This is a genomic window from Mucilaginibacter sp. JRF (assembly GCF_015223065.1).
Lineage (GTDB): Bacteria > Bacteroidota > Bacteroidia > Sphingobacteriales > Sphingobacteriaceae > Mucilaginibacter.
Genome location: NZ_JADFBY010000003.1, coordinates 344,699 through 460,041, shown reverse-complemented (window position 1 = coordinate 460,041; position 115,343 = coordinate 344,699). Strand labels below are relative to the sequence as shown.

General features: G+C 45.3%; 96 protein-coding genes and 1 tRNA gene (2 of these 97 running past the window's edge). 59 read left to right on the top strand and 38 right to left on the bottom strand.

Going from position 1 to position 115,343, the window contains the following annotated elements:
- The 3 genes in view from modA to IM792_RS10730 are tightly spaced (each overlapping or abutting the next) and all read left to right on the top strand, a layout consistent with a single transcriptional unit that may run on beyond the window.
- On the top strand, positions 1-752 hold the 3' portion of the coding sequence (gene modA / locus IM792_RS10740; protein ID WP_194101844.1) for a molybdate ABC transporter substrate-binding protein. Its footprint begins 1 nt before the window's first position; 752 of the gene's 753 nt are visible here — the last part of the coding sequence; its start codon straddles the left edge of the window (only 2 of its three bases are visible, at positions 1-2); the stop codon is at positions 750-752.
- A complete protein-coding gene (modB, locus tag IM792_RS10735; RefSeq protein WP_194101843.1) occupies positions 753-1,424 on the top strand; it encodes a molybdate ABC transporter permease subunit in 672 nt (223 codons plus the stop codon).
- Complete coding sequence (locus tag IM792_RS10730) at positions 1,421-2,041, top strand: ATP-binding cassette domain-containing protein (protein WP_194101842.1); 621 nt, start codon at positions 1,421-1,423, stop codon at positions 2,039-2,041. Before modB ends, IM792_RS10730 begins: the two co-directional genes overlap by 4 nt.
- 2 nt (positions 2,042-2,043) lie before the next feature.
- Here IM792_RS10730 and IM792_RS10725 read toward each other — a convergent pair whose 3' ends face one another.
- The 3 genes from IM792_RS10725 to IM792_RS10715 form a co-directional block, all read right to left on the bottom strand.
- Positions 2,044-2,553: a molybdopterin-binding protein gene (locus tag IM792_RS10725; protein ID WP_194101841.1), complete on the bottom strand. Its 510-nt coding sequence runs from the start codon at positions 2,551-2,553 to the stop codon at positions 2,044-2,046.
- A 389-nt stretch (positions 2,554-2,942) separates the two neighbouring features.
- Positions 2,943-3,923: a glycoside hydrolase family 43 protein gene (locus IM792_RS10720; RefSeq protein WP_194101840.1), complete on the bottom strand. Its 981-nt coding sequence runs from the start codon at positions 3,921-3,923 to the stop codon at positions 2,943-2,945.
- Positions 3,920-5,086 carry a DEAD/DEAH box helicase gene (locus tag IM792_RS10715; RefSeq protein ID WP_228085018.1) on the bottom strand — a complete coding sequence of 389 codons (1,167 nt, stop codon included), beginning with the start codon at positions 5,084-5,086 and terminating at the stop codon, positions 3,920-3,922. Before IM792_RS10715 ends, IM792_RS10720 begins: the two co-directional genes overlap by 4 nt.
- A gap of 270 nt (positions 5,087-5,356) precedes the next feature.
- Between IM792_RS10715 and IM792_RS10710 the strand changes: the two genes are divergently transcribed.
- From IM792_RS10710 to IM792_RS10700, 3 genes are read left to right on the top strand one after another with little or no spacing between them, the layout of a single operon-like run.
- Positions 5,357-6,064 (top strand): DUF1080 domain-containing protein, encoded by a 708-nt coding sequence (locus tag IM792_RS10710; protein ID WP_194101838.1) that lies wholly within the window; start codon positions 5,357-5,359, stop codon positions 6,062-6,064.
- Between the two features lie 38 nt (positions 6,065-6,102).
- Complete coding sequence (locus IM792_RS10705) at positions 6,103-7,836, top strand: GMC family oxidoreductase (RefSeq protein WP_194101837.1); 1,734 nt, start codon at positions 6,103-6,105, stop codon at positions 7,834-7,836.
- Positions 7,837-7,848: 12 nt separating this feature from the next.
- Positions 7,849-8,511, top strand: coding sequence for a gluconate 2-dehydrogenase subunit 3 family protein (locus IM792_RS10700; RefSeq protein WP_194101836.1), 663 nt, complete (start codon positions 7,849-7,851; stop codon positions 8,509-8,511).
- A gap of 3 nt (positions 8,512-8,514) precedes the next feature.
- Here the strand turns inward: IM792_RS10700 and IM792_RS10695 are convergent, their stop codons facing one another.
- From IM792_RS10695 to rsfS, 3 genes are all read right to left on the bottom strand, one after another.
- Positions 8,515-9,153 (bottom strand): LUD domain-containing protein, encoded by a 639-nt coding sequence (locus IM792_RS10695; protein ID WP_194101835.1) that lies wholly within the window; start codon positions 9,151-9,153, stop codon positions 8,515-8,517.
- 59 nt (positions 9,154-9,212) lie between these two features.
- A complete protein-coding gene (gene ftsH, locus IM792_RS10690; protein ID WP_194101834.1) occupies positions 9,213-11,336 on the bottom strand; it encodes an ATP-dependent zinc metalloprotease FtsH in 2,124 nt (707 codons plus the stop codon).
- A 71-nt stretch (positions 11,337-11,407) separates the two neighbouring features.
- Positions 11,408-11,782 carry a ribosome silencing factor gene (gene rsfS, locus IM792_RS10685; protein WP_194101833.1) on the bottom strand — a complete coding sequence of 125 codons (375 nt, stop codon included), beginning with the start codon at positions 11,780-11,782 and terminating at the stop codon, positions 11,408-11,410.
- 47 nt (positions 11,783-11,829) lie between these two features.
- Between rsfS and IM792_RS10680 the strand changes: the two genes are divergently transcribed.
- From IM792_RS10680 to pfkA, 4 genes are read left to right on the top strand one after another with little or no spacing between them, the layout of a single operon-like run.
- Positions 11,830-12,597 (top strand): biotin--[acetyl-CoA-carboxylase] ligase, encoded by a 768-nt coding sequence (locus IM792_RS10680; protein ID WP_194101832.1) that lies wholly within the window; start codon positions 11,830-11,832, stop codon positions 12,595-12,597.
- Between the two features lie 5 nt (positions 12,598-12,602).
- A complete protein-coding gene (locus IM792_RS10675; protein ID WP_194101831.1) occupies positions 12,603-13,052 on the top strand; it encodes a protein-disulfide reductase DsbD N-terminal domain-containing protein in 450 nt (149 codons plus the stop codon).
- Between the two features lie 14 nt (positions 13,053-13,066).
- Positions 13,067-14,776 carry a thioredoxin family protein gene (locus IM792_RS10670; RefSeq protein WP_194101830.1) on the top strand — a complete coding sequence of 570 codons (1,710 nt, stop codon included), beginning with the start codon at positions 13,067-13,069 and terminating at the stop codon, positions 14,774-14,776.
- On the top strand, positions 14,773-15,750 hold the full coding sequence (gene pfkA / locus IM792_RS10665) for a 6-phosphofructokinase (protein ID WP_194101829.1): 978 nt from the start codon (positions 14,773-14,775) through the stop codon (positions 15,748-15,750). Before IM792_RS10670 ends, pfkA begins: the two co-directional genes overlap by 4 nt.
- 65 nt (positions 15,751-15,815) lie before the next feature.
- Here the strand turns inward: pfkA and IM792_RS10660 are convergent, their stop codons facing one another.
- Positions 15,816-16,346, bottom strand: coding sequence for a 5'(3')-deoxyribonucleotidase (locus tag IM792_RS10660; protein ID WP_228085017.1), 531 nt, complete (start codon positions 16,344-16,346; stop codon positions 15,816-15,818).
- Between the two features lie 150 nt (positions 16,347-16,496).
- Between IM792_RS10660 and IM792_RS10655 the strand changes: the two genes are divergently transcribed.
- The 5 genes from IM792_RS10655 (at position 16,497) to trmD (ending at position 19,178) form a co-directional block, all read left to right on the top strand.
- Positions 16,497-17,033: a 30S ribosomal protein S16 gene (locus tag IM792_RS10655; protein ID WP_194101828.1), complete on the top strand. Its 537-nt coding sequence runs from the start codon at positions 16,497-16,499 to the stop codon at positions 17,031-17,033.
- A gap of 80 nt (positions 17,034-17,113) precedes the next feature.
- Positions 17,114-17,635 (top strand): ribosome maturation factor RimM, encoded by a 522-nt coding sequence (gene rimM / locus IM792_RS10650; RefSeq protein ID WP_194101827.1) that lies wholly within the window; start codon positions 17,114-17,116, stop codon positions 17,633-17,635.
- A gap of 77 nt (positions 17,636-17,712) precedes the next feature.
- On the top strand, positions 17,713-18,174 hold the full coding sequence (locus tag IM792_RS10645; protein WP_194101826.1) for a hypothetical protein: 462 nt from the start codon (positions 17,713-17,715) through the stop codon (positions 18,172-18,174).
- Complete coding sequence (locus tag IM792_RS10640) at positions 18,171-18,371, top strand: helix-turn-helix transcriptional regulator (RefSeq protein WP_194101825.1); 201 nt, start codon at positions 18,171-18,173, stop codon at positions 18,369-18,371. Before IM792_RS10645 ends, IM792_RS10640 begins: the two co-directional genes overlap by 4 nt.
- 129 nt (positions 18,372-18,500) lie before the next feature.
- On the top strand, positions 18,501-19,178 hold the full coding sequence (gene trmD, locus IM792_RS10635) for a tRNA (guanosine(37)-N1)-methyltransferase TrmD (RefSeq protein WP_194101824.1): 678 nt from the start codon (positions 18,501-18,503) through the stop codon (positions 19,176-19,178).
- A gap of 18 nt (positions 19,179-19,196) precedes the next feature.
- Here the strand turns inward: trmD and IM792_RS10630 are convergent, their stop codons facing one another.
- Genes IM792_RS10630 through IM792_RS10620 form a run of 3 tightly spaced genes read right to left on the bottom strand, consistent with a single transcriptional unit; the run spans position 19,197 to position 23,316 of the window.
- On the bottom strand, positions 19,197-20,858 hold the full coding sequence (locus IM792_RS10630; RefSeq protein ID WP_228085016.1) for a M1 family metallopeptidase: 1,662 nt from the start codon (positions 20,856-20,858) through the stop codon (positions 19,197-19,199).
- Positions 20,858-21,430 (bottom strand): hypothetical protein, encoded by a 573-nt coding sequence (locus tag IM792_RS10625; RefSeq protein WP_194101823.1) that lies wholly within the window; start codon positions 21,428-21,430, stop codon positions 20,858-20,860. The genes IM792_RS10630 and IM792_RS10625 overlap by 1 nt, the downstream gene beginning before the upstream one ends.
- Positions 21,431-21,441: 11 nt before the next feature.
- The gene (locus IM792_RS10620) at positions 21,442-23,316 is read right to left on the bottom strand and encodes a CocE/NonD family hydrolase (RefSeq protein WP_347343807.1); all 1,875 of its coding nucleotides are present in this window, start codon (positions 23,314-23,316) and stop codon (positions 21,442-21,444) included.
- Between the two features lie 222 nt (positions 23,317-23,538).
- Here IM792_RS10620 and lpdA point away from each other — a divergent pair, with 222 nt between their 5' ends.
- Positions 23,539-24,942 carry a dihydrolipoyl dehydrogenase gene (gene lpdA / locus IM792_RS10615; RefSeq protein ID WP_194101822.1) on the top strand — a complete coding sequence of 468 codons (1,404 nt, stop codon included), beginning with the start codon at positions 23,539-23,541 and terminating at the stop codon, positions 24,940-24,942.
- A gap of 129 nt (positions 24,943-25,071) precedes the next feature.
- Here the strand turns inward: lpdA and IM792_RS10610 are convergent, their stop codons facing one another.
- Genes IM792_RS10610 through IM792_RS10600 form a run of 3 tightly spaced genes read right to left on the bottom strand, consistent with a single transcriptional unit; the run spans position 25,072 to position 27,296 of the window.
- Positions 25,072-25,974, bottom strand: coding sequence for a hypothetical protein (locus IM792_RS10610; protein WP_194101821.1), 903 nt, complete (start codon positions 25,972-25,974; stop codon positions 25,072-25,074).
- 30 nt (positions 25,975-26,004) lie between these two features.
- Positions 26,005-26,661, bottom strand: coding sequence for a DNA-3-methyladenine glycosylase 2 family protein (locus IM792_RS10605; RefSeq protein WP_194101820.1), 657 nt, complete (start codon positions 26,659-26,661; stop codon positions 26,005-26,007).
- The gene (locus IM792_RS10600) at positions 26,658-27,296 is read right to left on the bottom strand and encodes a hypothetical protein (protein ID WP_194101819.1); all 639 of its coding nucleotides are present in this window, start codon (positions 27,294-27,296) and stop codon (positions 26,658-26,660) included. Before IM792_RS10600 ends, IM792_RS10605 begins: the two co-directional genes overlap by 4 nt.
- 151 nt (positions 27,297-27,447) lie before the next feature.
- Here IM792_RS10600 and IM792_RS10595 point away from each other — a divergent pair, with 151 nt between their 5' ends.
- From IM792_RS10595 to IM792_RS10580, 4 genes are all read left to right on the top strand, one after another.
- Positions 27,448-28,728, top strand: coding sequence for a replication-associated recombination protein A (locus IM792_RS10595; RefSeq protein ID WP_194101818.1), 1,281 nt, complete (start codon positions 27,448-27,450; stop codon positions 28,726-28,728).
- Positions 28,729-28,873: 145 nt separating this feature from the next.
- A complete protein-coding gene (locus IM792_RS10590; RefSeq protein ID WP_194101817.1) occupies positions 28,874-30,352 on the top strand; it encodes a DUF5687 family protein in 1,479 nt (492 codons plus the stop codon).
- A gap of 9 nt (positions 30,353-30,361) precedes the next feature.
- The gene (locus tag IM792_RS10585) at positions 30,362-31,069 is read left to right on the top strand and encodes an ABC transporter ATP-binding protein (RefSeq protein WP_194101816.1); all 708 of its coding nucleotides are present in this window, start codon (positions 30,362-30,364) and stop codon (positions 31,067-31,069) included.
- Between the two features lie 6 nt (positions 31,070-31,075).
- On the top strand, positions 31,076-31,570 hold the full coding sequence (locus tag IM792_RS10580; RefSeq protein WP_194101815.1) for a GNAT family N-acetyltransferase: 495 nt from the start codon (positions 31,076-31,078) through the stop codon (positions 31,568-31,570).
- A gap of 196 nt (positions 31,571-31,766) precedes the next feature.
- On the opposite strand, the gene uvrC is transcribed toward IM792_RS10580, so the two are convergent.
- From uvrC to IM792_RS10565, 3 genes are all read right to left on the bottom strand, one after another.
- Complete coding sequence (uvrC, locus tag IM792_RS10575; RefSeq protein WP_194101814.1) at positions 31,767-33,608, bottom strand: excinuclease ABC subunit UvrC; 1,842 nt, start codon at positions 33,606-33,608, stop codon at positions 31,767-31,769.
- Between the two features lie 127 nt (positions 33,609-33,735).
- The gene (locus IM792_RS10570) at positions 33,736-35,970 is read right to left on the bottom strand and encodes a transglycosylase domain-containing protein (protein WP_194101813.1); all 2,235 of its coding nucleotides are present in this window, start codon (positions 35,968-35,970) and stop codon (positions 33,736-33,738) included.
- Between the two features lie 8 nt (positions 35,971-35,978).
- On the bottom strand, positions 35,979-38,813 hold the full coding sequence (locus tag IM792_RS10565) for a tetratricopeptide repeat protein (protein ID WP_194101812.1): 2,835 nt from the start codon (positions 38,811-38,813) through the stop codon (positions 35,979-35,981).
- A 72-nt stretch (positions 38,814-38,885) separates the two neighbouring features.
- Between IM792_RS10565 and IM792_RS10560 the strand changes: the two genes are divergently transcribed.
- The 16 genes from IM792_RS10560 (at position 38,886) to IM792_RS10485 (ending at position 53,883) form a co-directional block, all read left to right on the top strand.
- Positions 38,886-39,116 (top strand): AtpZ/AtpI family protein, encoded by a 231-nt coding sequence (locus tag IM792_RS10560; RefSeq protein ID WP_194101811.1) that lies wholly within the window; start codon positions 38,886-38,888, stop codon positions 39,114-39,116.
- An 87-nt stretch (positions 39,117-39,203) separates the two neighbouring features.
- Positions 39,204-39,398, top strand: a complete 195-nt coding sequence (locus IM792_RS10555; RefSeq protein WP_194101810.1) for a hypothetical protein — start codon at positions 39,204-39,206, stop codon at positions 39,396-39,398.
- 114 nt (positions 39,399-39,512) lie between these two features.
- Positions 39,513-40,589 (top strand): F0F1 ATP synthase subunit A, encoded by a 1,077-nt coding sequence (gene atpB, locus IM792_RS10550; RefSeq protein WP_194101809.1) that lies wholly within the window; start codon positions 39,513-39,515, stop codon positions 40,587-40,589.
- 54 nt (positions 40,590-40,643) lie between these two features.
- Positions 40,644-40,850 carry an ATP synthase F0 subunit C gene (atpE, locus tag IM792_RS10545; RefSeq protein WP_194101808.1) on the top strand — a complete coding sequence of 69 codons (207 nt, stop codon included), beginning with the start codon at positions 40,644-40,646 and terminating at the stop codon, positions 40,848-40,850.
- A 93-nt stretch (positions 40,851-40,943) separates the two neighbouring features.
- Positions 40,944-41,453 carry a F0F1 ATP synthase subunit B gene (atpF, locus tag IM792_RS10540; protein ID WP_194101807.1) on the top strand — a complete coding sequence of 170 codons (510 nt, stop codon included), beginning with the start codon at positions 40,944-40,946 and terminating at the stop codon, positions 41,451-41,453.
- A gap of 104 nt (positions 41,454-41,557) precedes the next feature.
- A complete protein-coding gene (gene atpH, locus IM792_RS10535; protein ID WP_194101806.1) occupies positions 41,558-42,103 on the top strand; it encodes an ATP synthase F1 subunit delta in 546 nt (181 codons plus the stop codon).
- A 33-nt stretch (positions 42,104-42,136) separates the two neighbouring features.
- Complete coding sequence (gene atpA / locus IM792_RS10530; protein WP_194101805.1) at positions 42,137-43,711, top strand: F0F1 ATP synthase subunit alpha; 1,575 nt, start codon at positions 42,137-42,139, stop codon at positions 43,709-43,711.
- Between the two features lie 109 nt (positions 43,712-43,820).
- Positions 43,821-44,711 (top strand): ATP synthase F1 subunit gamma, encoded by an 891-nt coding sequence (gene atpG / locus IM792_RS10525; protein WP_194101804.1) that lies wholly within the window; start codon positions 43,821-43,823, stop codon positions 44,709-44,711.
- 175 nt (positions 44,712-44,886) lie between these two features.
- A complete protein-coding gene (locus IM792_RS10520) occupies positions 44,887-45,774 on the top strand; it encodes a DUF4349 domain-containing protein (RefSeq protein WP_194101803.1) in 888 nt (295 codons plus the stop codon).
- Between the two features lie 110 nt (positions 45,775-45,884).
- Positions 45,885-47,522, top strand: a complete 1,638-nt coding sequence (locus tag IM792_RS10515; RefSeq protein WP_194101802.1) for a glycosyltransferase family 39 protein — start codon at positions 45,885-45,887, stop codon at positions 47,520-47,522.
- Between the two features lie 69 nt (positions 47,523-47,591).
- Positions 47,592-47,789 (top strand): hypothetical protein, encoded by a 198-nt coding sequence (locus IM792_RS10510; RefSeq protein ID WP_194101801.1) that lies wholly within the window; start codon positions 47,592-47,594, stop codon positions 47,787-47,789.
- Positions 47,790-47,900: 111 nt separating this feature from the next.
- Positions 47,901-49,358, top strand: a complete 1,458-nt coding sequence (locus tag IM792_RS10505; protein WP_194101800.1) for an SDR family oxidoreductase — start codon at positions 47,901-47,903, stop codon at positions 49,356-49,358.
- Positions 49,359-49,366: 8 nt separating this feature from the next.
- Positions 49,367-50,275, top strand: a complete 909-nt coding sequence (locus tag IM792_RS10500; protein WP_194101799.1) for a TIGR01777 family oxidoreductase — start codon at positions 49,367-49,369, stop codon at positions 50,273-50,275.
- A complete protein-coding gene (locus IM792_RS10495; protein WP_194101798.1) occupies positions 50,265-51,578 on the top strand; it encodes a deoxyribodipyrimidine photo-lyase in 1,314 nt (437 codons plus the stop codon). Before IM792_RS10500 ends, IM792_RS10495 begins: the two co-directional genes overlap by 11 nt.
- A 458-nt stretch (positions 51,579-52,036) precedes the next feature.
- On the top strand, positions 52,037-53,074 hold the full coding sequence (murB, locus tag IM792_RS10490; RefSeq protein ID WP_194101797.1) for a UDP-N-acetylmuramate dehydrogenase: 1,038 nt from the start codon (positions 52,037-52,039) through the stop codon (positions 53,072-53,074).
- A gap of 269 nt (positions 53,075-53,343) precedes the next feature.
- Positions 53,344-53,883, top strand: coding sequence for a sigma-70 family RNA polymerase sigma factor (locus tag IM792_RS10485; protein ID WP_194101796.1), 540 nt, complete (start codon positions 53,344-53,346; stop codon positions 53,881-53,883).
- A 128-nt stretch (positions 53,884-54,011) separates the two neighbouring features.
- Here IM792_RS10485 and IM792_RS10480 read toward each other — a convergent pair whose 3' ends face one another.
- The 3 genes from IM792_RS10480 to IM792_RS10470 form a co-directional block, all read right to left on the bottom strand.
- Positions 54,012-54,677 carry a DNA alkylation repair protein gene (locus IM792_RS10480; protein ID WP_194101795.1) on the bottom strand — a complete coding sequence of 222 codons (666 nt, stop codon included), beginning with the start codon at positions 54,675-54,677 and terminating at the stop codon, positions 54,012-54,014.
- 806 nt (positions 54,678-55,483) lie between these two features.
- Positions 55,484-56,227: a C4-type zinc ribbon domain-containing protein gene (locus tag IM792_RS10475; protein ID WP_194101794.1), complete on the bottom strand. Its 744-nt coding sequence runs from the start codon at positions 56,225-56,227 to the stop codon at positions 55,484-55,486.
- Positions 56,227-57,324: a Nif3-like dinuclear metal center hexameric protein gene (locus IM792_RS10470; protein WP_194101793.1), complete on the bottom strand. Its 1,098-nt coding sequence runs from the start codon at positions 57,322-57,324 to the stop codon at positions 56,227-56,229. Before IM792_RS10470 ends, IM792_RS10475 begins: the two co-directional genes overlap by 1 nt.
- A gap of 141 nt (positions 57,325-57,465) precedes the next feature.
- Between IM792_RS10470 and IM792_RS10465 the strand changes: the two genes are divergently transcribed.
- The 3 genes from IM792_RS10465 to IM792_RS10455 are packed head-to-tail and all read left to right on the top strand — an operon-like array spanning position 57,466 to position 59,786.
- On the top strand, positions 57,466-57,900 hold the full coding sequence (locus IM792_RS10465; protein ID WP_194101792.1) for a MarR family transcriptional regulator: 435 nt from the start codon (positions 57,466-57,468) through the stop codon (positions 57,898-57,900).
- A gap of 31 nt (positions 57,901-57,931) precedes the next feature.
- Complete coding sequence (locus tag IM792_RS10460; protein ID WP_194101791.1) at positions 57,932-59,197, top strand: MFS transporter; 1,266 nt, start codon at positions 57,932-57,934, stop codon at positions 59,195-59,197.
- Positions 59,198-59,216: 19 nt separating this feature from the next.
- Complete coding sequence (locus IM792_RS10455) at positions 59,217-59,786, top strand: isochorismatase family protein (protein WP_194101790.1); 570 nt, start codon at positions 59,217-59,219, stop codon at positions 59,784-59,786.
- Here the strand turns inward: IM792_RS10455 and IM792_RS10450 are convergent.
- Both IM792_RS10450 and IM792_RS10445 read right to left on the bottom strand, forming a co-directional pair.
- Entirely contained in the window at positions 59,779-60,009 is a 231-nt protein-coding gene (locus IM792_RS10450; RefSeq protein ID WP_194101789.1) for a DUF2905 domain-containing protein, read from the bottom strand. The genes IM792_RS10455 and IM792_RS10450 overlap by 8 nt on opposite strands.
- 15 nt (positions 60,010-60,024) lie before the next feature.
- Entirely contained in the window at positions 60,025-60,387 is a 363-nt protein-coding gene (locus IM792_RS10445; RefSeq protein WP_194101788.1) for a TM2 domain-containing protein, read from the bottom strand.
- A gap of 204 nt (positions 60,388-60,591) precedes the next feature.
- Between IM792_RS10445 and IM792_RS10440 the strand changes: the two genes are divergently transcribed.
- The 4 genes from IM792_RS10440 (at position 60,592) to IM792_RS10425 (ending at position 67,460) form a co-directional block, all read left to right on the top strand.
- A complete protein-coding gene (locus tag IM792_RS10440; protein WP_194101787.1) occupies positions 60,592-62,637 on the top strand; it encodes an AAA family ATPase in 2,046 nt (681 codons plus the stop codon).
- A gap of 133 nt (positions 62,638-62,770) precedes the next feature.
- Positions 62,771-64,762, top strand: a complete 1,992-nt coding sequence (locus tag IM792_RS10435; RefSeq protein WP_194101786.1) for an ATP-binding protein — start codon at positions 62,771-62,773, stop codon at positions 64,760-64,762.
- Positions 64,763-64,851: 89 nt separating this feature from the next.
- Positions 64,852-65,733 carry a glycosyltransferase family 2 protein gene (locus IM792_RS10430; protein ID WP_194101785.1) on the top strand — a complete coding sequence of 294 codons (882 nt, stop codon included), beginning with the start codon at positions 64,852-64,854 and terminating at the stop codon, positions 65,731-65,733.
- A gap of 665 nt (positions 65,734-66,398) precedes the next feature.
- Positions 66,399-67,460, top strand: a complete 1,062-nt coding sequence (locus tag IM792_RS10425) for a hypothetical protein (protein WP_194101784.1) — start codon at positions 66,399-66,401, stop codon at positions 67,458-67,460.
- A 122-nt stretch (positions 67,461-67,582) separates the two neighbouring features.
- Here IM792_RS10425 and IM792_RS10420 read toward each other — a convergent pair whose 3' ends face one another.
- Positions 67,583-68,005: a hypothetical protein gene (locus IM792_RS10420; protein WP_194101783.1), complete on the bottom strand. Its 423-nt coding sequence runs from the start codon at positions 68,003-68,005 to the stop codon at positions 67,583-67,585.
- Positions 68,006-68,135: 130 nt separating this feature from the next.
- Here IM792_RS10420 and IM792_RS10415 point away from each other — a divergent pair, with 130 nt between their 5' ends.
- From IM792_RS10415 to IM792_RS10390, 6 genes are all read left to right on the top strand, one after another.
- On the top strand, positions 68,136-68,732 hold the full coding sequence (locus IM792_RS10415; RefSeq protein ID WP_194101782.1) for a hypothetical protein: 597 nt from the start codon (positions 68,136-68,138) through the stop codon (positions 68,730-68,732).
- 128 nt (positions 68,733-68,860) lie between these two features.
- Positions 68,861-69,847 carry a hypothetical protein gene (locus tag IM792_RS10410; RefSeq protein WP_194101781.1) on the top strand — a complete coding sequence of 329 codons (987 nt, stop codon included), beginning with the start codon at positions 68,861-68,863 and terminating at the stop codon, positions 69,845-69,847.
- A gap of 189 nt (positions 69,848-70,036) precedes the next feature.
- A tRNA-Pro gene (locus IM792_RS10405) sits at positions 70,037-70,110 on the top strand.
- 111 nt (positions 70,111-70,221) lie between these two features.
- Positions 70,222-70,848: a Pr6Pr family membrane protein gene (locus tag IM792_RS10400; protein WP_194101780.1), complete on the top strand. Its 627-nt coding sequence runs from the start codon at positions 70,222-70,224 to the stop codon at positions 70,846-70,848.
- Between the two features lie 268 nt (positions 70,849-71,116).
- Positions 71,117-72,925 (top strand): c-type cytochrome, encoded by a 1,809-nt coding sequence (locus IM792_RS10395; RefSeq protein WP_194101779.1) that lies wholly within the window; start codon positions 71,117-71,119, stop codon positions 72,923-72,925.
- A gap of 3 nt (positions 72,926-72,928) precedes the next feature.
- Positions 72,929-73,849: an SMP-30/gluconolactonase/LRE family protein gene (locus IM792_RS10390; RefSeq protein ID WP_194101778.1), complete on the top strand. Its 921-nt coding sequence runs from the start codon at positions 72,929-72,931 to the stop codon at positions 73,847-73,849.
- A gap of 19 nt (positions 73,850-73,868) precedes the next feature.
- On the opposite strand, the gene IM792_RS10385 is transcribed toward IM792_RS10390, so the two are convergent.
- From IM792_RS10385 to IM792_RS10365, 5 genes are all read right to left on the bottom strand, one after another.
- Positions 73,869-74,360, bottom strand: coding sequence for a hypothetical protein (locus IM792_RS10385; protein WP_194101777.1), 492 nt, complete (start codon positions 74,358-74,360; stop codon positions 73,869-73,871).
- A gap of 108 nt (positions 74,361-74,468) precedes the next feature.
- Entirely contained in the window at positions 74,469-75,920 is a 1,452-nt protein-coding gene (locus IM792_RS10380; protein ID WP_194101776.1) for a TolC family protein, read from the bottom strand.
- Positions 75,921-75,953: 33 nt separating this feature from the next.
- The gene (locus tag IM792_RS10375; RefSeq protein ID WP_194101775.1) at positions 75,954-77,324 is read right to left on the bottom strand and encodes an HlyD family efflux transporter periplasmic adaptor subunit; all 1,371 of its coding nucleotides are present in this window, start codon (positions 77,322-77,324) and stop codon (positions 75,954-75,956) included.
- Position 77,325: 1 nt separating this feature from the next.
- Entirely contained in the window at positions 77,326-78,318 is a 993-nt protein-coding gene (locus IM792_RS10370) for an ABC transporter ATP-binding protein (RefSeq protein WP_194101774.1), read from the bottom strand.
- Between the two features lie 175 nt (positions 78,319-78,493).
- Entirely contained in the window at positions 78,494-78,850 is a 357-nt protein-coding gene (locus IM792_RS10365; RefSeq protein ID WP_194101773.1) for a hypothetical protein, read from the bottom strand.
- A 235-nt stretch (positions 78,851-79,085) separates the two neighbouring features.
- On the opposite strand from IM792_RS10365, the gene IM792_RS10360 reads away from it, so the two are divergent.
- Both IM792_RS10360 and IM792_RS10355 read left to right on the top strand, forming a co-directional pair.
- A complete protein-coding gene (locus tag IM792_RS10360) occupies positions 79,086-80,441 on the top strand; it encodes a Gfo/Idh/MocA family oxidoreductase (RefSeq protein ID WP_194101772.1) in 1,356 nt (451 codons plus the stop codon).
- A gap of 12 nt (positions 80,442-80,453) precedes the next feature.
- Positions 80,454-81,491, top strand: coding sequence for a PmoA family protein (locus IM792_RS10355; RefSeq protein WP_194101771.1), 1,038 nt, complete (start codon positions 80,454-80,456; stop codon positions 81,489-81,491).
- Between the two features lie 26 nt (positions 81,492-81,517).
- Here IM792_RS10355 and IM792_RS10350 read toward each other — a convergent pair whose 3' ends face one another.
- Entirely contained in the window at positions 81,518-83,866 is a 2,349-nt protein-coding gene (locus tag IM792_RS10350) for an NACHT domain-containing protein (RefSeq protein WP_194101770.1), read from the bottom strand.
- 329 nt (positions 83,867-84,195) lie between these two features.
- On the opposite strand from IM792_RS10350, the gene IM792_RS10345 reads away from it, so the two are divergent.
- The 3 genes from IM792_RS10345 to IM792_RS10335 are packed head-to-tail and all read left to right on the top strand — an operon-like array spanning position 84,196 to position 95,082.
- Positions 84,196-92,091, top strand: a complete 7,896-nt coding sequence (locus IM792_RS10345; protein ID WP_194101769.1) for a gliding motility-associated C-terminal domain-containing protein — start codon at positions 84,196-84,198, stop codon at positions 92,089-92,091.
- A complete protein-coding gene (locus IM792_RS10340) occupies positions 92,088-93,086 on the top strand; it encodes a PorP/SprF family type IX secretion system membrane protein (protein ID WP_194101768.1) in 999 nt (332 codons plus the stop codon). The genes IM792_RS10345 and IM792_RS10340 overlap by 4 nt, the downstream gene beginning before the upstream one ends.
- A 10-nt stretch (positions 93,087-93,096) precedes the next feature.
- Complete coding sequence (locus IM792_RS10335; RefSeq protein WP_194101767.1) at positions 93,097-95,082, top strand: OmpA family protein; 1,986 nt, start codon at positions 93,097-93,099, stop codon at positions 95,080-95,082.
- An 85-nt stretch (positions 95,083-95,167) separates the two neighbouring features.
- On the opposite strand, the gene IM792_RS10330 is transcribed toward IM792_RS10335, so the two are convergent.
- The 4 genes from IM792_RS10330 to IM792_RS10315 all read right to left on the bottom strand — a co-directional run bounded on the left by IM792_RS10330 (position 95,168) and on the right by IM792_RS10315 (position 101,532).
- Positions 95,168-96,610 (bottom strand): efflux transporter outer membrane subunit, encoded by a 1,443-nt coding sequence (locus IM792_RS10330; protein WP_194101766.1) that lies wholly within the window; start codon positions 96,608-96,610, stop codon positions 95,168-95,170.
- The gene (locus tag IM792_RS10325; protein WP_194101765.1) at positions 96,603-99,845 is read right to left on the bottom strand and encodes an efflux RND transporter permease subunit; all 3,243 of its coding nucleotides are present in this window, start codon (positions 99,843-99,845) and stop codon (positions 96,603-96,605) included. Before IM792_RS10325 ends, IM792_RS10330 begins: the two co-directional genes overlap by 8 nt.
- Before the next feature lie 22 nt (positions 99,846-99,867).
- Positions 99,868-100,947, bottom strand: a complete 1,080-nt coding sequence (locus tag IM792_RS10320) for an efflux RND transporter periplasmic adaptor subunit (protein ID WP_194101764.1) — start codon at positions 100,945-100,947, stop codon at positions 99,868-99,870.
- A gap of 168 nt (positions 100,948-101,115) precedes the next feature.
- Complete coding sequence (locus tag IM792_RS10315; protein ID WP_194101763.1) at positions 101,116-101,532, bottom strand: hypothetical protein; 417 nt, start codon at positions 101,530-101,532, stop codon at positions 101,116-101,118.
- Positions 101,533-101,745: 213 nt separating this feature from the next.
- On the opposite strand from IM792_RS10315, the gene IM792_RS10310 reads away from it, so the two are divergent.
- Positions 101,746-102,366 carry a hypothetical protein gene (locus tag IM792_RS10310; RefSeq protein ID WP_194101762.1) on the top strand — a complete coding sequence of 207 codons (621 nt, stop codon included), beginning with the start codon at positions 101,746-101,748 and terminating at the stop codon, positions 102,364-102,366.
- Here IM792_RS10310 and IM792_RS10305 read toward each other — a convergent pair.
- Entirely contained in the window at positions 102,363-103,634 is a 1,272-nt protein-coding gene (locus IM792_RS10305) for a DUF1501 domain-containing protein (RefSeq protein WP_194101761.1), read from the bottom strand. The genes IM792_RS10310 and IM792_RS10305 overlap by 4 nt on opposite strands.
- A 19-nt stretch (positions 103,635-103,653) precedes the next feature.
- The gene (locus IM792_RS10300) at positions 103,654-105,552 is read right to left on the bottom strand and encodes a DUF1800 domain-containing protein (RefSeq protein ID WP_194101760.1); all 1,899 of its coding nucleotides are present in this window, start codon (positions 105,550-105,552) and stop codon (positions 103,654-103,656) included.
- A gap of 175 nt (positions 105,553-105,727) precedes the next feature.
- On the opposite strand from IM792_RS10300, the gene IM792_RS10295 reads away from it, so the two are divergent.
- From IM792_RS10295 to lnt, 4 genes are all read left to right on the top strand, one after another.
- Positions 105,728-108,109 carry a TonB-dependent receptor gene (locus IM792_RS10295; protein ID WP_194101759.1) on the top strand — a complete coding sequence of 794 codons (2,382 nt, stop codon included), beginning with the start codon at positions 105,728-105,730 and terminating at the stop codon, positions 108,107-108,109.
- Between the two features lie 126 nt (positions 108,110-108,235).
- Positions 108,236-108,961: a YebC/PmpR family DNA-binding transcriptional regulator gene (locus IM792_RS10290; protein ID WP_194101758.1), complete on the top strand. Its 726-nt coding sequence runs from the start codon at positions 108,236-108,238 to the stop codon at positions 108,959-108,961.
- A 14-nt stretch (positions 108,962-108,975) separates the two neighbouring features.
- On the top strand, positions 108,976-109,650 hold the full coding sequence (gene rsmI, locus IM792_RS10285) for a 16S rRNA (cytidine(1402)-2'-O)-methyltransferase (protein WP_194101757.1): 675 nt from the start codon (positions 108,976-108,978) through the stop codon (positions 109,648-109,650).
- Between the two features lie 368 nt (positions 109,651-110,018).
- Positions 110,019-111,662 (top strand): apolipoprotein N-acyltransferase, encoded by a 1,644-nt coding sequence (lnt, locus tag IM792_RS10280; protein ID WP_194101756.1) that lies wholly within the window; start codon positions 110,019-110,021, stop codon positions 111,660-111,662.
- On the opposite strand, the gene IM792_RS10275 is transcribed toward lnt, so the two are convergent.
- The 4 genes in view from IM792_RS10275 to IM792_RS10260 are tightly spaced (at most 41 nt apart) and all read right to left on the bottom strand, a layout consistent with a single transcriptional unit that may run on beyond the window.
- Positions 111,634-112,497, bottom strand: coding sequence for an N-acetylglucosamine kinase (locus tag IM792_RS10275; protein ID WP_194101755.1), 864 nt, complete (start codon positions 112,495-112,497; stop codon positions 111,634-111,636). The two genes, lnt and IM792_RS10275, sit on opposite strands and share 29 nt — an antisense overlap.
- Positions 112,494-112,874: a response regulator gene (locus tag IM792_RS10270; RefSeq protein ID WP_194101754.1), complete on the bottom strand. Its 381-nt coding sequence runs from the start codon at positions 112,872-112,874 to the stop codon at positions 112,494-112,496. Before IM792_RS10270 ends, IM792_RS10275 begins: the two co-directional genes overlap by 4 nt.
- Before the next feature lie 41 nt (positions 112,875-112,915).
- Positions 112,916-114,229 (bottom strand): TolC family protein, encoded by a 1,314-nt coding sequence (locus IM792_RS10265; RefSeq protein WP_194101753.1) that lies wholly within the window; start codon positions 114,227-114,229, stop codon positions 112,916-112,918.
- Positions 114,230-114,237: 8 nt separating this feature from the next.
- Positions 114,238-115,343 carry the final stretch of an efflux RND transporter permease subunit gene (locus IM792_RS10260; protein WP_194101752.1) on the bottom strand. The gene runs 2,023 nt beyond the window's last position, so only the last 1,106 of its 3,129 coding nucleotides appear in the window; its start codon lies beyond the right edge, outside the window; it ends in the stop codon at positions 114,238-114,240.

Below are 115,343 nucleotides of genomic sequence, written 5' to 3'. Positions count from 1 at the left end.
TGAGGGTTTATAAAATATGCTGGCTGCTACTATTATCGTTCGGGTTATCATTATCCGCCTTAGCGCAGGATGTTAAGGTAGCCGCCGCCGCCAATCTGCAAAGCGTGATAAAGCCGCTTGCCACCGAGTTTAAAAAACAAACCGGCATCAGCATAACGGCTATTACCGGCGCATCGGGCAAGTTAACGGCTCAGGCCATGAACGGCGCGCCTTATGACATCTTTCTTTCTGCCGATGTAGACTTTGCCGAAACACTATATGCTAAAGGCTTTGCCATTAACAAGCCCGTTGTGTACGCCTCGGGCAGTTTGATACTATGCAGCCAAAAGCCCATCGACGCGAAAAATTGGAAAGCGTTATTGAATGATGCGGCTACTCAAAAGATCGCGATAGCAAACCCGGCCACTGCCCCCTATGGTAAAGCCGCTACCGAAGTTTTGCAACATGAAAAACTACTCTCGTCCCTAAAACCCAAATTGGTTTATGGCGAGAGTATATCGCAGGTAAACACTTACATTACAACCGGTGTTGTACAGGCAGGCTTTACTACGGAGGCATTGGTTAAAGATCCGCAGCTTAAAACCAAGTTGTACTGGATAGCAATGGATGGCAAACTATACTCGCCCATTAAACAAGCTATGGTGTTGTTGAAGGACGGTAAAGAGCAAGCCGCTGCCAAAAAGTTTTACAATTTTATATTAAGCCCCGCCGCGCAACGCATTTTTAAACAATACGGCTACAAAACACAATAAATGGATCTGTCACCGGTATGGTTGTCCCTTAAGCTTGCCACAGTAACAACTATTTTGTTGCTGATGATGGGTTTGCCATTGGCCTGGTGGTTATCCAAAAAACGAACCGTGTTGCGCATGCTTGCAGAGGTATTGTTAACTATGCCGCTTGTGTTGCCGCCATCGGTATTGGGGTTTTACTTGTTGCTGGCTTTTAGTCCGCAACAGGGGTTGGGCAAATGGCTGCACAATGTTTTTGATGTGCAGTTGGTATTCTCGTTCCCCGGGCTGGTGCTGGCATCGGTAATATACAGTCTGCCATTTATGGCGGGGCCGGTAAGGTCGGCGTTGCAGCAGTTACCGCCGTCGTTGGCGCAGGCATCGTACACGCTGGGTAAATCCGAATGGCAAACCTTGAGGCATGTGTTGCTGCCTAATATAAAACCGGCCTTGCTCACGGCAACGGTACTAACCTTTGCCCATACACTTGGCGAGTTTGGCGTAGTGCTGATGATAGGCGGCAATATACCCGGTGTTACAAGGGTTGCCTCGGTAGCTGTTTATGATGCCGTTGAGCAAATGGATTACAGCCTTGCCGCCAACTACTCGTTAACGTTATTCGCTATCACCTTTGCGCTGTTAATGGGGGTATTCATCTACAACAAAAACCAGGTTAAAACCCCGCTGGAATGATAGAGATTGACATTGAAAAAAAACTGAATATTTATGGCGGCGGGCAAATGCTAAAATTCTCCGGACAGATGCCCATGCACAGTGTCACTAAAATAGCGGGGCCATCAGGCGCGGGCAAAAGTACCTTGCTCAAAATAATCGCCGGTCTTGCTACTCCCGAAAAAGGCCGTGTTGTAGTTGATGACAAAGTTTGGTTAGATGCAGAGAGCGGGATAAACCTGTCCCCACAAAAAAGACTTACAGGCTTTGTTTTTCAGGATTATGCCCTGTTCCCGAACATGACCGTGTTGCAACATCTGCAATATGCTACCCATGATTCGGCCTGGATAGATCGATTGTTAACCATTGCCGAGATGCAAGCATTCTCATCACAAAAACCGCAGCATCTGTCCGGCGGGCAACAACAGCGCCTGGCCGTCATCCGCGCGTTGGCTATAAAGCCTCAATTAATGCTGATGGACGAACCTTTTTCTGCACTGGATGCCAAAACCAAAGCGAGGTTCACGGCCGCGTTAAGTTCACTGTTTGATGAATTGAAGATGACCGCCTTGATAGTAAGCCATAATCCGCAGGAATTGGATGCTTTTACAGGCGATGAAATAACTATCGGCGAGTAATATCAGGGCGCTTTAGCTACGATGATCTTGCTGAGGTTATGCAGATACCGGCGACCGGTTTTAAAATCCTTAGCGGATAGCATTTGTATACTCTCGGGCATGGCATTTATGGCGATGCCGTTCTTTTCAACCAACAGATACACGGTTTCGCCCACGGTGGTATTGTAAAGCTCATTCCACGAGTAAACCACCTTGTAGCCATCGCTGGCCACGCAAACAAAATAGAGCTCGCTCAACAGCTTGGGGCTGCTTACATTGAACTTGGTATGGCTCAGCACATCGGTCAGTAAAACGCCTTTCAGCTTTTCATCCTTATGCTTGAACGAGCCGGTGTGACTGGTAACATTCAAACTATCGATATTGTAAACTTTATACTGTTTAAGCGAATCCAAATTAATGGTTTGCTCTTTGGCTACCACACCGCTGATCACAAAACTTTTGGTTTGCTGCGCGAAAACATTGGCCGTACTGATAATCGCCAGCAAGCAAAGCATCCACTTTTTAAATTCCATGCCAACTACCTTAAGATTTTCTAAATTATATTTTGATAAAAATTTTACCGCGCAATATTTGATTGCAAAGCCGTAAAACGTTTTTACAACTAATGGCGTTTATTTATTAACGAACCGCAACTTATAACAATAAATTAGAAAGTGTTATTATTACAATAATATTGCTCAATAAGAGTTATGTTTGCAGTGTAGGCAATCGATTATAATGTTTTTTAACATTAATAATCAGATAGCCGCAGCCCCGGTTCTGATATCAGAAACCAGGGCAGCACAATCCGCCGCGGAAACGCGGCATATTCATTTGGCTTTTTTTCAATAAAAAGTATAGTTTAATTTAATTGGTTACCCGCAAGGCGCGAGGCTTAGCGGGTTTTTTATTGCCTTAAACTTTACTTTATCTTGCGTGCGGTTACACCCTCGTTAGTGATCTTAACCGGCTGTATTTCGCCTTTTTCGTCAAAATATATCCTGTCAATACAAGTAGCACGGTGGTTGCCATCAGTTTCGGTAAGCGGGCGGCGGTGGTAAATAATGTACCATTCGTCAGTACCCGGAATGTTCACCATGGAGTGGTGGCCTGCACCCGTAGCAATTGTAGCGTCTTGTTTCAGTATGGTGTTTATGCGTTTGAAAGGGCCTACCGGCGAATCGCCAATGGCGTAAGCCACACGGTAATCAGGGCCCGTCCATCCACCTTCGCTCCACATAAAGTAGTATTTGCCTTTGCGTTTAAACATTACCGGCCCTTCAACATAACCTTCAGGAGTTATTGATTTGTAGGTTTCGCCATTTTCAAACGGAATAAAGCCTGTAAAATCCTTATTCAGCTGGGCAATGTTGCAATGGCCCCATCCGCCGTAAATAATGTAGTATTTGCCGTTATCATTAAACACGAACTGGTCAATAGGTTGTGCCTTGTTGATGATCTTATCGATCAGTGGCTTACCCAGATAGTCCTTAAACGGCCCGGCAGGTTTGTCGCTCACCGCAACACCAATACCGCCGTACTCATTGTTGTTCTGAATATCATTAGCGCCGAAGAAAAGGTAGTATTTACTGCCCTTTTTAGTAATAGCCGGAGCCCATAGCGCGCGCTTAACCCATTTTAAGGATGAGGTATCAACAATGCTTGGGTGCTTTGTCCAATGTACCAGATCGGTTGATGAAAAGGCATCAAACTTAACCTGCTGATCGTAAGGTGCAGAGTAAGTTGGGTACACCCAAAACGTTTTACCAAATATTACAGCTTCAGGGTCGGCATACCATCCCTCAAATATAGGGTTGCCTGATGTTTCCTTTTTTTCCTGGGCCGATGCAAAGTGTGTTGTTGCTGCAAGCACGCCCATTAAAAGTATAGTTCTTAATTTCATTGGTTATTGGTTGGTTTCTTTTTGTTATTGTTAAAGCGTTTCTTTTTGCGCTTAAAATTGCTTTTCTTTTCTTCGGTAAGCACCGGCGCTTCGCCCAATTCTTCGGGCAGTGGTTTTTGCTCGATGGTTTTTTCTATCAGCGCCTCAATGCTTTTAAAACGACGCAGGTCGCGCTGGTTTACCAAGGTGATAGCCGTACCTGTAGTAGCGGCACGTGCTGTACGGCCTATACGATGAATATAATCCTCCGGATCGGGTGGTACATCGTAGTTGATCACCAGGTCTATCCCCTCCACATCAATACCGCGCGAAAGGGCATCAGTACCGATGATGATCGGCAAACTCTTGTTCTTAAATTCAAGCAATATCTGTTCGCGCTCGGCTTGTTCCAGATCGGAGTGGAAGGCGCTTATCTTGAGGTTGCTGCGCTTAAGGTCTTTGTAAACCTCTTTAACCTTATCCTTGGTTGATGAAAAGATGATGATGCTGGTATAATTACCATCGCGCAGCAGCATTTTTACCAATCCGTTTTTTTGCTGATCGGCAACATAATATACCTGCTGATCAATACCCACCGCCGGTTGCGATACGGCGATGTTTATTTGCTGCGGATTATGCAACACCGTTTTGGCCAGCGAACGTATGCGCGGCGGCATGGTGGCCGAAAACAGCAGCGTTTGCCTTTTTTTAGGCAGATAGCTGATGATGCGTGTAATATCGTCCTGAAAACCCATATCCAGCATACGGTCGGCCTCGTCAAGTATCAGGTGGCGTATGTGGTTAAGCTTTAACACGCCCGATGTAAGGTGGGCTATCAGCCTGCCGGGTGTAGCTATAATAATGTTTACATTATTTTGTATGCCGCGGCGCTGCTGCTCGTAAACAATACCATCGCCACCGCCAAATACCGCCAGCGAGCTAAGGCCCGTAAAATAGGCCAAACCTTCAACCTGCTGATCTATTTGCTGGGCAAGTTCGCGGGTGGGGGTAAGTATAAGCGCAGTAGTATAGTGTTTGTGTTCCTCGGTAATAAAGTTCAACACAGGCAGCAGGAATGATGCTGTTTTGCCGGTGCCGGTTTGGGCGCAGGCTATCAGGTCGTTACCTTCCATAATAACCGGTATGGCCATTTCCTGTATGGGCGTTGGCTTGGTATACCCCATGCTTATAACGCCTTCTAATAAATCACTGTTAAAATTAAAATCCTGAAATGTCACTGTCTTTGCATGTAGGTGAGTGCTGCAAGATAACAAAAATTAATTTATACTATTAACGAGGTATTTACATACCTGTGGCGGCAACTTAACGTTCATAAAAAATGGTATCTACTTTTTTACACGCCTGCTTTCAAATTGTAAAGCATCTATATAAAAAAGCAATATATTTACCGCACCTACACTTACATGCACACAAAAAACTTATTGAAATAAACTATGAAAAGATCATTAGCGGGCATTGCTGCTGTATTATTATGTAACACCGCATTTGCCCAAACAGTACCAACAACCGGCGCAACCGCCCCTGTAAAAGACAAAAAAGGGTGGATAACTTTATTTGATGGCAAAACCACAACAGGCTGGCACACTTACAATAAAGGCGAGGTTGGCAGCGCATGGACGGTTGTTGATGGTGCTTTAACCCTTAACCCCGGTGCTGATGGCCGCGGCGACCTGGTTACTGATAATGAGTACGAAAACTACGAGCTTACCCTGCAATGGAAAATTGCCGAAGGCGGTAACAGCGGTGTTATTTTTGATGTGAACGAAGACCCTAAATACAGCTACTCGTTTTTAACCGGTATTGAAATGCAGGTGCTTGATGATGTTAAGGCCGAAGATAACAAGCAGGAAAATCACCTTGCTGGCTCATTGTATGATATTATCGCTCCATCAAAAAAGGCTAAACCGGCGGGTGAGTGGAACACTATCAAAATACGTAAAAAAGATGGCCAGCTTACTTTTTGGATGAATGGCAGCAAAACGGTTAACGTAAAACTTTGGGGGCCGGAGTGGAAAACTTTGGTTGAAGGCAGCAAGTTCAAATCGTTCCCGGCGTTTTCAACCTACAAAAAAGGCCATATAGCCTTACAGGATCATGGCAACACGGTTTACTACCGCGATATCAAGATCAAACAACTTTAATATTTTATAGCTTTTTATATTTTGCCGGGAGGACAGGCATGAGTGAATTTCAGATAAAAAAATCGACCGTTGTTTATGACGCAGTGATCGTAGGTTCGGGAGCAGGTGGCGGCATGGCCGGTTATGTATTGGCTCATGCCGGTTTAAAGGTATTGATGCTTGAGGCGGGGCCGTTTTACGATCCCGCTAAAAACTCCGACCAGCTGCGTTTTAGCTGGGAATCTCCGCGCCGTGGCGCGGGTACTACCCGTCCCTTTGGCGATTTTGATGCCGCCTTTGGTGGCTGGGAGCTGGAGGGCGAACCTTACACCACTAAAAACGGCACCGATTTTCAGTGGTTCCGCTCGCGTATGCTGGGTGGGCGTACAAACCACTGGGGGCGTATATCATTACGCATGGGCCCCAAGGATTTTAAACCTACCGACGGCCTCACCGAAGAATGGCCTTTTACCTATAACGAGATAAAGCCATACTACGATAAGGTTGACCGCCTGATAGGCGTTTTCGGTACGGTAGAGAATATTGAAAGTGAACCCGACGGTATATTCTTACCCCCACCGGCACCAAGGCTTAACGAGCTTTTTATAAAAAAGGCGGCTATTAAGGCCGGTGTTACCACTATACCAAGCCGTGGCTCGGTACTTACCGCGGCGCTGCTGGGTAATAAGGATCGTAATGCTTGCTTTTATTGCGGGCAATGCGGCCGAAGCTGTAAAATTTATGCCGATTTCTCCTCATCGTCATGCCTGGTTATACCGGCGCTGAAAACCGGCAATCTGCAAGTAATATCAAACGCTATGGTGCGCGAGGTGCTGACCGACAAAAACGGACAAGCCTCCGGCGTATCATACGTGAGCAAGGATGATAACCTGGAATACCAGGTTAAGGCCAAAATAGTAATACTGGGCGCCAGTGCCTGCGAGTCGGCAAGGTTGCTGCTCAACTCCAAATCAACAGCGCACCCTAACGGTTTGGCTAATGAGAGTAATGTGGTAGGTAAATACCTGCATGATTCTACGGGATCAAGCGCGTCGGGATTTTTACCGCAGCTGCTTGATCGCAAACGCTATAACGAGGATGGTGTAGGCAGTATACATATTTACTCGCCCTGGTGGCTTGATAACAAAAAGCTCGGCTTTCCGCGCGGATACCATATTGAATATGGCGGCGGCATGCGGATGCCATCATACGGGTTTGGCGCGGGCATGCATAACCGCAACGGCTTAGTGCCCGGGCCTGATGGTAAGATGAAAGAAGCCGGAGGCTATGGCGTAGCCCTAAAAAATGATTACCGCCGCTTTTTTGGTACCGAGGTTTATATGGCCGGCCGTGGTACCGCAATTGCACGTGAGGATAATTACTGCGAGATAGACCCTGATGTGGTTGATAAGTTCGGTATACCGGTATTGCGTTTTCACTACAAATGGGCACCTGATGAATACAAACAGGCCAAACACATGCAGGAAACCTTTAAGGAGATTATGCACAACATGGGCGCTTTAGGTGCCGAGTTTAAGGGCGCTGATACGGGCTATGGTTTGGAAGCCCCGGGCAAGATCATCCACGAGGTTGGCACTATCCGTATGGGTAATGACCCTAAAAAATCGGCCCTGAATAAATGGTGCCAGTCGCACGATTGTAAGAACCTTTTTGTGGTTGATGCCGCGCCGTTTGTGCAACAGGGCGATAAAAACGCTACCTGGACCATACTGGCCCTGAGTATGCGTACGGCCGAATACATTATATCGCAACGTAAAAAATTGAACGTTTAATTTAGTGGGAATATGAACAGGCGCGACTCGTTAAAGGCCCTTGGTTTGGGCACACTATCAACCACCTTATTGCTTGATGCATGTAAACCCAAACCCGAAAAAAAGGTTGTTGCCGAAACTCCGGCAGAGGCACAGCCACAAACACCACCACAGGCAACTGATACCAACCCCGGCAGGCAAGCCTGGGAGATAGAGCGTGATAAACAACTGCAAGCCCAGCGCTTTTTTACTTCGGCAGAGATGGCGGCGATAACCATCCTGTCAGACATTATTATCCCGAAGGATGATAAATCATGCAGCGCTTCGGAGGCTAAGGTGCCCGATTTTATTGAATTTATCGCTAAGGATATGCCCGAGCATCAGGTACCGCTACGTGGCGGCCTGCGCTGGCTGGATGTGCAATGCCTCAACCACTACAATGCCATATTTGCTGAATGTAAGCCCGCGCAGCGTATTGAATTGATTGACCAGATAGCCTATCCCAAAAAAGCTAAACCGGCCATGCGCCAAGGGGTAGCCTTTTTTAACCGCATGCGCGATCTGGTGGCTACCGGTTTCTTCACTTCGCAAATAGGGATGACCGATGTGGGTTATGCAGGCAACGCCCCTAACCCGCAATGGGCAGGCGTACCGGCTGATGTACTGAAACAGTACGGCTTTACCAGTAAAGTTTAATTATTAGCCATCAAGCAAAAAAACAAACAGCTCTTTGGGGCCATGTGCCCCTAACACTAATGTTTTCTCGATATCGGCAGTTCGGCTTGGACCGGTAACATTGGTTATCATACTGGGCAGGTTATTGCCGTATTTATTCTTTAACAGCTTGAACCCATCTTTCAGGTCGAGCACCATTTGCGATGTATAGGCCAGCACAATATGCACCGGCGGGTAAATACTTAGCCTGCGCCCGGCCATGCCCGCGTTTGATAGCATAATGCTGCCATTACGGGCTATCAATGCCTCGCACAAGGTAAAGCCTACCTGCGCCTGATCAAAATCCTTATCGGTTTCAAAATACGGGTATTCGTATTGTTGCAACACCTGTTGCAGGGCGGGTTCCCAGCAATATATCTTGTGCCACTTGCGCTCCTCGGCAAGGGTTAGCAGGTTCTCAATAAATTGCACCTCATCCTCACAAAAAACAAACTGGCCCGATACCGCCGCGAATTGCTCGGCAAACATTACCTCCAGCATATCATCGGCAGGCGGATAAAGCGGCTGATCCTCAAAATTGGGGTACGGATTTTCACGCTTCTCCAACAAGGCCTTGCGGATCTTTTTAAGCAGTTTTTCTTTTGAGGTAGTAATGTCTTTCATCAGTATAAACAACAAAGCCATCCGTTTTTAACGCGGATGGCCTTATGGGTTATTAATATTTAATTACCGGGTTCAGTACCGTTGGCATCCTTTTCTTCAGGGTTACGGTTAAAGGTACCTGAGTGGTCGTTAACGCCCTCGTGCACCAAATTTTGCGCAACCGGGTCCTGGTTTGATTCTTGCGCGGCGCCGTTCACAAACTCATCATAAGTAGTACGATGATCAAACGGACGCTTGCCTAAGATCTCCTCCAGATCTGATTGGAAGAGGATCTCTTTTTCCAGCAGTTTGTTAGCCAGTTTCTCTAAACCTTCGCGTTTATCGTTAAGCAGTTGCTTGGTCATTTCATATACACGACCGATCAGGTTACGTACTTCCTCGTCAATTAACTCTGAGGTTTTCTCTGAGTATGGCTTGTTGAACTGGTACTCGCCCTGCGTGTCGTTAAATGATACATTACCCACTTTAGGGTTCATACCGTAAATGGTTACCATGGCATAAGCCAGTTTGGTAATGCGCTCCAAATCGTTTTGCGCACCGGTTGATATTTTGTTGAATACAATATCCTCGGCAACACGGCCACCCATGGTCATGCACATACCGTCAAGCAATTGCTCGGTAGTGTACAAAAACTGTTCTTTAGGCAAATATTGAGCGTAACCCAAAGCAGCCACACCACGCGGAACGATCGATACCTTAACCAGCGGATCAGCATGCTCCAGGAACCAGCCTGCGATGGCGTGCCCGGCCTCGTGGTAAGCAACAATGCGTTTTTCTTCCGGAGAGATGATCTTGTTCTTTTTCTCTAAACCACCTATCACACGGTCAATAGCATCCTGAAAATCCTGCATATCAACAGCCTCTTTGTTTTTACGGGCGGCAATAAGCGCGGCCTCGTTACAAACGTTGGCTATCTCGGCACCGGCAAAACCAGGGGTTTGTGCTGATAGTTTCTTGGCATCAACACCGGCAGCCAGTTTAACAGGCTTTAAGTGTACTTTGAATATTTGCTCGCGACCAACCAGATCGGGTTTGTCTATAGATACCTGCCTGTCAAAACGGCCCGGACGAAGCAATGCTGAATCCAGTACATCCGGACGGTTGGTTGCAGCCAGGATGATGATACCTGAATCGGTACCGAAACCATCCATTTCAACCAGTAACTGGTTAAGCGTATTTTCACGCTCATCGTTACCGCCTACAATATTGTTTTTACCACGGGCACGGCCAATCGCGTCAATCTCGTCAATAAAGATGATACATGGCGCTTTATCCTTTGCCTGGCGGAAAAGGTCACGAACACGTGATGCACCCACACCTACAAACATCTCCACAAAATCAGAACCTGAAAGGGAGAAGAAAGGAACCTGCGCCTCACCGGCAACGGCTTTGGCCAATAATGTTTTACCCGTACCCGGCGAACCTACAAGCAATGCGCCTTTAGGAATTTTACCACCCAGGTTGGTGTATTTTTTAGGGTTTTTCAGGAAATCAACAATTTCCATCACCTCTTGCTTAGCTTCCTCTAAACCTGCAACATCATTAAAGGTAACGGTTACCTGCGCTTCCTTATCAAACAAGGTAGCTTTTGATTTGCCGATGTTGAATATCTGGCCGCCGGGACCGCCACCCGCGCCACCACTCATGCGGCGCATAATAAACATCCAGATGGCAACCAGTAACACACCCATTATAATAAACTGGAATAATGAATTTGACAGCCAGTTTTCGTGCTGAACAAATACGATAGGTGTTTTTTGCTCGTCAGGTATATCTTTCTCAGCAGCGGTTATTGATTGCTTTAAGCTTTCGTATGATGCATCGGTAAAAGTATACTGCGGGCCGTTTGAGCCAATGCTTATTGAGCGCTTGTCCTTTTTAACATCGGCATACTCCGGTTTGTTAAGGCTGGCTTGCTTAATAAAAACATCGGCATATACCAGTTCGCCGCTTTTATAAACTTCAACTTTATCAACATCGTGCTGTTTAAGCATCTGCGTTTCAAAACGCTTGTAGGCAATACGCTTGCCTTGTGAGTTATCGAGTATGGTTGGTACCACCAACAATGCAATAATAACAACCGCGTAAAGCCACATCAGGTTAAACTTAGGTGGCTTAGGTGTTATTTTTTTGTTCGATAGTCTTCTTATAGGTTTTGGCTTATCCAATTTATTATCTTTCATGTGTTTTATACCTGCTCAAACTTACAATCAATATTTAAATAAAAGGCAATGGTTTAATATGGTTGTATAATTTAAGCGCTCTTGTAACTCTTTATTTCGGCGTCGCCCCAAAGGTCTTCAACGCCGTAGTATTCACGTTTATCGGTTCTGAACACGTGAACCACTACATCTATATAGTCAAGCAAAATCCATTCGCTGTATTCCAGGCCCTCTTTACGCCAGGGTTCCTGCTGTGTGGCCTTGTATATTTCATCTTCAACGCTCGCGGCTATGGCACGTACCTGTGTTGACGAATCGGCATGGCATATTACAAAGTAATCAGAAACTGAACTGAATATGTTCCGAAGGTCTAACCTCACTATATCATTCCCTTTTTTTTCCTGGATGCCGTGTATGGCTAATTCAGAAATGTAAGCGGATTCATTTATCGCTTTATTTTTTACCATTAAAAAGAATTAGTTTTGAACGATTTTAATATACAGAATATTATACATTGCAAAGTAACATATTTTCAGGATTATTTGTTGGCCAAAATTTAGTAACACTTAAACAAGTTGACTCAACAAACACATTCCTAAAGAATTTACTGTCAAATTCCACGCCAGTGCCCGAAGGCACCGTCATTATGGCAGAAGAACAGTTTGCCGGTCGTGGCCAAAGGCAAAATAGCTGGCATGCACAACCCGGTAAAAATATTACTGCCAGCATACTATTAAACCCCGTTTTTTTAAACATAAATAAACAATTTGATCTTAACCGCGCCGTTAGCGTAGGCATACAGCGCGCGCTTAAACCAATATTGGGCGATAAATTAAAAATTAAATGGCCCAATGATATATACTATGACGATTATAAGGTGGGTGGGATTTTAATTGAAAACATTTTATTTTCAAATACTATTAAACACGCCATAGTTGGTATAGGGTTAAACGTTAATCAGGACGATTTTCCGCAGGATGTAACCAATGCATCATCGCTTAAGCAGATATTACACAGGGATTATGATTTGAAAGCTTTACTTTCAGACCTTTGCGGTGGTATTGAGGCCGCTTACCTTGAACTTAAAGCAGGCAAAGTTGATGAACTGCGTAATGAATATGCCCAATGCCTGTACGGTTTAAACGAAACGAGGCAATACAAGTCAAATAATTATATTTTTGCCGCAAAAATTACCGGGGTTACTAACAATGGTTTACTTGTGTTGCAAAATGAAACTGAAGAATTAACGTTTGACCTCAAAGAAATAGAATTTTTAAAATAGACTACATGAAAAAATTACTGGTATTATTTGCCGCCATTATGCTATCAGCAAGCGCTTTCGCGCAGATAGAAACCCCTGTTAAATGGAGCTATGCAGCTAAAAAGGTAAGCAAAACCGAAGCTGTTGTATTTTTTAAAGCTACTATGGAAGATGGCTGGCACATATACTCGCAAAACGTAAAAGAGGGTGGCCCAAACAAAACATCGTTCACCTTTGCCGCCTCGAAGGATTTTACACCTGTAGGCAAAACTACCGAGCCAAAAGGTATCACCAAGTATGAAAAGGTATTTAGCATGGATGTTACCTACTTTGAAAAATCGGTTATATTTCAGCAAAAAATAAAACTAAAATCGGCTAACGCCACCACTGTAAAAGGCAAACTGGAGTACATGACCTGTAACGACATGAAGTGCCTGCCACCTGAAGAAGTAGCATTCAGCATTCCGGTTAAATAATGGTGCCTTTAACGATGAACACCTTAACAACATCGCTCAAGCGCATATTATTTGTACTGATAGTAGCCTCATTGGCGTTCGCCGGTAATGTAAAGGCTCAGGATACAACATCAACCGATGGCCTCGAATTTACTGACATACCTACCGCTGCCGATAGCCTGGCCGCTGCCAAAGCCGAGCAGAAAAAGGATACAGTAAAAAAGGCTGCGGCAACAACCAATACCGCAGTAGCCACTCCGCAGGATGCTCAAAAAACATTATGGCAAATATTTATCGCCGGTTTTTTAGGTGGTTTGATAGCCGTAACCATGCCGTGTATTTACCCGATGTTGCCGCTTACGGTTAGTTTCTTTACTAAAAAAGCGGGCTCAAAGGCCAAAGGTGTAAGCCAATCCATGATCTATGGTTTGTCCATCATCGTGATATATGTGTTGTTGGGTATGGTGGTAACGCTCGGGTTTGGTTCCGACGCGCTTAACTCGCTATCAACAAACGGTATATTTAACATTTTCTTCTTTTTGATGCTGGTGGTATTCGGCATCTCATTTTTGGGAGCCTTTGAGATCACCCTGCCAAGTTCATTAGCCAATAAGCTTGATGAAAATTCAAATAAGGGTGGCCTCGCCGGCATTTTCTTTATGGCGGCTACATTAGTGGTTGTGTCATTTTCATGTACCGGCCCAATCATCGGTACACTACTGGTTGATACTGCATCAAAAGGCGCACGCCTGGGCCCGGCAATTGGCATGTTCGGGTTTTCGTTAGCGCTGGCTTTGCCGTTCACGTTATTCGCATTGTTTCCATCAACTTTAAAAAGTCTGCCCAAATCGGGCGGATGGCTTAACAGCATCAAAGTAATATTGGGGTTTTTGGAACTGGCTTTCGCACTAAAATTCCTGTCGAACGTTGACCTGGCCTACCACTGGAACTGGTTTGACCGTGAGATATTCCTGTCACTATGGATAGCTATATTCTTCCTGATGGGCTTGTACCTTATCGGCAAGCTTAAATTCTCGCATGATGCAGATCTGCCTTACCTGTCGGCTCCACGTACCATAATCGCTATTATAGTTTTCGCTTTTGTGGCTTATATGGTGCCTGGTTTATGGGGTGCGCCGCTTAAGTCTATCAGCGCGTTTTTACCGCCACCGGCCACACAGGATTTTTACCTGTCTGAAAGCTCAGGTGCGGCTGCTCCGGCAGCTGCCCCCAAGGTATCCATCGGCGAAAAAAAATATGCCGACCTGTTTACCCGTGTACGCATCAGAGGTATTGATAGCTGGTACGATTATGAGCAGGCCTTGCTGGTTTCAAAAGAATTAAAGAAACCCATTATGATAGATTTTACAGGCTGGAATTGTGTTAACTGTCGTAAAATGGAGAATGACGTATGGGAAGATCCGCAGGTTTTTAAGCGCCTGCGCGACGATTATATATTGCTACAACTTTACGTTGATGATAAAACCGACCTGAAGCCTAATGAAGTATACAAATCCGACTTCAGTGGCAAAAAAATTACTACCTTAGGCGCAAAATGGCTTGATTTGGAGGGTAGCCGTTTTGGCGCCAACGCCCAGCCATATTATGTTTTGCTTGATAGCGATGGTAACCTGATGAACGATGCTAACGGACAACAGATACAGCCATCAGGAGCTAACTTTAACATTGACAGTTACATAAAATTTTTGGACAGCGGAATAGCTGCCTACAAGAATAAAAAATGAGCGAGATAAAAAATATTGGAGTATTTACGTCGGGCGGCGACGCGCCCGGCATGAACGCTGCCATCAGGGCGGTAGTACGTACAGCGTTATATCATGATCTGCAAGTTACCGGCATTCGCCGTGGTTACGAGGGTATGATAAACGGTGAGTATGAGCCAATGAACCGTAAATCAGTTTCAAACATTATACAGCGTGGCGGTACCATCCTAAAATCAGCCCGTAGCGATGATTTCAGAACTCCCGAAGGCCGTAAACTGGCTTACTACGCGCTCAAAAAAAATAAGATAGATGCCTTAGTAGCCATCGGCGGCGACGGTACCTTTACCGGTGCCAGGTTATTAGGCGAAGAATACGGTATACCGGTTTTAGGCTTACCCGGCACTATTGATAACGACCTGGTAGGTACCGATTATACCATTGGTTACGATACCGCCATCAATACCGTTATTAACGCGGTTGACAAGATACGTGACACAGCCGAATCGCACGATCGTTTGTTTATTGTTGAGGTTATGGGTCGTGATTCGGGCCTTATTGCCTTGCGTACCGGTGTTGCATCGGGTGCCGAGGTGGTGCTGATACCCGAAAGTACTGAGGACTTACCTGCATTACTGCACAGGCTTGAGCATGGCCGCAAGGACAAATCATCGCGCATAGTAATAGTTGCCGAAGGTGATCACGAGGGTGGCGCTTTTGAGATAGGCAATCTGGTTAAGGAGCGTTTTCCGCAGATTGATACCCGTGTATCAATACTGGGCCACATACAACGCGGCGGCAAGCCAACCTGTATGGATAGGGTGCTGGCAAGCCAGGTAGGCTTTGCAGCTGTTGAAGCCCTGAAAGAAGGCCGCAGCGGCGAAATGGTAGGCATCATCAATGGCGAGATCACCTTTACCCCGTTTGAGCAAGCCTGTAAAAAACACTCAAAGCTTAACACCAATATGGTTAAGCTGGTAGAGATATTATCGCTATAAAGTATATAGCGAGCTTAATAAAAGTAAAAAGGCTTTTGCAGATGTTGCAAAAGCCTTTTTATTATTTACAGCAGCAGATCAGCCACCTCTTTCCAACTGTTTACGCGCTCATAATCATGTATGGCCAGATTATGCGGCGAGGTGAACAGTAGCTTGCGGCCTTCAAAGTTTACAAAGTTTTTTATGCGGTCGTCAATCAATATATCCACATCAACTATCTTGTGTCCGCAAAAAACGATGTTGGTCCATGATATGAATGGGAAGTGCTCGTTCAGCCATTCCAGCTTATCGCCCAGTGAGTTTTTGAACTCCATAGCGGCCGATACAATGTACAGGTCATACTTTTCGTGCAGTTTTTCAACCACCTCAAGGGCGCCTTCCATTACGGGGATATCTCTGAAAAAGCCGGGCTCATTAATATAAACACGCAAGGTATCGCGTATTTCTTCGGGCAATACTTCGCGAAATTCTTTGCCGGGCAAATCATCCAGTTTAACTATGGTTTGATGCCGCTGTTCGTATACGGTTATAAATTTGCCTATGGTATCGGCTATTACCTCATCCATATCAATGGCAAGTCGCAGTTTTCTTTCCATGGTGTTAAAAATACACGTTGCAACACACCTATCCTAAAGTTTATTTTTATTTGAAAATAAGCATTATACATATTTTAAAAATGTGTACCTTTGCGTCCCCGCTGAAAGAAACTCCGGGGGAAATGTTGAATACATAATTTAAATTAAAACATGGCAACTAAGATCAGATTGCAAAGACATGGTAAAAAAGGTAAGCCTTTTTACTACATTGTGGTAGCCGACTCACGCGCTCCACGCGATGGCCGTTTTATTGAGCGTTTAGGTTCATACAACCCAAACACTAACCCGGCTACAATTGATATCAACTTTGATAAAACTTTTGAGTGGGTTGACAGTGGTGCACAACCAACTGATACTTGCCGCGCTATCCTTTCATACAAAGGTGTTATGTACAAAAAACACTTAAAAGGTGGTGTAACCAAAGGTGCCTTAACTCAGGAACAAGCTGATGCTAAATTTGCTGAGTGGGTTGACCAGAAAGAAGGCAAGATCACCGGTAAAAAATCAAACCTGGCTTCGGCTAAGGATGATGCCCGTAAAGCTGCTTTAGCTGCTGAAGCTAAGAAGAAAGAAGACAGAGCTGCCGCTATCGCTGCTAAAAATGCTCCTGTAGCTGAAGAAGAAGCTCCTGCAACTGAAGAAGCTGCTGAAACTGCTACTGAAGAAACCAGCGAAAACGCTGAATAATTTATTCTTCACAAAACTTAAATGATGGCGATGTACCCTAAACGGTCATCGCCATTGTTGTTATATTGAATTTACACCCCATGAGCAAGCAGGAAAACTTCAGGATAGGTACCATATCAAAAACCCGCGGATTGAAAGGCGAACTACAGCTATATGTTGAATTTGATAACCTTGATGCCATCAAATTCAACTCGCTGTTTATTGAGATAGCCGGCAAGCAGGTGCCTTACTTTGTAGCCTCCATAAAATACCCTATGCCTAACGTAGGCTACCTTAACCTGGAGGATGTGGATACCATTGAAAAGGCATCAACCCTGGTAAAAAAGGATGTATACCTGGCCGGTAAACTCAAACCCAAGAAAAAGAAAGAGGAGTTTACCCTGATGGACGTTAAAGGCTTTATTGCCATTGATGACAACCACGGTGAACTGGGCGAAATAACCGATGTAATGGAATACCCTCAGCAGATCATTGCCACAGTACGTTACAACAACCGCGAGGTGCTGTTCCCACTTAACGAAGCCACTATAAAAGGCATCAACACAGAAGATGGCGAGCTATACATTGAGCTGCCTGATGGTTTGTTGGATGTGTATATGTAGTAAGAGATAAAAAAATGTCAAATATATTTGACATTTGTAAAGTTTGTTTTACATTTGGTAAATCAAACTTTACAAAAATGAAAACCTTATTCTTATTTCCGACTTCTTCACGAAAAATTGGATCAATCCTGTTTTTATTCGGCATAGCGTTTTTTGCCTACAGCCTAACATTCGGTACTGAGATCTTTTATGTAACGGACCTTTCTAACAAGCCTCTTAATAATTTGATAGGCACAGAGGGTTTTGATAACGAGATACAACTATCACTCGTGCTCATCGGATTAATATTGATCGCTTTTTCGCGCGAAAAAATAGAGGACGAACACATCGCCCAGCTCCGGCTCGACTCACTGCAATGGGCTGTATATATCAACTACATTGTTTTTTTTGGTGTGATATGGATAGTTTATGACCTGTTATTTTATATGGTAACTATGTATAATGTGTTTACCCTGTTAGTATTTTTCATCATCAGGTTCAGGTGGAAATTATACATGAGCAACAAGGCGCTTACACTTGAAACAAGGGAGGCTATATGAAAAACTCATTGCGTGTAGAGCGCGCCATCAAGAACATGACGCAAGGTGAACTGGCCGAACTGATCGGCGTATCGCGCCAAACCATCAATACTATAGAGAGTAATAAATACGTGCCATCAACCGTGCTTGCCTTAAAAATAGCCCGTGTATTTGAAAAACCGGTTGAAGTTATTTTTTTATTGGAGGAGGAAGATTAGTGATTAGAGTTTGGTAGTTAGAGATTAGTTAAATAACTATTACATATATGAACTGAGTACTGACCTCTAAAAACTAATTACTGATCCACCAACCACTAATCTCCAACCACCAATCACTATCTTTGCCCCATGCGTTTTGATATCATCTCCGTTTTACCGGGCCTGCTCGAAAGTCCTTTTGCACATTCAATTTTACAGCGTGCGCAAAAAAAGGGTATAGCCGAAATTCACGTACACAACCTGCGCGATTATGCCACCAACAAACATAAAAGTGTCGACGATTATCCTTACGGCGGTGGCAGCGGCATGGTGATGATGATAGAGCCTTTCGCCTTGTGTATCGAGAAATTAAAAGCGGAACGCGAGTACGATGAGGTGATCTTTATGACGCCCGACGGTGAAACACTGAACCAAAACATCGCTAACCAGCTATCGGTAAAAGGCAACATCATTATACTTTGCGGGCATTACAAGGGTATTGATCAGCGCGTGCGCGATCTGTATGTTACCCGCGAAATGAGTATTGGCGATTACGTGCTTTCGGGCGGTGAGCTGCCCGCGGCGGTACTGGTTGATTCGGTTGTTAGATTGATTCCCGGTGTGCTGAGCGATGAAACTTCGGCGCTATCCGATTCCTTTCAGGGCGACCTGCTGGATGCCCCGGTTTACACCCGCCCGGCCGACTGGAACGGCCATAAGGTACCCGATATTTTACTGAGCGGCAATACGCCCGAAATTGAGAAGTGGCGGTTTGAGCAGGCTTTGGAGCGTACCAAAACCCGCCGTCCCGACCTTTTGAATGAGTAAAAGCGTAATTGCAGGGAGTTATTCCTGCAATACGCCTATGTAGTAGTTAAAGGTATCAACCTCAATGTTATCTTTTGTTGCTCCCTCAAGCGTTAACGGCGCAAGGCGACCGGCAACATTAACCATTTTATATTCGCCGCCTTTTACTTTTAAGCGTACCGGCATTTTAAAGTTAGGCACATCAGCTATCCAGCGGGCATAAAGTTTACCACGTATTTCGGTAAGTTCCAGTATCGGCAGGTTAGCATGCTTTAAATACTGCTCAAAAACCGGCGCCAGGTCAATGCCCGATTCTTTGCTGATGTAGTTGGTAACATCATCATAAGTAACCGTTTTGTGGTAGAAGGTTTTGCCCAGGCCTCGCAATATGCCGCGCCATTTCTCGTCATCATTAATAATGGTGCGTATCATGTTCAGCATATTAGCGCCTTTGGGGTACATATCGCCCGAGCCTTCCTTATTTACATCATACGGGCCAACTATAGCCCCATCGTTTGATATGCCTGTGCGCTGGCCGTGTATGTACTCCTGCCCGGCTTGCTTTCCCCAGCGGCTTTCGGTGTAAATACTCTCGCTGTAGGTGGTAAAACTTTCGTGTATCCACATATCGGCAATATCTTTCGAGGTAATGTTGTTGCCGAACCATTCGTGGCCGCTCTCGTGCACAATAATATAGTCCCACTTGGTGCCATAGCCCGTGCCCGACATATCCATACCCAAATAACCTTTTTTGTATTTATTGCCATAAGCCACCGCGCTTTGGTGTTCCATACCCAGGTGTGGCGTTTCAACCAGCTTGTAGCTATCCTCATAAAACGGATACGGGCCAAACCAGTATTCAAAGGCCTTAAGCATCGGCTTAACATCCTCAGCAAAATGTTTTTTGGCTTTAGCCAGATTATAGCTCAATACCCAAAAACTCAAATCAAGCTTGCCTTTTTCACCAGCGTAGCTGTCGGTCCAGTTGGCGTAGTCGCCAATATTGGCAGCAACATCATAGTTATTTATCGGGTTTTTAACCGCCCAGTCAAAGCGGGTATAGCCGTCCTTTAACTCGGTAACCTTACGTAAACGGCCGTTCGATATATCTTTCAATCCTTTTGGTACGCTGATGCTGATGAGCATGCTATCCACCTCATCGGCCTGATGATCCTTATTAGGCCACCAGATGCTTGCACCCGCCCCCTGGCAGGCGGTAGCTACCCACGGTTTGCCTAATGAGTCGGTAGTAAAAACAACGCCACCATCCCAGGGAGCATGTTTGGCAATGGTTGGGTTGCCTGAGTAATACACGGTAAACTCATCCTTACTACCCTTTTGTATGGTTTTAGGGATGGTAACAAACACCGCGTTGAACTCACGGGTAAAAGGCACCTCTTTGCCTTTGTAAACTACTTTTTCAACCTTCAGGTTAGCATACAGATCGAACTGTAGTTTGCTGAAATCATCAGTAGCGGTAAACTTAAACAAGTTGCTGCCGCTGATGAATTTTTGATCGATGTTGAACTTAACATCCAGGTGATAGTAGTTAATATCGTAGCAGGCACGTAGCGGACTGATCATCCCGCGCAGCGTATCGGCACGTGTAAATTCGGTTTTCTTTTTCATTAACTGGGCTTGAGCAGTTGCGCCCAAACCTATAAACGCGCATAGCAAAGCAATGCCTGATCTAAGTTTCATTATTTCTTATTATCTCTTGTTCGTAAATACTTACTGAAAACATTAATGTATTCCCTGTCAAAAGCGACATAGGTTATTGATGCATAATCAATAGTTGTTGGTTCATCATCCAAATATCCTTCAACATCAAAATTAAGCACTTCCAGATGCTGGCTCTTGACCTTTTCTATCGGGCCAATGGTAAAAGAGTCGATCTCAGGATGCTGGCATTCAACTATTACATTTTTATTGTGAGCCTGTAGCGATCTAAAAGCTGATTTCCAATTGTTAAGATCGATCTTATAATCTATTCCGGCCTTGTCAGCTATCAATTCACTTTTTAACATCATATCAAAGTATTTGTCACTCTTATTAAAACGAGCGTTTTTGATCTGATCAAAAGGAATAATTGAGTACCCGTCTATCTTAAAATCATCTGATTCATGTATCAACACTAAATCGTCCGAAAGATCGAGGATGTAGCCATTAGTTATTTTTAAGGTGCCTTTGGCTACCTTTCTTGTAATTTGTACACGCTCCTTATTTTCCTTTCGGATGAGTAATTTCTCTAAGACAGCGTTCTGCTGAGCCATTTTTGACGATGTTATTTTATGATCTGTACATCAATAAAGCTATCGTTAAATACGGTTTCGGTAGCTTTTATGTAATCGCTTTGTTCGGCTTTGTAAGGGTTCTCCACAAATTTTTGCGGGTTGCGCGCCACTATCGGGAACCAGGTGCTTTGTACCTGTATCATGATGCGGTGGCCTTTTTTAAACGTATGCAGCACATCCTGCAAACGGAAGTTCACATCAGCCTTTTCGCCAGCGACTAAAGCCTCCGGTTTTTCAAAGCTCTTGCGGAAACGGGCCGGCATCACTTCCGACCGTACCATTTGCCAGTAGTTGCTCAGGATGACGCTTTTGTTAGGCATAAAGTTATGGTTCGCCTCATCAGGAGGGTACACATCAATCAGCTTCACAATAAAATCAGCATCGGTACCGGTGGTAGCAATCTTAAGGTTAGCCGTGATCTCGCCGCCAAGGGTAACATCATCAGCCAGTACATCGGTTTGGTAAACCAGCACATCCGGTCTTCGGCCGGCAAAACGCTGATCCTCGCTCATGTAAGCGAATGGTGTAAAACCAATAGTGGTCGAGTTGTCCTCAGTATAAGGCACCGGCTTCATCGGGTCGCTAATATAGCTCATTGAGCCCGGTGTGGTTGGCTGCGTATCGGCCAGTTTGCCATCGGCAGCTAAGTAGAATTTTTTGTGCTCGGCATTAGCGGCAGGCCATTTATCAAACGTAGCCCACTCCTTTTTACCGGTATTAAACATATATGCTTCGGGCAGGCCGGTAGCTTTATCGCCTTTGCCTTTCAAAAAGTGTTTGAAGAATTTAGCCTCTATCTCCTTTTGATAAAAGGTAGCTATGCTATCGCCAAAGTACACGTTACTGTGCAGGGTATGCCCTGTTTCCTGCGACCAGCGGCCATGCCCGAAAGGCCCCATTACAATGGTGTTGTAGGCTGATGGGTTCTTTTTCTCGATGGTCTTATAAATATTCAACGGACCTGAAAGATCCTCGGCGTCAAACCAGCCGCCAACCGTCATTACCGCGGTTTTTGATTTGTTGTTGAAATGCTTTAACAAACCACGTTTTTGCCAAAACTCATCATAGCTTGGGTGGTTGATGGTTTCCTGCCAAAAAAAGTTGTCGCTGTAATATTTGTCGGCATTTTTAAGCGGACCCAGATCAAGCAGAAACTGGTAGCCATCGCGTGTACCGGGGTTGATCATTTTATTGGCAAACCATGAAGCGCCCGTAGTATCGGCCTTGCCTTTAGGCACACCAAACACCGGGAAGGTAAAAAAGTAGCTTTCGATAAAAGCACCGTTATGGTGAAAATCATCAAACCAAAAATCAGATATAGGCGCGCCCGGAGATGATGCCTTTAAAGCCGGGTGGTTTGACAGTATGCCCGCCGCGGTATAAAAACCGGGGTACGATATACCGTATTGCCCAACGCGGCCATTATTGCCCGTAACGTTCTTGATCAGCCAGTCGATAGTGTCATAAGTATCTGATCCTTCATCCACATCGGTCTTGCTTTTTTTATTGTCGATAACGGGTGTCATATTGGTCCAGGTACCTTCGCTTTTATAACGACCGCGCACATCCTGGTAAACAAAAATGTAACCCTCTTTCATGATCTCGGCAGATGGGCCAAGCCTTGCCGGGTATTTATCGGCACCATAAGGGCCAACGCTGTAGCAGGTGCGCTGCATCAGCATAGGGTATTTGTTTTGCTTTGAGGCATCTTTAGGGATATATATGGAAGTAAATAGCCTCACGCCATCGCGCATGGTGATGTAAACGTCCTTCTTGGTAAAATGCTCTTTAACATAGCTTTGCTGCGCGAACGCGGCATTGCAAACGGCCATTGCCGTTAAAAAAAGTGAGGTAAGCTTTTTCACGTGGGTCGAAAATTTGAGTGTACAGTTAATGCAACTAAATTAATAATAATATGGCAATAAGCTAAGTGGCGGGCGCGGCAGGTGGCATCGTGTAACAAACAAATCATACGGCAGGCCACCATATTGTCAGCATGGGGTATAAAAGGGGCATATTAAGGGCGCTTTAGTTTCAATACCAGCATATAATGTTTTAAATTTGCCACCTAATAAAACACAACTACTATGCAATATGATGTTATCGTAATAGGTTCGGGGCCGGGTGGCTACGTGGCCGCTATACGTTGCGCCCAACTGGGTTTAAAAACTGCTATCATTGAAAAATACAGCACGCTTGGCGGCACCTGCTTAAATGTAGGCTGCATCCCGTCAAAAGCCTTGCTCGATTCATCTGAGCATTACCACAATGCCGCACATGCCTTTAAAACGCATGGCATCAACCTGGATAACCTGAGCATTGACTTTGGCCAGATGATAAAACGTAAGGAAGAAGTAGTAACCGCCAACACCAGCGGCATTACCTACCTGATGAAAAAGAACAAGATCGACGTTCACCAGGGTGTTGGTTCATTTAAAGATAAAAACACCATCATCGTTACTAAGGATGATAAAAGCACGCAGGAACTAACCGCCAAAAATGTGATCATCGCTACTGGTTCAAAACCATCGGCACTGCCTTTCCTTAAGATCGACAAGAAACGCATCATCACCTCAACCGAAGCTTTAACGCTTAAAGAAGTACCTAAGCATTTAGTACTTATTGGGGGTGGTGTTATCGGTTTGGAGCTGGGTTCGGTATACGCGCGCCTTGGTGCCAAGGTATCAGTTATCGAGTTTATGGATGGCATTATCCCTACTATGGATAAAGGTTTGGGTAAAGAGCTGCAAAAGGTACTTACCAAACTGGGTATGGATTTTTACCTGGGCCACAAGGTTACCGGCGCTACCGTAAAAGGTAAAGAGGTAACGGTTACTTTTGATAGCCCTAAAGGCGAAAAGAAAGAACTTAAAGGCGATTACTGCCTTGTAGCCGTAGGTCGCGTAGCTTATACTGATGGTTTAGGTTTGGAAAACATTGGCCTTACCGTTGAGGAGCGCGGCCGTAAGATAACTGTTGATGAGCACCTGGAAACCAGCGTTAAAGGCGTTTACGCCATTGGCGATGTGGTTAAAGGCGCTATGCTTGCCCACAAGGCCGAGGATGAAGGTACTTTTGTAGCCGAGATATTAGCCGGCCAAAAACCACACATTAACTATAACCTGATACCAGGCGTAGTTTACACCTGGCCTGAAGTTGCCAGCGTAGGCTTTACCGAGGAGCAGCTGAAAGAAAAAGGCGCTAAATACAAAACAGGATCATTCCCGTTCAAGGCCAGCGGCCGTGCACGTGCCAGCGGCGATCTGGATGGTTTTGTTAAGGTATTGGCCGATGCCACTACCGACGAGATACTGGGCGTACACATGATAGGTCCGCGTGCCGCGGATATGATAGCCGAAGCTGTATTAGCCATGGAGTACCGTGCATCAGCCGAGGATGTAACCCGCACCAGCCACGCGCACCCAACCTACACCGAGGCCATGCGCGAAGCCTGCCTTGCCGCAACCGGCAACAGGGCTATACACATGTAATATTAAAGTAGCAGATATTTAATGGCAGTTACAGTAAGTTTATGGCTTATTGTAGCTGCCATTTTTTGTTTTAAGTGATATCTGTAGGGAATGAACTATTTTAATATTTATGTGATTTTTGGAAGCGGTTTACTTTTTTGTTATCAAGCACAATAGCATTTTATAAATCAGGTCAGCTTCTTGTATATTATCACTATTTATATACAGTTTAAATTTACTCATTGGCGATGACTTTAATAAAGCAAGGTCGGCAGTAGTTAATTTTATAGTTGTTGTGCGTTCAAATTGAGCATTCCTATCCACATTGGTTTCAATTTCAGCGTTTGGCTTTACTATACGCTTGCCGTTTTTTAATATAATAAAAACTCCTTTTTGAGTTGCTAATGCAGTGTTGCCTATCGTACTCAACGAAACATAATAATAAGGCACTCGTTTTTCTATGATTTTTGCAATTGAACAATTAAGCATTTTGCCTTCAAATGACCAAGGAGTTTGAAATGATTTTATGTTTTCGAATTCATCATAATTTTCAGTTATTAGCGGGCATGGATTATTCCTTAATTTTGTGGCAGCCAGGGTAATTGAGTCGCTTAGTCTTTTTCTGTAAGCTATTTCTTTTTCTTTTAGTATTTTGTTTTCGGCTTCCTCTTCAATGCAAGTTATATTTCTGAAATACGAGCCTTTGAAATATACGTAATGTATGGGGTATGTTGTGGAGCTCTCTAATTTTAAATAACCGTAACTTTCATTTCCTGGAACTTCTCCTACAGCTGTACAAGTCATGGTTTTATTAGCCAGCGCCTGATAATCTGAATAGCCGCTTTTGTTAGGGTATGCTGCGTATTTTGAATCGTATAGACTAACCGACAAATTTGCTCTAAAGTAATCATAGCCACGATCTTGATATTTAGCAGCCAGTGTATCTACATGGAATGTTTTGCCTATATAATATTGCGCGTTTGGATTTATTTTTTGAGCATATAACTCAATTTTACAAGTTAATAATAATAGGAACAGTAAATATTTATTCATGTTATTTGATATATATAAATTGCTGCGAAGTTACATTTTTAACCGTTCTGCAGAATGTTTTTCGCCTTTCTTAGGGCACGACAGATACCAATGCCACAACATCATCGTTGCAACAGTTCGGTAGGGCTGCCATTGTTCGGCTATGAGTGTTACGGCTTCTTTGGTGGTTTCGGCCGGGAGTTGTTTGATTCGTTTGAGGGCATTAACAGCCGCCAGATCGCCGGAAGGGAAAATATCGGCACGCTGTAAAACAAACATCAGGTAAACATCCACCGTCCAGTTGCCGATGCCTTTAAGGGTGGTGAGGCAGTTGCGCACGGCATCATCGGGCATACCGGCAATATGTTTCAGGTTGATCTCGCCTGTAAGCATGGCTTCGGCAAGGTATCGTACATAAATAGATTTTTGGCGACTGAAATAACAGGCCTTCAACTCCTCATCGGTCAACAGCAATAATCTCGATGGGGTGATCTCCTGTATTCGCTCACGCAACTTATTTAATGCCGATAGTGCCGAGGCTAACGAAACCTGCTGCTCCAAAATAATATGCACCAAAGTTTCAAAGGTATTCGGGCGACTCCACATGGGTGGGTAACCGTAGGTATCGATCACCATCTTCAAATCGGCATCCTTACCGGCAAGCTCGTCGCAAATGGCATGAAAGTTTGATCGGTCGAAGGTGTTCATTGATATGGCGTGAATTTCTTATAAACTGAATCCTTGCTGAACGTTATTTTTTTACCCTTAATAGCAACAATTTTATTTTTAAAATATCCGTTGACATGAGGAGGTTTCAAGGTCATAATATAATGAGCGGGTAAATTATTTCCTTTAACAAAACTCCAAAACGGATATAATAAATTTTTATGACCATCATTAAAATATAAAGTGTCAAATTTCTCTGGTTCTATTTCAAAATGGTCAAAGCCTCCGTGTAGTCGCATAGCAATGTAATATTTGAAGTCAGGAACTTTTGCTACTTGAAAAACACTCATTATATTACCGCTTAATGCTTTGAAAGTGAATTTAAAATTACCGTTTTTGTTAGGTTGTTTAATGATAGTCCAATAATCGGATGTATCCTGCCTTCTACTAACACTATTTAATATTATTGAATCTTTATTTATTCTATGCCATATGCCCGAAGCCGCAAAACGGTTTGGTTCGTTTGCGTTCTTAGGTTGCTGGGTATCAAAATTGTATTTTTTTATATCATTATCTTCAAACTGAAAAGTAGAATCAGCATTTAATTTAATGACTCTATAGCCTGACTCCTCAAGATAGTATAGACCTGTAATATCACGTTTGCTTTTACAAGCCATTAGTAATAAGATTATTGCGAGAAATAAAATCAATCGGTTCATTTTTAAGTTTTATATGTCATCCTGAGCTTGTCGAAGGATTAAACATTCACCCACAGTAATATTACTAACTTTTTTAGGATTTACCTGATAGTTTTCTGATTTTTACGGTATGAACAATCTGCCGCCGCTGGCCGAGCGTATGCGCCCGGCAACTTTGGATGATTATGTGGGTCAAAAACATTTGGTTGGCCCCGGTGCTGTGCTGCGCAAGGCTATCGAGAGCGGCTCGCTGCCATCCATGATATTTTGGGGGCCGCCGGGGGTAGGTAAAACTACACTGGCGTATATTATTTCGCAATCGCTGTACCGTCCGTTCTTTTCGCTGAGCGCCATTAACTCCGGGGTTAAGGATGTGCGCGAGGTTATTGAAAAGGCATCGCTATTGAAAGAGCAGGGCGAAACGCTGCCTGTATTGTTCATTGATGAGATACACCGCTTCTCCAAATCACAACAGGATTCGCTATTGGGTGCTGTTGAGCGTGGCATTGTTACGCTGATTGGCGCCACTACCGAGAACCCATCGTTTGAGGTGATATCGGCTTTGCTGTCGCGATGCCAGGTGTATATTTTGCAGCATTTGGCCGAGGCTGATCTGGTGAACCTGCTGGAAAAAGCTATGCACGAGGATGTGGTACTGAAAGATAAACACATCACCATAAAAGAACATGAAGCCCTGCTGCGCCTTAGTGGTGGCGACGCCCGCAAGCTGCTCAATATTTTTGAGTTGCTGATAAACGCCTTTGACGGTGATAATATTGAATTGGATAACGATGTAGTGCTTGAACACGTGCAGCAAAACATGGCTTTGTATGATAAGGCCGGCGAGCAGCATTACGATATCATTTCGGCATTCATAAAATCAATGCGTGGCAGTGATCCCAATGGGGCAGTGTATTGGTTGGCCCGTATGATAGTAGGGGGTGAAGACCCGCTGTTCATAGCCCGGCGTATGCTCATCCTGGCATCAGAAGATATTGGCAATGCCAACCCCAATGCCCTGCTTTTGGCGCAAAGCTGCTTTGAGGCGGTAAATAAAATAGGCATGCCTGAGTCGCAATTGATACTGTCGCAAACGGCTATTTATCTGGCAACATCGCCCAAAAGTAATTCGGCCACTACGGCAATTGGCGAGGCTATTGCCCTGGTTAAACAAACCGGCGACCTGCCTGTACCCCTGCACTTGCGCAATGCCCCAACCAAACTAATGAAGAACATTGGCTATGGCAAAAACTATAAATACGCCCACAGCTACGAGGGTAACTTTACCGATCAGGATTTTTTGCCCGATGCCATAAAAGGCCGCAAAATTTACCAGCCCGGCGCCAATGCCAAAGAGCACGAGATAAAGGAAAAACTCAAAAAACTTTGGGGCGACAGGTACAATTATTAACCATTGCGCTATTTTTTGCTAATTTAACAACCCAATACCCCCTGCATCTGCTCTGTGCTGAATAATTGATCAAACATCAACTTATATAAAGGCCGTTGTAACAATGGGGTGGTTCTGTTATCTTAACTAAAAACCTATTAACGCAATGACCTCTACTTTTATCAGTCACGAATTAAAGTCTTTTTGGCGGGCAAAAAACACGGGCAAAAACATAGCCGTACGCGTGGTTATGGGCTTGCTGATACTCTACCTGTTTATAAACATTGCCGTAGTAGGCTTTTTCTTAGATAAAGTACTTGAGGAGATCTACAAAAATCAGGATGTACTTGCTCCTTTTTGCGGCATACTGCTGATGTATTATTTTGTCGATCTGCTTTTGCGCCTGCAATTGCAGGAGCTGCCTACCTTAAAGGTTCAGCCGTATTTGCATTTGCCGGTTAAGCGCAATACGCTGGTAAAGTATCTGTCGGCAGCCTCTATGCTGTCATTCTTTAACCTGTGGCCTTACCTGCTGTTCTCGTTTTTTATATTTAAAGTAATACTGCCCGATAGTGGCCTGGCGGCATTGGCCTTTTTTGTGGCGATAACCGGGTTTGCCATATTTAATAACTACCTGGCGCTGTATATAAAACGCCGGTCGAACCTTAACGGGTGGATATTCCTGGCCGTATCGGCGGTGCTTATCCTCATTAACGCAGGCGATTTTTTGTGGCACATATACTCTATAAAAGACATTTCGTACAGCTTTTTTGGTAAGATGATGACCACGCCCGCGCTGGCGCTCATTCCTGTTGCTTTGGCGGCGGTGATGTTCTACATCAACTTCCTGTTTTTAAAGGCTAACCTTTATTTGGAGGATCTGAACGCCAACAAGGCATCATCATACAAAAACAGTACTGATTACCCTATCCTTAACCGCTTTGGCAGCGTGGGCGACCTGGTGGCCAACGAGGTTAAGCTGATATTGCGCAATAAACGCCCGCGATCTGCGCTTATTATGGGCTTGTTTTTTATGCTTTATGGCTTGTTTTTTTATCCTAACCCGGTAATGAAAAATAATGAGGGCTTCAAGATATTCTGCGGTATGTTCATGACGGGTATCTTCATCATCAACTACGGGCAATTCATGTTCAGCTGGCAGGCCTCACACTTTGATGGCATACTGGTGAGCAAGGTTAAATTCACTGATTTTTTGAAAGCGAAGTATCTGCTGTTCACCGGTATATCAACCGTGGCCTTTATACTTACCCTGCCCTACGTATATTTTGGCTGGCGTGTTATACTCATCCACCTGGTAATGTACCTGTGGAATTTGGGTGTAAATACAACCATCATATTATTTTTTGCCAACCGCAACCATAGGCGTATCGACCTGAGCAAGGGCGCATCCTTTAACTGGGAGGGTGTAGGCGCTACACAATTCCTGGTATCAATACCCTTATTGGTAACACCGTTTGTACTTTACGCGCCTATAAAATATTTTGTAAACAGCAATGTAGCGTTAGGCGTACTGGCTACGGTTGGTGTTATATGCATAGCGTTACGCCCGTTCTGGATCAAAAAACTGGAACAGGATTTTATAGAAAAGAAATTTAAACTGGCCGAAGGCTTCAGAGCAAAATAATCATTCCTCATGATCGAAGTAAAAGATATTGTAAAGGTATATGCCGGCAAGGCCGTTGTAAATGTACCTCAGCTTGAAATTAAGGCAGGCGAAAGCATTGGCCTGGTAGGTAATAACGGCGCGGGCAAAACCACCCTGTTCCGTATGGTGCTTGACTTGATTCGTGCCGATAAGGGCGAAATACTATCAAAAGGCGAAACGGTTGCCGGTAACGAACATTGGAAAAATTACACCGCCGCCTACCTCGACGAGGGCTTTTTGATAGATTACCTTACCCCCGAGGAGTACATGTATTTTATTGGCGGCCTTAACGGGCAAAGTAAAGCCAATGTAGATGAGTTTTTAACCACTCTTGCCGAATTTTTTAACGGCGAGATATTAAAGCGCGGCAAATACATCCGCGACCTATCAAAAGGTAACCAGGCCAAGGTGGGTATTGCCGCCTGCCTGCTGCAAAAGCCCGAACTGCTAATGTTAGACGAACCTTTTGCCAATATTGACCCGACCACACAGATCAGGCTAAAAAATATTTTGAAGGAAATGAGCGGCCAGCGTGGTGTTACTACCATTGTATCAAGCCATGACCTGAATCACATTACTGATGTAAGCGACCGTATTATTTTGATGGAAAAAGGCGTTATTATAAAAGATATCGCCACCAGCTCATCAACACTTGCCGAGCTGGAAGACTATTTCGCGGTGGGACAAAGCTTGTAATTAAATATGTACACAATACGCCGGGCCACTGTTAACGATGTGGACACCATAGGCCAGTTGGCCGAGGATATTTGGTGGCCTACCTATTCGCCCATTTTAGAGAAAGAACAGATAGACTACATGCTGGGTGTTATTTACGCACCCGAGGTTTTACAGAGGCAGATTGAGCATAACGAGCAAACCTTTTTACTTTTACTGGAAGATGAGCAGCCCGTGGCCTTTGCTGCCTATTCGCCACGTGAGGATAACGCGGACGTATACAAGCTACATAAGCTGTACTGTCTGCCCGCCATGCAAGGTAAAGGCTACGGCAAGGCTTTGATCAGCGAAGTGGCCAAACAAGTAAAAGATGCCGGAGCCCACAAACTCGACCTCAACGTTAACCGCTACAACAAAGCCAAAGGCATATACCAAAAAATGGGCTTTGAAGTAATATACGAGGAAGATATACCTATTGGTCCGTATTTTATGAATGACTATGTAATGCGGAAGGATTTATAGGTAATATCTATAATGAGCGTTTTTGTCATTCCGAACGAGGTACGAGGAGGAATCTGTCGCTTGATTATGAACGCGTGCAGATTTCTCGCTATCGCTCGAAATGACAGGAGGGATAATGCTATATAAAAACACTTCATTAAGTACGAAGCAATCTCTTTAGGACAATTCAGTATAATAGTTTGGATGCAATAACTATTTACTCCTCCACATCACCAGTAGCAGCCTCAGTATGCTCAGGCAACTTCGGTGCAAAGTAAGTCAATATCGCTTTTGCCTGTTTCAAATTTACTACTTCCATTAGCTCCTCTTGCGTGGCTTCACGTATCTTTTTAACCGATTTAAAGTATTTCAGCAACTTCTCGGCAGTGGTTTTGCCTATGCCTTCTATCAGTTCAAGTTCGGTGGCTAAGGTGCCCTTATCCCGTTTTTTGCGGTGGAAGGTGATGCCGAAACGGTGGGCTTCGTCGCGCAGTTGCTGTATAACCTTTAGCGTTTCCGATTTTTTATCGAGGTATAAAGGGTACTGATCGCCGGGGTAGTATAGTTCCTCCAAACGCTTGGCAATACCTATAACGGTAACTTGCTTTTCAATGCCCAGCAGCTTCAAGCTTTTCATGGCCGATGATAGCTGACCCTTGCCGCCGTCAATAATAATCAACTGCGGCAGTTCGGTGCCTTCATCCAGCATGCGGCGGTAGCGGCGGTGCACGGCTTCTTCCATGGTGGCAAAGTCGTTGGGGCCTTCAACCGTTTTTACGTTAAAGTGGCGGTAGTCCTTTTTTGATGGTTTGGCATCCTTAAAAACCACAATGGCCGAAACCGGGTACTTGCCCTGAAAGTTAGAGTTATCAAAACACTCAATATGTCGTGGCAACTGATTAAGACGCAAATCCTTCATCATCAGCGCAAGCAGGCGCTCGGTGCGTACTTCGGGGTTCAGCTTTTCGTACTGGTCTATCTTTTCACGTTTAAAGAACTGCACATTCTTTTGCGAAAGGTCGAGCAGCTTCTTCTTCTCGCCCAGTTTAGGTATGGTGAACTTTATGGCGGCATCCTCCAAATGCACATCAAACGGAACAATGATCTCCTTTGAATGACTGTTATACCTGCTCCTGAACTCGAAAATGGCCAACGTTAGCAACTCCTCATCGCTCTCGTCCAGTCGTTTTTTAAGTTCGATGGTTTGGGTTTGGATGATGGTACCGTTCATCACCTTTAAAAAGTTTACAAAGGCGTATTTTTCTTCGGATGCGATGCTGAACACATCCACATCCGTGATAGATGAATTTACAACGGTCGATTTACTTTGGTATTTCTCCAGCAGATCGTATTTGCGTTTCAGCTTATGCGCCAGTTCAAAGTTCATCTCGGTAACGGCGGCATCCATTTCGGCTTTCATTTCGCGCACTACGTTGCCTATCTTACCGTTCAAAATATCCTTTATCTCCTCAATACTGTTATCGTAATCATCTTCGGATTGAAAATTTTGGCAAGGCCCCTTGCAGTTACCCAGCTGATATTCCAAACATACCTTGAACTTGCCCTTGTCAATATTCTCGCGGGTTAACGCAAGGTTGCAGGTACGCAGGGGATAGGTTTCACGAATCAGATCCAATATAGTATGCATCATGCTTACCGAGGCATAAGGGCCAAGGTATTTTGAGCCATCGCGCACAATGCGTCGCGTCCAGAAGATGCGTGGAAAGTTCTCGTTCTTGATGATGATCCAGGGATAGGTTTTGTCATCCTTCAACATCACGTTGTAGCGCGGCTGATGCTTTTTGATCATGCTGTTTTCCAGCAGCCAGGCATCTACCTCGGTATCAACAATGGTAAAGGTAATGTTGCGGATTTTTGATACCAGCACACGTGTTTTGGCGTTCACGTTCAAATCCTTATTAAAATAGGATGTAACGCGGTTGCGCAGGTTCTTGGCCTTGCCAATGTATATCAGTTCGTTATCGCTATCCCAAAACTGGTATACACCCGGCCGGTGTGGTATATTCTTTAGTGCTGCCCTATGATCAAATCGCTCCATTAGCCCCCTAACCCCCTTTCAAGGGGAATCAGATAAATATATTGTTAACGCAAAAAGCTGTGTTTGATGCAAAAATATGAAATTCATCAGGCCGATACGAATGCAACCCGTTAAGAGGTGAGGCAGCCTAAAATTCCAGCTTGTCCTCAACCTCGGTATTCTGTTGCTGCTGCTCGTGATAAGCATTACAATCAAGGGTTATGCCCACGCCCGATTTTGGCGGATCAAAATCCACATTCTTTTTAATGCCCAAAGCCTGGTTCGCATACACCTTTTGCATATACAGCGCGAAAATTGGCAACGCGGTATTAGCGCCCTCACCCAAATTAGTCGAGCGGAAGTGTATATCACGATCCTCGCAACCTGTCCACACACCGGTAACCAGTTGTGGCGTTATGCCGATGAACCAGCCATCGGAGTTGGATTGCGTAGTACCTGTTTTACCGCCGATAGGATTAGTCAGTTTATATTTTGAACGTAAGCGCCAGCCGGTACCCTCGTCAACCACGCCTTTCAGCATATAGGTCATTACGTAGGCAGTTTGCTCGTTAAGCGCCTGGCGAACGTTGGCATGGTGATCATACAATACGTTGCCGTTCTTGTCCTCAATACGCAGCAGGAAGGTTGGCTCTGTCCATACCCCGTGGTTGGCAAATGCCGAGTAAGCGCCGGTCATGTCATATACCGATGCGTTGAACGTGCCCAGGCATATTGATGGGTAAGGCCCAATATCCGGACTATTAACGCCCATCTTTTTGATCAGATCCATCACCGGTTGAGGCTTAACCTCATTCATTACATAAGCGGTAATATAGTTTTGCGAGTTTGCCAATGCCTTGCGCAGTGTTAACACACCCGGTATGGTGCCGGTTGAGCGCGGTGTCCACGGTTCGCCGTAGCCGGTAATGGTTACAGGTACGTTGGCTACCTCCATACATGGCGAAAAGCCGGCCTCAACAGCCACGGCATAGGTGAACGGCTTGGCAGTTGAACCTACCTGGCGTGTACCCATACGTACCTGATCGTATTTAAAATGCTCAAAGTTGGTACCGCCTACCCAGGCCTTAATATAGCCGGTGGTTGGGTCCATACTCATCATGGCATTGCGCAGCATCATTTTATGGTATACGATCGAGTCCATCGGTTTCATGGTGGTATCAATATCACCTTTCCAGGTAAACAGCGTCATTTTAGCAGGCGTGTTAAAATCCTCCTTAATTTCGTCGTCTGATTTTCCGGCAAGTTTTAAGGCCTTATAACGGTCGCTGCGCTGCATACCCTGCCTTAATAATAATTGAAAGTTATTTACACCTTTCCATAAACTGCGGCCTTTCCAGTGATCATTGAACTGGGCTTGCAGGTTACGCATGTATTCCTTTTGCGCTTCCTCGGCATAGCGTTGCATGGTGGCATCAATAGTGGTATATATCTTCAAACCATCACGGTCAAGGTCATAAGGTGTTTCGCCCTCTTTAAATATCGATTTTTCAACCAATATCTTCTGAACCTCTTTTTTCAGGATAGCCCTGAAGTATGGTGCCGAACCCTCGTTATGGTTAATTGGGTGAAAGCTCAAACCAAGTGGTTTTTGCCTGAATTCCTCAACCTGCCCGTCGCTCAGGTAACCCACCTCGCCCATGCGGCGTAATACCAGGTTACGGCGGTTAAGCGCATTGTCGGGGTGATTGATAGGTGAGTAAATACCGGGGCCGTTTACCATACCCACTAATAAAGCAGCCTGATCGGGCGTAAGCTTATCAGGAGTAGTATTAAAATAGGTTAACGCGGCCGATTTTATGCCGAATACATTATAAGCGCCAAAATCAACCGTGTTAAGGTACATGGTAATGATCTCCTCTTTGGTGTAATGGCGTTCTATCTTAACGGCGGTTATCCACTCCTGTAGTTTTTGGATGATACGTTTGAACGGGTTACGCGCACGCTCCGAAAAAAGGTTAAGGGCCAGCTGCTGCGTAATGGTACTGCCACCTTGTTTTTTACCTACCAGGTTATAAAATATTATGGTGAAGGTACGGTTAAAGTCGATGCCCGAGTGTTCGTAAAAGCGGGTATCCTCGGTAGCAACCAAGGCGTTTATCACGTAAGGCGATATATCTTTATAGCTTACATTGGTGCGGTTTTGCACAAAGTAGGTGCCCAGTATCTGTTTGTCTGATGATATTACCTGCGATGCCAGGTTGCTTTTTGGGTTTTCCAGATCGCGGAATGATGGCAGCTGCCCGAATATACCGAAAGCGGTAAGCAGCAGCATAATTACTACAAAAGAAAAGCAGGCGATTACAAAGCGCCATATATACCAGTTATACCTGCGGGCATCCTTGGGTGAAAGTTTAACGATCATTTTATTTATTAAAAATTATCCTGATAATACTCCATGTAAGTACTCAGTAGTTTTTGGTCGGCTAATTTATCCAGATTTTGCTGCGTTACGATAAAGAAAGTGTATTTATCTGCCGGCACCTTCATTATCTCAGGCATCAAAGGTATAATGTTGCGGGCATATTCCTTAGCCTCGCCAACGGTATAAAAGCGGCCAACGTATATCAGCTGGTTATCTCCGGCCTGTTTAAGCTGGTGCCGTATGCGTACGCCCTGGTACCGGGTACGGTTAAACTGCCCTACACCAAAACGTGACGAAGCCAAATTAGTTGTGCGCGAACTTACACTTATCACAAAATAGTAGTTAGTGCTATCGCTCTCATTAAACGGATAAACCTTTTTCGGTTTTGCCGGTGCGCTTACACTATCTGTTTTGGGTTGAGTGGGTTCGGGTTGTTTGGCTATAACAGGCTCCGGTTTCTTAATCACCGGGCTATCTGTTGGTTTGGCAGTAACCACCGGTTTTTCAACCTTTGGTTTTTCTACCCGCTTGTCAGCCACCTGTGCAAACTCCGTTACTAACGGACCAACTTCCTCGGGTGCAAATGGTATATAATTAGGGTCGCTATCTAAAATAGCGAATTTGCGGGCAGCCATTTCATTGCTGTTGGCATCAATAAAGGCAAGGTGCTGCCCAACCAGCGGGGTTACCAGCTTATCGGCAGGGTAAGCGTTCAAAATATTTTGCAGATCGGTTTTTAGCGGAGCAACCTTAACCTGCCTGCCACGCGCCAGGGCACGTAAGTATAGTAATTGCGCCGCCAGTTTGCTGTTAGGGTATTGCTGCATCAAGGCATCAACCTGCTGCATTACCTCGGGGTATTTGCGTTGGGCGTATAGCTCATATACCTCATTGTATAAGGCATTAAAGCTGGCGTCGGCATCATTCAGGCGTTTGGCATAGTCAGGGTCAAGTATCACCTTGGCGTATGGCGAGTCGGCAAAATCCTTCAGCAACAGGTTCTTGTATTTATCGGCCTGTGCCAGCTGGTTAGTGCTGGTATACAAGCGGAACAGGCTATAATATATAGCCGCCCGGTTCGGGTTATCCGGAAAACGTTTCAATATCAATTCATACGCGGCAATGGCCTCTTTCGGGTCTTCAATAACATCGCGGTAAAAGTTGGCAATCTCAAACAAGGCATTATATATGCGGATGTTCGATTGCGTGATCATCACCGGCGTTATCGGTATGGTTTGTACCAGTTGTTGCCTGTAGTTTGATGATGCGTTATTGTCCTTAGTTTGCTGCAACTGGTTTTGTACCGCGTTAGGGTCAAGGGTTTGCGAGTTGTTTACCGCGAGGTTAGCCGTACTGCGCTGACTGCGGCGCCAGTTGTCCTCCAGTTTACGGTTGCCCCAGCGTTGTTTAAAGGTGGCAAAGCCCGATCCAACTGCCGCGTTATTATAAAAGTAGAAGTTACCCCCGGTTGGCGTACTTGCCCGTGGGTTTTGCGCATTGCTTATCTCCAGCGGGATGGCTGTAGGTGCCGTTGCCGATTTTGGGTCGGTTGATGGCTTGCTGTTTAGTTGCTGTAATAACAAATAACGATCAACCATCGAGTCGATCATGTTTGTGCGATTAGGCTCGGGCAGGCGGGCAAGCATTTGCAGTGTATCCTCGTGCGCAACAATGCTCAGGTTGGCGGTAAGCGTTTGCAGGTTATCTGTTTTTTTGCGGATGGCCGCGTAACCCGGATAAGTAGGTGAAAGATTGGCTAAGGTGCTATCATAATAATTCTTAGCCTCCGGGTAGTTGGCCTTATCCTTAAAATAAATATCAGCCAACCGCAAAAACGATAAGCCTTTTTGTTGCGTGTTATTCCCCGCCGCCGCTGTTGATAGCTTGTAATTCTCAACCGCCTTATCAATATCGTGCTCGTTATAATATATCTGGGCTATGTGGTAATATATCTGGTCGGTAAATTCCTTGTTGTTGCTGTTCTTAAGCAGACTTTTCAACCGGTCAACCCTGCTTATCTTTACACCATCGCGCATATCCTCAATGCGTATGCGGTTTAGGTCGGCGTTAAAGGCCATTTCAAAGGGGGCGTTGCTGTGTACAATACGATTGTAGCTGGCCACGGCATCATTAGCTTTGCCGTTAAGTTCTTCCAACTGGGCTAAAATAAAACGCCAGCGGCCTTTTTGCTGCGAGGTGTTGGCATACTCAACAGCTTGCAGGGCCATAGCCTCGGCATTCGGGTAATCGCGTACATCAATATAGTATTGCAGGGCGGTGGCGTAAACATCGGCCGTTATATTCTTTTTCGGGTTGATGCTGCGCAGGGCGGTATCAACATCAGGCCATGCTTTTTCGTGCTGATTAAGCATCATCAGGCTGCGGGCCTTCCATGCGCGGGCCTCCTGCAACAACTCCGGCTTTTCACGGTACGATCGTAGCACGTAATCGCAATACTCCTGGGCATTAAAATACTGCTTGCCCAAATAATTGGCCTTGCCCAGCAGCAGGTAGGCATCGCCAATATAATTGCTCTGCTCCTTAAAGTTGATGAGGTAGTTGGCCTTTTCTATAATAATGGTTAGGTCCTTATCCTCGGCATCGGTGTTGGTGGTATCGGGGTAAACGCGCAGCAGCTCGGTATAGTCATCAACAAACGCGGCGGCATAAGCATCCTGCTTTTGGTTAAACCTTTCGCGGGCATTGAACATGATGTTGTAATGCGCCGTTAAATTTTGCATACGCCTGTTAAAGGGTGTCTTTTTCTCGAGCGAGCAGGCGGCAACCAGCAACACCAGAAAAAGCAACGGGCTTAAATATTTTATTGATGGCGTTTTATGCACAGGGAATATAAAATGCAAATGCTTTGCTAAAATAAATAAATACTATACACCAATATTAAATAAATTTGTGCCATGCCAAAAAATGAACCACAACAGCCCGATCAAATAGGTAAAAGCATGAGCAATTATGCCAAATATACGGGCATTGCCGTGCAAATGATCGTTATTATTGGTGGTATGGCCTACGCGGGCTATAAAATTGATGAGGTTAACCGGCACCAGGTGCAGTGGGTTACGGCAGTTATGGCCCTCGCGGGTGTGTTTATTTCGCTTTACCTGGTTATAAGGGCAGTTAAAAACTGATATGCTGCGCAACTTAATATCTTTTTTTGTTTTTACATTTTGTTTGGCAATACCGCCGGTGGTGTTATTGTACACCGGTAATAATACATGGATATTGCCACAATTTTGGGGCATATTTGTGCTAATAACTGCGCTAACTTTGATGTTGATTGTGGCGGTATCACTCATCCAAAAAAGGCACCCCGAAATGTATGCCCAAACTTTTCTTATCATGACGGTAGCAAAGATGGTTTTGAGCATGGCATTAGCCCTTTTTTTTACCGTGAAATTCAAGGTGGATAGTGTGATATTTGTGCTCAATTTCTTTTATGTATATTTCTTGAACACCATCTTTGAAGTTTTGGTTTTGTTACGTAACTTGCGCAACCAAATTTAAAAGTGAAAAACACTCATTTAATGAATTTTAGCCATATTTTGAACTCAAAAAAAACTGCCATAAGCCTCATTTTAGGCGTTTTTTTGACTTTTTGCGCTTGTAAAACTTTTGCGATACAACACGGAGAGCATGCTACAGAGGAAAAGAATGCCGAAACAGAGGCCTTCAATCCTACCACTGCCATCCTTGAACACATTGGTGATTCGCATTACTGGCATGTGGTTGGCGAAACATCAATTCCGCTGCCTGTAATCCTGTTTACTGATAAGGGTACAGAGTATTTCTCATCATCTGTTTTTCACCACGGTACCGAGGCGCACAAGGGTCAGTTTTATACCTACAAATTAGTTGAGGATAAAATTAAGGCTGTTGATGCCAATGGCGAGGTTGATAAAGAGGCATCATCGCACGTATACGATTTTTCAATAACCAAAAATGTTTTGGCTATGTGGATAGCAGGTACACTGATCCTGGTTATCTTCATGAGTGTAGCCTCATCATACAAAAAACGCGAAGGCAAAGCACCAAAAGGTTTGCAATCATTGGTTGAGCCTATCATTATGTTTGTACGTGATGAAATAGCAAGGCCAAACATTGGTCGCCGTTACCAGCGCTACATGCCAATACTGTTAACCATATTCTTTTTTATATGGATGAACAACCTTTTAGGTTTGGTGCCATTGTTCCCGGGTGGCGCTAACGTTACGGGTAACATCATGTTCACCTTTGTAATGTCGGCCATCGTTATGCTGGTAGTGAATTTCAGCGCCAACAAATACTACTGGAAACACATCTTTTTACCCGATGTACCGGTATGGCTGTACCCTATCATGATCCCGGTGGAGCTGATCGGTGTAATATCAAGGCCATTCGCGTTAATGATACGTTTGTACGCCAACATCTCTGCGGGCCACATCATCGTGCTGAGCTTAATATCGCTCATCTTCATCTTTAAATCAATTGCCGTTGCACCGGTATCTATCGTGTTCGTATTATTTATGGACGTGCTGGAGTTACTGGTAGCATTTCTGCAAGCCTTTATATTTACCATGCTTACCGCGCTGTTTATTGGTACAGCGGTTGAAGAGCATCATTAATTCATCATTCGCAAACAATTATATAATTATATTTAACTTTTAAAATTTAAAAACATGACTGGAAGTATTGCTGCATTAGGTGCAGGTTTAGCAGTTATCGGTGCTGGTTTAGGTATCGGTCAGGTTGGTGGCAAAGCCATGGAAGGTATCGCTCGTCAACCAGAAGCTGCTTCAAAAATCCAAACTGCCATGATCATTGCTGCCGCTCTTATCGAGGGTGTTGCTCTGTTCGGTGTGGTAGTTGCCCTGTTAGGTAAATAATTTACCGCAAAAAGAAACAATAAAGCCCGGAGCGATTGGCAACGGGCTTTATTTAAAAGTTAAAAATTACTCGAAATCTCTTTTACATATATAATGGAACAATTATTCGAAGGTTTGTTAAATGACCATTTAGGATTTGTGGTTTGGGCAGCGGTTGCCTTTATCCTGTTGTTGATATTACTGGGCAAGTTTGCCTGGAAACCAATTATGCAGGCTATTACTGACCGTGAGCGTTCTATTGAGGATGCCTTGCTTAAAGCTGAAGCTGCAAAAGAGGAGATGGCCCGTTTAACCGATGAGAACGAAGCATTGCTTAAAAAAGCCCGCATTGAGCGCGACCTGATACTGCACGAAGCCCGCAAGGTAAAAGAGCAGATGATACATGACGCGCGCGATCTTGCTCAAAAAGAAGGCGCCCGTATGCTGGAGATCGCTAAAATTGAGATCAACAACCAAAAAGCTATCGCCCTGGCTGATGTTAAGAACCAGGTAGCAAGCCTTTCGCTTGAAATTGCCGAAAAGGTATTACGCAAGCAATTTGAAGATCAGGCAAAACAGGACGACCTGGTTGCCGATTTGTTAAAAGAAGTTAAGTTGAAGTAATTTCAATATCGAATGTCGAATTTTCAATTTCGAATTTTAAATAAGGATGAATAATCAACTATAAATCCGAAATTGAAAATTCGAAATCCGAAATACAAAGAACTATGTCAGAACTAACAGTAGCATCCAGGTACGCCAAATCACTCATTGACCTTGCGGAGGAGCAAAACGCGGTTGATGCGGTAAAAACGGATATGGATTTCTTCCTGAAAACATTAAAGCAAAATGTTGAACTGAGCGCGGTGGTGGCTAACCCTATCATTTCGCACAGTAAAAAGACCGCCATTTTAAATGCTCTTTTTAACGGCAAGGTAAGCGCGCTTACTATCGCTTTTTTTAACATTATGGTTAACAAAGGCCGTGGCGAAGTGTTAAAGGCTACTGCTAACGAATATATAAACCAATATAACGTTAAATGTAACATCATCAAGGCTAAGGTAACTTCAGCCACTCCGCTATCAGCAGCTAACAAGCAAAAGCTGACCCAGGAGGTTGAGGAAGCTACCGGCAGCAAAGTGATATTGGTTGAAAAGGTTGACCCTGAGCTGATAGGCGGCTTTGTGCTTGCCGTTGGCGACAGGCAGGTTGATACCAGCATTGCTGCCGACCTGAAACGCCTTAAAAAAGATTTTGCTCAAAAAACAGTTTAATATTTACTCAAAAACACCAATAAAAGAAATAAAATGGTAGAGGTAAGACCAGACGAAGTATCAGCCATCCTGCGTCAGCAACTGGCAGGCTTCAAGTCAGAATCCGAACTGGAAGAAGTAGGTACCGTATTGCAAATAGGCGACGGTATTGCCCGTGTTTACGGATTAACAAAAGTACAATCAGGTGAGCTGGTTGAGTTTGACAATGGCCTGCAAGGCATTGTACTTAACCTTGAAGAAGATAACGTGGGTGTGGTATTGTTAGGTTCGTACGAAGGTATCAAAGAAGGTGATACTGTTAAACGTACCAGCAAGATCGCATCATTAAAAGTAGGCGAAGGCATGCTTGGCCGTGTGGTTGATACCCTGGGTAACCCAATTGACGGTAAAGGTCCTATCAGCGGTAAAACTTATGATATGCCTTTGGAGCGTAAAGCACCGGGTGTTATCTATCGCCAGCCGGTAACCGAGCCATTACAAACCGGTATCAAAGCTATCGACGCGATGATCCCTATCGGCCGTGGCCAGCGTGAGTTGGTTATTGGTGACCGCCAAACCGGTAAAACCGCCGTTTGTATCGATACCATCATCAACCAAAAAGAATTTTATGATGCCGGCCAGCCGGTTATCTGTATATATGTTGCTTGTGGCCAAAAGGCTTCAACCGTAGCTAACATTGTACGTACTTTAGAGGAGAACGGCGCTATGGCTTACTCAATTGTAGTAGCCGCTAACGCTTCTGACTCTGCACCGATGCAGTTCTTCGCGCCATTTGCCGGTGCTGCTATTGGCGAGTACTTTCGTGATACCGGTCGTCCGGCATTGATCATCTATGATGATTTGTCGAAACAAGCGGTAGCCTACCGTGAGGTATCATTATTACTTCGTCGTCCACCGGGCCGTGAGGCTTACCCGGGTGACGTATTCTACCTGCACAGCCGTTTACTGGAGCGTGCCGCTAAGATCAACTCGAATGATTCTATCGCTAAAGCGATGAACGATCTTCCTGAATCATTAAAAGATGTGGTTAAAGGTGGTGGTTCATTAACCGCTTTACCTATCATCGAAACTCAGGCGGGCGACGTATCAGCATATATCCCAACCAACGTAATCTCGATTACCGATGGCCAGATATTCCTGGAGTCGAACCTGTTTAACGCGGGTGTTCGTCCGGCTATCAACGTAGGTATCTCGGTATCACGTGTAGGTGGTAACGCGCAGATCAAATCAATGAAAAAAGTTGCCGGTACCCTTAAACTTGATCAGGCTCAATACCGCGAGTTGGAGGCATTCTCAAAATTCGGTTCAGACCTTGACGCTTCAACCAAAAGCGTACTTGACAAAGGTTCACGTAACGTTGAGATCCTTAAACAAGGCCAGTACTCACCGGTATCAGTTGAAAAACAGGTTGCTATCATATATATCGGTACTAAAAACCTGATGCGTAGCGTACCTGTAAACAAGATCAAGGAGTTTGAGGCTGAGTACTTAAGCCAGCTTGAACTACGCCACCCTGAAGTGCTTTCGGCACTTAAGGCAGGTAAGTTTGATGATAAACTAACCGGCGTACTTGAAACTGTCGCTAAAGAACTGACAGGTAAATATTAATTTTTTAATGTGCAGATGTGCGGATGAGTAAATGTGCAAATAGCATTTAAATATCCGCCATCTAAAACATCTGCACATCTGCATATAAGCAAATTTGCACATCAACTAAATGGCTAATTTAAAAGAAGTAAGAAACAGGATAACATCGGTAAGCTCAACGCAGCAGATCACCAAGGCCATGAAAATGGTTTCGGCTGCCAAGTTAAAGCGTGCTACCAATGCTATTGTACAGTTACGTCCGTATGCTACCAAGCTGAAGGAGCTTTTGGCTAACCTGTCAGCCAGCCTTGAAGATGGCGCATCTCCATACCTGCAGGAGCGTGAGCCGGTACGTGTATTGATAGTTGTGGTATCATCAAACCGTGGTTTGGCCGGTGCATTCAATGCCAATGCCATTAAAACTGCCAACAACCTGATCGCCGAAAAATACAGCGAGCAGTTAAAAAACGGTAATGTTTCAATTGTGGCTATCGGTAAAAAGGGTCACGACTTTTTTAGCCGCCGTAAGTACAACGTTATTGGCAACAATAACGAGCTTTACCAAAACCTTAACTTTGCCAATACATCGGTAATTACCGAGGCTATTATGCAGGGTTTTGTTAATGGCGATTACGATCGTGTTGAGGTGGTGTACAATCACTTCCGTAACGCCGCTGTGCAAATACTGGCCAGTGAGCAGTTACTGCCTGTACCAAAGCTGGAAACTAAGGTTGATGCTAAGGCTGCTTCTCAACAGGTTGATTACATCTTGGAGCCATCAAAAGAGGAGATAGTTGCTGAGCTGATACCTAAAAATATCAAACTACAGCTTTACCGTGCCGTGCTTGATTCGCACGCATCAGAACATGGTGCCCGTATGACGGCCATGGACAAGGCAACCGATAATGCCGGTGAGTTGTTACGCAGCCTGAAACTATCATACAACCAGGCTCGTCAGGCAGCCATTACTACCGAGCTTACCGAGATAGTTAGTGGCGCGGCAGCATTATCAAACGGATAATATAATTCACATCAATTATACCGAAAGGCTACCTCAAAAGGGTGGTCTTTTTTGTTTTACAGCGCCCGCTGTTTAATTATTTGTGCCTGATAATCTGTAACATTCAGGTTATTAATTGTGCAAACAGGTTACCTTTTGCATCCATCAGGTATTAAAATAAAAAACCTATAACATTATGAAAGTCAAAGTTTTAATTGCACTGCTGTGCGCAGCGGTGACGCTATACTCATGCACCGGAAATGGGGATTACAGAACCTTGAAAAGCGAAAGTAGTGACATGGATCTGGTGGCTGCCGATAGTATAGACACGGAACAACAAAAGCTGATAAAAACCGCCGGACTAACCTTTAAGGTTACTGATGTACGAAAAGTAGGCGATGATGTAACCGCCCTTACGCAACAATATAAAGGCATGGTGATGAACCATCATTTACGATCAGACGTTGAGCGGTTGAAGGAGGTAAAGCTGGATGATGACTCGGTAATGCGGGTATCAGCATTTAATACCTATGCCGATATGATGGTTAAGGTGCCCGCCGAGCACTTAACGACGTTTGTAAGCGCGGTAAACCGCCTTGGCGTATACACCACGGTAAGCAATATGGATATTGAGGATAATACGCTGCAATACCTCGAATCGCAAATGCGGATGGATAGCCGTAAGGAGCTGGTGAAGCAGCAAAAGCAAGGCACTATCAAGCTAAAGAATCCACAGGATGTATTGATATTTAAGGATGCGCTGGTTGACGAGCAGATCAACACCAAACGTATTGACGCGGCAGTAAAATACAGCACCGTAAGCCTCAATTTTTTCCAGAACAATACCATCATCAGGGAGCGTATGCCCGATACTGATCCGGCGATATACAATATCAGTTTTTTGCAGCGCTTAAAACAGTCGCTGATTAACGGTGTACTTATAGTTGCTGAGATATTCATCGCGTTAGCCAATATGTGGGTGTTTGTATTGATGGGTGTAGCTATGTGGTTGATATACAAATATTACAAGCGTAAACACCCCGCCTGGTTTGCCGATAAGGGGCCAATTAAGCCGGTTGTATAGTATTAGTTAATACAAATTGTAGTTGTACAAAAAAGCGCCCCAAAAAGGCGCTTTTTTGCATTTTATACACATAAATGCCTTATTTTTAGGCTGTCCCTAATTGATTAAATGTGAACTCATCTTCAAGTAGCACCGGTACAGGCTTTTTTAGCAGTAAAAATATACTATGGATAATTGTTGCGTTAGGCATAGTGCTGCGCGTTTACCATTTGGTTGATAACCGTTCGCTTTGGGAAGATGAGGTATACCTCTCAACCGGTTTTGCCGAATATGGCTTTACCGATGTAGCCACCAAACCATTACCTTTTCAGCAAAAAGCCCCGCTTGGGTACCTGTTAATAGTTAAAGGCTTTACCACGGTGTTTGGCGCGCACGAGATTCCGTTAAGGTTGTTTCCTTTTATATGTGGCGTGCTATCATTAGTACTGTTTGTGCCGGTAGTGCAAAGGTTGTTAAAACCGGCCGGTAGCTTAGTGGCTGTTGCCTTGCTGGCCTTTGGGCCTATCACCCTTTATCATTCTGTTGAGGCTAAGCAATATTCGGTCGAGCTATTCTCGGTTATATTGCTGTTGTATCTGTACCTGAAATATCATGATAAGTCGGCCCTGAAAGAGCGCCTGGTATGGGGCTTATGGGGTGCCGCGATAGTATGGTTCTCCTTCGCGTCTATATTTATAATGGCCGCTATGACGGGGGCAATAGGCTTAGGTTTGCTCATAAAAAAGCAGTACAAGCAAATATGGGCTATGATGCCGGTGTTCGCGTTGTGGTTTGGCAGCTTTATTATAAACTACGTGCTGTTTACCAGTAAGGATAGTGATACGGCCTGGCTGGTATACTTCTTCGTCTATCACGATTCGTTTATGCCACTATCAGCGCATGCCCTGCCATGGCTGGTAAAGCGCATGGTATCATTCCTTAACTACCCGATGGGTTTAAGCTGGATAAATGTATACAATACCGGCGTACTGCAACAAACCCTGCTACGTATGATATTTGTACCCCTGCTGCTTGCAGCGCTGGGTACATGGCAGCTTTTAAGTGGCAAAAAGCAATTGCTGTTGATCATCGGCTTTGCATTCCTTATTGTGTTCGCGGCATCGGCACTAAAGCTTTATCCGTTTCACGAACGGCTTACATTGTTTTTGGCGCCGTTGTTTATAGTGCTGCTTGCTGCCGGGGTTGACTTCTTCGCGCAGAGGCCTTACCGCTCGCCTATCGCGCTTGCTGTGCTGGCGTTGATGGTAGTATTTGGTCCGATAAAAAACACGCTGGCCCAGGTAAAAGACCCGTACCTGTTTGGCGATTATAAAAAATCATTTCAGCGCGAGGCGTTAACTTATCTGAACGATAATTATAAACCCGGCGATGTGGTGTACGTTTACTGGAACGATCTGCCGGGATATAACCTGTACAAGCAGATATACCCCATGAAGTTTAACGCCATTGTGGGTAATGATTACAGGCATAAGGTAACCGATTTTAACAACTACTTTAAGCAGCTGGATGTAGATCTGAATCCGTTTAAGGGTAAGAAGCGTGTGTGGGTTATTCAGCATAACCACATGGATATACCCATTGGCGATTTTATTGGCGACCCATTATGGTACTACAAGGATAATAACGGCCCCTTATTATTCCGCGAACACGTGGAGAAAATGGCCAAACCGCTGATGAGCTATCGCCCGGAAGACCCAAAGGCATCAAGCGATGTAAATGTTACTTTGTACGATTTTTCTGTACATTAAAAATGTTTAAACCGATACGGCTATTGTAGCATATTTTTTTATTTTTGTGCCAATTAAAATTATTCAGTCATGAATTCAATGGAAAACGCAAATGCCGAAGGGCATTACAAAATATTGGTAGTAGCAATATTTGTTGGTTTATTCGGATGTTTCTTCCGTTTTGTTGGCGAAGCTGCTATATATTCATGGGTAGCTAATGCCGCCATGGTTGTTGGTACTATCATCGCTTTAAAAGGTGTTTTTGCCATATTAGGTAAACAAAAATAAAAGCTTAAAAATATTTTAGTGAAGCGCTGTGCATTGCATAGCGCTTTTTTTATTCCGTTTAGCTCTAAGTGGTAGCAAACACTTTTTGGCTTTTGCGTTGTTCAATAAGGCATGAAAGTGTTACTTGCCGGCGCGAACGGATACATAGGAACAAGGCTTATCCCTGTATTGTTAGAGAAGAGGCATAACGTGGTATGCCTGGTGCGCGATAAGCGCCGCTTTCATGAACAGAGCGATTTTAGCGACCGGGTGTCCCTAATAAAAGGCGATCTGCTGCGTGAAGATGATATTGAGGATTTTCCGCAGGATATTGATGCCGCCTACTATCTGGTGCACTCCATGTCGCAGGTGCCCGATTTTGCCGAGCTCGAGGCGCTGTCTGCCCATAGCTTCATCCAAAAGCTGAATAAAACCAATTGCCGCCAGGTGATATTTTTGAGCGGCATCGTTAATGATGATAACCTTTCAAAACACCTGTTATCGCGCAAGAATGTTGAGGATGTGCTGCAAGAGGGCAAGGCTCCGGTTACGGTACTAAGGGCATCCATCATCATCGGCTCGGGCAGTTCATCGTTCGAAATCATTCGCGATCTGACGGAAAAACTTCCGTTAATGACCGTACCTAAATGGGTGAACACCCGCTGCCAGCCCATTGGCATACGCGATGTGCTGGGCTACCTGGAAGGCGTTATCCTGAACGAAAAGGCTTTAGGCAAAACCTTTGATATTGGCGGACCCGATGTGCTCAGCTTTAAGGAGATGATGCTGAGGTATGCCAAGGTGCGAGGGTTTAAACGTACCATGATCACCATTCCATTCTTGTCGCCCAAGCTGTCATCGTACTGGTTATACTTTGTTACTTCGATAAATTACTCGCTGGCCAATAGCCTGGTGCAAAGCATGAAGAACGAAACCATAATGCGCAACCACAATATTGATGATGTAGTACCCCGACAGTGCCTAACCTATGAGCAAAGCCTGGAACTGGCCTTTGAAAAGATAGAGCAAAACTCCATAGTATCGAGCTGGAAGGATGCGCTGAACTACGGCTACCTTAAGTCGGAGTTTATGGATCAGATAAAAGTACCGCAAAATGGTACGCTTGAATATAAGGTAAAGCTGCCTTTTGAGGTGGATAGCGATAAGGTAGAAAAGAATATTTGGGCCATAGGCGGCGACCGCGGCTGGTATTACTGGGATTGGATATGGAGCATCCGCGGGTTTTTAGATAAGATGTTTGGCGGCGTAGGCTCGCGCCGGGGCCGCACCAGCGGCAGCAGCGTTGAGCCCGGCGATGTGATAGACTTTTGGCGCGTACTATTGGCCGATAAGTTGAACAAACGCCTGCTGTTATATGCCGAAATGAAACTACCCGGCGAGGCTTGGCTCGAATTCAAAATAATTGACAGAAAAGGCAAGAAGTTTTTAAGTCAGATAGCTACCTTCAGGCCCAATGGCGTATGGGGGCGTGCGTATTGGTATATGATGTGGCCTTTCCACCTGTTTATATTTAACGGCATGGCCAAACAGATAGTGCAGTTTGAAGATCAACGCACTATAAAAGCCTGAACATTACAATGAGCAATAAAAAGATATTACTTACCGGCGGCTCCGGTGGCCTGGGGCGGCAATTGACCGATCTGTTATTGAGCAAGGGTTATACGGTAAACGTACTAAGCCGTGGCGAGGGTAAGGATAAGCGGGTGCAAACCTTTAAGTGGGACGTTAGCAAAGGTATTATTGACGATGTCTGTATTGATGGCGTTGATACCATTATTCACCTGGCGGGAGCCGGTATTGCTGATGAACGCTGGACGGACGAACGTAAAAAGGTAGTGATCGAGAGCCGCACCAAATCGATAGAATTGTTGTATGATCTGCTTAAGCGTAAACTCCATCAGGTTAAGGCCGTAGTTTCCGCATCGGGCACGGGTTATTACAGCGACCGTGGCGATGAACTGCTTACCGAAGAAAACCCGCCTGCCAATGACTTTTTAGGTCATTGCTGTGTGCTATGGGAGCAAGAGGTTGATGAGGGTAAGCAGTTGGGTTTGCGTGTAGCTAAATTCCGTACCGGGGTAGTGTTGGATAAGCATGCCGGGGCATTGCCTCGCCTATCGGCACCTATAAAGTTTGGCTTTGGCGCTGCGCTGGGCAGCGGCAAACAATGGATACCCTGGATACATTGGCAGGATGTAGCCGGAATATATTTGTACGGCATTGAGCAGGAGTTAGAGGGTGTCTATAATATGGTTGCACCTAACCCGGTAACTAATAAACAGCTTACCAAACATGTAGCACAGCATTTAAGACGCCCCTTATGGCTGCCCAATGTACCTGCCTTTGCCCTTAATCTGGCCCTTGGCGAAATGAGTACGCTGGTGTTAGGCAGCACCAAAGTAGCCGCCGACAAAATTGAGCAGGCGGGCTACATTTTCAAATTTAACAGTATTGATAAAGCACTGACCGATATTTATGGCCGATAAGCAACCTGTATCCGTATTTTGGTTTCGGCGCGATCTGCGCCTGGATGATAATGCCGGTTTATACCGTGCCCAAAAAAGCGGCAACCCCGTACTGCCTATATTTATATTTGACCGCGAGATACTCGACGATCTGAAAGATAAGGATGATGCACGGGTAACGTTCATTTACCAAACCATTGAGGAATTAAAGGCCGAGCTGAAAAAGCACAATTCGGATCTGCTGGTGTTTTATAATACGCCCGATAAGGTATTTAAACATCTGTTAAAGGAATACCCGGTTGTCGAAGTATATACCAATCACGATTATGAGCCTTATGCCACCAAACGCGATAAGGATATTGCCGCCCTGCTAAAAAAGGAAGGTATCGAACTAAAGACCTACAAGGATCAGGTAATATTTGAGCGCGACGAGGTAACCAAGGATGATGGTAAGCCATACACTGTTTTTACACCATATAAAAATCGTTGGCTGCAAACGCTAAAGCCATTTTATTTAAAAGCTTATCCCAACAAAAAATATTTTAAAAACCTGCATACATTCAGGGCCGCGGCTATGCCCACATTAAAGGATATGGGTTTTGAAAAAAGCAGCCGTAAGTTTCCGGATAAAAAATACCGTGATGTGATGGACGACTACGCCAAAACCCGCGACTATCCGGCTATGAAAGGTACATCGCATATTGGCTTGCACCTGCGCTTCGGTACGCTAAGTATACGCCGGTTGGCCACTGATGCCAATGAATGCCATGAAAAAACCTGGCTGAATGAATTAATATGGCGCGAGTTTTATATGATGGTGCTACACCATTTTCCGCATACTATGGATCATGCCTTTAGGCCGGAGTATGATAGGGTTAAATGGGTGAACAACGAGGAACACTTTAAGGCCTGGTGCGAAGGCCGTACCGGATACCCGCTGGTTGATGCCGGTATGCGCGAACTGAACGAAACAGGCTACATGCACAACCGCGTCCGCATGGTTACGGCCAGCTTTTTAAGTAAGGATCTGCTGATAGACTGGCGCTGGGGCGAACATTACTTTGCCCAAAAGCTGCTGGATTACGAAATGGCCAGCAACGTGGGTGGCTGGCAATGGGCGGCAGGCTCAGGTACTGATGCCGCGCCTTACTTCAGGATATTCAACCCCGAATCGCAACAAAAAAAGTTCGACCCCAAGTTGGAGTACGTTAAGAAATGGGTACCCGAATACGCCGATTTCACCAAATACCCCAACCCGATTGTTGATCATAAGGCAGCAAGGGAGAGAGTATTGAAAGCTTTTAAGGATGCGTTGGGTAAGTAACTATCGTATCAAAAATATAACGTTGCTGTAGATTCCATAAATTATCCATATAGCCGCAAGTATAAAACCGACGGTTTTTAAACTTGTATCTTTAATTGCCAATGGTAAAAGTATGAAGCTAAGGCATTGCAAGATCCAGGCACCGCTTATGGCATATTTTATCGGGGCTTGATACCAATTGTCAAATGCTTGCTGTATAATAAACTGACCTATGTTTACTATCAGGCCAATCGTTATAAAAACAATCAGCAATATATCAGAAGGTGATTTTGGCGTTTTTGTAAAATACAGGCTCGTTCCGCAGTTTTTACAAAATTTAGCATCGTCGGCGTTTGGGGTAAGGCAATTAAAACAATTCATTAGTGAGTGATAGATTTATTAAGGTATATAAGGAATAGTGCATTTTCAGTGTGATAAGATTATGTGGCTAATATAAAAAAATCCCGACATTCGTACCCATGCTGCAAATACAGGAAAACGCCTCTCTAAAACATCTTAATACTTTTGGTATTGAAGCCCGTGCAAAATACTTTGTTGAAATTAGTAATGAAGATGAGTTGGCCGAGTTATTTGCCGACGAGAAATGGCACAGCATACCCCGCCTGGTATTAGGTGGCGGCAGTAATATGCTCATGGTTTCAAACTTTGATGGTTTGGTTATCCGCGTCAACATCCGCGGTATCGAGCATCGCATTAACCACAATGAGGTTACGGTTGAGGCCGGCGGCGGCGAGGTGTGGAATGACCTGGTTAACTTTTGTGTTGACTGTGGTTTTGCCGGTATGGAAAACCTGAGCCTTATACCCGGTTCGGTAGGCGCATCGCCCATACAAAACATAGGCGCCTACGGCGTAGAGATAAAGGATGTATTTGAAAGCTGCCATGCCTTTGAGATAGCCACAGGCCAATACAAAACCTTTACCCATGCCGATTGCAAGTTCGGCTATCGCGAAAGTGTATTTAAAAGCGAGCTTAAAGGGCAATACATTATCACATCGGTAAAGTATAAACTATCGTTAACGCCGCAGCTTAATTTAAAATATGGTGCTATTGAGCAGGAGTTAAACGCTCGGGGTATAAGTGAGCCTACTATTAAGGATGTATCAACAGTGGTATCGCACATAAGGGTTTCTAAACTACCCGATCCATCAACCATTGGCAATGCAGGCAGCTTTTTCAAAAACCCGGTTATCGGTGTGGATAAGTTCGCTTTGTTAATAACTAATCACCCCGATGTGGTGAACTATCCGGCAGGCGAAGGGTTTATTAAATTAGCGGCCGGTTGGTTGATAGAGCAGTGCGGCTGGCGGGGCAAAGTGGTAGGTAACACCGGTACCTGGAAAAATCAGGCGTTGGTGCTGGTTAATCACGGCGGTGCTACCGGGCCGGAAGTGTATGATCTGTCGTCGCAGATAATAGACAGTGTGTATGCTAAATTCGGCGTTAAGCTGGAGCGAGAGGTACACATTATAGGCAATCCGGCCTCAAAAAATTAAAAACTCCATTTAGTTTTAAGGCAATGATGCGCACTCAAGCATTTGTATGCCCGGCTGTGTATGGTTTATTCTACTATAAACTACACTCAATTCCTTATATGTGTACAGTTAATTGTACTCAAAACCTCCAAATGTTAATAATTTATTAAAATGCTATGCGTGTTTAAACGTTTTAGTTGCGCTTTGGCGGCTAAAAGGCGGCTTTTATTATAAGTTTAGCAAAGTGGTATCATAATTGTTTTTATTCAATCACATAAACAACTACTATTATGACAAAGATTGAGTTTAACACCCTGGTACTACGTCAAGCAAGTTCACTGCGTTCATACGCTTTACATTTTACGCACGATGCTGATGATGCCAACGACCTGGTGCAAGACACCATGTTAAAAGCGATAACTTACTACAATAAGTTTAAAGAAGGTACCAACTTAAAGGGATGGTTATACACGATCATGAAAAATACCTTCATCAACAATTACCGTCGTTTTGTTAAGATGAGCACCTTTGTTACCAAAAGCGATGAAATATCATCACCAAATCTGGTATTCAGCTCAACTAAAAATGATGGCGAATCAAAATTTGTGATGGACGATATTAAACGCGCCCTTGGCAAATTACCTGAAGAATACTACGTGCCTTTCACCATGTACTTTGAAGGCCACAAATACCATGAGATCGCTGATCATCTGGACATCCCGATCGGTACTGTGAAAACCCGCATACACGTTGCCCGTAAGCTGTTAAAGAAAAACCTTAAAGCTTATGACAATGGTGTTGCCAAACCTGTTTATGCCGACGCAGAATAATATCTGAATTTTTAAACTCAACATATATATAAGAAAGAAACCCGCTTTATGGCGGGTTTTTTTGTGCCTATGTTTTTGTATTGAGCAATGTTTATTGTAGGAAAAGATAGGCATTTCCCGGCAAAGCATTAACCTTGCCGTTTCACCATCTCATTGATCCAGATTGGAGCAAAGGGCGAAGTGCAGCCTTTTGATACCGGATAATCACGGTATATGCCCAGTCGCTCGCCAATAGCTAAGGCGCGCTCGCGATAGGCCGGATGGTGTATGCCGATGTTAGCCAACGTGCTGTTCATGGTCCATTGTGTTTCGGGTGGCGCGGTGGGCATCTCGGCTTCAATACGCTTAAGGAGGGCTTCAATATCCAATCCTTGTGGGTTGCGTGCCACCCGCCCTGCGGTAAGGCTCCAGCCTGCACGTGCCGCCATTGGGTCGGTAATTTGCATCCATTGCAGGCGCAGGTCCTCCTTGCCCGGATATTCCTTGATCACATAATTGCTCAGCCAATCCGCAACCTGCGAAAAGCTTTCAGACCGCACCATAGCATCCAGCTCATCAGGCGTTAAGCGCTTGGGTTCAATAATCAGTATGGCCAGCAGCCTTGCCTCCACATTGCCGGTTTGCCAAAGCTCCATTGCCAGTTTATGGTTGGTTTTGATAGCCTTGGCCATATTACGTATATCGCCCATCTTAACCCCAAACTGATTTTCGCCAGCCCCAAACTTCACGTTATGCGCCCGCACCTTTTCGTTACCAAGTGATTCGAGTTTTGTGAGGATTTCGGTGACTATCATGGATATTAAGAGGTTAGTAATAGAAGCAAAAGAAATGAATTTTTGGAAGAAAGCAATTTTAAATAAAGTAGTATTTTTCATTTCGACAAAGGAGAATATGCACGCGTTCAATGGCAAGGCGATAGATTCCTCCTCGTACAACCCCTCCTAAATCCTCCCCGAGGGGGAGGACTTTAATTGAACTTTATTAATTTGTCATTTCGACGAAGGAGAAATCTGTCTGCGTTAATTGCTAAGCGACAGATTTCTCCTCGTACCTCGTTCGAAATGACAAAAAGTATAATAAAGAAAAAGCGGGTAGGCCTGGCAGAAAACCGGGCCAGGGAGTATGGCCTTGTGGGTGGAAGGTTTTTTCTGCCTTGACTTTTGGTTACTTTGTGTCTAAGACAAAGTAACTGGGCTCTGCGCCCAAGAGCAGGCTGACGATAGTTAAAGCACAACTATATAACTATAGCACTATGTTAAAATCGCTTCATTACCTATTCTCAACTTCTTTTGTGCAGACAAAAGAAGCAAAAACTGCCGGCTACGCCCTGCCCGGTGAAAGTTTGTGCTTTGGCATGGCTTGTGCTGCTCCGGGCATTTCTGATGCCGGAAGGATAGGTTATTTAAGGCTTGTGCTTTTGTATATTTTCGATTATGTCATTTCGCGTAGGAGAAATCTGTACACGTTCCATAGCAAAGCGACAGATTCCTCCTCGTACCTCGTTCGGAATGACAAATTATAAAGTATCATATTAATTGCTCCCAAAAACAAAAAAAGCGCCTCAACTGAGGCGCTTTTCAATGCAATATCTAAACAGCAATTATGCTTCTTCTGCTTCTAAAGCCATTTGCTCGTCAACCAGGATACGGCCGCAGTGCTCGCAAACGATGATCTTTTTACGCTGACGGATATCAGACTGGCGCTGAGGCGGGATCTGGTTAAAGCAACCTGAACATGAATCGCGCTGAATGGTTACTACTGCCAAACCGTTTTTAGCGTTTTTACGCAGACGGGTGTAGGCGGTAAGTAAACGCTCCTCAATGTTACCGGTAGCTTTTTCAGCCTGGGCAAGCAGTTCGTTCTCTTCTTTTTCAGTTTCGGCGGTAATGGTGCCTAATTCTGATTTTTTAGCGTCAAGGTCGGCTTTGCGTGCATCAAGGTCGGCTTGAGCTTTTTCGTAAACCTGGGTTTTGTTGCTTATTTCAAAACCAAATTCACGAATTTTCTTTTCGCTTACCTGTATGTCAAGGCCTTGAATTTCTACCTCTTTTGAGATAGCATCATACTCACGGTTGTTCTTAACATCGTTAAGTTGCGCTTCGTATTTTTTGATGTTGGCTTGTGCGTCTTTGATCAGATTTTTGCGGTTAACGATCTCGTCCTCAATATCGTCAAGCTCGTACTTAAGCTTTTGGATGCGGGTTTCAAGGCCGGCAACATCATCCTCAAGGTCAGCCACCTCTACAGGCAGTTCACCACGCACCTGGCGTATTCTATCAATCTTAGTATGTACTGTCTGAAGGTCGTATAAAGCTTTAAGCTTTTGTTCAACGGTTTGTTCCATTAAATAAAATATTTGACGGGGTTCGTATTTATCGTTGTTAAACGGACGGCAAAGGTAGCGAATTTTTTCTGAATAATTTCAAACAATAATTGCTGCGTAAATTGCTCACTTTCAAAATGTCCGATATCCGCTATCACTATTTTGCCATCGGCATCAAAAAACTCATGGTATTTATAATCAGCTGTTACAAAAACATCGGCTCCGGCGGCTATGGCCTGCTTTAATAAAAAGCCTCCGGCACCACCGCAAACCGCTACCTTTTTAACGTTTCGGCCACGTAGTTCGGTATGTTTAATTACGCCGGTTTGCATGTTTTGTTTTAGTGAGCGCAAAAAGTCGGTTTCACTTACGGCTACATCCAGTTCGCCTATCATGCCCGAGCCAATTTGCGTATGCTGATTGGTGAGTGTATACAGATCATACGCCACCTCCTCATACGGATGCGCCAATACCAGCGCCATCAATATCTTGCTTTCCAGGTTGGCGGGGTAAATGGTTTCAATACGTAATTCAGGTTCGTGATGCCGTTTGCCCGGTTCGCCAACGTAGGGGTTGGTATCATCATTACCCTTAAAGGTGCCGGTACCCTCGGTGCCAAAGCTGCACTCGCTGTAATTACCAATATCGCCTGCGCCTGCTGCAAATAAGGCGTTCTTTACGCTTTCGGCATCGTTGATGGGGGCGTAGGTAACCAGTTTTTTAAGTAGTCCGTTTTTTGGGGCGAGGATGCGGGTGTTCTTTAACCCCAGCATCTCGCATATTTTAGAGTTAACACCACCGGTAATATTATCCAGATTGGTATGTATGGCGTATATGGCCACATCGTGCTTAATAGCCTTTTCAACCACGCGCTCCACATAGGTGCGGCCGTTGAATTTTTTTAGTCCTTTAAAAACTATGGGGTGGTGCGATATGATCACCTGACAACCCGTAGCGATAGCCTCATCAACAACAGCTTCAGTACAATCTAATGATATAAGGGCCTGGCTCACTTCCTTATCCGGGCTGCCGACAATCAGGCCTGCGTTGTCATAATCTTCCTGGTAGGCCAGGGGGGCAAGGCCTTCAAGGTAGTTGGTGAGTTCAGCTAATTTCATCCAACTAAATTACTATTAAAAGGTATTGCGGGTATAAACTGCAAAATATTTTTTGATGAGGTTATGATGCGGGCATGACATTCACTCCTCATAAAGTTTGTAATTTTGTAAGGTAAACTTACAAGTTAAGCTGACAATAAAATGGATCGTAAAACAAGGCAACTGGCATCGCAACTGCGCGAAACTACTACGAGGCTGATAAAAAAGCTCCGCAAAAAATCGTCGACTGGTGATAAGCTTTCGCTTACCGAGCGCTCAACCATTGCCCTGCTCGATCAGCATGGCGAGTTGCTGCCCAGCGAATTGGCTTCGATGGAAAAGATCACCACGCAATCCATGTCGCAGATATTGAACCACCTTTTTGAGCTGGGGTACATTAACCGCGAACCATCGCAAACGGATAAAAGGAAGGTGATCATCTCCCTGTCTGACCTTGGGCGTGAAGTACTTTACCGGGTACGCAATGAGCGCGACGAATGGCTGTACATTGCCATAAGCGACCTTTGCCCGCCCGAAGAACAGGAGTTGCTTAACCAAGCCCTGAACACGCTCAAAAAAATTATTGAACACGAATAGATACACTAAATACGGAGGGACAGGAAGATAGATGAACATAAGTACATTCAACGCGTTTAAAAGCCGCAATTACAGGCTTTTCTTTTTCGGCCAATCATTTTCACTGATAGGCACATGGATGCAAAAAACAGCGGTAAGCTGGGTAATATACGCCTTAACACACTCCGAATTTATGCTGGGGGTAACCATGTTCGCCAGCCTGTTCCCCTCATTCATCCTCTCGTTTTTAGGTGGCGTTGCCGCCGATCGTTACGATCGCTTTAAGCTGCTGCTCATCACCCAAATAGCCTCCATGATACAGGCGCTGCTGCTTACCCTGCTGGTTTACTTTAAGCATTACGAGGTTTGGCAAATTATTGCCCTGAGCGTAGTGCTTGGTATTATCAATGCCTTTGATGTACCCGCCCGCCAATCGCTGGTGTATGAAATGATAGATGATAAGGAGCACCTGCCCAATGCCCTCGCGCTCAATTCATCCATGGTAAACTTGTCGAGGCTGATAGGCCCCGGTATTGCCGGTTTACTGATAGAGAAGCTGGGCGATGATGTTTGCTTCGGCCTAAATACTTTAAGTTTTATAGCGGTGATAGGTTCACTGCTGATGATGCGCCTGCCTAAGTTTGAACAAAAACCGCACTCCAAAAATGTAGTGGCCGATTTAAAGGAGGGCTTCGCCTACATCAAAAACACCCCATCCATCGGTTTTATATTGCTGATGCTTTGCCTGATGAGTGTGCTGGTGCTGCCCTTTGCTACGCTGATACCGGTTTACGCCCGCGATATTTTTAAGGGTACGGCTTCAACCTTTGGCGTTATTGATAGCGTTATCGGGCTGGGTGCCTTTGCGGGGGCTATATTCCTGGCATCGCTTAAGCCGAACAGTAACCTGAAGCTGATATTGGCTATTAACACCGTAGTATTGGGCGCGGGGCTGGCCCTGTTCTCGCATGAGGAAGTTTACCCTATTGCCCTGGTATTCGCTATGGTGAGTGGTTTCGGTATGATGTCGCAGGTTACTATTAGTAATACGGTGATACAAACTACCGTTAGTCCGGATATGCGGGGGCGGGTAATCAGCTTTTATGCTATGGTGCTGTTTGGTTTGCAACCCATCGGCGGACTGCTCATTGGTACGGTATCGCAATACATCAACGCCCAAAACACACTGCTGGCCGAGGGTATTGCCGCCCTGCTGATCGGTGGGCTGCACCTGTACTTTTTACGTAAGGAAAAACAAAAGAATAATATACAACAGTTAGCGCCTCCGGTAAAACTACAGGAAGCCGTTAATGCCTGATAATACATACTACCTATATATGATCACCGAAATTGATAAAAACACAGCCCTTGTACTTATTGATCTGCAAAATGCCATTGTGCAATTACCCTTGCAGCACCCGGTTAACGAGGTGATAGCCAATGCCGCCAACCTGCTGCATGCCTTTCATAAAGCGGCACTGCCTGCGGTTATTGTTAACGTAAGCCCATCCGGCAAGTGGACAACCAACCGTAAGGATGCTAAACAGGCACCCGTAGCTTTTACTGCTGAGCAACTGGCCATAACGCCTGAACTGAGTACCCATGCCGATGATATATTCATCACCAAACATACCTGGAACGCTTTTTTTGATACCAATTTGCACCATGCCCTGCAACAGCGCAGCATTACCAATATTGTGCTGGCCGGCATATCAACCAGTGTAGGGGTGGAGGGTACCGCCCGTGCCGCTGCCGAACTGGGCTACAACGTAACCTTTGCCGCCGATGCCATGACGGATATGGTGCTCGAAGCGCATGAGCGCAGCCTGAAATATCTTTTCCCGCGTATTGGAGAGGTGGGTACAGTGGCCGAAATATTAGAAAAAATACCGGGCGCGCTTAACTAAGCCAGCGCCATAGTCGCATAATAATAAACAGCAGCAGGTTAATGATAACCAGCGTAGTTAGCGGAAAATAAAAGCGGAAGTTTTCGCGCTCTACCCTGATATCGCCGGGCAGGCGACCGAGCCAGTTGAGCCTGCCGTTAAAAAAATAAACAGCAAAGCCGGCAAGCATAATAAGCAGGCCGGCTAATATTAGGTATTTACCAGTATCGCTGTTGAGCAGCATGGCTGCAATTTATATTTATTGGTACATTTTAGCAATATGGAAACTCTCGTAAGCCATTTGCTTATTGTACTCGTTGGCGAGGTTTTTATAATTAACAAGGTCAACAATGGTGCCTATAAAGCACAACCCTGCGGTAAAGAAATAAAGTAGCCCCATGCCTATTTGGCCCAGCATAAAGCGGTGAATACCCGCAAAGCCAACAAAACCTAAAAGGCTTACTAATAATATATCCTGCGGATTTTTACGTTTGGTTGAGTAAACGGCAAAAAAGCGGTTTTTTTGCTGCTCGTCAAGCTCGGCGGTGGCCTGTTGTAAAAATACAACCTCTTCAGGGCTTATGCCCGAGAATGCGTAATATGGATCGTTGGGTGCGTACATGGCTTTCAGTTTTTAGTGATTTGATTAATTTGTTGATATAAAGGTACGTTGCCCTGTAAAAATAGCCAATGTAAAATAGGTTAATGCTTGCGGGTTGTCGGTAAGTGTGGTTTTTTTGGCGGTGAAAGTGGGGAAGGAGAGTTGTTGAATCTTTTTAAAGCTTATCAGGCACTGAATATTAGAAAAATCGACTATTTTTCAACTATGAAATTGACTGAGGTAAAAATTCGAAATTTTCGGAAGCTAATTAATGTTGAGTTTAAATGTAAGGATAGCATTAATACTATTGTCGGACCTAATGGTGTAGGTAAAAGCTCAATTTTAGATGCCATTAGATTAACTAAGTCGGTTTTGCTTCAATCTGTTGATAACGAAGCCGCTAGTACGCTTCAGAATATGGGGATTTTTTCTCCTCAAACAAACTCGGTTCTGTTTCATACAATTTGTAATGATGCTAGTAAAGAGGTTGTAATCACGATAAGCTTTAAATTATCAAATGAAGAAATTCAATTAGTTCAAAGTTCAATTATGGATTTCGCATTACTAAGATTGCAAAATCAGTTGGGGCAAAATCCTAGTAATAGATTGAATTTAATATCTTATTTATCTACTCCAGCAGGCCAATTACAACAGGTGCAAGTATTAAATGAAACTAAGTCTTTATTAGAAAAATTTGTAGTAGACAAAAAACTAGCAGTAATAGAGTTAACAGCATCATATACTCAGATTTTTGGTAAAAATGGATTTGATCAAGAATTAGTTAGTTTCATTTTAAGGAGTATTAACTTGAATCAAACCTTGTTTTCTGTATTTCCAGCGGATAGAAATTTTCCGACTGGTGAAGTAGGTATTCAATTAGGGCAAGGAGATTTGCAGCAACAAGTACAGTCTTATAGTATTCAACCAAGTTTGAAATTCCATAGATTGAAGAATGTTATTGTTAATTATTTACTAATGAATAACAATGATCTCTCTGCAATACAAAATGATTTTAGATTGATTTTTGAAAACTTAATCCCAGGAAAAGAATTATTTGGCATTAAAATAGAAGATTCTACAAGTAGGCTTTCAGTGCTAATTAAAGAAACAAACACAGATGCAATTTATGATATTGATTTTTTGAGCAGTGGCGAGAAAGGGTTGTTACTTACATTATTTCTACTCATCAGAACTGTTGCGAAAGGTGGTATTATTATTATCGATGAACCGGAATTGCATTTAAATCCTGCTGTCTGTAAAAACATTATAAGCTTTCTGTATAATCATATTGTGGATAAGCAAGACGTGCAAATATTAATGACAACACACTCTGCTGAAATACTTACCGCAACAAAAGAAGATGAGAGATTTCAATTGTTCCATTTAATAGATTCAAATACTGTTTCACCAATCTATAAAAATGATAATAATGAAGCGTCGGAAGCAATCAAAGCATTAGGTGTTTCAACAGCAGATTTGCTTTTCAACAAAGGTGTAATATATCTTGAAGGTACTACTGATGAAGAATATATAAATGAAGTTTTAAAAAATTACACTGTTAATTTTAAAATTCAATCTTTAGGAGGCAGAAGTATTGTTGAAAATGAGGTGAAAATTCTTCAATCTAGTGATAGAAAAAGTAAGCTTAAAGGACTGCATATTTTTATATTGGATTTTGATAATAAACCAACTGAATTAAAAGATACTGAGAATGTCAAAATTATCCAGTGGGATAGATATTCATTTGAAAATTATCTTCTAAATACTGATATTTTGTATAGTGTTATTCGAGATAGTAATCCTAAAAACTTCCCTTCGAGCAGAGTTGAATTCACAAGAAAAGTCAAGAAATTGGCATTTACCCAGATTGATGCAATCGCAATTGCAGATGTTACAGGAATACAGATCCCTAAAACAATTGGATTAAGTAAGAAAGATTTGGGATTATCAAATTCTGCAATTGACATCGCAGAACTACTTAATGAAAAGATATTAGAGTTGAAATCGACTTTGGATAATTTTATTCCAGAAACTTGGAAGGGGGTTTTTATCGAGTCTGTAAATAGTAAAACTACGCAGCTACAAGAAGATTGGGAAGAGAATTGGAAGAAGTATTGTAAAGGGAAAGAATTATTAGTTAGTATATACCAGGAATTTGGTCTTTCAAATTATAGAGATTTTATAAAAAAGTTAATCTCACAAAACAAAGCTGAGAATACCGAAGAATGGCAAATACTAAAAAATAAAATCGATTATATTATTCAAAAATAATATGATCGATTTTGAATAAATTTTTCATTTGGCGCATACAACCTCATCTCCCCCAAACAAACCACCATTCCTCACAGTTATATTCTGACGGATACAATTAGTATCTTTACCCAATAAGTTTTTATACTGAATAATGCCATCAGCTCCTGTCCCTCGTAATGAGCAAGAACGCCTTGCGTCGCTTCAATCATACCATATTCTGGATACCGCTACCGAAAAGGACTTTGACGAACTGGCCGAGCTGGCATCCGCCATTTGCGATACACCTGTGGCGCTCATCAGCTTTGTTGATAAGGATCGACAATGGTTTAAGGCACGCAAAGGGGTTGATATTTCTGAAACCGACAGGGCATTGTCGTTCTGCGCCCATGCCATCAACAAGCCCAACGAAATTCTGGAGGTTGAGGATGCCCGTCGCGATAAACGTTTCGCGGATAATGATCTGGTAACCGGCGATACCAACCTGGTATTCTACGCCGGTGTGCCGCTGGTTGATAACGCGGGCTATCCGTTAGGGTCGCTTTGTGTGATTGACAGGGAAAAGAAACAGCTGAACGATATGCAGCGCTCGGCATTAAAAGTGCTTGCCAACCAGGTGATGGATAAGCTAACCCTCCGCAAAAAGATACTCGAGCTACAGGAATCAAAAAACCGTAACTCGCGGCTCAACAAATTACTGATGACCAAGGAGCAGGAGGCCATGCAGATTATCAAGAACACGCCCATGGCCATGGCCCTGCACGTGGGGTTAGACATGACCATCCGCTTCGCTAACGATATGATGCTTAAGGCCTGGGATAAGGATGAACTGGTGTTCCACATGCCGTTTGCCAAGGCCCTGCCCGAGCTTGCCGCGTTGGATTTTCCGAGTACTATGCGGCAGGTATACCGTACCGGTATACGCTACGAGCAAACCGAGGCGCACATGAGCTACGAGCATCAGGGCGAAATAAAGCAATTTTACTATAACTACGCCTTTACCCCGCTAAAGGATGAGAACGGGCAGGTGTGGGGAATTTTAAATACCGCGTTTGACATGACCGCCGTAGTACGCAACCGCCTGGCTGCCGAAAGCGCCGAGGAACAGCTGCGCCTGGCCGTACAATCGGCCGATCTGGGTACCTGGTACATTAATGCCAGCACGCGCGAGTTCATCGCTTCGCCCAAGTTAAAGGAGTTGTTTGGCTACAGCGCCAACGAGCCTATGGGCTACGAAGCCGCCATTGCCCAAATACCCGATGAACACCGCGACCGCATAGCCCATGCTGTTGAGGATACGTTAAACCACGGCACGGCCTACGATGTAGAATACCCTATAGTTGGCTACCGCGATAAAAAGCTGCGCTGGGTAAGGGCTACGGGCAACCTGTTTAAATCGGGCGGAGATACGGCGGCGGCGCACTTCTCAGGCACCATTGCCGATATTACCGAACGCCGTGAGGACGAGCAGCGTAAAAACGACTTTATAGGCATGGTTAGTCATGAGCTTAAAACCCCGCTAACCTCCATAAGCGGCTATACCCAGCTGCAACTGGCCCGCACCATAAAGGCCGACGATAAAGCCGGGCAGGAACTGGCCATTAAATCAAAACGCCAGGTTGACCGTATGCAGGCGCTCATTACCGGCTTTTTAGATGTAGCGCGACTGACCGAGGGTAAGATCAGGCTCAACAAAAAGGAGTTTGATATGGCCACCCTGTTTGATATTTCCGCGCACGAGCTGTTAGCCGTGCATACCACACATAAACTGATCTTTCACAAGGTTGAAGCTATATCCATACACGCCGATCAGGAAAAGATTGAGCAGGTGCTGGTGAACTTTATTAACAACGCTGTTAAGTACTCCCAGTCGGGCAGCGAAATAAATGTAGACTGCATTGCCCAAGACAATCATATCACAGTAAGCGTAACCGACCAGGGCTTCGGCGTAAGCCCTAAAGACCAAAAGCATATTTTTGAACGCTTTTACCGTGTAGACAACGCTAAAACCAACCAAATATCAGGCTTCGGCATAGGGCTGTACGTTTGTAAGGAGATAGTTGAACGCCACGGCGGCCAAACAGGCGTTGAAAGCGAAATAGGCCAGGGCAGCAGGTTCTGGTTTACATTGCCGTTGGGGTTGTGAGTAAACTATATTGGTTAGCTAACAATACAGTATATTAACAAAACATTTGATGGCCTGAAAATTTAGGTCATTTTTGTTTGTTGAAAATTATGAAAGTTTCAGGTTTTACGTTTATAAGAAATGCCGTTGCTAATGACTACCCGATAACGGAAGCCATCAGATCAATTTTACCCATATGCGATGAATTTATTGTTGTTGTAGGCCAGTCGACCGACGAAACAAGGCAATTGATCGCCAATATCAACTCACCCAAGGTCCGGATCATTGATTCTGTTTGGAATGACTCTCTTAAGGAGGGCGGTGTTGTTTTTGCCCGCGAAACTGATAAGGCCTACCAGGCAATTTCGGCTGATACTGATTGGGCTTTTTATATACAAGGTGACGAGGTTGTTCACGAAAAGTACCTGCCACTAATAGTTAAGGAGATGGAGCAGGCGTCGCATAATCCGGCTATTGAGGGTTTGCTATTCAAATACCTGCACTTTTACGCGTCGTATGATTACTTTGGCGATTCGCGCCGCTGGTATCGTCGGGAGATCAGGGTAATTAAAAATCTTAAAGGCATACAATCATACCGAGATGCGCAGGGTTTCAGGTTGAATGAACGTAAGATCAAGGTTAAGCTTATTGACGCTTACATTTACCACTATGGCTGGGCCAAACCATTAACCGGACTAAATAATAAGGTGAAAAACTTCAATAAGTTTTACCACGATGATGAATGGATAAAAGAACACGTGCCCGAAACCTATGAGTTTGATTACGGCAATGCCGACAGGCTGATAAAATTCAACGACACCCACCCAGGGGTAATGCAAAAACGAATAGAAACTACACGCTGGGAGATAGATTTTAAGGACAAACCCCTGCAAAAGCATATGGACTTTAGGCGAAAGCTATTGCAACGTGTAGAGGATATCACCGGCTGGCGTGTAGGCGAGTATAAAAATTATAAGATCGTAAAAAGGTGAGGGAAAGCCTTTTGGAGATCACTGTCAGTTCAATTAATCTGCTGGCCTTATTTCAATATGCCTCAACATAAACAGCTCATCTACATAATTAAAACTAATTGGCTTCACCTGTTAGGTATATTTTTATGTACTGAGATTGTAACAGTAATCTATGCGTTCTATAACAGATCTGATGAGGGCACGCTTGTAGGACAGATATTGTTCTCAGCTCCTTTTTTGATATTTACATACGGTTTGTTGCCTCTGATAGCGTTTTACATGGCACTGCTTGTTTTAGATTTGTTGTGCTTTTCAAGGTTGAAACTACAACCATTAGCAATTGTACTGATCGAGTGGGTTATCATCGTGCCCATATTTATATATTGGGCATTAATATATGAGTATTGGCTTTGGCTTGCTTTAATATCTTCATTTTTAGTTACACAACTTATCAGAAGCAGGTGGATAAGTAGACGATTACAAGGCGGAGAAACAGCTTAACTATAATCTCACAACATCATTCCCTATTGCTCATACCTGCTCAAAATCGGGTAGCGGTAATGTTTTGTTTAAGCTAAAGTTAAATATCAAATTGGGTAAATTCTTGTTACTAAATCGAGAAACTGATATACCCAATGGTGTGTTTATACTGATAATTTTACTTGAAATTAAAACACACCAATTTTATGAAAAACAAATTCTATGTGTTGGCCGCCGCCTTGCTGGTCGGCTTGGCTTCGTGTAAAAAGGAAAAAGCGGAGATCGCTCCTGAAGATTCAGCTAACTCAACACTTACTACCAACGCAACCGTAAAGCCATTTACGGTAACAACATTAGCAGGGCGAATAAATATAATAGGCTCCCGCGACGGGCAAGGCGCGGAGGCGGGTTTCAACGGAGCTGAAGGTCTGGATCTGACAAGTGATGGAACCATTTATGTAACCAGTTTGGGCAGCATCCGTAAGGTATCGCCAACTTATTATGTTACCCGGCTTGATATAGTTGGTAACCAGGGGCAGGAGGTTATAGATGCCCAAAAAATAAAGATACAAAAGGATGGAACGATAAACTTTATAGCCAGCGACAGGATATTTAAAAATTCGCAAACTACATGGATCGTAAAGCCATCGGGCGAGGTGGTAACGCCTGCATCTAAAACAGATTTTAAGTACATGTATCAGGATTTACAGAAAGACCCCTATACAGATGAGTTATGGGTGGCCGGCCAGGCAAAGGATACTGTAAATAACAAAGCCTACGCGATACTTGAAAAATTTAAAATTAGTAATGGAAAGATAGGCACGAATACATACCGCGTGCCTGTTGACTCGTTAACAGCCGAGAATAAGGTTGACCCTAAAATAACCAGTTTCTTTTGCGGCTATAATGGTGTAAAATACATTGTTATAAACAACATCTCGATCTATAAGCTTACCCCGGCCGGTGTTTTTACACAGATATATCGTGATATTGACTTCAATATAATAAATAACGTTGGTATAGAAGGTATCACCTCTATCGTTGCAACTAAAGATAGCCGGACTATTTATGTTGCCAATGGAGGCCGTATCAGGAGTATAAGCGATGGCGTTAGTCGTACATTGGTTGGCCCTAATCATGGCAGGCAGTACCAGGATGGCGTAGGCGCGCAAGCGGATGTTCATGCCAAGCAACTTGCCCTGTCAAAGGATGAAAATACCATCTATTTTACAGACAGAAACTCACTGAGGAAATTGACGCTGAAGTAGTCGATATAAAAATTAAACAACAAGGCTCCCGATAGTAAAATGTCGGGAGCTTTGTTGTTAATGATGTAAGATTTTGAGTTTGCTTCGGGAATTCTACTCAAACTAAGACTATTTGGATTTACTTACAATTTTCGCCACACCTCGTAGTAAATTTCACCTGACGCTACTGCATAGGAGAAGCGCATGGCTTTTTTGTCCTCGCTTATCCAATAGTTTATTTTTTCCTCTTGGCCTACACCTTCTATGCCGATAACAGGGTGTTGATATAGCTTCTTCTGTAAATAAAATTTAGTGGTAGGCACTCTATATGTTCCGCTTTGGGTAATAACAAAGCCGTCGGGGCCAGGGCGCACAATAGTAAATGTGGTATCAGTGCTGATTCTAAGTACGCCTTTAGCTGATGGGCCTAAGTTTTCAGGGTCTGCACCGAATTGTACAAACTCCCATATCCCCACAAAGTCCTTTTGATTTACCTGTGCTGACGTGGTATTTACAAAAAACGAAAATAGAAATAACGCAATAATTGGTTTAAATAGAGCTTTCATAAGAAGGTTTTGGCTTTTATCAAATCTAATAAAAAAGTTATATCTATAGAAATATAGCTCCTATCAATGTCGTACAATACAGTTTGGTTTTAACAGACTATTTAAAGCAAATGATTTTATATTAGTATCTATGAAGCCTTTGTCACTTATATTCTTTACAACGCTTGTTTGCCTGTCATCATGTTTTATAACTGAGCGAGGTGATAACTCTGTCAAGACCCTTGATTTTAAGTATTTCACTATAGAAGTTCCTGAAAGTTGGCAGCAGGTTAAAGCAAGAGGCATTGATTCCTATGTTGGTGAGATTCATATCGATACCGGGACTATTATACGTTTTGATCTTGGGTGGTATACAGACCCAATGAATGAAGATGAAGATCAAGATAGGTACAGTGTACACGATGGAAGCATCTATTTGACAGATAGTTCTTCTACTCCTCAACACAGGGTTTCGATGTACTTCGCAGAGGCAAATACTGAAAATTTAGAAAAGGTACGGCACAATAAAATTAAATGGGTGACCATTGATAATCATAAAGCGAAATTGATCATACCTAAAAGGCCGGGAATTGGCACCACTGGCGTTTTTATTGATAGGTTATGGCGCAGCGGAAGCAATAATGATCGATTTGGCTTGCGTGGGGATCGTCTTACGGGAGAGCAACAGCGGCAATTGCTCAAAGCTATAATGACTTTAAGGTTTTGTGAGCATCCATCCGAGAGATAACATAATTAATTCACACTCCATTGGAATATTTATATGCAATAAATAGGTAGTTATACATTGTAAGCAACAGCTTTAGTAAAGGCTTATTGTTATTATGGTGCGCTTCTATATTTGACTAAACCTTAATTATGAACAAGCACCTTGCCCTTTCACTATTACTATCTACAGCTTTGTTAGGCTGTAAGAAAGAAACCGGGTCTAAAAAAGTTGATGAGCCCCAAAGCGATCAAACACACATCGCTACATTTAGTATTCAGGATTTTAGCATATCCGATGGCTCGTTATCAACAAATGGGTTAAAGACCAACGCGCTGAAAGATGACATTAAGTATCTACATTATGGTGCCTACAGAGGTGAGGTTTCTGATTACCATTTTGCGCTAAATGTTCATAAAGTTGCCTATCAGGATTACACTCAGGCAAACTTTGGAAAAATAACAGACTCTCTTACCAATGGCCCTAAACGTGTTTATTTTGTGGGGACACAAGTAAAAGGTGCTATTGGCACTGATCAAATTCCGGGTACCGGTGGTAGTTTTATCGCGCACCCAATGTTTGCACCGGCAAGCACCGATTTAAAAGATGACATGTATTATGCCGCGTTAGATACCACCGTAAGCGGACCTATTAACAAGCAAATAGTTTTAAAGCGGATGGTTACAAAAGTAACTCTCAAGATCAGTGATCCTATTCCGTCAAACGCAGCTAAGCTTGTTTTTCAATTTATGGATTATCCTCCAACTTTCGACTTAGCTACAGGTACCGGTCGTCCGCGAACGAGAGAAGAGGAATATTTACCCCGGGATTTTGTATATGATGTAAAATCAGCAGATAAAGGTAAATCCAATTTTGAACTATGCGTTTATGTTTGGCCTTATCGTTACAGAGAATTATCTATTACTTGTTTTGACAAGAACGGGAAGGTTATAGCTACTAAGATAATGCCTAAAAATCAGTATGATTTTTATACCAATCTGGAAATAAACAGGCACTATACATTTAGTGGTTACTTGTTTGGTCATCAAGCTACATTTGGAGTAACGGTAGATAAAAAATGGGATGAACCTGTAAACATGCCTTACAGCGTTACTGGAGTTAAACGAAGCATTAAATAGTCTTTTCATCATTAGTTTTTTTATTAACGCCGGGCTTAATAGCCCGGCGTTTTTTAATAACCCTGCATTGCAAAGGATTTGATAGTTCACGTATCTGCTTATAACTTTTTTCGGATTTCGATATCATTTATATATTTGACCGTTCATTAGTGATTGGTTCTGTTAAAGAATGATCATTGATAACTTCTTCGGGATGTAGCGTAGCCCGGTATCGCGCCAGCATGGGGTGCTGGAGGTCGGAGGTTCGAATCCTCTCATCCCGACTTTGATCATCTTTATATAAAGAGGCCTTACCCGGTCTCTTTTTTTTGTGACATATTCTTTCTATCTCCGCCAAATCTCAATATATTCATGCCTATCTATCAGGTATATATATGGAAAGCACATCTATCCCTAAAAAGTCAACAGCTAAAAAAGTATTCGCTCTTGTTACGGCTGCCTTTGCATGGGCTGCTGTTATTGTGCAATACTGTATCGGCAATGCAAGTGTTGTAAACTTTCTGAGTTATTTTACCATTTTATGTAACCTGCTGGTGGCTGTTTGCCTCACTTTTTCAACATTGATGCCGGGCAGACGGGTGGGTAAACTCTTTTCAGGCCTTTCTGCACAGAGCGCTATCGCGGTATATGTTTTTATAGTGGGTTTGGTGTATAACACGGTGCTGCGAGGTATTTGGGCGCCAACAGGTATGGCCTGGTTGGTTGATAATACTTTGCATGTTGTTGTGCCGGTACTTTACCTGTTATACTGGGCATTGTACAGACCGCATGGGGCTTTACAATGGCAATCGGGTTTTTACTGGGCTGTATTTCCGTTGCTATATCTGGTTTACTCGCTTGTGCATGGGGCAATGGTGCATTGGTACCCTTATCCTTTTATTGATGCCGATAAGTTAGCTTACACCAGGGTATTCATTAACGCGGTTGTGGTAACAAGCGCGTTCGTCATCACCGGATTAATTATTGTGCTGATCACCCGGTCGGGTAAAAGATCTTTGTAAATACAATTTATCTACAATTTTAGTATTATTGTTTGCTCTGTTGCGGAGTATTGCCATATAAAATTGGCCTGTTTAACCCCTTCTCAAAAAAATATTTTGCAAATTTTGCATACGCATTAGTCGTTATGTAAACTTACTGTGTCTTTAGTGTGAATCTACCTGCCTTATGCCATTCTGTGTAATGATCGTGCTGTTTTGATGGAGTGGCGTGTGTTATTTTTTAGATTTTTAACATACTGAACATTATTATTTAATCACCAAACAATACATGAGGTTCGCAAAGCTGAGTTTTAAGAGAGGAAGTTTATTTAAATTTTTTAACAGCCGCCAGCTAAAAGTGATAGGCGCGGGCTGCCTGGTCATCTCCACCGCGTTTACATGGTATAAGGATAAGCTGCCCACCCCTGATGCTGATAACGGCGGTCTGTTTCTGCCCGATGGTTTCAGTGCGCTGGTAGTTGCCGATAGCTTAAAAGGCCGCGCCAGGCACATCGCCGTAAACAGCAATGGTGATATTTATGTAAAGGCCCGTTTCCATAACATGAATGATGGTTATGGCAACATAGCCCTGCGCGATACCAATGGCGATGGCCGTATGGATGTAGTACAGCCCTTTGGTAAGTACGATGGACACTCGTACGGTACAGCCATGAGGGTACATAACGGCTACCTGTATTTTAGCTCAGAACTGACGGTTTACCGCATGAAGCTCGATCCTAAAACCTTAGTGCCCGAGGGTAAGATAGATACCATTGTTGCCGATGATCCGCCGTATCACGAGCATCAAACCAAACCTATAGCTTTTGATGATGATGGCCATATTTATGTGGGCTGGGGTGCAGGCTCAAACGCCGGACAGGAGAAAAACCGTGTGCCCGGCTCAAAAGGCGTAGGCGACCCGTTTGCGCCCGATAAGGGCAACCCCATGCTGAAAGATCATGGGGGCATCTGGCGTTTTGATGCCAACAAACTCAACCAAAAACAACTGAACGGTACCCGCTATGCTACCGGCCTGCGCAGTATTGTGGCGCTGGATTGGGACCCGAAAAGCAAATCGCTTTTTACGGTGAACCACGGTCGTGATGATTTCAGGTTGCTATGGCCTGATCTTTATTCGCCCTGGGAAAGCGCCATGCTGCCTGCCGAGGAGTTTTTTAAGGTTAATGAAGGACTTGACGGCGGCTGGCCATATTACTATTACGATCAGATAAAGAATAAAAAACTACTGAACCCCGAGTTCGGCGGTGATAAGATAAAGGAAGGCAACGGCGCCAAATTACCAAAACCACTCATCGGTTTTCCCGGTCACTTTGCACCTAACGATCTGTTGTTTTACAAAGGCAAGCAATTTCCGGAGCGTTATAAAAATGGCGCGTTCATCGCTTTTCATGGCGCTACTAACCGTTCGCCGTATCCGCAGGCAGGGTATATCATCGCGTTTGTGCCGTTTAAGGATGGTATGCCATCAGGCGAGTGGGAGGTATTTGCCGATGGCTTTGCCAAGGTTGACCCAATTACCAGCGTGAGCGATGCGATGTACCGCCCAATGGGGCTTTCAGAAGGGCCGGATGGTTCGCTCTATATTGGCGATACCGAAAAGGGCCGTATATGGCGCGTAATATACAGCGGTAATAAAAAGGAGTTTGGCGCGGCACAGTTAGCCGGTATGCAAAAGCGTAAGCAAACAGCATCAAACATTAAAACACCTGATGTTACTAAGGATAATTTATTCGCCAAGCTGCCTAAAACATCTGCGGTTTACAGCACATATTGCGTAGCTTGCCACCAGGTTAATGGTAAGGGTGATGGCAACAGGTTCCCGCCGCTGGAGCAATCGGAGTGGGTGAACTGGGATAAATACCGCCTCATCAACATTATACTTAATGGCTTAAGCGGCCCTATCACCGTTAAGGGCTTGCCTTATAACGAGGTGATGCCTGCCCACGGTAGTTTTTTAAGTGACGATCAGGTGGCCGAGGTGCTTAACTACATCAAATCAAACTTTAACAACACACCCGAAATTGTTACCGCGGCAGAGGTAGCAAAGGTTCGTAAAATGACTGCCAATAAAAAATAGAACATGCTAAAGAGATATAACCATACCATAAAGAGATTTTTAACACCCGTACTTGTAGCTGCCGCCCTTACCGCGAATGCGCAAACTGATGATGCCCTTTTTACAACCAAGGTATTTACGCCGCCCGGCAGCTTTACCACAGGTGTTGAAGGCCCCGCGGTTGATAAGGATGGTAACTTGTACGCTGTAAACTTCGACCATGATGGTACGATAGGCAAGGTAACTCCCGATGGTAAGGCAAGCATATTTATTGAACTGCCTACCGGTAGCATAGGCAACGGAATAAGGTTTGACAGCCACGGCAATATGCTGATAGCCGATTATACCCACCACAACATCATCAAGGTAAATATGGCCACTAAAGAGCAGCAGGTATTTGCCCACGAGGATAAGATGGCCCAACCCAATGATATTGCCATTGATAAATACGACAGGCTTTACGCCAGCGACCCGAACTGGAAAGCCGGCACAGGTAAAGTTTGGCGTATTGATACCGACGGCAAGGTTAGCTTGCTGTTAGATAGCATGGCCACGGTGAACGGCATTGATGTTAGTCCGGATGGGAAGACCTTGTATGTTAATGAGCTTAGAAAGATCTGGGCATTCAGCCTGTCGGCCAAAGGAGAGGTTAGCAAGAAAAGATTGGTGATCGAGTTTCCTGATTTTGGGATGGATGGTATGCGTTGCGACGTAAAGGGCAATATATACCAGGCGCGCTATGCCAAAGGCACGGTAGCCAAAGTATCGCCAAAAGGAAAGGTGATACAGGAGATCAAGCTAACCGGCCAAAAACCAACCAATGTAGCCTTTGGCGGCCCCGACGGTAAAACCATGTACGTAACTCTACAGGACGAAAAGAACATCGAAACCTTCCGCGTTGATCAACCCGGCCGCGAATGGCAGATGACGAAGAAACAGAAGTAGTAAGATGTGATAGGTGAGATTAATTATGGAGCCGCTTCCGTTTGGTGGCTTTTTTCTTTTTGGGAGGATATATATCGGGTGGCCAGCTGATAATTCTGTTTACATTTGTTATTGATCCACTCCACATTAGCATATGCCCATTAAAGTTTTTATCAAAAATACCCTCAATTAATGCGTATTTGTTGTTAAGTTTCTGTATTTCAGGTAAATACATACTATCCCTCATCATGTCGACCCATACTCCATTTTTGGAAATACCAAGGTTACAGTCAGTTTTATGTACATAAATAGCACAATTTTCAGAATAGAGTGTTAAATACCCTATAACTATAACACGTTTCTTGTGGTATTTTTCGGGATTAGCGATCAGTGATATAATAGAAACTTCATCTAACTCAGGTCGATCCTGATGAGGAGCCTTCTTTAATACACCAATGTTTGGTTTGGATGTTTGATAGGGTAGCAGAAACATTAATAACAATAATGCTGTGATGGTAGGTTTAACTTTCATGTTGTTTTAAATATACAAAACGACAGTGATTTCATAGCATCATTAGTTGCCAAAACAAAAATGGCCGGACAGAATCCGGCCATTTTTTGTTATTAATAATTGTGCGACTTACATATTATCAGCCTGCCTGATACCTGCTTTATAGTAAAGCTCGGCCAGGGTTTTTTGGTAGCCCGATATCATGCTTTCGCGCTTTATCTTCATATCTATCAGCTTGCTTTCGCGTGTGTTAATCAGGAATAGGGTACTTTCACCCAAATCAAACTTTTGCAACTCACCGGTTAGCAGTACCTGCTGGTTGTTGATACTCTGTATTTGCACCACTAACTGTGAGCGGTATGCACTGAGATCATTATATGAGGAGCGGATGTTGTTGCTGATCTCACGCCCTGATTGTTGCAGGTCGTAGTTTACTTCCTGTTGCTTTATCTTTACCTCGCGCAGCTTACCACGTTCCTTACGTAAAAACAGCGGGAAGGCAAACTCAACACCGACCTTGTAGTTGCTCCAATTAAAATCGTAATAATCGGGCACGTAACTGTTAAAATCCCGACGGGTTGATAGCAGCGACCCGCTGATGTTGATCTTCGGTTTCAGCAACTCCTGCCTGTAGCGCCTGTCAATATCCAGCTGCGCGCTCTTGGCACGTAACTTTAATAATTCCGGGTGCTGTTGCTCGGCCTGGCCAAGCAGGGTTTCCAGCAGTGTATTATCCGGCAGTACAATATTCTGGTTAACAGATTCGGGTACGGCATTTCGGGGCAGCTCAAGCGGCGTACCCTCATCATTCCATAAATGGTTTGATAGCACCAGCGCTGCATTTTGCAGCACGATAGTGCTTTTTGCCAGCTGTATCTGCCTGTCCTGCACGGTAATACTTGCCTCTACCGAGTCTATCGGCGGTTTATCGCCAATAAGGGTCTGTCTTCTTAAAGCCTCAAAGCGGCGCTGCGCCAGATCAACACCCTCCTTAAGCAGCAGATACTCGCGGTAGGCATAGTACCAGGCCCAGTAATCCTTAGCGGCGGTATACCATACGCTGTTTATTTGTTTCACCTTTTCGGCCTCGGCATAATTTACCATGGCTTTGGCTTGTTTCAGGGTGCTGCGTCGCTCATCAATAAGCAAACCCTGCCCTAACGGAATGGTCAGGCCAACCCCGGCAAGCCCCGGTTGCGGTGTGCGTGTTTCAGGATTGGTATAGGTGCCCACGCTACGGTCATAGCCCACCTTAAGGTCGGCACCGGCAACGTACAGCGGTACTTTAAGTTCGCTGTTCCAGTTGTTGTAATACTCGGTATTGCCAAACAGCTTGCGGTTGAATGATGCCTTTACAGCCGGGTCAAAATACCCCGACGATTGCAACACGCTGGCCTTTGCTGCCTCGCTTAATAATGCCGCCTGTTTTACTATAGGGTGGCTCTTGAAAACTATTTCCTCCAGGTCTTCAAGGGCGAATACTTTACCCGTATCAGCCGCTGCCCTGGTGGCTTGCGCGTAGGCGCCCGCCTTAATTAATAGTATTAACAGGCCGGCAGCTAAATAACGTTTTAATTCCATGTTGATGTTATTAACTGTATACATTGGCGGCTTTTACTTCTTTTTGCCATCTGCTTCAGCGGTTTCAGGTTCCTTCTCCAAATTCGGCGGAAAACCGTTCAGCTGTCGCCATATCTCATACCATAGCGGTACCGAGCGCAGTATAATACGGCCATACACGCCCGATCCCTGCCTTAACTGTATTGGCCATGGCTCATCATTTTTCGGCACCGGATTGTCCGGACGTATCAGCACGCGGTATTTGCCGCCATTGCTGCTCACACGGTCAATTGCCCATATTTTACCGGCAAACGTACCCACGGCAACTGATGGCCAGCCCGAAAACTGTACCGATGGCCAACCCTCAAATTGCAGGCGCACATCGCTGGTATCTAATATAAGGGGTACATCCATCGCGCTTACATAAAGCTCGGCGGCAACCAATGGGTCTTTAGGTTGCAGGGTAGCAATCGATTCGCCCTCCTTAATATTTTCGCCGATACCGGCTTTCAATGTTTTTACCACAAAGCCATCCTGCGGGGCACGTACTATGTACAAACCACGGCGAATGCTGATGTTCGATATATCGTTACGTAGCTTGGATATCTCGCCACGCACGCTTGCACGACTTGACAAGGCCGAACTCATATCCGACTGCGCCTTAGCCAGTGATTCCTGGTACTTGGCCCTGATGTTATCCAAGTCGATACGGGCATTAAGCAAGCCTTGCTTAGAGTTGTTCAGCTTATTTTGCTGACCGATAACCTTGGCATTATCTTCCTGCAATTTTAACCTGCGGGTTTCAATATCCGTTAACGAGAACAAACCATCTTTATAACCTTTCTCATAACGTTCTAAGCGCGCTTTGGTAGTTTCAAAGTAGTTTTTAACAGCTACCAGGTCAGCGCTATCAATCTCCACGTAATTCTGCGCTTGCAACACCTTGTTCTCCGCTGCCGATAACTGATAACGCAAACCGCTGTTCAGCGCTTTTATCTGCGCGGTGGTAGCATCCATTTTTTGTACGGCGGCGGTTTCGCTGTTGCGTTTGGCATCCAGCTGCTCGTCTAAACGTTCAGGCAATTCAGGGTCAAAGTACGATTGGCTGGTTTCAGAGATCACCAAAATGGTATCGCCCTTTTTAACTTCCTGCCCCTCGCGCACAGCCCAGCGCTCAATACGGCCACCTATCTGGTTCTGCACTGTTTGCGGGCGATCCTGCGGCCTCAACGCCGTTACCGTACCCTTACCGGGGATGGTTTGTCGCCAGGGCAACAGTAGTATTATTATTAAAACTATAAGGCAAATGCTCATAATACGCCCCAGCGTACGCGAACCATTAGCATTGATCAGCTCATCGTTTGATTGCACAGCCAAACCTTCCATTTGTTTGTTGTGCATGTGGTTGTGTGATATGTTAGCCATGTTATTTAGCCTCCTCCAGTTCCATATCGGTTACTACAGCAAGTTTCTCGCTGCCGGTAACCATGTCAAACACGGTGTTCAGGTTGGTCATTAGTTTTTCAACGGCGTAGCTAATCTGTACAATGATCACCTCGGCAGCAACGAATTGCCCGAAGGTCATTTGCCTTTCAACCACAAAGAATGAACCTAACAGCAGCAAACCACCCATCAGCACGGTACGCAGGGCAACCGAACTCATAAAGAATTTTTTAAGGATGCTGAAATGGTCATTACGGGCCATCAGGTATTTGGCGGTTATCTCGTCGGCGGTTTTGCATATGCCGTCCATTTTTTCAGTGTTGCCACGATATTGGTCAAGGTCGGCGGCAACTTCTTCCAGATGGGCTACCAGCTCATATTTATGGCCCGATTCCTCAATGCTGGTTTGTACACCTTGCCTGTAATACAGAAAGATGATTACACCAATAGCCACAATAGCCAAAAAGCCGAACACCATAAATACCGGGTGATAAAATGATAGCAGTATCGCGCTAAAAAATATCTGCACAGCGGCAGCCACAATATCAACCAATAGCTTGGTAAGGCCTTTTTGTATGGTCAGGATATCGAAAAAGCGGTTAACCAGTTCGGGTGGGTGCTCGCCTTCCATCTCCTCCTTTTTAATGCGCGGCAAACGGAAAGCGAATTCCATTGATGCCTTGGCAAATATTTTTTGTTCGAGGTATTCAACCAGCGTAAGCTGGCCTATTAGTAGTGCGCCGCCTATAACAACGCCTATCAATACAACGGCTATCAATATATAGGTTGAGCTGTACATAGCGCCGTTGGCCAGTAGGTTAAAAACGGCCGTAGTACCCAGGGGCAGGGTAAGGCCAATTAAACCTATCAGCAAGGCGAATACAAAAATGTAGTTAATGGTAGAACGCTCGTAGTGCAGCAGGCGCACCAGCCGCTGCCACGGGGTGGGAGCATCAGCATGCTTCTTCTTTTTCATAAAAGAGGGTTAAATAATATATAAATTAATTGTTGGATTGGCCATGCCAATAAAATGCAGCCGTGCCTAATAAGCGCACAACTGTGCAGGGCTCATGCCGTAAGGCAAAAGCCAATTGAACATACTAAGCCTATGCTATTGCGAGAATAAGTTTATCCGCGGCAATATTTAGCGCTTAAACGTTAAGTAAAAGGGAGTTCGGAGGCGGTGTGAGTACATCGCGCAGCGGCTCTTTGAAGATAGAGAAACTATATACAAAGAAGTTGTTTTGCAAGCGTGTTACCCACGTAAAGGCATTAAAGTTAATGCCGTACTCAAAGCATGAGTATATTTTTTTGCTGCTTTTGTCAAAGCTGTTTTCACTTGGGTTAGAATTGCTCTCATCCTCGGCTTTTTCAACCGTGCATGCTTTCATTGCTGAAGTGTAGTAACCAATAAACAGATCGCAGGATTTTATAGTGAATACCGCGATAAGCAATATCCCTAAAAGTCCTCTTAGCGATTGGTTTCTTAATATGTTTACTAACTGCATTATGGCAAATATAACGATAGTATTTGTAATAGCTTATTTGCCCCGCTGTTAACAATGTGTTAAAATGCCCTATTTTGACACGATTGTTACTTAAAATATTGATTGTAATGAATTTGTGTCATTTTTTCATGGGTTTTCTTATAAGTTTCTAATGTTTTTAATAGATATTTGAGATATAGCCGCTGCAAGTAGTGGCTATCGATCCAATTTTTACCTATTTACTTAACCATAACCTATGGAAAAATCTCGTCGTACCTTTATCAGGCAGGCATCATTGGCCGGTGCCGGTATTTTACTCAGCAAAACCGGCTGGACAGCCAAAAGCTACAAACGCATTATCGGCGCTAACGACCGCGTGCGGGTTGGTGTTGTTGGCTTTGCCGACAGGCACCGCAGCTCACACATCCCGGCGTTTATGAACCATTACAAGGAGCTCAATTTTGAGGTGGTTGCCGTGTCAGACATCTGGAACAAGCGCCGCGAGGAGGGTGCCGCCATTTGGAAAGAAAAAATGCAGAATGATGTTAAGGCCTATCGTAATAACGAGGAGATGTATAATGCCAAGGCGGTTGACGCGGTATTTATCAGTACGGCCGATTTTCAGCACGCCCGCCATACCATTGAGGCCGTAAAAGCCGGGTGTGATGCCTATGTTGAAAAACCCTTTGCCGAAACTATGGAGGATAACCGTGCCGCCCTCAAGGCAGTTAAGGAAACCGGTAAGATAGTGCAGATAGGTTCGCAACGCCGCAGCGGTACCAATTACCATGCGGCTAACGATTTTATAAAATCGGGCAAGTTTGGGCCGATAACTATGGTTGAGCTTACCTGGAACGTGAACCAGCCCGGCCGCTGGCGCCGCCCGGAATTATTGACCCAGTTGAAGGAAGCGGATACCGACTGGAAACGCTTTATCATGAACCGCCCGTTTGAGGCTTTTGACCCGAGGATCTATCTGGAGTATCGCCTGTTCTGGCCGTATTCATCAGGCTTGCCCGGGCAGTGGATGAGCCACCAGATTGATACCGTACACTGGTTTACCGGCTTAAAGCATCCGCGCAGCGTGGTGGCTAATGGGGGGATTTACCAATGGAAGGATGGCCGCCGCAATTGGGATACCCTGATGGCTGTGTTCGATTATGGTCCGCTGGATGATGCTTCAAAAGGTTTCCAGGTAACGTTTGGCTCGCGCATGCACAATGGCGACGAAAACCCGGCCGAAATTTACTACTCTAACGGTGGCGAACTGAACCTCATCACCAATAAAATATCGCCCAAGGGAGGTCTTACCGAAAAAATGGCCGCGGCTATGGGCATGAAGGCAAACCTGCTGCCCGATATGGATCTGAAAAGCAGTGAAAAGGTGGTAGCATCAGCCAATACGGGTGGAGATATACTAACATCAAACCACATACGTAACTGGATGGAATGCGTACGCAGCCGCAAGCAACCTAACGCCCCTGTTGAGGCAGGTTATAGCCACTCGATAGCCAACATCATGACCACTGCCGCCGCGCATACCGGCAGCAAGGCTACCTTTAACGAGGCAACGCAGGAGGTGATGGCCAATGGCAAGGTGTTTAAATACTAAACCCATCACGTTATGAAAGCATTAAAAATAGCCGGGCTTGCTATGGGCTCGGCGCTTTTATCTTTAACGGCTATGGCACAGCAGCAGGTGAGTGTTGTGCCATCATCAACACAAAAAAAAGTTGATATTAAGTTTGGCGACCAGGTATTTACTACATTTTTATACCCGGATACGCTTGAAAAACCGGTGCTTTACCCGCTGCATACTGCCGATGGGTTGGTGGTTACACGCAGCTTTCCACTAAGTAAGCGTGAGGGCGACCCGACAGATCACCCGCATCACATTGGGCTATGGTTCAACTTTGAGAAGTTGAACGGCCTCGACTTTTGGAATAACAGTTATGCCATACCGGCATCCCGCAAAAGCCAGTACGGGTGGATACGCACCGATAAGATAATACAAACAAAAAGCGGCAAAACAGGTATATTGGTTTACCATGCCAACTGGACAAACCAGGCCAAGGATGTGATACTGGAAGAAACCACCCGCTTTGAGTTTAGTGGTACGGCGAATGAACGGGTTATTGACCGCATCACCACCCTGAAAGCTGTACAAGATGCCGTATTTACTGATGCCAAAGATGGCTTGCTGGGCCTGCGTGTAGCGCACGAATTGCAGATACCAACTACCGAAGATCAGAAATTTACTGATGATAAGGGTATTGAAACCGTTGTTAAGGGTGGTACGGATAAAGTGGCTAATGGCAACTTCCTGACCAGCGAGGGCAAAACCGGCGATGCTGCCTGGAGTACCCGAGGCGTATGGTGTAAAATGTTTGGCAAGATAGGTGCCGACTCGGTGAGTGTTACTATTATTGATCACCCTAAAAATCCTAATTACCCAACCTTTTGGCATGCCCGTGGCTATGGGCTGTTTGCCGCCAACCCGCTTGGCGAAAAGGTATTCACCAACGGGAAATCAGAAAAAAACCTGACGCTGAAAAAAGGCGAATCAGTAACATTTAAATACCGAGTGGTTATCAGCAATGGCAGCAGTACGCTCAGTGCGGCACAGTTGAATGCATCGGCAGGTAGCTTCGCTAAAAAATAAAAAAGCCCGAAAGGGCTTTTTACATATTATTCGCTTTTGGGGCGTAATACATCCGTAAGGTAAAAACTCATTAACGGGTATTGGGTATTAAATATCAACGCGTTGTTTGGTGGTGCCTGGCCAATGCTGTTCAGGTAAGCCAGTTTCAGGGTGATGAATACGGCTTTCATTAAGGGCGTGTAGGTATTGCAGTGTGTTATGTAGGTTTGCTGCAATTCGGTAAATACGCCCGATGCTTTTTCGTGCATGCCTACTTTAATGTATGCCATTGTTTTGAAAACTTGTGTGTAATAGCTTAGTGGCTCGTTCATCTTCCTTTCCGGCAAAATGCTCTCTGTAAATTGCGCTTCCTTAACGGTATTGCAGCTGGTAGCCATAGCAATAAGCATCAGCAGATCAATACATTCATCCTGTTTGCTGCCGGTAACTATGAGTATCTTATTGATCTCCGCGAACAGATCGGTGTTAGTGATGCCATAGTTCAGCAAGTTAAAAATGGTTTCGAGGCATAGTAGGGGCATCTGCACAAAGGCGGGGTCAAGGTATGCTATATCCTTTAGTTCGGTTATTTGCTGCTGCATTTTAACGGTATCCATTTCAACCGCGGCGGTTAGCGCGAGCAGTACATGTGCCTTAACGCGCTGTGCGGCAGTTAGCTGAAAACCAAGCAACTTGTTTAGTAACAAATTGTATTCAGGGCCGATAAGTTCGATGCCTAACAAGGTGTCAAGCAGAGGCAATGCACTAAGTTGTTTTACACTGCCATTCTTCTCCAACAACTCAGCTATAAAAAATGCCAGATCCGCTTTTTCGGTCGGATCAGGCTGCATGTTGGCCAGGTTTTCAAGGGCCGTGAATTGATCGTTCTTAACCGCGTGTAATACTATCCATTTTGTAACGGCCATCTTTTTGGCATCGTGTATAAACAGGGTGCTAACGGTGCGGGCAAGCGCCGCGTCGAAAACGTAATCATTATCGGCCAGGAGTTTTTTTGCGAGTTTGTACTCTAAAAAATCCTTATTACCCAGGTGTATACGGGTGCTGTAGTGTATTTCATCGCCCTCGTTCACCTCGCGTAAAAAGCCGGTGCCAAGCAACTCGTTATAAGCGCTACGGTATTGTTTTAACAGGGCATTTACATCGGCTTTGTTAATGCTGTATATTTTCCGGCTGATATCAAGCCCTGCTGAAAGTTCCTTTAAAAGCAACTGCTTTTCGGTAGCGAGCGATCCGCTGTAAACTTTATTAAGTATAAAGCTGGCTATCAATTCATAAGCTGCGGTATGGTTGGCCGCGTTTACCGAAAAATGATCCTTATGGCTCCGGTAAAATGTTTGCAGATAGAATGGATAGCTCAGCCTTTCGGCAAGTTCAAGATTGCTGATGCGCTGGCAGGGTATATCAGGGTTGATCCTTTTACATACCTGCATAATTTCGTCCATATCCAGCGGCGGGACATTAACCGGTTTGTGCCTGTCGTGTATCGCGCCTAAAAACCAGGCATCGGTACCGTTATCAACCTCCTGGTTAAAATTAAACCATGAAGCCGGTCGCATAGTGATGATCAGCTTAAACCACGGATGCGATTGGTAAAGGGCGAAAACCTGCGCTATCTCATCCGTAATACGGCGGTACTCACTGGCCTTGAACATGTGCTCATCCAGCCCGTCAATTATCAAAAAAAAGCGGGCGTTTTTACCCGTAGCCTGATCAATGATAGAGGCGATATCATCCCCCGGCCTGTAGCCAAGCATGGCCAGCAGCCAATCATTAATGCTGCGGCCGCTTATAATGGTATTCACCAACGCGCTGCTGCTAAAAAACAGGATGATATCATTATTAACGCTGGCTAAGCGGTGTTCTATCTGTTCGTCAACCCAATGGCAAAGCGCTATGGTTTTACCGTACCCCGCCGGAGCCGAAATTACGGTTGCCGAGTGGTCGCTGTTAAAAAAGGTTTGTATATGCCTGTCAAAAAAACGGCGCTTAATGGTTTGATTATATGGTATGCCCGACCGGTTCTTTAGCGCCTGCAAGGTAAAGCCGGTAACCTTGGCGGCATTGAACCTCAATGCCTCGCAAGCCGGATCGGCGTTGTTGGCAGGCTGATCGGCATGGGTTTTTACAAAGCAATCCCAGTTATTATGGCCGCAAAACTTGGCCATAGCATCAACCGTAAATAATGATGGGTTGAACTTGCTGTGCGCAAAACCGTATATGCGTTTTAAGGTGGTTTCGCTAACGCGATGCCGGGTATTATTACTTATTAAGGTAGATAGATTTTTACAATCGTACGGCACTATGTTCGATATTCCGGCTACGGACAGAACATGGCTCTTTAATTCTTCAAAATAATGAGGCAGAAAAGTATTCATAATCAGGCATAGGTGTTGGTGAGTAATCTGAATTCCAATCTAACTCAATAGCTCCATTTAAAATGCCTGGAAAAAAAGCACCGGCATAAATCAATTAATTAACGGGATGAATATTAAAAATAATAGTATCAGGTATATAATATATAGCTTTTACGAATATAAAAATTATTGGTTCTATTTAATTTAAAATAAAATGAACAAAGTGAATAAGTTAAATATCAACTGAACAAAACGTTGTTTATTTAACCTAAATGAACAAAGTGCCTTAAAACTTATTATTTGCTGTTAGCGTAATTTGAGGGTATCAGTTATACCTAACACCGAATAATATGGGCATCTATACCTTTATCATCAGGCTTCTTACTCTCATTTTTTTGCTTACGCTAACCACAGTTAGTGTTAATGCCCAGCGTATTTATGCCAACAGCCAGGCAAACGGGCGCGCCGGGGTTTTATGTCTTAATTGCCAGGTAACTAACCCTGGTAATGCCGTTGATGGCAATCCGCAAACGTATTCAACCATAGCGGTTACGGTTGGCCTTGCAGCGAGCACTTATCAGGATTTGATATTTACCGGGAGCACCAAACCTGCCGCAAACACCACCATGCGCTTTAAAGTAGGTACGGGCGATAATTTACTTAGCCTTACAGCGCTTGGCGGCATATCTGTACAGGCGTATAATGGCACAAATACAGTAGGGCCTTTATATACCGCGGCAACATTATTAGGCGTGGCCAGCAACAACAACCAGATAGAACTGGCCATAACCCCAACTCAAATTTATGACAGGATACGCATCACCGTAAATGGCGGTTTGGTGGGTGCATTGGCTAACCTTTATGTATACGAGGCTTATTTTAATGGCCCTAACCCGGTACCATGTAATACGGCTATTGATGAGTTGAACGGTATCTCATCGGGTTTATTAGGCTTGGGTGTGAATGTGGGCGGGGTTGCCAATCCGCAATTAGCTATTGATGGTAATGCGAATACCTACTCAACTTTAAATGCCGGGGTTGGCGTAGCCGGATCTTTCGCGCAGCAAACCATCATCTTCCAATCGCAATCAGTAATTGGCGATTCGCTGCGCCTTAACCTGGCTATACCGCAGGGGCTTTTGGATCTGGGTTTGCTCACACGCATATCACTAACATCATACTTGGGTAATACCAGTAATAACGACGAGCAGTTTTTAAACGCTTCACTGCTGTCAGTCCGTTTGCTTGATCTGGATGGCGATAGGCGCAGGGTTACGGTAACCTATGTGCCACAAAGTGTTTACGACAGGGTGCAACTAAAAGTAGGTGGTGGCCTTGCTAATGTGTTAACCAGCCTGAATTTATACGAAGCGCAGCGGGTACTACCCAAGCCAGTGGTGAGCTTTAACAATACCGCTACTACCAGCATACAAAGCTGCGCGGGTAGCGCTGTTACCTTAACCGTGCCAGCCATTACAGGTACCACCTATAATTGGTATACTACCGAAACCGGTACCACCCCGGCATTTACCGGCACAAGCTTTACTACGCCGGTATTGAATGCTACAACAACTTACTATGTATCAGCATCGCGCACGGGTTGTACTGATGCATCCGACCGTACGGCAGTAACTATTACCGTAAGCCCGATACCTGTGGCGCCGGTGATTGCTAACGCGGCATTAACTGCCTGCCCTGGTCAGCAAGCTACCTTAAGCGCGCAACCGGTAACCGGCGTTACCATGCGTTGGTATAATACCGCTACCGGCGGCACCCCGGTATACACCGGCAACGCATTTACAACAGGCGCACTCACTACCGATACTACTTTTTATGTGGAGGCTGCAACCGGCGGAGGTGCCTGTATCAGTCCATCGCGCACACAGGTAACGGTTACGCTTAGTCCGCTGCCTGCGGCACCGGCTTTGGCAAATGCTAATGTATCGGTATGTACCGGCCAGGCCGCGGCCTTTACTGTAACCGCGCCGGTGAATGGTGTGGTGTATCTCTGGTATAACACGGCAACAGGTGGCGCCGCTATTTTTACCGGTACAAGCTTTGTTACCCCGGCATTAACCGCCAGCCAAAATTATTATGTAGAGGCCGAAAATGCGACCGGCTGTACCAGCGGCACCCGCACATTAGCCAGCGCCACAGTGCAACCGCCACCGGCCAACCCCATCCTCGCGGCTAATAACCTGACCATTAGTGCCGGGCAAACCGCAACCATCAACGTAAGTAATATGCAAACCGGTATTACCTATAACTGGTATACCTCGGCAACGGCATCCACATCGGTGTTTAGCGGTACATCATTCACCACGCCCGAGTTATTCGCTACCACAACTTATTATGTTGAGGCTGTTAATAGTTCAGGTTGTCCATCGGCGGCGCGCACGGCAATATCCATTAATGTAAGTATCGATACCAACGCCCCGTGCTCATTCGCTAATCAGCAAACCAGCACCGTAAACGGCCTGTGTATTGGCTGCGCCGTTGTTAATGACGCGCTTGCAACCGATGCCGATACCACTACCTATTCCACCATCAGCGTATTAGCCGGACTAACCGGCGCTTATGCCGAGCAGGCAATGGTATTTCAGCAACCCGGTTTCGCGGGGGATACCGTAAAGCTCGTTTTACAAAGCCCCGTTGGCCTGGCCGATGTTAGCTTGCTTGGCCGTATTGAGGTGGCCTTGTACAATAACACCACCCAGGTTGCACGCTATGGCCTCGATCAAAATACACTTACCTTAAGATTGCTTGGCGGCGGCGACCGTTATGCGGTACTGATACCCGCCAACGCAAATTATGATCGTGTTACCATCAGGCTGGCATCAGGTGTGGCGAGTTTGCTTACTTCGCTAAGAGTGTACTATGCCGTGCAGCAATATGCCACCCCGGTTATTAACCCCGCCGTGCCTGAGATATGCGCGGGCGGTACGGCGCAGCTCAATATTACATCGCCAACAACAGGAACTTTTAATTGGTATACTACCCCTACAGGTGGCACCCCTGCATTTACCGGGGCCAGTATTACCACGCCGGCCTTAACAGCGACCACTACTTACTACATTGAAAACGTACGTAATGGTTGCGCGAGCGCCACACGCTACCCTGTTCAAATTTTAGTTGGCGATCCGCCTGCGTCGCCTGTTGTTACGCCATCAACGGCGAGCGTTACTGCCGGGCAAACGGCTACTTTTACAACCAATGTACCTAATGGCTTAACCGTTAATTGGTATACTACCGCTACAGGCGGTACCCCGGTATTTACAGGCAGCAGCTTTACAACACCCGCGCTTACCACCAATGTTACTTACTATGCCGAGGCATCAGCAGGTAGCTGCGTTAACCCGGAACGGACGGCCATCGCCATTACTGTAAACCCGGCTGTAATACCTGATGTGGCCGTAACACCGCCAACACAATCAGTAAACGCAGGTGCATCGGCTGCGCTTACGGCATCATCAACAACTACAGGTGTAATATTTAACTGGTATACCACTGCTACAGGCGGTACCAGTATTTACACCGGAGCTACATTTAATACCCCTGCTATTTTCAACAATACAACCTATTACGCCGAGGCGGTAGTGCAGGCCACCGGCGAAAGGTCGGCAAGCAGGGCGGCGGGCATAGTGAACGTGAATGATAATGGTGTAAGCCCGACGCCATGCGATGCCGCCATAAGCCAAACCACGGATATTGATGGTTTGGTATGCCTGGGGTGCAGTGTAGATAATTTAGGCGGTGTGGTTGATCTGGATAGAAACACTTTTTCGAGATTGAATGTGCCCGTGGGCTTGCTGAATGCCTATGTACAACAAACATTACGGTTTGCCAATACCGGTCGCGCGGGCGATAGTATTGTGGTAGAACTTGGCGTACCAGGTTCGCTAATAGATGTGGGTGTGCTATCGCAGATCAGCCTGGCGACCTACAATGGCACTACTTATAATAACGACCGCTTTGCAGTTAACGGCTCATTACTGAACATTAGCCTCCTGAATGGAACCAGCCGTTTCAGGGTAGCATTTAAGGCCGGTACCGATTTTGATCGGGTCGAGATCCGTTTAAATTCTGCCCTTGCGGGATTATTTACCGCGTTGCATGTTTACTCGGCCTATCAATCTGTTGCGGCGCCGGTTATCAATGTTGCCGCGGTTGCTACTTGCCAGGGCTCACAACCAACACTTACCGCTGCCGTGCCCGATCATGTTACCGTGCGCTGGTATACCACCCCTACAGGTGGAAGCCCGGTGTTTACAGGCACATCATTCAACACCCCCGCGCTGGATGCCAGCGTTACCTACTATGCGGAGGCCAGTCGTACAGCCAGTGGTTGTGTGCAATTGGTGCGCACGCCGGTAAATGTTACCGTAACACCATTACCTGCCTTGCCGGTTGTCGATCTGGCGACCATAAATACTTGCGATGGCTCGCAGGTTACCTTTACCGTGCAGGCAGTTAATGGCGTAACCTTCAATTGGTACACATCGCCAACAGGTGGTGCACCAGTATCAACCGGTGCTACATTCACCACTCCGGTGCTTACCGAAACTACCACTTACTACGTTGAGGCCAACGCGGGCAGCTGTGTTAGTACCACGCGGGTGCCGGTTACAGCAGTGCTTAATGCCCTGCCGCCGGTACCACAAATAACATTAGAGAGCGCCGAAACCTGCGAAGGTTCGCCCGCTATAATCACCGCTACATCACCTGTAATCGGAGTTATCTTCAGGTGGTATGAGGGGTCAACAGGCGGTACGCCGATATTTACCGGCCCGCAATTGACCACCCCTAATCTTACCGAAAACGTTACTTACTATGTTGATGCCCTATTGGGCGATTGCGTAAGCGCTACCCGTGTGCCGGTAAATGTTACGGTGAACGCGGCTCCTGCTGTGCCAACGGTGGCAACTATTCCGGCAAACGGTGAGGTAGCATCGGGCGAGAGCGCCTCTGTTACCGCCAGTTCATCAACCGCGGGCGTTACCTATAATTGGTATACCTCGGCATCCGGCGGTACGCCTATATATACTGGTACTACATTTAATACCCCGGTGCTCAGCTCAAACACTACTTACTATGTAGAAGCCCAAAATGGCCCTACAGGTTGTTTCAGTGTGTTCCGCAGGGCGGTGGTTATCCGTGTGCGTACGTTGTTTTCAACAGAGTGCGACTTTGCATCCAGCCAAACAACTGATGTTAATGGCGGTGCCGCCTGTGTTGATTGCGAGGTTACTAACCCGAATTACCCGGTTGATCCTGATACCACTAATTTTAGTCAGCTAAACCTGCCTGTCGCGGGAGCCGGGGCTTATGTAGCGCAAACCTTGATATTCAGCAATGGCGGCCTGGCGGGCGATACCGTACGTGTAAAGATCGGCGTGCCTGCATCGCTAACCTCGGCCGATGTGCTGCAACGTATACAAATAGCGTCATTCAATGGGACAACCTATAATAACGATCGTACAAGCCTTAACGGCAACAACGTAAGTATCGAACAAATTGATGATCAAACAGCCATTATAAAATTTGTGCCCGCCGCTGTTTACAGCAGGGTAGAGGTTAGGCTGAACAGCGTTACAGCGGCAACCTTTAATACGGTTGATATTTATTACGCTACCAAGCAGGTCGAACTGCCTCAGCTGGAAGCAGGTACAGTTAATGTATGCTCGGGCAGCCCGGCAACATTTACGGTGAGCAATGCCCGTGCGGGTGTTATTTACCGTTGGTATGCCGGTTTAACTGACGATACCCCGCTGTTTACCGGCACCAGTTTTACTACCGATGAACTGACCGCCACCACTACTTATTATGTAGAAAGCGTGCGCGAGGCTAATGATTGTGCCAACCCTAACCGTGTGGCTGTAACCGCCAATGTTACCGCCACTCCGGCCAATGCTACGCTTGATAACAGCAGTGCCCAGATTTGCGCAGGCGAAAGCGTAACCTTTACGGTAACTAATGCCAACGGTTCAACCGTAAGGTGGTATAGTACCGCTACCAATGGTACGTTGCTGTTCACCGGGGCAAGCTATACCGTATCGCCGGTTAGTAATGCTACTTATTATGCCGAGTTAAGTAATGGCGAATGTGCCAGTCCTGCACGTACCGCCGCTACCGTAACGGTTAACCCACGCCCGGCCGCGCCTGGTTTGGTAGCCGGCAATGTTGCTGTTTGTACCAACGAAACCGCGGTGCTGCAAATACAAAACCCCGAAACCGGTGTAACCTACAGCTGGTATGCCGATGCTACAGGCGGCACAGCCTTGGCTACAGGCACCAGCTTTACCACACCGCAAGTTACGGCCAATGCTACTTATTATGTTGATGCTACCAACACCACAACCGGCTGCGCTAACAATGGCGGCCGTACCGTGGCAAGCGTAACGGTTAATGAAACACCTGCCGCGCCAACCTTAAGCACAACAACAAGCCAGGTGTGCAGTGGTGGTTCTGTAACCATAAGCGTGACGAACCCGGTTGCGGGGCGTACTTATAACTGGTATACTTCGGCAACGGGAGGTACGGCCGTGTTTACCGGTACAAGCTATACACTGACCAATGTTACCGCCAATGCATCATACTATGTAGATGCGGTATCAGCAAGTAGCTGTACAAGCATCACCCGCACCCGTACTGATGTTACCGTAATGCCTGTTCCGGATGCGCCGCAGGCACAACTGGCTGGCGGCGGCAATGCGGTTTGTTCGGGTTCATCAGCAACGCTAACCATTGTTAATCCGCAAGCTGAATTGGTTTACCGCTGGTACACTACCGCTACCGGAGGCTCGCCGGTATACACAGGTACCCAGTATGCCACACCGGCCATAACCGGCAGCACCACATACTATATTGAGGCTGCCAATGCGGGCGATTGTACTTCGTCCACACGGTCAGGCATCACCATAAACGCTACCGCACTGCCTGCCGCGCCGGCATTGGCACAAGCTACCGTGAGCGTTTGCCAGGGCAGTACAGCTACATTGAGTGTAAGTTCGCCGCAAACAGGCATTACTTATAACTGGTATAATTCGCCATCGCGCACTACACTGTTGTTTACCGGCAGCAGCTATACTACCGGGCCTATCAATGCCAATACTACTTACTATGTATCGGCAACCAATGCTTCGGGTTGCAGCAGCAGCGATATGGCTACCGCGCAGGTAACCGTACAACCTGCTCCTGATGCGCCTGTAGTAAACGGCGGCGGTAACACAGCCAACTGTAGCGGCGGCACCGTTACGCTGAGTATTGCCAACCCGAATGCGGGCTTTACCTATCGCTGGTATTCGGAAGCTACAGGGGGCAGCGTGGTGTTCACTGGTTCGCAGTACGCGCCGGTAGTTACGGCAAGTGCCACTTATTATGTTGAGGCGGTTAATGGCGGCGGCTGTACATCATCAGCACGTACCGCGGTGCCTGTAACCGTAACGCCGCCACCTGCCGCGCCGGTATCGGCACAAGGGGCATCTATTTGCGCGGGTACATCAACTGAGTTAACGGTAACCACCCCGGCAGGTGTGAGTGTAAAATGGTATAGTAACGCTACGGGCGGCACAGAATTGTTCACAGGATCGACCTATACAACGCCAATACTCAACAGCAATACCACCTATTACGCCGAGGCTGTTAGCGATGCAGGTGGTTGCGTGTCGGCAACGCGTACGGCGGTATCGGTACTGGTACTGTCTGAGTTGAACGCGCCGGTATTATCAGGTGGTGAAACCAGTACCTCATCAGCAACCTTTAGCTGGACGAGCATTAACGGCGCCACAGGCTACCAGATAAGTACCAACGAGGGGCAAACCTTTACCGATGTGGGTAATGTAACCACTTATACGGTTACCGGGTTGCAGGCCAATTCATCGGTAACGGTGGTGGTGCGGGCAATCGGCATAAATGGCTGCCAAACCAGCGCTAACTCCAACATGGTTACCGCCAGGGCTGTCGATCAGAACGAGAAATTAATATTTGTACCTAACGCCTTTACACCTAATGGCGATGGTAATAACGATATACTATATGTATACGGCTCGGTTATTCAATCGCTCAACTTCCAGGTGTATACCCAGTGGGGCGAGCAGATATTCCGCACCAATACCCAGGCTAATGGCTGGGATGGAACCTTTAAGGGTTCGAGGGTGCCGGTAGGCGTATATGTATATGTTATGGAGGTTACCACAACCGATGGCCAAAAAATAAACAGAAAAGGAACAATCACTCTACTACGATGAAAAAAATTATAACAATTATGGCGGTGATGCTCCAGGTAGGAATGGCCGGCCAGTTAAAGGCACAAATAGATCCGCATTTTTCGCAGTACTACGCTTATCCGCTATGGCTTAACCCGGCACTTACCGGTGTAATTAATGGCGATGTACGGGTAAATGCCAATTTTAAAAACCAATGGGCAAGCGTTGGCGATCCGTACAGAACGGTAGCCCTATCTGCTGATTTTAAACCGAACGAGAAGGCGGGTATCGGCTTTAACGTAGTAAACCAGGCGGCAGGTTCGGCAGGGTTCAATTACTTTGCCGCTTACGGATCATTCGGTTATGGTATCACCGTATCTGAAGATGGAAACAAGAGGCTGCACTTTGGCTTACAGGCCGGCCTCATTAACCGTAGTTTTGATATGAACCGTTTGCAGCTGGGCAATCAGTACGATCCATCAACCGGTTATAATCCTAACATGCCCAATTTCGAGAATTTTTCGAGCAGCAGCGCTACCATATTTGATGCCGGGGCGGGTGTGTTTTATTACGATGGCGATCCGTCAACCACAGCCAATTTCTTCGGTGGGGTGAGTGTGTCGCACCTTACCCGCAGCCGCGACCCTTTCGCCGCGGATGGGTTGAATTACAAATTGCCCATGCGTTATAATGTGCACGCAGGTGTACGCATACAGGCCGGAGAATCATTCGACCTGATACCCCACGCCATCTACGTAAGGCAAAATAAGGATCAGATAAAAGCCTTTGGCGCTTACAGCGAGATGAAGTTGCAAAACGATAACGGCCTTATACTGGGTTTAATGTATCGCACCGGCGATGCCGCCATCGCTAATGTGGGCTATCATGTAAACAGCCTTATTATTGGTGCCAGCTACGATTTTAATACCTCATCGCTCAACGCGGCTACCAATAGTCGTGGCGGTATTGAGTTGTCGCTGAGCTATGTGTTCCGCAAGCGTATACAGGGGCCTGAGCCTATTTGTCCACGGTTATAACCTGCATTGTATGAAAAAGATATTACTACTGATATTTTTTACCGGTTTATTCTGCTCGGCAAAAGCCCAGTTTGGCGGCAGAAATAATAATGTAACACTGGGTGATAAGGCTTTTCGTAATCAGGATTATTATGAGGCCGCCCATTATTATCTCAAGGCTGCCGAAGGTATAAAGTTAACCGGCGATGTAGCTATGCCTTACCAGGCGGCAGATGCCGGTGATAAGGAAAAGGAAAACAAGGATGGCAAAAGCAGGGCTTACTTATCATACCAACTGGCCGAATCGTACCGGTTATATGAAAACTACATTGAGGCCGAGGGCTGGTATAAAAAGGTGCTTGATGAGGGTAATGAAAAGGAGTATCCCTTAGCCCGCCTGTGGTACGGCGTATGCCAGCGTGCCACGCAAAAATACGATGAGGCCATTATACAATTGGAACAATTTAAGGCAGCATACAAAGGCGATAATGCCAATGTTTCTATCGCTGATAAGGAAATTGCCAACTGCCGTTTCGCTAAGGAACAGCATCAATATCCAGGGCTTTTTGATATTACCAAGAAAACCGGCGACTGGAACTCGGGCGATGGATCAGACTATACCGTGGTAAAGAATAATGGTAATTACTGGTTCACATCATCGCGCCCGGTTGATGGTGATAAAAAGCGTGTTAACCGTATTTACATGGCCGGCAACGGTGTTGTTAAGCCCGAAGTTGTGCTATTAAAGGATGAAGGTAAGGTGAAGGAGCTGGAATACGGCGCCCCCGCCTTTGATGCCACCGGCCAGCGCATGTATTATACCCGCTGGTATAAAGAGGGAACTAAAACCGTAAAGCAGATATATGTTGCGCAAATGCAAAACGGAGAATGGGGCATCCCGAAAAAATTGAACAATAATGTAAATGTGGATGGATATAACGCCATTCAGCCTTTTGTTACGGCTGATGGTAAAAAGCTATACTACGCGTCGGACAGGCCGGGAGGCCAGGGCGAGGATGATATTTGGGTGAGCGATCTGAATGGCGACGGTAGTCCGGTAAACGCGGTTAACCTGGGTATTGTTATTAATACCAGTTCTGATGATCATTCGCCGTATTATGATGTAAAAACGAAAAGACTCATCTACAGCACAAAAGGTTTTGTTGGCCTGGGTGGATATGATTTTTTTGAAAGCTTTGATATTGATGGCAAATGGTCGGCACCGCAAAATATGGGCTACCCGTTCAACTCGGCTAAGGATGATCTGTATTATTTCCCGGAGGATGGCAACAGCAACAAGTTCTATATTAGTTCGGATAGGGAATCGGACTGTTGCATGAATATTTTTGAGGGGTACGATAAGCGCCGCATGATAGCCGGTACGGTAAAGGATTGCAGCAGCCAAAAACCTTTAGGTGGCGTTAAGATCAGTTTTATGGATTCGGTATCAAAACTGGTATATAAGGATGTGGTAACCCCTGCCTCGGCAGGTTATTCATTTATGCTGACCAGTCAGCGGGCCTACACCATCAAGCTTGAAAAGCCGGGTTATTTTACCAAACTGATCCCCGTAACGGCATCAGGTAGTGGAAGTGCTGATAGCTTGTTGAACGCTGATTTTTGTATGCAGGCCTTTGTGTTGAACAAGCCGGTGCCTATACGTAATATTCTGTACGATTTTAATGAGGCTACGCTCAGGCCCGAATCAAAAGTGGTGCTGAATGAGCTGATCGCTCTGCTAAGGGAAAACCCGGCTATACATATTGAGCTTGCCGCGCATACCGACTCGCAGGGGACGGATGAGTATAACGAGAAGCTATCATTAGCCCGTGCGCAATCATGCGTGGAATACATTATATCCGAAGGTATAGGCAGTGATCGTATCTACGCCAAAGGATATGGGGAACGGAAACCTATCGCGCCCAATACTTTGCCCGATGGAAAGGACAATCCCGAAGGCAGGCAACTTAACCGGCGTACCGAGTTTACGGTGGTTAAGATAGATAAGTTATATTAAGAAGTGTTTGGTTAAGGTGTATATAAAAGTAAAGGCCCTGTAGTATATCACAGGGCCTTTCGGTTATTTATGCTTTCGGGATGGCTTATTGCTGCCATCCGCCGCCTAATGCCTGGTAGGCATTAATGCGGGCATTTATTTGCTGCTTTTTGGTTTCTATCAGCTCAAAGCGTGCTTCGAGGGCATCGCGCTGGGTCATCAATACTTCCATGTAGTCGGCACGGGTTGATCGGAATAACTCGTTAGAGATATTAACCGACTGGGTAAGCTTTTGCACCTGTTGCGATTTCAGGTCGTAGCTTTTTTCCAGATTGCCCATTTTTGAAAGCTGGTTGGCTACCTCAATGTAAGCGTTCAATACTATACGCTCGTAATTAAAAATAGCTTGCAGCTGCTTGGCGCTGGCGCTGTTGTAATCGGCACGTATGGCGTTACGGTTGATCAGCGGAGCCATCAGGTCGCCACCTACTGAATACAACAATGATTCAGGCGTGTGCAACAAGTACGATGGGCTGAACGCGTTGTAACCTATTGATGCCGATATACCTAACGACGGATAGAACCTCGCCTTGGCTACCTTTACATCCAGCTTGGCCGCTGCCAACGCCAGCTCAGCCTGACGAATGTCTGGGCGATTGGCTAACAACTGGGCAGGTAAACCGGCCTGTACAGGTACAGGGGTAAGGGTTTCAAAGCCCTCGGTACTACGCGCTATAGGTTGCGGGTATCGGCCTAACAAAAAGTTGATCTTGTTTTCGGTTTCAACAATTTGCTGCTGTATGTTGTATTGCAGGCTGCGGGTACTTAGTACCTGTGCCTCAAAACGGCGTACAGCCAGCTCGTTAACACGTGCGGCCTCTTTTTGTATACGCACCACCTTTAAGGCATTGGTTTGTATATCAATATTCTGCTTCACAATAGCCAACTGATTATCCAAAGCCAATAACTCGTAATAGGAATTAGCTATTTCGGCGATCAGGTTGGTCACCATGAAATTACGGCCTTCAACAGTTGCCAGGTAGCGGGCTACCGCGGCCTTTTTGGCGTTGTGTAGCTTGTGCCAAATATCCAGCTCCCAGGTGGCATAGGCCGCTACCAGGTAATCGGGCAGCGGTTCGGGCATTTCCTTGCCGGGCTTAATATCGGTAGTGGCATCATTGGCACCCTTGCTGGTGTAACGGCCAACCTTATCAACACCCGCGCCGGCCTTAAGGCCTATGAAGGGCAGGTATTCACCCTTGCGTGCACGTATCTCATTCTTATCTATCTCAATATCCTGAAGCATTACGTTAAGCTCCTGGTTGTTTTTTAAAGCGGTATCAATAAGCGCGCTTAAATACTGGTCATTAAAAAACGTGGTCCAGGTGGCTTTAGCACTGCTAACAGAATCAGCCGGAGTTGTGGCGCCGAAATTTTCAGGCACGGCCTTGTTCTCGGTGCGTTGTACCAGATCAGGTATTTTGCAGGCCTCATAAACTAACGACAAGCAGGCCACCGCTAAACATTTATATATTGTGCTTTTAGTCATTGTCATGATTTGTGTTGGTTAATGACGGCTCATTGTTTGATTTAATGAACCATAATTTTTTCTTCTTTTTGCGGGTATGGGTAAAGTCCTCGGTTAATGGCACCTCGTCCTCATCGCGTATCATTTTACGACCTTCGGCCATGCTGCCAAAAATGTAGTACAAGCCCGGTACTATAATTACACCGAACACGGTACCCAAAAGCATACCCCCGGCTGATGACGCGCCAATGGTACGGTTACCCAAGGCACCCGGCCCTGTGGCGAACAACAGCGGTATCAAACCGGCAATGAACGCGAAGGATGTCATCAATATCGGGCGGAAACGTACCCTGGCACCCTCAATGGCGGCCTCAAGTACCGTTACTCCCTGCTGATGTTTTTGCACCGCGAACTCTACTATCAGTACCGCGTTTTTACCCAGCAAGCCCACAAGCATTACCAAACCTACCTGCGCGTAAATGTCATTCGCCAAACCCATACATTTAAGCAAGGCAAAGGCACCGAACACACCTACAGGTAATGACAGGATAACCGATAGCGGGATGATAAAGCTCTCGTACTGCGCGGCTAACACGAAGTAAACGAACACCAATACCACCAGGAAGATGTAAACAGCTTCGTTACCACGGCCAACCTCATCTTTTGACAGACCCAGCCAGTCGATATCGTAACCGTTAGGCAGGGTGTTTTTGGCAACTTCCTGTATAACCTTGATGGCCTCGCCGCTACTGTAACCCGCGGCTGGCGCACCGTTAATGGCCGATGCGGTGTACATGTTAAACCTCGTGATCTCGTTCAAACCCTGTTTCTTTTTGATCTTCATAAAGGCAGAGTAAGGCACCATCTCGTCGCGGTTGTTCTTAACATACAGTTTCAGCAAATCCTCCGGTAAGGCACGATACTCGGGTGATGATTGTACATACACCTTAAAGAAGTTACCGAACCTGATGAAGCCCTGCTCATAAGTACTACCTATCAGTATAGAAAGGTTATCCATCGCCGTGGCAATGGTTACGCCTTTTTGCATGGCTGCTTTGTTGTCTATCTCAATATCGTATTGCGGATAGTTGGCCGCGAAGAAAGTGAACAGACCGGTAAGCTCCTTACGTTTTTTAAGCGCGGCCATAAACTCATCATTCACTTTACCGAATGATTCGTAATTGCCGGAGTTGGTTTTATCCAATAAACGTAATGAGAAACCGCCCGCCGCGCCGTAGCCCGGTACTGCCGGTGGTTCAAAGAACTCGATGGTGGCGCCCGGTATAACACGTGCTTTTTCTTCCAGTTCCTCGATGATCTCTTTGGCCGAATGATCACGTTCTGACCATTCTTTCAGGTTGATCAAACAAGTACCCGCGTTCGATCCACGACCCTCGGTGAGTACCTCATAACCCGCCAATGCCGATACCGACTGTACGCCTTCAACATGCTCGGCAATTTTTTGCAGCTGGCGCGATACATCATTGGTACGCTCAAGGGTTGATCCCGGAGGGGTTTGAATAATGGCATATACCTGCCCTTGATCCTCATTAGGTATAAAGCCCGATGGCAGCAGTTGCGATATAATGTATATGCCGGCACAAAATGCTATCAGCATGGTAAAGGTTACCACGCGCTTGCTTACAATAGTACGCAGCAGGCCGGTATAGCTGTCGGTAACGCGGTCAAACCATCTGTTAAAGCCATCAATAATGCGGTTGATAATGGTTTTTTTGCGTGGCTGCCCGTGGGTGTTCTTCAATATCATGGCACATAGTACCGGCGTAAGCGTTAATGCCACCAAACCCGATATTACGATGGATGTTGCCATGGTGATAGAGAACTGGCGGTAGAATATACCCACCGGCCCGCTCATAAAGGCTACCGGAACGAACACCGCCGTCATCAGGAAGGTAATGGCGATGATAGCCCCGCTGATCTCCTGCAATACCTGCTTGGTTGCCTTGAAAGGCGACAGGTGTTCCTCGGCCATCTTAGCGTGCACGGCCTCGACCACCACAATGGCGTTATCCACCACAATACCAATGGCCAATACCAGCGCGAACAGCGTGATCAGGTTAATGGTTAGCCCGAACAGCTGCATAAAGAAGAACGCGCCAATCAATGATACCGGTACAGCCAGTGTAGGTATCAGCGTTGACCGCCAATCGCCCAAAAACAGGAATACCACAATGGCCACCAGTATAAAGGCCTCAACCAGGGTGTGTATTACCTTTTCCATTGATGCATCAAGAAAGCTCGATACGTCATAACTGATCTGGTAATCCATCCCCGGCGGGAAAGATGTTTTCTTGATCTCCTCCAGCTTTTCCTTAACCTCCTTAATTACATCGCTGGCGTTACTGCCGTAGGTTTGCTTAAGGGTGATAGCCGCTGATGGGTGGCCATCCATGTTCGAGTAGATATCGTAAAACTCACTACCCAGCTCTACATCGGCCACATCTTTCAGGTAAAGTATCTCACCCTCCTTATTGGCCCTGATGATCACATTTTTATATTCCTCGGGCTGGTTGTAGCGGCCTTTGTAGGTAAGCACATACTCCAACGATTGCGAGCGCTTACCGGTACTTTGTCCCAGCCTGCCCGGCGAACCGATGATGCTTTGCTCCTTCAACGCCTCCATCACCTCCTCGGTTGATACGTTGTAGGCGCGCATACGGTCGGGCTTAAGCCAAACACGCATGGCATACTGGCGGCTACCCAAAATTTTGGCGCTACCCACACCGTTAAGGCGGCTTAGCTCATTAATAATATTTACACCCGCAAAGTTGTACAAAAAGTTCTCGTTGGCTTTGGGGTCCTTACTGTAGAGGTTAACATACATCAGCATGTTTGGCGATGTATAGCTTACCACCAAACCCTCGCGCTGTACCAGCTCGGGCAGCCTGTTGGTTACCTGTTCAATACGGTTTTTTACGTTCACTACGGCCTGGTTGGGGTCGACTGACAGGTCGAATACTACCTGTATGGTAGCCTCACCGGCGCTGGTAGCGTCAGATGTCATGTACTTCATGCCGGGGGCACCGTTAATGGCTTTTTCCATCGGTATCAGTACCGAGTTAACCAATACATCGGCACTCGCGCCCGGGTAGGCAACGTTTACCACCACCATAGGCGGGGCAATGGATGGGAACTGCGAAATTGGCAATGTTTCAATAGCCAGTCCACCCATAAATATAATAACCAGGGACAGTACTATTGCCAGTACCGGCCTCTGAATAAATTTATTAAACATATTTATCAGTTTAAGTGGATAACTATTCGGCCGGTAGCCTTAGCTGAGAAAGGATAGATTTGAGTGCAACAAAATTGTATGCTATCTTATCATTGTTTTTAACCTTGCGCAAACCCTCAAGCAGTATCTTATCATTAGGGGAAAGGCCGGAGCGTATTTCGTACAGGTCGTCCATATCTGCACCTATAGTAATTTCGCGGGCTTGCACACGGTCGTTTTTATCAACCACGTAAACATATTTTTTCTCAAGCACCTCGTAGGTAGCTTTTTGCGGGATGATGATAGCACCCTTAAGCGGCACCTTCATCATTACGTTGCCGGTTTCGCCGTATCTTAACAGGCCATCCGGGTTAGGGAATGTAGCCCTGAACGGAATGTTACCGGTTTCGTTATCAAAATCGGCCTCAATGGTTTCAACAATGCCGGGGTATTTAAATACTTCGTGATTAGCCATCAACAGGTTTACTGATGGTTTGCTGCCGTTGGCGGCTGTTTTGTAATCCAGGTATTCGGCCTCGGGTACGTTATAGTATACCCACATCTTGCTGTTATCGGCAAGGGTGGTCAGCAGGTCACCTTCGTCAACCAAGCTACCGGGGCGTACTTGCAGGCGGTCAATAATACCATCAAACGGCGCCCTGATCTCGGTAAATTGCAGGTGAACTTTTGTTAATGATAATTCGGCTTTGGCCTTGTTAAGTTTGGCTTTGGCCATGGCCAGCTCATTTGGCGCTACAATGTTGCTGTCGCGAAGCTTTTTGGTGTTTTGATATTCTATCTGCTCAAAATCAACTTCTGATTGTGCTTTTTCAAGCTCAGCGCTGTAAAGCTTAGGCATTATCTGGAACAGTACTTGTCCTTTTTTAACGAATTGGCCTTCATCAACCAGGCTTTTCTCCAGGTAACCACGTTCCTGCGCCCTTAACTCAATATGGCGTATTGAGCGTATTTGGCAAACGTATTGGTTGGTAATGGAGGTATCAAGTTTAATGGGACTGGTGACAAGCAATTTGGCCTCTTCTTCTTTTTGTTCTTTGTGAGAGTTACAGGCGGTATAACCCAAAAGTATGCATAAGCCCGTAGCTACGAGTTTTATCTTCATAATAATTTTTAATGACCCTTGACAGGTATTGTGTTGATAATGTGTGGGCGGTATGTTTTTAAAAAAACAGTGACACGCGAAGCGCATTATGCTGCGGCTGCAACATTAAAAATGCAGGGAATTATTACAGGCGACAGTATAGATCTACCACGCCATTAAAAGAAGATATCAAATGCGGAATACCCGTAACGTACGGTATAATTTATTGTGGTAAGTATGATATACCTGGTAACTGCTGTTTAGTATGGCAGTATTAGTGGTGGCTAATTGACCCCTGATAGGGTGGGCATTGAAAAAAATGGCGAATAAGCCGTTTTTGTCCAGCTGTTTTTTGTGGAATGATGTTTCGTTGCCCTCATCCTGCAATTCCTCGGCAATAGCGCGGTTGTGCCTTTTGGGCTTATGCTTATGGCTGAGTGTTTTGGAATGCTTAAGATCGAGGTGAAGTTTTTTTGCTAATAACTCATCCTGTTGCAGCGTATTTTGGGCAAAGAAAGGGCTGTCCTGAAACGCATTGGCTGTAAAAGCGCTATCGCAACACAGAATCAGAATAAGGGGAAGAAATAATTTAGCGAACCATTTCATTTTCCGGCCTAAATATAAGGCAAAAAAGCAGCTTATACTTTCAATAACGCAATTTTTACAAGTTATTGTTTAAAGTACACTATATATTGTTGCTTTATGGTTGTTTGTTGCCGCTAAAACGAGTAAAATATTGAGCAATAATAAGTTGAATGCTATCCTCGATTTGATAAAACAGCATACATTAAGAGCATAAAATAGCTGATATTAGCGACAATGAATTTTAGATTATTACTGTGTTTGCTGCTTGTGCTTACAGGTACAAATTATGGTTTCGCATGCGATTGTTACGAACGAAATTATGCGCAAGCTAAGCTTAAGGATTACAATAAAGCTGGCGTGATTTTTATTGGTGATGCATTAAAAGCATCAGCAAGTGGTATAGTTACTAAAGTAATTGAAGCATTAAAGGGTGATTTGCCTGATAGTGTCATTGTGGAAGAAAACTCCTGCACCTCGCCAATGCATGCCGGCGAGCGTTGGTTGGTATACGCAATTAAAAAAGCTGATAATGTTTATTCGATAATGCCTTGTTCATTGAGCCGAAGCTTCTCTAATCCGTTTATTGTAGTAGCAAAAGATGGGGCTTTAACATTTCCTGCGCCGGGCACTAAATCCCCAAGTAAGAACGAATTAAAATTGAGCCGGGAACTTCAGTTAGCAGAAAGTAAGATCAAACTGTACGACGAGATTGATGAACTCCGAAAGAAACGTCACGATCAATCATCGCAAAAGCTCGATCAGTATAAAATATTATCGATAGTGCTGTCCGGCTTATTAGTGATCAGTGTATTGATACTTGTTTTTAGAAAGCCTGCCAAACAGCTGGTTAATTAAGCATTCATCACCCCAATACCGCGGCCTTTCCAATCCGGGAATAATATCTTGTCGTTCTTTAGTAGTAAATGTTTATCGACAACCTCACTAAATACGCTGCGGAAGTCGGTAGTTACGGCAAGGTCGCGGCCATCCTCTAAATTCTCAACAGCCAGCATATCTAACTTACCATGTACTTTACCGCCTGCCACATCATTGCCCAAAATAAAGTTGCATGATGCACGGCCGTGGTCGGTGCCACCGGTACCATTCTCGTGTACAGTGCGGCCAAACTCGGTCATGCTCATTACTACTACATCATCCTGCAAGGTGCCCAGGTCATGCCAAAAGGCCATGATGCTTTCGCTCAGATCAGTAACGTTGCGGGCAAAAACGCCGTTGGCAGTGCCCTGATTAAAGTGGGTATCCCAACCGTTCGATTCGGCAAAGGCTATCTCCAAACCCACATTCATTTTAATAAGCTGGGCTATTTGTTTAAGCGAATTGCCCAATGCCGAGTTAGGATAGTTTACCCCGTTAGCCGGTTTATAATTCTTTACATCGGTTTTTTGCAACATCTTAACGGCCTCAAAACTTTCGCGACCGGTTTGCTGCAACAACCCCGATGCGGTTTGATCGTACAGATCCTCAAAACTTTTCGCGGCAAGGTTAGCGCCAGCCGGGTTACCGCGCATCTGTATGGCAAAATCCTGCAAGCTGCTGATGGCTAATGCCGGGTTATCGCCATAAAATGAGCGTGGCATGGCCGAGGTAAGGCTCACGGCGGTAAAGGGCGTTGCGGCATCATGTCCCAACAAACCCGCGGCACGGTTAAGCCAGCCACTGGATGTGCTTTTGCTGAATGGCGTGCCCGATTCCATATAATCCTGCGCGTCAAAATGCGAGCGGGTGGTATTGGGCGAACCTATGCCATGTACAATGGCCAGCTGCTTATCACGAAAGGCGCGTTCAAAACCCCGCATGGCAGGGTGCAACCCAAAATGACCATCCAGATCGATCAAGGCACCATTGCCACCATTTTTGGCGGCCGACATAAACAGGCTTGGGCGTGCCTTTTTCAAATATTCATCGGTAAAAGGCGTAACTGCCATCAAGCCATCCATCGCCCCACGCTGAAATATGCATACCAGCGTTTTCTTGCCTTTGTATAATCTCGATCGCTTTTCGCTGGCGGCGGCTTCGGCTATAAATGCCGGTATGCCACCCATCAGGCCAACACCAAATAACGATAGGCCGCCTGCCTTTAAAAATCCTCTGCGTGTAAGCATAGTTAATTCTCCTTGTAATTTATCGCCGCTGGTACTCGGGCGAACCTATAATTATACCTGCAACCTGTGCCAGCATAGCACTGTTGTTATTGGCCTGCATGGCGGCACGGTTTTGTTTCTTTGTTTCGCGGCGAATGGTGCTGTCGGCACCGGTAATAGCATCCGTAGTTTTGGGCGCTACTTTGGCCGATGCATTGTTTACCTTTTCAACCAGCTGCGGGTCGTTAAGTAATGGGGTTAACCGTTTTATGGTTGCTGCCGGATCGCGCTCGGGTAGTATCAGCTTACAATAGGTAGCTAACGCGGCCTTAGCGCTTTCTGGCTCGTGGTTATTATTCAATGCTTTCAGATTAACCTTTACGCCCGGTATGCGTCCCGAAGTAAGTGCCAAACCGAAATTCATCCTGCTCAGTAACGATCCGGTGTTTATCCAAAACTGCCCCTTATCCGGAAAGCCGGTTGGCGCCTGATAGTAGTACACCTTTTCGCCCATCTTGTTTATCCAGTTATATAATTGGTAAGGTTGTGTTACGGTAGCATCCAATCCACGTACCGAACCAATAGCCAGCTCAAATGGCGATTTGGTTTTTTCGCGCACGGCATCCTTAGCCCAAAATTCAGGCGCGTTCACCATCGTTATTAATACCTGTTTTATATTGCCTTTTGAGGCTAAAAATGTTTTGGCCATTTTATCAACCAAAGTTTGCGGTGGGTTATCGCTCACAAAACGTACCGCCAGCTTGCGCGATATAAATTTCGCGGTTGATGGGTGGTTGGCCAGCATACCAAGCAAATCAACCCCTTCCTGGTATCCGTTAGTTTTAAATTGCTTGCCCAATACGGTTTTTGTACCGCCATCGTGCTTATTGGCCGCGAATAAAAAATCACCCTCATGTACAAAGCCGCGCCTTTCCAGCTGTTGGTCGTTTAGTTTGGTAACAGCATTTTTTGCCTGCGCATTATATTGCCCCAATGGGTAGATGGTCCATCCGGTGAGTATGCGGGCAGCCTCGGTAACATCTTTTTGGGTGTAGCCGCCATCAACGCCAAGGGTGTGCAGTTCCATTACCTCACGGGCGTAATTCTCGTTCAGGCCACCGGCTTTCTTTTTTTTAGGGGGAGTAGCCATCATGGTGGTATCAGCGCTCATGCGTTTTGGTCGTTGATTGGTCATGCCCGGGGCTTTTTCGCCTGTACTGCTAAAATTATCCAGGTAGTAAAGCATGGCCGGGGCTTGTGCGGTAGCTAACAGCATATCGCCAAAACTGCCCAGGGCGTTGGGTCGTATCACATCGCGCTCGTAAGCGGGAACAAATTGGGCGCAGTTGCCCTTAGTTATAGATACGTTAAAATGATTGAACCAAAACGAGGTCATTACTTCCTGCAACTGGTTGTTGGTATAAGCAGCCCGCATTACCTTTTGGTTGATGAACTGCCTGAAAAGCTCACGCTCCGGCTTCAAACCGTTCTTCTCCATATAATCGGCAAGGGCATCACGGTATTGCTTACGGTCTGTTTTTACCGAATCCTTGTTCAGCGCGCCATCCTTTACGGCACGGCGCAATACCTGTCCGTTTTTGGGGTATTGCTCAACCACCTCGGCATTGCTAAGCTCCATAGCATCATAAGCCTTTAGCATTTGGTTCAATGAATCATCGGGTAACTTGGCGTCCAGTTGGGCGGCAAACCATTTTTCGAGGCCCTCGTTGGCAACCTCATCAATTTGACCGGGCGTGGCGCCATAAGTAAATCTGCTTAGTAAATGCGCCGCTGCTTGTTGCTTGCTTAACCCGGCTGCCGCGTACGGGAATTTTATGGCGTAAGCACCGTAATTATTCGCGCTGAAAAAAGCCGATAACGGCATAACGAACAGCAATGCCACAGCAATTGCCGATATGTATTTCACGTATTTTTTCATAGGCGTGGTTATACAATAACGTTTATGACAAGCTGATTATGAAAAGGTTTAAAAAAATAAATATTAAGAAAGAGATTAAAAAAAGCCACATTATTTAGATTATTTCTAAATAGATATTGACGAATTTGTATTATTTCTGTTTCTTTGCGGCTGATTTAGACTTATTCCAAATTAAATGAAAAAACTTTTTACCCTGATTTTTACCCTGCTTACCGTTGCTACAGCATTCGCTCAACAGCAATTTGGTACAGTAAGTGGTACGGTAACTACCCGCGATGGGAGCCCGGCGGTTTATGTATCTGTAGGCGTTAAAGACCACAGCAACGGTAACATGACCAATGATAAAGGCCAGTACCGTATAGGCCGTTTAAGAACCGGTACTTATACCGTAATAGTATCAGCAGTTAACCTTGGCAAACAAGAAAAACAAGTAGAGATCAAAGCCGGCGAGAATACTGTTCTGGATTTTGTGCTTGATGTTAACAACTCTGAATTACAGGAAGTTGTTATTAAGGAGAAGAACAACAAGATAAAGATCGATAACCCTTCGCAATCATTACGTTTGAACGAGCCTTTGCTTGAGGCTGCGCAAAACATCCAGGTAGTTTCAAACACCGCCATCCGCGATCAGCAAATCATCAGCATGAGCGATGGTTTGATACGTAACGTGAGTGGTGCCGTACGTTTAGAGCACTGGGGCGATATGTATACCAACATTACCATGCGTGGTTCGCAAATTCAGGCTTTCCGTAACGGTTTCAACGTAGTAAACTCGTACTGGGGCCCGTTAACTGAGGATATGAGCTTTGTTGACCATATCGAGTTTGTTAAAGGCCCGGCCGGTTTCATGGTATCAAACGGCGATCCTGCCGGTTTATACAACGTGGTTACCAAAAAGCCTACAGGCCAAACCAAAGGCGAATTCAGCCTTACATCAGGCAGCTACGGTTTATACCGCGCAACGCTTGATCTGGATGGTAAACTGAGCAAGGATGGTAAATTGCTATACCGCTTAAATCTTGCCGGACAGAAAAAAGGCTCGCACCGCCCTTATGAGGAGAATAACCGTATCAGCATCGCTCCGGTAATCTCTTATCAGTTTGATGAAAATACTAAGTTAACTGCCGAATATACTTATCAAAATGCCCGCATGAGCGACGTAGGTTCATTCTACGTATTTGGTACTGAGTATGCTAAATACCCGGTTGATTTTACACAATACCAACCAGGCTTAGCGCCAACTAAGATCAATGATCATAGCTTGTTCCTGAAACTGGATCATAGGTTGAACCAAAACTGGACATTCGCTGCTGAGGCATCATACTTTAACTATACACAAACCGGTTCATCAATGTGGCCTGCCGCCGTAATTGGCGATAGCGTTTACCGCAGCACCGGCCTTTGGGATGCGAAAAGCGAAATGACCATGGCCCGTGGTACCTTAACTGGCGATATTACTACCGGTGCCGTTCGTCACCGTATATTAGGTGGTATTGACGTAGGTACTAAAAAATACTTTGCCGACTGGTCGCAAAGCCATCAACTGGATGCGCCGGGCACTCCATTCCTGAATACCGATCCAAACTATGGCGCGCCAACCAACGGCTACCCTGAGTGGGATCGTACGCTTGACCTTGAATCACGCGCCATCAACGCGGGTGGTACCCAAGATCAGCAATATGCGGGTTTCTATGCGCAGGATGAGTTAGGTTTCCTGGATAACATGATCCGTTTAACCATTGCCGGTCGTTATACCTACGTTAAGCAAAGCGCTTTCGGTAGCGACCCTATCAGCACCAAGAAATTTACGCCTCGTTTCGGTCTGAGCGTATCAGCTGATAAGCAAACATCTTTTTATGGTGTTTACGATCAATCAGTAATACCACAAGCCGCAGCTCGTTTAGTTAACGGCGGCGATGTAAAACCAATTACAGGCAGCAACATCGAGTTTGGTGTTAAGCGCGATTGGTTTGGCGGCAACTGGAATACCACCTTAGCTGTTTATCAGATCACTAAAAACAACGAAGCTACACCAACAGCCAACAGCACACCGGCTAATCCTGAGAGTATGCTGTTAGGTCAGCGCCGTTCAAAAGGTATTGAGTTTGATTTACGTGGCGAGATATTACCGGGCTTTACCTTAACCGCTAACTATGCTTTAACCAGCTCAAAAGTAACCAGCGTAGGCGATGTTACCGATGGCTCGATCAGCGTAGGTGATGTAGTACCGGGTTACGCTAAACACACCATTAATGGTTGGTTGAACTACAAACTGCAAAGCGGTGTATTAAAAGGTTCGGGTGTATCGGCAGGTTTTACCAGCTTGATAAAACGCGAAACTGATACCTGGAGCGTATCAACCGTACGTTTACCTGATTACTTTAAGTTTGATGCAGGCCTGTTTTGGGAAGGCGACAAGATCCGCATCGCCGGTAACGTATTCAACGTATTTAACAAATACCTGTACAGTGGTTCATACTACAGCTGGCTAAATGCCTACTACTGGCAAACAGAGGCACCGCGTAACTACCGTGTTTCAGTTTCATATCGTTTCTAATTTGATCAATTTTTGTACAGGCCCCGGCATCGCGCCCGGGGCTTTGTTGTTTATATACAAACCCACATAAATAACTATATTTGCACGCAAAAAACTCCTGTATAACAACAGGCTTTTATATATACTATGGGAAGAGCATTTGAATTCCGTAAAGAGAGAAAATTTAAGCGCTGGGCCAAAATGGCGGTGCAGTTTACCCGTTTAGGTAAAGAGATTGTGATGGCGGTTAAGGCTGGTGGCCCTAACGTTGAAACCAACTCGCGCCTGCGCACTGCCGTACAAAATGCCAAGGCGGTTAACATGCCAAAGGATAGGGTTGAGGCTGCTATCAAACGCGCGTCGAGCCGTGATGAAAAGGATTATGATGAGCTGGTATACGAGGGTTATGCCCCGCACGGCATTGCCATATTAGTTGAAACCGCTACCGATAACACCAATCGTACCGTAGCCAACGTACGCAGCTACTTTACCAAATTTGGCGGTTCGCTGGGTAAAACCGGGTCGTTAGATTTTGTGTTCAACCGTAAATCAGTATTTACCTTTGAGCCCGGCGACCGTGATCTGGAAGAACTGGAGTTTGAACTGATTGATGCCGGTTTGGAAGAACTGTTTGTGGAGGCCGACGAAGAAGGTAAGGATATTGCCGTTATACACACCGCTTATGAGGATTTTGGTAAGATGCAGAAAACCCTTGAGGAGCTGGGCATCGAAACCAAATCGGCCAAGTTGGAGCGTATACCGGTTACTACTGTTGATGTAACCGAGGAGCAAGCTGTTGAAGCCCTTAAGATAGTTGATAAACTGGAGGAGGACGACGACGTACAGGCTGTTTACCATAACATAGCCGGCTAAGCCGCACATGCAACATGGCAGGTAAGCTTTTTTTAGTGCCCACACCCATAGGTAACCTTGAGGATATTACACTCAGGGCATTGCGTGTACTTAAGGAAGCTGACCTGCTGCTTGCCGAAGATACCCGTACTTCGGCACCCATGCTTAAGCATTTTGATATTCATCAAAAGGTTTTTGCCCACCACCAGCATAACGAGCATCAATCATCAAACGAGATCATCCGTTTTTTAAAGGAGGGAAAGAATATCGCCCTAATCTCGGATGCCGGAACGCCCGCCATATCCGATCCGGGTTTTTACCTGGTGCGCGAAGCCCTGAAACATGATATAGCTGTTGAATGCCTGCCCGGCGCTACGGCCTTTGTGCCCGCACTGGTAAACTCAGGCTTCCCTACTGACAAGTTTTGCTTTGAGGGTTTTTTGCCACTGAAAAAAGGCCGCCAAACACGCTATAAATTTTTAGCGCAGGAGGACCGCACCATTATACTGTACGAGTCGCCGCACCGTTTAATTAAGACTTTAGACGAAATGGCCGAACACTTTGGCGCCGACAGGCTGATATCCGTATCGCGCGAGCTGACCAAAATGTTCGAGGAAACCGTACGCGGTACCGTAACCGAAGTAAAGACACATTTTGAAACCCACCCCGTAAAAGGTGAGTTTGTAATATGTGTTAAGGGGAGGGAGTAACGCCCCACCTAAAACTAAATTCCTTGTCATTTCGAACGAGGAACGAGGAGAAATCTCAGCGCATTGCTATGGACGCAGACAGATTTCTCGCTACCGCTCGAAATGACAGGTGATAAGAAAAGAGTGATAAAACGCCCCTTGTCATTTCGAACGAGGAACGAGGAGAAATCTCAGCGCATTGCTATGGACGCAGGCGGATTTCTCGTTATCGCTCGAAATGGCAGGAAAATAAAATATATAAGCGTCATTGCGAGGTACGAAGCAATCCTCGAGCGGCTTTTCTTACAGAATATCCTAAAGAGATTGCTTCGTGCCTTACAGCAACGACGGAATTTGACCTAAACGCTAACTTACCAGTAGCATCTCAAATGAAAAAAAACATACTCCTATCCATATTATCGGGCCTGTTACTTTGGGTGGCCTGGCCGCCTACATCATACACTACTTTTTTGCTGTTTGCCGGTATGGTGCCTATGCTGCTGGCTATGGAGAATATCATCCAGTCGACCGAAACTAATAAGGGCAAAAAACTGTACTGGACAACCTTTATAGGTTTTTTTATATGGAATACGCTATCAATTTATTGGGTATATAACTCGTTAAAGGATGCCGGGGCAGTGGCGGCCATATTTATCAGTATGGTGCCTTATTCGCTGGGGCCTTTGCTGATGTCGTTAGCCTGCTGGATGTATTACCGGCTGCGCCTCAAAATATCACGCGGTAGGGCATTGATAGGGCTGGTGGTGTTTTGGATGGGCTATGAATACCTGCACCAAAACTGGGATCTGAACTTCCCGTGGATGACGCTGGGCAATGGCTTTGCCGTATCGCACGGTTGGGTGCAGTGGTATGAGTATACCGGCGTTTATGGAGGCACCATCTGGATATGGGCGGTGAATATTTTATTATTCCTGATCTATATCGGCTTTGCTGAAAATATGAAAGGAACGGCTCGGATAAAATTAAGTGTCGCTTTGTTAGCTGTAATTATCCTGCCATTGTCGTTCTCGTTATACCGGTACTATAATTATGTGGAGCAAGCCAATCCATCAAATATAGTGGTGGTGCAGCCTAATATTGATCCTTATGGTAAATCAGGCGCTGTGCCTCGCCCTGAGCAATTAAGAATATTAATGCAACTATCCGATTCGCTGGCTCAACCCAATACCGAGTTTTTTATATGGCCCGAAACCGCGTTGGCTGGCGATATGGATGAGGATGGCATACGCCGAAACCCGGTGTTTGAGCAGGTGCAGCAATTCATCAGCAAATACAAAAATGGTAACGTACTTAGCGGTGCTGAAACCTATAAGTTATACAACACCCGTAAAACAGCATCGGCACGCCCGGCCGACCCAAGCGGTAATCTGTTCTACGATAGCTTTAACACAGCGCTCAATATCGAAAACTCGGCCGAAGTACAGGTTTACCATAAATCAAAACTGGTACCTGGTGCCGAGGAGTTGCCTTTTGGCGATTTCCTGGCTTTCCTGAAGCCGGTGTTTGAGCATCTGGGCGGCAGCACGGGTGGTTACGGTAAGCAGGATGAGGCCGGTGTGTTTTATTCACAAAGCGGCATCGGTGTCGATCCGGTTATTTGTTACGAATCCATTTGGGGGGAGTACGTTGCCGAATCGGTTAAAAAAGGCGCGCAATTCATCGCCATTATCACTAATGATGGCTGGTGGGAAAATACTTCGGGTAAAGATCAGCACCTGGATTATGCCAAGCTGCGGGCTATCGAAACAAGGCGCTGGGTAGCACGGTCGGCCAATACGGGTATATCGGCATTCATCAATCAGCGTGGCGATGTGGTGCAGCATACCGGCTGGTGGGTTAAAACGGCTATTAAGCAGGATATCAATCTCAACACTGACCTTACATTTTATACCACTTATGGCGATTATCTGCCCAAAGCGGCAAGCTTATTAACCATAATCGGGATATTTTACGTAGTGTTTAACCTGAAATTCAGGAAGCGTATCAAGCCTGCTGCTCCTGCTCGCGCATAAGCACAAACTCAAGCAGATCGTTAATTGGTTGCCTGATAATTTTGCCGGGCTTAATATTGTTGGCTACCAGCAGGGCTTTCAGCTCATCAGCAAAAACATAGGCAATAGAACCTACAAAGTGGCATTTATAACGATGGTGCTGCGGGTAGGGTTTTATGTTGGTGTCGATAAAATCCTGCAACAGGCGTTTTATCATATCCTGCGCGTAAGCAGTTGTGCGTATGTTATACAAAAACTTAGTGAACGATGCCAGGTACGAGTTCGCTTTTGGTGTGCGGTACACCTGTTTTATCACTATCTCTTTAGTAAGCTTATAGGCATCCTTAAATTGCGAGTGTATATCGGCGGGCATATTGCCGTACAGGTAATCGGTAACCAACACTTTACCAAAGGCGGTGCCTGAGCCTTCGTCGCCCAGTACATAACCAAGGCCATGTTGGCCCTCGTGTATATCGGTACCGTCAAATATTGATATGTTCGATCCGGTGCCTAATACGCAGCACAAGCCTTTCTCACGGCCGCAGGTGGCGTAAGCGGAGCCAAGCAGATCGCTGTCAACACTTACAAAGGCTTCGGTAAATAACTGGCTAAGCGCGTTCGATACTATCTCGTGCCTGTCTGGACTTGAGCATCCCGCGCCAAAAAAATAAACCTCTTTGATATCGCCGGCAAAGGCCAATAAGTTTCCGGATTGGTTTTGAATGATCTTAACGATCTCTTTTTCCGATAAAAAATATGGATTTAATCCGTCGGTTTTAAATGGTTTGGGTTCCTCGCCCGGAATGGCCAACAGCCAATCCGTTTTTGATGAACCGCTATCAGCAACTAATATCATGTACAAATATCCTCGAGTACCTGGAAGGTAAGCGGCTTATGAATAAATTGTGTTATGTATTTATTGTCAGATGATTTGCGGATATCCGTTGGATCAAGCGATGAAGAAAGCATGTACATCTTGATATTGTTTTTATCAATATTCAGCTTATCATACTCCTGCAAAAACTCAAACCCGCTCATTAACGGCATGCGGATATCCAGAAATATCACATCAGGTTTCACCTTGCCATCGCGCAATGCCTCAATAGCCGATGCCGGCGATTGGTATACTTCTATCTTCTCGGCAAAGTTAGCGGTATCCAAAATCCGGGTAGTGACAAAATTATCTATGTAATTGTCATCTATCAGCAAGCAAAGTTTGAAAGGGGCGGACATTATTCAAAATTAGTGTTTTTAAATAATATCTTTTATATTTTTTATTTAATATCTATACTATTAGTTAGCTGCTTTAAAGTTACTTCCGCAAGTTTTGATTGATACTGTGCTGCCGAAAATCTGGATTGCGCATCAAGGTAGGCCCGTTGCGCTTCGCGTATCTCCAGCGGGGTAATATTACCGAGGCGGTATCGCTCTAACGATAGATCAAGGTTGCGTTTAGCCAGATCCTTGTTTGATTGCCCTATCTTGATCAATTCAAGGCCCGATGTATAGCTGATATAAAAATTGCTGATGGTAGCCTCGATGTCCTGCTGCGTTTGCTTATAGTTCAGTTCGGCGTTCTGTATCTGTAATTTGGCATTACGCTCGCGCCGCCATTGGTTAAAGCCATCAAAAATATTGAGCGATGCCGTTAGGCCATAGTTAAAGCCACGGCTGTTTTGCACACGGGCAAATCCAGCGGGGTTCTTGCTATCGCTAATGGTATAGCCCGATGTAACCGATATTTGCGGGTAGCGGGTAGCCTTTATTTGCCTCAAATTGATCTCGGCCAAACGCTTGTTGATTTGCCCGGCTAAAATGGATGGGTTTTGTACCTGCGCTTGATTAATGATGTCGGCAAGCTTTAGCTTTTCATCCACAATAATAGTATCGGCCACCACAAACTCCGTCTGCACATCGCGCATCAGCAACTGGTTAAGCTGTATCTTGGTGAACCTGAATTGTTGTATCTGGTTAACCAGGTTGGCGGTATCCAGGTTGGCATTTACCAGGGCAGTGTTCAGGTCATAGCGTGAGCCGCTGCCTACCTTATAACGATCGTTAGCGTAGCGTGCCTGCGTGCGCGAGGTAGCCAGTACCCCATTCAGCGCCTTGATCTGCGCATCCTGGCTGATCAGGCTGTAATACGTAGTAATTACATTGGCCACCATGCTTTGCACCGTATCGCGCAAACCCAGTTGCCCAAGTTTATCCAGCTCCTTTAGCTGATCATAATTGGCAAACATGGCAAAGCCGTCAAATATCGTCCAATCCAGATTTACACCGTAGGTAATGCCGGTATTACGGGCATTGCTGATGTTGTTTATGGTGCCATCGGCACGGGTTTGGCGGGTGGTTTGTACGCTGTTGCTTGAGGTAACATCGCCGGTAACAAAAGGCAGCATGCCCGCGTTGCCAACAGTTACATTGTTTTTAGCAATGGTTGCGTTATTTTGCGATAGCTTGATGTTAAAGTTATTCTTCAACGCTGTTTCAACCGCCTCCTGCAAGGTAAGCCGCTGTGGCGTTTGCTGCGCGTATAACCTGCCTGCGCACAGTATAAATAATACAAATATGCCTAATCTCTTCATCGTTATCATTACAGGTTCTCTATCAGTTTAGGTTGATGTATTGGTTCTTCTTCTTCAGGCTCATGGTCGGGGTCGCGGCGTTTTTTAGGCGCCATCAGCAGGTACATGGTAGGGATAACATAGAGCGTAAGTATAAGCGAGAACAGCATACCACCCATAATTACTATACCCAGCGATACACGGCTTTTAGCGCCCGCGCCTAACGCGAAGGCAATGGGTACTACACCTAGTACCACGGCAAGGCTCGTCATTAAAATAGGGCGCAGGCGTGAGGTTGCCGCCTCAACTATGGCCTCGTATTTGGATAAGCCATGCTCCATGCGCTGATTGGCGAACTCTACTATCAGGATGCCGTTTTTGGTAACCAAACCGACCAAGGTGATGATACCTATCTGCCCGAAAATGTTGTACGTTTGGTTGAACAACCACAAACAAAGCATAGCCCCGGCCAATGCCATAGGCACGGTGAACATTACAATAAGCGGATCAAGGAAGCTCTCGAACTGCGCTGCAAGCACCAGGTAAATAAGCACAAGCGCGAAACCGAACGCGAACATAATACCCGAACCACCCTCGGCATAATCTCTTGACGGACCTGAAAGTGCCGTGCTGAACGATGGATCGAGATATTTTTTGGCGATGCGATCCATTTCTTCCAAACCATCGCCAATGGTTTTACCCGGCGCTAAACCCGCCTGTACCGTTGCCGATTTATAGCGGTTAAAGTGATACATAGCCGGTGGTGCCGAGCTTTCGGCCACGTTTACCACGTTATCCAACTGTACCAGATTGCCGCGCGTACCGCGAACGTATATCGATTTCATATCCAGCGGCTGGTCGCGGTTGGCGCGGTCAACCTGGGCTATGATCTCGTATTGCTTGCCGTTCATCAAAAAATAATCGAGCCTGCCGGCGCTATAATAAAGCTGCAAGGTTTGCGCTATATCGGCAACCGATACACCCAAATCGCGGGCACGATCACGATCGGTAGTAACACGTATTTCGGGTTTGGTGAATTTCAGGTTAACATCCGTTCCCTGGAATATAGGGCTACGCTGTACCTCGCTAAAAAAGTCAGGCAGCACCTTGCGTATCTTCTCAAAATCCTGGTTTT

Coding starts and splice junctions, on each gene's coding strand:
- modB (WP_194101843.1), top strand. CDS start 753: ATGGATCTGTCACCGGTATGGTTGTCCCTTAAGCTTGCCACAGTAACA.
- IM792_RS10730 (WP_194101842.1), top strand. CDS start 1,421: ATGATAGAGATTGACATTGAAAAAAAACTGAATATTTATGGCGGCGGG.
- IM792_RS10725 (WP_194101841.1), bottom strand. CDS start 2,553: ATGGAATTTAAAAAGTGGATGCTTTGCTTGCTGGCGATTATCAGTACG.
- IM792_RS10720 (WP_194101840.1), bottom strand. CDS start 3,923: ATGAAATTAAGAACTATACTTTTAATGGGCGTGCTTGCAGCAACAACA.
- IM792_RS10715 (WP_228085018.1), bottom strand. CDS start 5,086: ATGGGGTATACCAAGCCAACGCCCATACAGGAAATGGCCATACCGGTT.
- IM792_RS10710 (WP_194101838.1), top strand. CDS start 5,357: ATGAAAAGATCATTAGCGGGCATTGCTGCTGTATTATTATGTAACACC.
- IM792_RS10705 (WP_194101837.1), top strand. CDS start 6,103: ATGAGTGAATTTCAGATAAAAAAATCGACCGTTGTTTATGACGCAGTG.
- IM792_RS10700 (WP_194101836.1), top strand. CDS start 7,849: ATGAACAGGCGCGACTCGTTAAAGGCCCTTGGTTTGGGCACACTATCA.
- IM792_RS10695 (WP_194101835.1), bottom strand. CDS start 9,153: ATGAAAGACATTACTACCTCAAAAGAAAAACTGCTTAAAAAGATCCGC.
- ftsH (WP_194101834.1), bottom strand. CDS start 11,336: ATGAAAGATAATAAATTGGATAAGCCAAAACCTATAAGAAGACTATCG.
- rsfS (WP_194101833.1), bottom strand. CDS start 11,782: ATGGTAAAAAATAAAGCGATAAATGAATCCGCTTACATTTCTGAATTA.
- IM792_RS10675 (WP_194101831.1), top strand. CDS start 12,603: ATGAAAAAATTACTGGTATTATTTGCCGCCATTATGCTATCAGCAAGC.
- IM792_RS10670 (WP_194101830.1), top strand. CDS start 13,067: ATGAACACCTTAACAACATCGCTCAAGCGCATATTATTTGTACTGATA.
- pfkA (WP_194101829.1), top strand. CDS start 14,773: ATGAGCGAGATAAAAAATATTGGAGTATTTACGTCGGGCGGCGACGCG.
- IM792_RS10660 (WP_228085017.1), bottom strand. CDS start 16,346: ATGGAAAGAAAACTGCGACTTGCCATTGATATGGATGAGGTAATAGCC.
- IM792_RS10655 (WP_194101828.1), top strand. CDS start 16,497: ATGGCAACTAAGATCAGATTGCAAAGACATGGTAAAAAAGGTAAGCCT.
- rimM (WP_194101827.1), top strand. CDS start 17,114: ATGAGCAAGCAGGAAAACTTCAGGATAGGTACCATATCAAAAACCCGC.
- IM792_RS10645 (WP_194101826.1), top strand. CDS start 17,713: ATGAAAACCTTATTCTTATTTCCGACTTCTTCACGAAAAATTGGATCA.
- IM792_RS10640 (WP_194101825.1), top strand. CDS start 18,171: ATGAAAAACTCATTGCGTGTAGAGCGCGCCATCAAGAACATGACGCAA.
- trmD (WP_194101824.1), top strand. CDS start 18,501: ATGCGTTTTGATATCATCTCCGTTTTACCGGGCCTGCTCGAAAGTCCT.
- IM792_RS10630 (WP_228085016.1), bottom strand. CDS start 20,858: ATGAAACTTAGATCAGGCATTGCTTTGCTATGCGCGTTTATAGGTTTG.
- IM792_RS10625 (WP_194101823.1), bottom strand. CDS start 21,430: ATGGCTCAGCAGAACGCTGTCTTAGAGAAATTACTCATCCGAAAGGAA.
- lpdA (WP_194101822.1), top strand. CDS start 23,539: ATGCAATATGATGTTATCGTAATAGGTTCGGGGCCGGGTGGCTACGTG.
- IM792_RS10610 (WP_194101821.1), bottom strand. CDS start 25,974: ATGAATAAATATTTACTGTTCCTATTATTATTAACTTGTAAAATTGAG.
- IM792_RS10605 (WP_194101820.1), bottom strand. CDS start 26,661: ATGAACACCTTCGACCGATCAAACTTTCATGCCATTTGCGACGAGCTT.
- IM792_RS10600 (WP_194101819.1), bottom strand. CDS start 27,296: ATGGCTTGTAAAAGCAAACGTGATATTACAGGTCTATACTATCTTGAG.
- IM792_RS10595 (WP_194101818.1), top strand. CDS start 27,448: ATGAACAATCTGCCGCCGCTGGCCGAGCGTATGCGCCCGGCAACTTTG.
- IM792_RS10590 (WP_194101817.1), top strand. CDS start 28,874: ATGACCTCTACTTTTATCAGTCACGAATTAAAGTCTTTTTGGCGGGCA.
- IM792_RS10585 (WP_194101816.1), top strand. CDS start 30,362: ATGATCGAAGTAAAAGATATTGTAAAGGTATATGCCGGCAAGGCCGTT.
- IM792_RS10580 (WP_194101815.1), top strand. CDS start 31,076: ATGTACACAATACGCCGGGCCACTGTTAACGATGTGGACACCATAGGC.
- uvrC (WP_194101814.1), bottom strand. CDS start 33,608: ATGGAGCGATTTGATCATAGGGCAGCACTAAAGAATATACCACACCGG.
- IM792_RS10570 (WP_194101813.1), bottom strand. CDS start 35,970: ATGATCGTTAAACTTTCACCCAAGGATGCCCGCAGGTATAACTGGTAT.
- IM792_RS10560 (WP_194101811.1), top strand. CDS start 38,886: ATGCCAAAAAATGAACCACAACAGCCCGATCAAATAGGTAAAAGCATG.
- IM792_RS10555 (WP_194101810.1), top strand. CDS start 39,204: ATGGATATTGCCACAATTTTGGGGCATATTTGTGCTAATAACTGCGCT.
- atpB (WP_194101809.1), top strand. CDS start 39,513: ATGAATTTTAGCCATATTTTGAACTCAAAAAAAACTGCCATAAGCCTC.
- atpE (WP_194101808.1), top strand. CDS start 40,644: ATGACTGGAAGTATTGCTGCATTAGGTGCAGGTTTAGCAGTTATCGGT.
- atpF (WP_194101807.1), top strand. CDS start 40,944: ATGGAACAATTATTCGAAGGTTTGTTAAATGACCATTTAGGATTTGTG.
- atpH (WP_194101806.1), top strand. CDS start 41,558: ATGTCAGAACTAACAGTAGCATCCAGGTACGCCAAATCACTCATTGAC.
- atpA (WP_194101805.1), top strand. CDS start 42,137: ATGGTAGAGGTAAGACCAGACGAAGTATCAGCCATCCTGCGTCAGCAA.
- atpG (WP_194101804.1), top strand. CDS start 43,821: ATGGCTAATTTAAAAGAAGTAAGAAACAGGATAACATCGGTAAGCTCA.
- IM792_RS10520 (WP_194101803.1), top strand. CDS start 44,887: ATGAAAGTCAAAGTTTTAATTGCACTGCTGTGCGCAGCGGTGACGCTA.
- IM792_RS10510 (WP_194101801.1), top strand. CDS start 47,592: ATGAATTCAATGGAAAACGCAAATGCCGAAGGGCATTACAAAATATTG.
- IM792_RS10505 (WP_194101800.1), top strand. CDS start 47,901: ATGAAAGTGTTACTTGCCGGCGCGAACGGATACATAGGAACAAGGCTT.
- IM792_RS10500 (WP_194101799.1), top strand. CDS start 49,367: ATGAGCAATAAAAAGATATTACTTACCGGCGGCTCCGGTGGCCTGGGG.
- IM792_RS10495 (WP_194101798.1), top strand. CDS start 50,265: ATGGCCGATAAGCAACCTGTATCCGTATTTTGGTTTCGGCGCGATCTG.
- murB (WP_194101797.1), top strand. CDS start 52,037: ATGCTGCAAATACAGGAAAACGCCTCTCTAAAACATCTTAATACTTTT.
- IM792_RS10485 (WP_194101796.1), top strand. CDS start 53,344: ATGACAAAGATTGAGTTTAACACCCTGGTACTACGTCAAGCAAGTTCA.
- IM792_RS10480 (WP_194101795.1), bottom strand. CDS start 54,677: ATGATAGTCACCGAAATCCTCACAAAACTCGAATCACTTGGTAACGAA.
- IM792_RS10475 (WP_194101794.1), bottom strand. CDS start 56,227: ATGGAACAAACCGTTGAACAAAAGCTTAAAGCTTTATACGACCTTCAG.
- IM792_RS10470 (WP_194101793.1), bottom strand. CDS start 57,324: ATGAAATTAGCTGAACTCACCAACTACCTTGAAGGCCTTGCCCCCCTG.
- IM792_RS10465 (WP_194101792.1), top strand. CDS start 57,466: ATGGATCGTAAAACAAGGCAACTGGCATCGCAACTGCGCGAAACTACT.
- IM792_RS10460 (WP_194101791.1), top strand. CDS start 57,932: ATGAACATAAGTACATTCAACGCGTTTAAAAGCCGCAATTACAGGCTT.
- IM792_RS10455 (WP_194101790.1), top strand. CDS start 59,217: ATGATCACCGAAATTGATAAAAACACAGCCCTTGTACTTATTGATCTG.
- IM792_RS10450 (WP_194101789.1), bottom strand. CDS start 60,009: ATGCTGCTCAACAGCGATACTGGTAAATACCTAATATTAGCCGGCCTG.
- IM792_RS10445 (WP_194101788.1), bottom strand. CDS start 60,387: ATGTACGCACCCAACGATCCATATTACGCATTCTCGGGCATAAGCCCT.
- IM792_RS10440 (WP_194101787.1), top strand. CDS start 60,592: ATGAAATTGACTGAGGTAAAAATTCGAAATTTTCGGAAGCTAATTAAT.
- IM792_RS10435 (WP_194101786.1), top strand. CDS start 62,771: ATGCCATCAGCTCCTGTCCCTCGTAATGAGCAAGAACGCCTTGCGTCG.
- IM792_RS10430 (WP_194101785.1), top strand. CDS start 64,852: ATGAAAGTTTCAGGTTTTACGTTTATAAGAAATGCCGTTGCTAATGAC.
- IM792_RS10425 (WP_194101784.1), top strand. CDS start 66,399: ATGAAAAACAAATTCTATGTGTTGGCCGCCGCCTTGCTGGTCGGCTTG.
- IM792_RS10420 (WP_194101783.1), bottom strand. CDS start 68,005: ATGAAAGCTCTATTTAAACCAATTATTGCGTTATTTCTATTTTCGTTT.
- IM792_RS10415 (WP_194101782.1), top strand. CDS start 68,136: ATGAAGCCTTTGTCACTTATATTCTTTACAACGCTTGTTTGCCTGTCA.
- IM792_RS10410 (WP_194101781.1), top strand. CDS start 68,861: ATGAACAAGCACCTTGCCCTTTCACTATTACTATCTACAGCTTTGTTA.
- IM792_RS10400 (WP_194101780.1), top strand. CDS start 70,222: ATGGAAAGCACATCTATCCCTAAAAAGTCAACAGCTAAAAAAGTATTC.
- IM792_RS10395 (WP_194101779.1), top strand. CDS start 71,117: ATGAGGTTCGCAAAGCTGAGTTTTAAGAGAGGAAGTTTATTTAAATTT.
- IM792_RS10390 (WP_194101778.1), top strand. CDS start 72,929: ATGCTAAAGAGATATAACCATACCATAAAGAGATTTTTAACACCCGTA.
- IM792_RS10385 (WP_194101777.1), bottom strand. CDS start 74,360: ATGAAAGTTAAACCTACCATCACAGCATTATTGTTATTAATGTTTCTG.
- IM792_RS10380 (WP_194101776.1), bottom strand. CDS start 75,920: ATGGAATTAAAACGTTATTTAGCTGCCGGCCTGTTAATACTATTAATT.
- IM792_RS10375 (WP_194101775.1), bottom strand. CDS start 77,324: ATGGCTAACATATCACACAACCACATGCACAACAAACAAATGGAAGGT.
- IM792_RS10370 (WP_194101774.1), bottom strand. CDS start 78,318: ATGAAAAAGAAGAAGCATGCTGATGCTCCCACCCCGTGGCAGCGGCTG.
- IM792_RS10365 (WP_194101773.1), bottom strand. CDS start 78,850: ATGCAGTTAGTAAACATATTAAGAAACCAATCGCTAAGAGGACTTTTA.
- IM792_RS10360 (WP_194101772.1), top strand. CDS start 79,086: ATGGAAAAATCTCGTCGTACCTTTATCAGGCAGGCATCATTGGCCGGT.
- IM792_RS10355 (WP_194101771.1), top strand. CDS start 80,454: ATGAAAGCATTAAAAATAGCCGGGCTTGCTATGGGCTCGGCGCTTTTA.
- IM792_RS10350 (WP_194101770.1), bottom strand. CDS start 83,866: ATGAATACTTTTCTGCCTCATTATTTTGAAGAATTAAAGAGCCATGTT.
- IM792_RS10345 (WP_194101769.1), top strand. CDS start 84,196: ATGGGCATCTATACCTTTATCATCAGGCTTCTTACTCTCATTTTTTTG.
- IM792_RS10340 (WP_194101768.1), top strand. CDS start 92,088: ATGAAAAAAATTATAACAATTATGGCGGTGATGCTCCAGGTAGGAATG.
- IM792_RS10335 (WP_194101767.1), top strand. CDS start 93,097: ATGAAAAAGATATTACTACTGATATTTTTTACCGGTTTATTCTGCTCG.
- IM792_RS10330 (WP_194101766.1), bottom strand. CDS start 96,610: ATGACTAAAAGCACAATATATAAATGTTTAGCGGTGGCCTGCTTGTCG.
- IM792_RS10325 (WP_194101765.1), bottom strand. CDS start 99,845: ATGTTTAATAAATTTATTCAGAGGCCGGTACTGGCAATAGTACTGTCC.
- IM792_RS10320 (WP_194101764.1), bottom strand. CDS start 100,947: ATGAAGATAAAACTCGTAGCTACGGGCTTATGCATACTTTTGGGTTAT.
- IM792_RS10315 (WP_194101763.1), bottom strand. CDS start 101,532: ATGAAATGGTTCGCTAAATTATTTCTTCCCCTTATTCTGATTCTGTGT.
- IM792_RS10310 (WP_194101762.1), top strand. CDS start 101,746: ATGAATTTTAGATTATTACTGTGTTTGCTGCTTGTGCTTACAGGTACA.
- IM792_RS10305 (WP_194101761.1), bottom strand. CDS start 103,634: ATGCTTACACGCAGAGGATTTTTAAAGGCAGGCGGCCTATCGTTATTT.
- IM792_RS10300 (WP_194101760.1), bottom strand. CDS start 105,552: ATGAAAAAATACGTGAAATACATATCGGCAATTGCTGTGGCATTGCTG.
- IM792_RS10295 (WP_194101759.1), top strand. CDS start 105,728: ATGAAAAAACTTTTTACCCTGATTTTTACCCTGCTTACCGTTGCTACA.
- IM792_RS10290 (WP_194101758.1), top strand. CDS start 108,236: ATGGGAAGAGCATTTGAATTCCGTAAAGAGAGAAAATTTAAGCGCTGG.
- rsmI (WP_194101757.1), top strand. CDS start 108,976: ATGGCAGGTAAGCTTTTTTTAGTGCCCACACCCATAGGTAACCTTGAG.
- lnt (WP_194101756.1), top strand. CDS start 110,019: ATGAAAAAAAACATACTCCTATCCATATTATCGGGCCTGTTACTTTGG.
- IM792_RS10275 (WP_194101755.1), bottom strand. CDS start 112,497: ATGATATTAGTTGCTGATAGCGGTTCATCAAAAACGGATTGGCTGTTG.
- IM792_RS10270 (WP_194101754.1), bottom strand. CDS start 112,874: ATGTCCGCCCCTTTCAAACTTTGCTTGCTGATAGATGACAATTACATA.
- IM792_RS10265 (WP_194101753.1), bottom strand. CDS start 114,229: ATGAAGAGATTAGGCATATTTGTATTATTTATACTGTGCGCAGGCAGG.